The following is a 115,343-nucleotide window of genomic DNA, read 5'->3' as shown; positions in this document are numbered from 1 at the left end:
AGCAGGTCCAGGCTAAAATTGACAGCTGGCTAAATGGTAATTATGACGATCAGACCAAAGCCGAGATCAGAAGATTACAAAAAGAGGATCCGACCGATCTGACTGAAGCCTTTTATAAGGATCTGGAATTTGGTACGGGTGGCCTTAGGGGCATTATGGGTGTGGGTACCAACCGCATGAATAAATACACAGTAGGCATGGCTACCCAGGGTTTTGCCAATTATCTGAATCAGTCCTTTGCCGGAAAGGAGATCAAGGTCGCCATTGCGCATGACCCGCGCAACAACAGCCGTTTTTTTGCTGAAACCGCCGCCGGTGTTTTTGCGGCCAATGGGATCAAAGTATTTTTATTTGATGACCTGCGTCCGACGCCGGAACTGTCCTTTGCCATCCGGTATTTAGGTTGTCAGGGAGGCGTTGTTTGTACCGCCTCACATAACCCCAAAGAATATAACGGTTATAAGGCCTATTGGGATGATGGCGCACAACTGGTCCCTCCTCATGATGTAAATGTCATGGATGAGGTGGCCAAGATCAAAATATTGGAGATGTTAAGTTCACTGGCGGGGAAAACTTAATTGAGATCATCGCCGGCAAAGTAGATGAAGCTTATATCCAGATGGTAAAGGGACTTAGTGTTTATCCAGATGCCATCAGTAGTCAAAAAGATTTAAAGATCGTTTATACGCCAATTCATGGAAGTGGTATTAAGTTAGTACCCGATGTTTTAAAAACCTTTGGTTTTGAAAATGTTCATATCGTAGCGGAACAAAAAACACCGGATGGTAATTTTCCAACTGTCGTGTATCCCAATCCGGAAGAGGCTGAAGCTATGAGTCTGGGGCTTAAACTAGCCAAAGAACTGGATGCAGATATACTTTTGGGCACCGATCCTGATGCGGACAGAGTGGGTATCGGTATTAAAAATCACAAAGGCGATTGGGTGCTGATGAACGGGAATCAAACAGCCGTACTTGCTTTTACCTATGTTATGGAGGCCAGAAGAGCCAAAAAAATTGCCCGTCCGGAGGATATGGTGGTAAAAACCATTGTTACGACAGATATGATCGATAAGATCGCTGCAGATAATCATGTGCATTGTTATAATGTACTGACTGGTTTTAAATGGATCGCTGAAATGATCCGCGAAAAAGCCGGCAAAGAACATTATATCATTGGAGGAGAAGAATCCTTTGGTCTGATGATTGGCGACCAGGTACGTGATAAGGACGCAGTCTCTGCTGTCGCTTTACTCTCTGAAATGGCCGCTTATGAAAAAAATCAGGGCAAGACCTTATATGATAAACTCATTGAGCTGTATATTGAATACGGGTTGTTCTATGAAAAGCTTAAAAGTATTACCCGAAAAGGCATGCGAGGACAGGAAGAAATCGCAGAAATGATGCAAGCTTTCAGGGATAATCCACCTAAATCTTTGAACAATTCTGAAGTAGTACAGTTACTGGATTATCAATTGCAAAAAGGCAAAAACCTGAAAACAGGTGAAAGTTGGGATATAGAATTACCTAAGAGTAACGTACTGCAGTTTATTCTGGCAGACGGTTCAAAAATCTCTGCCCGCCCTTCAGGCACTGAACCTAAAATTAAATTTTACTTTAGTGTTCAGACCGAGCTGGCTTCAAAAGAAGATTTTGACGCTAAATTAGCAGCACTAAACGAAAAAATAGAGGGCATTATTAAAGACCTGGACGTATAGGCCTTAATGGCAAAGTCCATTAAAAGGGACATGTATATGTATATATATGCCTGAAATAGGAGCCTTCATATTTAAATACTTATGATAGAAATCAGAAGCGTGCAAGTCACGCGTTATGTCACGCCATTAAAGGAAGGCGGGTCACTGCCTGCCATCGCTGAGGCGGACGACGGTTTTAGTTATGTCGTGAAATTCCGTGGAGCCGGCCAGGGCATTAAGGCTCTGGTCGCCGAGTTGATCGGTGGCGAACTAGCGCGTGTGCTGGGCTTTAAGGTACCGGAAATTGTCTTTGCCAACCTGGATAGCAGCTTTGGCAGGACCGAGCCTGATGAAGAGATACAGGACCTACTGAAAGCCAGCATCGGTGAGAATCTGGCGTTGCATTATTTGAGTGGCGCCATTACCTATGATCCGGCTGTGACTAAAGTGGATCCCCAGACCGCCTCCAGGCTTGTATGGCTGGATGCCCTGATCACAAATATGGACCGCACCGCCAGAAATGCCAATATGTTGACATGGCGGGGTGAATTATGGTTGATCGATCACGGAGCAGCCCTTTATTTTCATCATAACTGGACCGGGCATGAGACGAGCAAAAAAAGTCCATTTGCGATGATCAAGGATCATATTTTATTGCCACAGGCCTCACAGCTAGAGAAAGCAGACGAGTTCTGCAAAAAACTGATTACCGCAGAAAAACTCTGGGAAATCATCCAGCTGATACCTGATGAATGGCTTCAGGACTATGATCCGGCTTATTCGCCTGAACAGGTAAAAGATATTTACTTTGATTTTATCTGGTACCGGATACAACATTCTGAAATCTTTTTAAAAACAGCCATTGATGCAAGAGCTGCACTTATATGAATATGCCACAATCAGGCTGGTGCCCGTGTTGATAGAGAGGAATTTATTAATGTGGGGTTATTGTATATTGTAAGGCGACCGGCTACCTGGACTGCAAATATCATTTAAATCTTGAGCGCATTCATTGTCTTGCGGTAAATGAGATCAATACAAAAGAAATTACTGCCCATTTGAACTCTTTTGTGGCGATTGCCAGAGGGGAAAAATCTGAACATCCGGTGTCAAAACTTGATCCGGCCTCCAGATTTAGATGGTTGACTGCTATCAGAAGTACCATCATCCAAAGCTCCAGAATACACCCTGGTAGGGCAATGGACCCCAAAAAGGCTTTTCAGGATTTATTTGAGAAGATGGTATTATAATAATAGCGGAGAAATCTAAAGCTTTTTTATCGAAAAAAATAAGAATCAGAAAAACCGTAAAACACTCTTTTACTGTACTTTACAAAGCGAAGGCCCTTAGTTAATTGCAAAACTAAAGGGCCTTCTACATTAGTGGATATCTCAATCACTAATATTTTCCAATTGTCATATATTGTTTCCTGTAATCCATTCTTTTTATTTACGAATTACTTTAGCGTCGGCTTTATGATCCCTTGGAGCACTTGTACCAAATACATGCCAGCTGCCAGATGCGGTGTATTTACAGTAATCTTACCAGCGCTGCCTGGTGTTATGTTTTGTTGTAATATTACTCTGCCTGTCAAATCCATTAATGTTACCTTAATAGGTGTTATTTCTTTGGAGGATAACAATATTTGCAATTTATCCTGGGTAATCGGATTGGGCGCTACGCTAAACGACCAATTGTTCCAGACAGGATGCACTGTTGCAATGATACTGTAATAGCTATACCCTGCTTTATCCACTCCTACAATACGGTAGAATACCGTGGACGGTTGACCTGCTAATGAAGCAATATTATCCAATGCACTATAAGCCAATCATTGGTCCCATCTCCCAGGCTATTTTGCCTTGAAACCTCTTTAAAGGTTTTGCCATCCGAACTTCTCTGGATGATATAGTAATCGCTGTTGATCGCAGTCAACACATGCCATGAGAGGTGCACTGTATAATCTGGCATTAAACTGGCCGAAAATTTACCAAAATCAACCGGAACAGGAGCAGATTTTACAAAGAAACGTTGCGCCAGACTATTATTCTCCAGCGTTTGCTCTAATGGGTTGTTATCCGGATTAAGAGAGACACTCAGTAAATTGCCACCCGCAAGATTAGAAGTGCCTACAGATAATGGACTAAAAGTAGGGTTATCTTTATTGAAGACTGTATAATATCCAGGAATCGTAAAGCCAAGCATTGCGGTATCACCTGGGGCAAGTGGTTTTAAACGGCTTACAGGAATGGTAAATACATTATTACTGGTATCCTTGACAGTTACTGTAGCCTTAATGGAATCACTATAAACCTGATCGCTTACATTTTTAAATGCGATGGCAAAATGATAATCATCTCCAAGGTTCAAGGTATCATGCATTTGCAAGCCGAGATTACCTGCCAGGGCACCTTCAGGGACAGGAGTGTACATTATATGCCAGTATCTTAACTGGTAAGGCGTATAATTTACACTGTCGACATTCCTTAATTTTAACTGCAAATACGGATAAGTAGCCGCATCTATGGAAGAGATATCTACATTTTGTTCAGTTGAACTTAGTGTACGTAATACTGAGGTTGATCCACTAGCGGTTATACCAATTACATCTACGCTCGCATGATCTGTACTAGTAGATTCCTCACTTTTGCCATTCCACTGAATGGAACTCCAACTTTTGGCTGGACCAAATTTGGGAGAAGTTACATAACCGATGGAATCCTTACCAACCAAACTGGTTGAAACCTGTATCTGTTCCAAATAATCCGCTGTTAATTGCTGATAAGGTGTAAAGCTGTTATCTGATTTTTTATATATAAACAAGCCTGCTTTCGCACTAGTAAAATCATCGATGGCTGATAAGCCTTGACCAATAAACTTCTGGTACAGATTATTTACCCCGCTTGCATCACTCTTCCATGTATCTACAAAAGGTATAGAAGTATAAGGCGAAACCACAAATAGTCTTACAATAACATAAGAGCCATCAGGAATCCAATCCATAAATTTTGCAATATTATCCCTATCAGCAGCTGTTTTATACGTAAACTGAAAATTATACTTATTCGTATTGGGATAATTTATAGGATCAACATCAAACGAGTAGGGATGATTCCCACATGATGCCTTAGATCCCATGAATCCGCCTATACTAGTATTGGGCACATTTTGTACTGGGCTTGGGGTAGATTCATTTATATACGGCTGTATTCCATCAGGCGTAAATACATTAAACATCAAAGAATTACCCAATGTTGTGCATTGGAAACTGGAGATCAGCGCGCCATCTTGACGAATAGCAAAATTGCTCCAGCCAGTAGGTATACCAGACCCATAAACACCGTGGGCTATCAAAAATGAATGTAATAATTCATTAAAACGCCACTGCCTACTTACACTATCAATTCCAATACCAGCCATAGTAGACTGGACGTGTTGCCAATAATGACTTTGGCCAATACCGTTCAATTTATCAATTCCTTTACTTGCTATATACTGAAAACTACTATTTGCCCAACGATAATCCTCACCTGTTCCAGGAACAGGACTTACACGCCAGTAATAAACAGTACTATCTTTAAAAGTAATACCGGGATCAAAGCTTATCGCCCCCCGATTGATTTAACTGTTTTGGTAACCAACGACGATGAATTAAACAATTCTGTTGTATCCAATTCCATTATATAGTTACTTTCAGCAGCTAAGGCATCGGATGTTGACCCAACAAGAGTAACATTAGGATTGCGTATGATAGAATACTTATAAGGATAGACTGGTGTTATTCCGTTTGCATAAATATAAATATTTTTTGTTATAGAATTATTAGTTTCACTTAACTCATCATATCTATTATCCCCATCTATAGATACAATAATCTCGTTATTCCCTACTGCTTTATTAGCATCTATTGTAACATCTAAACCAATAGAATCAAGACTTCTGACAGCAGCGATTCTCTTTTCTAACAAAGTTTCAATACTACCACTTGGGAATTTATGCTTAACAGAAACTAAAACAGAATCCCCTATCGCACGTCCAATGTTATATAAATAAGCCTTAACGGAAAACTTTTCAGACGTGATCGAGACGGAACTTGGTATTGTCACCTTATTATCTTCAACAATAAAATCCGGTTTGGGAAAGTTATAAAGGGAAATAGAAGGATCTCCAAAAAATTGGTTTGCTCAGCATGTGCATAGCTTGAAATAGAATCCATTTGTTTAAGATTTGCCAAATTAATCATTCCATTTTGACTATTTTTCATACTTATAGCTATAGGAATTCCATAATTATTTAAACTAATATTCTTATAAAGAATCTTATTATAAGAATCTAAATAAGAAGTCACTCCTAGATAGGTTTCTGCAACAAACCCAACGCTCCCCTTATCTTTCGTAAATAAATACCTTTCAGTAATATTGTTAATGGTTGTCATTCTTCCAGCCATATAACTAAAGCAATCGCCTACATCACAACCACTTGTAAAGAGTAATGGATATTTGTTATTGTTGTTAAATACCGAAGGATCATTTAATTCTCCATAAGCAATTGTAGTACTTGCACCATGCCCAAAATAACTAATCAATCCCAAACCGCTCGCAAACAAATTCTTCAAGCTTATTTCAGACTCGTCGAACACTTGATCCGCAGTAACTTTCCTTAAACGAAACTCATTTGCGCCATACAAACTATCCTTTAATATTGTTTGATAATTGCCCAGATAACTTCCAAATAGATTTTCTTCCGACGAATTTATCCCACCAGAAATAAATACCACATTCTTCTTCCAGCTATTATTTTCTATAGTATGATCATCGCTTTTCTGAGCAGCCTCATACACCTTAACTTTATCCAGATAATTTTTTATTTCCACCGGCTTTACAGCAGATAACCTTCCAATTGCTGTAGCGGCAATGGGTTCTTTATTTTCTGAAGTCAACATAACGTCGGATGCAGGCCAGCCAAATGTTGGAATTAAATTTTGTGCTTGATATAGTGGATCTGACTCATTTGCTCCTTGTAGATTATTAAAGGTTAGTCCGCGCCCTATCAAAAACACAAATTTGGGTGCTGTTGTAAAGTCATGACGAGCAAATTTCAGGAAATTAATGATACTTAGGGGACTAGAATGAACACCAAAGGCAAACATATCTTCAAGATCGTCAATATTATAAATATGGACATTATAATTTCCACCTTCGGGAGACTTTCTATAGCTTGCGTATTGGGTTACATAATCGCCATCACCATATAATGCCTTATTGGAAATTATAAGATAATCTCCCTGTTGATCTGAACTAGTTAAGTCCGGAAAAGATCTTTTTGTTATAGCAGTACTCCCAATAGATGTATAACTGTTACTTGCCTGGCCAACTAAAGCAAAATGGCTCGAATCCATTGCCGGCAGCACAAATTGATAATTTGAACCATTCTGTTCTGCTTGATAGCGTATACCAGTAGTTAAATTATATAAGATTGGCGTACTGCCATTCGCTGCAAAATTGGCAATGTTCAATAAACGGGGACTAGTACTTGCTCCTAGGTCAAAACTAAAAGAACCAGCTCCTCCAAAATTAAAAATACGGGGATAATGTAATTCAACAAAACTAGCATTCACCTTGTCGGTAGTATTACCCGAACCATTGGTTATTGTTACCTTATAACTGCTTCCTATTTCCGCTTTCTTAATTTTAATAACTTTTGATTCAAAATCCCCCAATGGAGCAACAGTGTTTGCGCCATCTGTTCCTTGTATCGTAATGAAACGGTTATTTCCCTGATTCGAAGCTCCAGCAATACCAACTTTAATCTCTCCTTTAATGGCAGCGTCAGCGGTATATCCGTATAAATCCGAGAAGGTCGTGGTTGTGCTTTTTGAACCATTTAGCACTATACCAAAACATTTACCTTTATAATCTGACATATACACATAAGACGTTCCATAAACGGATGCAGCTCCTGCATTAAATGTTGTACCCAGTCCTTTCTGGACAGTATAATAAAAATAGGGCAATGGAGTCATGCTCGCTGCATCAGTAGCTGCTGTATTTACTCCTTTTTTTATTCTTAGATTTTGACTAGAATTCGTGTTGATGGTCAAAAAATAGGACGCACTATCCCCCTCAAAGCTTTTTGCTTTATTAAGCTGATCTTCAGGTTTTTTATATAGAGCTGTATCTACGCCACCGTCATTATGTTCTCCCCAGAATTCAATATAATCCCCGGTGCCTAAAGCACCAGTTACACTGACATAAATTGGTACCTGAACACCATTTCGCCAAAGTTGTAAATTGCTGCCTGTAGCGCCAGAAAGGCCTGCTTCTGTTAGGCTACTACCAGTAATACGATAAAGCCCATCAGTAGCTATTTTGAATTTAAAATAGCTCTTGCCATTGACTATCCATTCATTATTGTATTTCTGCGCATTGACGCCATTTAACATTCCCAATAGCGTCAATAATATCAATAATGCCATTGCTCCTCTACACCATTTCTTACACATAAAAGTTTTTTAAAAAGCATTAGTTCAGCCTAAGCAGTGACACTAGCGCATGACATAACTGTTCACAGCAACACTTTTTGGAGTTTAAAAGACACCTCCATTCAGCTTGTTACTGTTACACAATCCATCAGGCCCTATAAATAAGGAAAATCCTGGCAATGAGCGCCATTTAATAATTTTGCCCTATTGCCGCATGTCCCCAGTTAGTCTAATTCTAGTCATGTTGTTTGTTGGGTTTATACAGAGCAAAATTAAATATTTTTAAACAATCCAAACAACTTTTGAAAGATTTATTCTTAGCACATTTTCAAGCAGTTACGCAAATCAGCTACAAAAAATCCCGTGAAGTAATCATCTCCACGGGATTTTCCATTTTATTGAAGGCTTTGAAAGTTAATTCAGCGTATTATTTAGCCTATCCACATCCGCCATCAAGCCATGAGGGTCAATTTCTATGGACTTAATATCAGTATTTGGTCTGGAAAGCTCTAATTGATAGGTTGGGCTAGTCCATCTCCATTCAGGTGCAAAAATCCAGGGATAATAGTTATTATCAGCTGGCTTGTGCCCATACATCATCCCTAAGGGGATATTATACATTTCCTGTTTACCATCTTTATAGGTAACAAGGACATCTAGTGGCATGGGCATATCTCCTTTGCGGACTAGCTCGACTACTCCATGATTTTGAACGGAGGATACTTTATCAATGGCATAATCGATGGTTTTCGTTGAATATACCCAGTAATTTTTATACCATTCTAACTCCAGCCCACTGACTTTCTCAGCCACCCGGATCATATCATTGGCATTAGGATGCTTAAAGCCCCAGGTATTAAAATAGCGAAGTAAGAAAGCATCCATATTTTTTTTACCAATTATATAGGCCAATTGGTCATAAAAAACAGCGCCTTTTCCATAAGCCGCAGCCCCATAGGCAAAATTGGTATTATAATGATCTGCATGCGTGCTCATCGGTTCTTCTAAACCGCTTTTAGCCAGGTAATAGTAGGACCTGTAACTTGCTTTATACCAAGTACTGTCATGATGTAACCACCCAAAAATACGGGTTTGGAAATATGTTGCCCCTCCTTCATCCATCCAGGGATACAGGCTCTCATTACTTCCAAGTATTCCCTGGTACCAATTGTGCCCAAATTCATGGAGTGCCGTTCCTAGGCTTGGTCCCTTAATCAGGGTAGCCATTGGATATTCCATTCCGCCGTCTCCTCCTTGGATAAATGAATAATTGTGGTATGGATAAGCACCAAATGTTCTTGCGATATACGGATACACATAAGCAACAGAGTCAGCTAATAAATTCCATTTTGTGTCATCGTCAGCTGATTTTCGTTTATAAACAAAATAAAACAATGGACCATCTTCTATTTGCCTTTTGATTAATTTGTATTGATTATCAGCAGCCCACACAAAGTCATGCACACTGTCTGCCTTAAAATGCCAGGTTGTTTTATCCCCAGCCTTTTGAGGTACGCCTTCAGATTTGCCATAACCAAAGCCTACTTCATCTGGATTTTGAACGGTCCCAGTTGCGGCAACCAAATAGTTTTTATCCAGGGTTATATTTACATCATAACTTCCCCATACGCCATAAAATTCCCTGGCGATATAAGGGTTCGCATTCCAGCCCTGATAATCATATTCTACGATCTTAGGATACCATTGACTCATGCTGTAGCGAACGCCCTCCACGTTGTCACGACCACTTCTTCTGATTTGTTCTGGAACCTGCGCTTCAAATTCAATGGCCAGGTCTGTGGACGTATGAGGCAAAATGGGCTTTTTCAAATCTACTTCCAAAATAGTCTCATGGGGGATAAGCTTTTGTTCAACGCCGTCGATTCTCAAAGACTTAACATGCTGATAACCAATTTGAGAACTACTTAATTTAGAGATTCTGTCTCGAACACGAGGGTCCCAGTCCTGTACAGCCTCTCCTTTGCGATTTTTCCCCAGAATAATTTTCCCTAATTCTCTGCTGCGAACATCCATCATGGAGCCAGGCTGAAAAGCATTCCAGTAAAGGTGGATGAATAAACGATTTAATGTATCAGGCGCATTATTCCAATAAGTAATTTTTTCCTTTCCATTGACTATATTGGTGTTGACATCCAGATTTGCATCAATGGTGTATTTCACTTTTTGTTGCCATCTTTCGGGTTGGGCCTGTAAAGCCAGACCATAACCTGCACCCAGTAATAGTAGTAAATATTTTTTCATATTATTTCTGATTAACATATCAATTTTGATTGAAGCTGCTAAATTAAACAATTACTACCAACTGTTCTTATTTGTAGCATGCTTTTTAGATTCCTTTTAATATCCGTTGAATCCTTGCCAGGAACCGTCGCTCTTTTGCTCAAAACGAATAATATTACTTTCTGTACTTTCATTGTTTTCTCTATCCACGCTTGTCACTGAAACATAAAACTTTTTAGTACCTAAGGGAATATTGCTGTAATTAAGCGAAAACTGAAAAAGACTGCCATTATTATTGCCAACAATAATCTGTTCTGGATGCTGGCCAAGTTCCTCAATACTTTTTCCGGTATAGAGTACATACTTATTGACAATCTCTCGCCTAGAGATTTCATCAAGTGCCCCCTGAATGATGGGCATGCGGCCGCTGCCGGCCCAAATTTCTGGTGCATTTGGCGGATTTTTATCAATCCAGGGCATAGGCGGTATTAGTGCTGGTTTGCGATAGTAATTATTTTTAAGACTATCTACAAAGCCATTGGGGTTGGAGTTAAACGATTTATTGCTGAAAAACAGACTGCCTTGGACTTTATTTGGAAATTGACGTAAAAACTTGATCTCATTAGGTAGTTCCTTTGTATCTGACCAACCAGAAACGTCTTTTTCATCAGCATGGTAAACGGCCTGACCAATATAAAGATCTCTGCCATAAGTGTGATTTGCCCACCAATCTAATAGTATCCTAAAGTCTTGGCCGGTTTTTCCTATCTTCCAATAAAGCTGTGGAGCTACATAATCAATCCAACCTTCTTTTAACCAAAGAAGAATATCTGCATAAAGATCATGATAATTGGTCGTTCCACGTGTCTCACTGCCTCCTGGGTCCTGCGATTTATTCTGATAAATACCAAATGGGCTAACGCCAAATTTAACCATCGGCTTTATCTGTAAAATGGCATCATGTACTCGCTTAATCGCCGTATCGCAATTCGCTCTGCGCCAATCAGCAAGGCTGAGTCCATTGCCATATTTTTGGTAGGCGGCATCATCATTAAAATGTTGACTGGTCGGATATGGATAGAAATAATCATCCAAATGAATGCCATCCACATCGTAGCGATGGACGATATCCTTTACCACGCCCACCAGATAATTGACCGTTTCTGGTAATCCTGGATTAAAAATGAGCTGTTTGCCATACCTGACAAACCACTCTGGATGCCTTTTGGTGATATGATTGGCTGCTACAGAGGATTTAGTTACATCGAAGACCATTCTATAAGGATTAATCCACGCATGAAATTCCATCCCCCTTTTATGGGCCTGATCAATCATAAATTTTAGTGGGTCGTAAAAGGGCTGTGGGGCCTGGCCTTGTTTCCCCGTCAAAAATTCACTCCAGGGATCATATTGAGAGGGATAAAAAGCATCTCCTGATGGCCTGACCTGAACGAATACAGCGTTGATTCCCATTGCCTTATCCCTATCAAGAATCTGAACAAATTCATTTTTTGTTGTTCTGCACTTAAACCAGGTTTGCTAGGCCAATCAATATTAAGAACAGTAGCAATCCATACCCCTCTCATTTCATATTTTGGTGGAAATGATTGCGCCTTGCCGCTTAAACAAAAGCCGTATAGAAGACTACAAATACAAATAATTCTTAATAAACTTTGGGAATTTGTTTTTGACATATTTTTGGATAAATAATACGTGAGGAACTAATAGAATTTACACTCTTGATACCTTATTAAGTGTCAACAAAATACATTAGGTTCCGTTCCTCTCATTTTACTTAGCAAAGTGCAAAGCGTGGCCGCTTCCTCTTCACTGATATTATCTTTGATCGGTTTCTCTAAGGCGCCGACTTTTCCCTTTATTTCAGTTAAAAGTTCAAGCCCCTTGGGGGTTAAATAAACTTCAACGAGCCGTTTATCAACATTTGAAACCTTTTTTATTACTAGATTCTTTAAAATTAATCGATCAATTAATCTACTGGCATCGCACATTTTTTCCAGCATTCTTTCTCGTATTTGTAAAATACTTAAAGGCACCTCGCTGACTTCAACAATGCGCATAATATTATATTGTTGAGCAGTAATGTCAAATTCATCGAAAAACTTTCGCACGGACTCCATTAGATAGCTTTCCGTTAGGAATATGTTAAGTCTTACAAGATGAAAGTCATTCTTGAATTCAGGGAAATCAATATTTTTAAGTTTATCTTCCATTTTACTTGCTATTAATCTTCCCATACAGATAGGCCTTCAGAACAATTGGCACAAATATCAATATTTTTTCTACCTGCCATCAGCTCTTTGCGAAATTGTTTATAATTATCGTTATGCCAGATTTCTTTAAAAGATTGGTTTTTTAAATTACCAAGCCGGTGCATAGCATCTTTATCAAAGCAACAAGGAACAACAAGGCCATCCCAAGTAATTACATTGGATTGCCAGAGTTTCCAGCAATGATTTTTCATACCACTTTTAACCTGCATAACGCCATCCTTATCTCTTCTATACCTGCTATACTTATCAATTGTAGGGATCAGATTATTAGGATCATCCTGATAATCATACACTTGAGCAGTTTTGAAGCGAACCTGGTCTACACCGATTTCCTTGGCCAATATTTTTACATCTTCAATCTGGTGCTCATTTGGTTTTACAACTAGGAACTGAAAAAAGACAAAGGGTGTTTTACTGTTCAGTTTCTTTTTCCATTTAACAATATTACGAGCCCCTTCTAATACTTTTTCCAATTTACCTCCTACCCTATAAGATTCATATACCTCCTGCGTCGTTCCATCAATGGAGATAATCAACCTATCTAACCCACTTTCTATTGTTTCTTTAGCCTTTTCGTCTGTCAGATAATGTGCATTGGTCGAAGTTGCGGTATATATACCCTTATCGTGGGCATATTTTACCATCTTTAAAAAGTCAGGATTCAGGTAGGGCTCTCCCTGGAAATAAAATATCAAATACATTATTTCCTTATATATATCATCTATAGTATCAGTAAAAAAATTATTCTTGAGCATGCCTTTATCCCGGGTAAATGCCCTGAGGCCACTTGGACATTCCGGACATCTTAGGTTACAGGAAGTTGTTGGCTCAAAAGAAATTGACATAGGAAAGCCCCATTGAATGGGCTTTTTAAACAATTTACTCAATTCAAAACTCATTGTCACTTTTGCAGCGTTCCAAAAACGCCGAAAAGTGAGCTTCCGCATTAAATTTATACTATCATTCCAATTAAAATACATGACCACAAAAATAATGTTTAAACGTATACTTCAGGTTTATTATTGATAATTTTGCATTTTATGACTAAATTGATGCCATTTTAGAAACCTTATCAATAAATTTAGCGAAAAATAACAAGAATTATTTTTAGGATATTCTCGTTATCTTCGCATTCGATAAATAATATTTTAGTCTGTGCAAAACAATGAACACCATTATGTTGTAATACTTGCGGGAGGTATCGGTAGTCGATTATGGCCCAAAAGCCTGATGGCAAAACCGAAACAATTCCTGGATATTCTTCATACAGGCAAAACCTTAATACGACAGACCTTTGAAAGGTTTACCCCGTTTATACAACTTAATCATATATTTATCGCTACTACAGCGGAATATGCTGACCTGACCCACGAACAAATACCAGAACTCCCGATTGAGAATATCATTCGTGAGCCCAGCAGGAAAAGCACGGCGCCCTGTGTAGCTTATATTTCCATGAAATTATTGGAGAAGGATCCTGAGGCAAATTTAATTGTGGCTCCCAGTGACCATATTATTATGGATTCAGCTGAATTTACTAAAGCTGTTGAAACGGCACTTGATTTTTCAGCTCATTTAAATGCCCTTGTTACACTCGGAATCAAACCGCTCTATCCAAATACCGGTTATGGTTATATCCAGTATGAGACCAGGGAAGTTGCCTCCGACATCTATAAAGTAAAAACATTTACAGAAAAACCTAATCTGGAGCTAGCGAAGGTTTTTCTTGAAAGTGGTGAATTTTTATGGAACTCAGGTATATTCATCTGGCGAGTCAAAAGTATACTCAATGCAATTGAAAAGCACCAGCCGGAGATGTACGAAGTATTTGATGCAGAAAGAGATAATTTTAATAAGCCAGAGGAACTGGAGGCTATAAAACGTATTTATCCGTTATGCACCAATATCTCCATTGATTTTGCCATTATGGAAAAATCTGAAAATGTTTATGTCATCCCATCTTCCTTTGGATGGAGTGACTTAGGTACATGGAACAGTGCTTATGAAAACCTGGAGAAGGATTATTTAGGAAATGCCGTTACAGGTAAACACATTGTCGTAATTGATGCAACAAAATGCATGATTAGTGCACCGGACAAAAAATTAGTGGTATTACAAGGATTGGATGACTGCATTGTAATAGATACAAAAGATTCTCTATTGATTTGCAAAAAGGATAAGGAGCAAGAAATTAAAGATTATGTGGCGGAGGTGAGAAGAAATTTTGATGACGATTATTTATAAAAAATAATTCATAAAAAACTATATCAAAAAAATATTAAAGAAATTATTAGGCGCAAATAATCACACCCACGCCTCTATATCATTTTACCTTACAGACTTTCTATTTCGAAAAATATTACGTCACAATAGTAAGGTAAAATGGCCAATACACTTTACGTCCACGATTCATAGTCCTGAAAATTTATTTATAGGAAAAGAAACCTTCCCAGGTGATTCACCAGGTGTCTACATCAACGCTCTCAATAAGATATATATTGGCGATTATACAAATATAGGTCCAAAAGTTTCAATCATCTCAGCAAACCATGATCCTTTAGAAAATAGAGTACTCCTCGAGGCGCCTCCAATTAAAATAGGTCGTCATTGCTGGGTCGGCACTAACGCAGTAATTCTACCTGGGGTTATATTAGGCGATCACACTATAGTTGGAGCAAATGCTGTAGTAACAAAAAGTTTTGAAGGTGGGCATTGTATAATTGCTGGAAATCCTGCGAGAATTCTTAAAGAATTACACTAAAATTTTCCGCTATAATATGTTTCAGCAATTATTTAAAAGTAAAAATAATTCAAGCATTTTAAAACTTTCTTTTGGGAGTATTATTTCCCAAGTTATTCCCTTTTTGCTAATGCCCATTTTAACTCGGTTATATAGTCCTCAGGAATTTGGAGGATTAGCAATTTTCATAAGTATTACTTTAATATTTGCGGAAATTGTAACTGGTAAATATGAAATGGCAATTTTATTGCCCAAAAAAACATTAACAGCGATTGAACTGACAACAAGTACAATCTATTTCAATTTAATTTTATCCTTTATCCTATTTATTTTAATATCCATTTTTAAAACTCCTTTTCTTAATGCCTTCGACCAAGATGAAGTATTAAATAATTGGGTATATCTTATTCCAATTGCCGTTTTTTTGAACGCGCTTTATGAAATATTGAAAGACTTTTCTCTACGAATGAATTCTTACACAATTATTTCGAAATCATATATAACTAGATCCACCTTTGGAAATACTGCACAATTAATTTTAGGCATTTTAAAATATACAACTTCAGGTTTAATAGTGGGCAATTTATTATCCCAAATAGCAGCTAATACTCAAGTTTTAAGAATATTTCTTCAAGAAAAAAAATTAAAGAATTTTAAAAAATTAAAATTCAATAGATTCATTTCCCTACTGAATCAATACAAAGATTTCCCATTATACTCAATGCCATCCTCAGTTTTAACGACATTATCAAATCAATTATTACTAATTACCTTGCCAATTATTTTTTCAAGCAATATTGCTGGCTTTTACCTTTTAGCACAAAGAATAGCAAATATTCCAATCAGCATAATTAGTAACTCGATTCGTCAAGTAGCATACAAGGAATATTCTGAGATACAGAATGACGTCGATGCTCTGCGTAAAAAAACCTGGGAGATTTTAACGAAAGCTTTTATAATCGGAATTATCCCAACGATTATTTTAATGTTTACGGGTCAAATATTATTCAGATTTGCATTTGGAGCACAATGGGCAATGGCTGGAGTTTTCGCGCAGATAATTAGTATTTGGTACTTGATGGTATTCATTTCTGGTCCTATCTCTAATTTATTAATTGTTATAAAAAAACAACACAAAGCATTAATATTTCAAATCATATCATTTTGCTTAAAATCGTTATGTCTATATTACTGCTATTTGAAACATTATTCGATATTAATAACCATAATTACATTTTCCATCATTAGTACAATTTTACTAATGGTATTAATGGTTTATATTCTAAATTTAATAAAATTCAATTTTAATAAGCTAGCAATATATTTATTTACATTAATTACAGTTCTTTGTTTTATATATTTAATAAGTCTGCTTTAATCCCAGGTTTAAATAATAATTAGGCTTCTACTACATAAGTTCCACTTAAAAAATCATGCAAGGTCCTGCCATTCAAAAATGGAATAAAAAACATATCAATTACAGTCAGTCGAACCAAAGACCTTACTAGTACCTGAAGAAATGAAGCCTTTTTGCCATTCTTATCTACAACTTTACTTATACTTAACCACTTACCAGGTGTTCTTCTCCAAATGGCTTCAAAAATAAAATAGTAAACAAAAAGACTACAAAAGAAAAAGCTATAAGGAGGCACAGGCGTGTACCCCCAATACATTACGTGAAAATTATACCACTTGCCAAAGGCAAAGCTTATTATAACAATTAATAATGTATCTATCAAAAAATTCAATACACGGGTTCCTGTTCCAACAACTTTCATTGCGTTTCTTTTAAATTTTGCACGAAGATAGTCAAACTCCCCTTTTTTATTAATTGTTTATCGCATTAGATACATTTTCCCGTATCCTTTTGTAAAATATTTACTGGTATTAATTTCATTGCCATTCGTATCTTTTATCGTAAAATGATCCAATTTTTACCATCTTGGTTAGTGATTACCCTATAAATATAAACACCGTTTGCTAATTTCTGTCCGTAACTGTCAGTTCCATCCCATTTATAATCAGTAATATTACGTCCAATATGTAAAGGACCTAATTCATCTTTTGTAATCTCCTTGACAATCTTCCCTGTAACCGTTAATATCTGGATCCGAATATTTTGTGGTACTTGGGTTCCTGTAATTGTAAATACAAATGCTGTAGAGCTTGTAAACGGATTAGGATAATTAAACATATCAGAAATCATTGGTTTATTGTAAACCTGGAAATTGACACTATAATCCGTCACAGTCGATGCGTCACCAGTCTTACCTTGTCCTTTTACAATCAATTGATATGTACCATCTTGCGTCAAATAAGGTCTAAAATCAATTAAAGCCTCATTTTAACACTGTCTTTTGCAGGAGTAAAGGTGAGTGTATCAGAATTATACCCAAATTTCTTCACGGTTCCATCAGGGTAAACAAGTGATATTTTAGCTACCGATGTATCGTTAAGTAATAAATATTTAGAATCGTCACTAACTCTGATCGCAACAACAGGTTTGGCGGCAACAATATCATTATCCAAAATATGGATACCATCAAAAGTCACATCCAGTTGTGTATTATGTTGTTCAGTCCTTATATATATTGACTTATATAAGAAATTGTTATCATGCATTTGTTCTAATGGATCCATTGAAGGGTTAATATCCAGTCCAAGGGTAATTTCTCCTCCAAGATCCATGGTTCCAATAGGCATTTTCTCACTAGGATGGGCAGCATTATAAATGCTAGTATCACCCGGAATTGTTATGAATACCATAGCCGTATCTCCAGGTTGAATAGGCTTTAATTTTCGAATAGGTATAGTAAATAATTGGTTACTCTTATTTCTTAAAGTTACGTTTGCTTTAATAGAATCTGTATAAACCTGATCACTCACATTTTTAAATGCAATTCCAAATTTCAAATCTTGCCCTATATCAATTGTATCCTGACTTTCTAATGCTATATTACCTGCCAGGGCACCTTCAGGGACTGGAGTGTACATTATATGCCAATACCTTAACTGGTAAGGCGTATAATTTACACTGTCGACATTCCTTAATTTTAACTGCAAATACGGATAAGTAGCCGCATCTATGGAAGAGATATCTACATTTTGTTCAGTTGAACTTAGTGTACGTAATACTGAGGTTGATCCACTAGCGGTTATACCAATTACATCTACGCTCGCATGATCTGTACTAGTAGATTCCTCACTTTTGCCATTCCACTGAATGGAACTCCAACTTTTGGCTGGACCAAATTTGGGAGAAGTTACATAACCGATGGAATCCTTACCAACCAAACTGGTTGAAACCTGTATCTGTTCCAAATAATCCGCTGTTAATTGCTGATAAGGTGTAAAGCTGTTATCTGATTTTTTATATATAAACAAGCCTGCTTTCGCACTAGTAAAATCATCGATGGCTGATAAGCCTTGACCAATAAACTTCTGGTACAGATTATTTACCCCGCTTGCATCACTCTTCCATGTATCTACAAAAGGTATAGAAGTATAAGGCGAAACCACAAATAGTCTTACAATAACATAAGAGCCATCAGGAATCCAATCCATAAATTTTGCAATATTATCCCTATCAGCAGCTGTTTTATACGTAAACTGAAAATTATACTTATTCGTATTGGGATAATTTATAGGATCAACATCAAACGAGTAGGGATGATTCCCACATGATGCCTTAGATCCCATGAATCCGCCTATACTAGTATTGGGCACATTTTGTACTGGGCTTGGGGTAGATTCATTTATATACGGCTGTATTCCATCAGGCGTAAATACATTAAACATCAAAGAATTACCCAATGTTGTGCATTGGAAACTGGAGATCAGCGCGCCATCTTGACGAATAGCAAAATTGCTCCAGCCAGTAGGTATACCAGACCCATAAACACCGTGGGCTATCAAAAATGAATGTAATAATTCATTAAAACGCCACTGCCTACTTACACTATCAATTCCAATACCAGCCATAGTAGACTGGACGTGTTGCCAATAATGACTTTGGCCAATACCGTTCAATTTATCAATTCCTTTACTTGCTATATACTGAAAACTACTATTTGCCCAACGATAATCCTCACCTGTTCCAGGAACAGGACTTACACGCCAGTAATAAACAGTACTATCTTTAAAAGTAATACCGGGATCAAAGCTTATCGCCCCCCCGATTGATTTAACTGTTTTGGTAACCAACGACGATGAATTAAACAATTCTGTTGTATCCAATTCCATTATATAGTTACTTTCAGCAGCTAAGGCATCGGATGTTGACCCAACAAGAGTAACATTAGGATTGCGTATGATAGAATACTTATAAGGATAGACTGGTGTTATTCCGTTTGCATAAATATAAATATTTTTGTTATAGAATTATTAGTTTCACTTAACTCATCATATCTATTATCCCCATCTATAGATACAATAATCTCGTTATTCCCTACTGCTTTATTAGCATCTATTGTAACATCTAAACCAATAGAATCAAGACTTCTGACAGCAGCGATTCTCTTTTCTAACAAAGTTTCAATACTACCACTTGGGAATTTATGCTTAACAGAAACTAAAACAGAATCCCCTATCGCACGTCCAATGTTATATAAATAAGCCTTAACGGAAAACTTTTCAGACGTGATCGAGACGGAACTTGGTATTGTCACCTTATTATCTTCAACAATAAAATCCGGTTTGGGAAAGTTATAAAGGGAAATAGAAGGATCTCCAAAAAAATTGGTTTGCTCAGCATGTGCATAATTAGTTACAGTATCACTAACTTTTAGCCTATCAGATGTGATCATTGCAGCCTGGCTTGCCTGTAAAGATTCAGTGATAGGCATCCCATATCTCGTTGTGCTTATATTTTTATATAAAACGAGATTATAATATTGCAAAAAAGAAGTCACACCTAGATAGGTTTCTGCAACAAATCCAACGCTCCCTTTATCTTTCGTAAATAAATACCTTTCAGTAATATTATTAATGGTTGTCGTTCTTCCAGCCATATAACTAAAGCAATCGCCTACATCACAACCACTTGTAAAGAGTAATGGATATTTGTTATTGTTGTTAAAAACCGAAGGATCATTTAATTCTGCATAAGCAATTGTGGTACTTGCACCATGCCCAAAATAACTAATCAATCCCAAACCGCTTGCAAACAAATTCTTCAAGCTTATTTCAGACCCGTCGGACACTTGATCCGCAGTAACTTTCCTTAAACGAAACTCATTTGCGCCATACAAACTATCCTTTAATATTGTTTGATAATTGCCCAGATAACTTCCAAATAGATTTTCTTCCGACGAATTTATCCCCCCTGAAATAAACACCACATTTTTCTTCCAGCTATTATTTTCTATAGTATGATCATCGCTTTGCTGAGCAGCTTCATATACCTTAACCTTATCCAAGTAATTTTTGATTTCCTCCGGTTTCACAGCAGACAAACGTCCAATTGGAGTTGCAGCGATTGGTTGGCTGTTATCAGCAGCAAGCATCACGTCAGAAGCAGGCCAGCCAAATGTGGGTACTAAATTTTGTGCCTGATATTCGGGATTGGAAGCATTTGCCCCTTGCATATTATCAAATGTAAGACCCCTACCTATTAAAAATACAAATTTAGGTTTTGTAGAAAAAGTGTTGCGTGCATATCTGAGAAAGTTTTTTATACTAAGTGGGCTGGAATGAACACCAAAAGCAAACATATCCTCCAAATCATCAATATTGTAAATGTGCACATTATACCCTCCCCCAGTTGCAGATTTACGATAGGCCGCGTATTGTGCCACATAATCTCCGCTGCCATACAAGGCCTTATTAGATATAATCAGGTAATTCCCTTGCTGATCACTACTTGATAGGTTCGGAAAATTTCTGACAGCAATCTCATTACTTCCTATCGAAGTATAACTGCTGGCACTTTGTCCCACCAGGGCCAAATGACTTGAATCCATTGCAGGTAAAACAAATTGGTAAGTAGAACCACTAACTACAGCCTCGTATCGCTGCCCATGGGTAATATCATACAAAACAGGCGTACTTCCACCGGCAGAAAAGTTGGTAATATTTAATAAACGAGCTTTGCTGCTAGCAGATAGATTAAAGGCAAAACTGGATGCCCCTCCAAAATTGAAGCTACGTGGATAATAGAGCGATACAAAACTAACATTTACCTGATCATTTGCATTACTACTGCCATTGGTTACTGTTACCGTATAACTGGAACCAATCTGTGCACCACCAACAGCCACAACTTTAGCTTCAAAATTTCCCAAAGAAGCTATATTATTTACACCATCCCCACCTTTAACAGTAACGGAACGATTGCTTCCTAAAGTAGAAGCTCCAGCCACACCCGCACTAATAATCCCTGTAGCTCCAGAATAGCCGTACAAATTTGTAAAACTGGCCGATGTGCTCTTTGCGCCTTTGATGATCGTTCCAAAACACTTGCCTTTATAATCAGACATATAAACATAATCTGATCCATAAGCACTTGCTGGGCCCCGATTAAACGTTGTGCCTAAATCTTTTTGGGTCGTATAATAAAAATAAGGCTCAGGACTCAAACTGCTTCCCTGGCCTGCTACATCATTTTTTGCTTTTGAGTATCTGAGATTCTGACTAGTTGTTGCATTTATTGTCAAAAAATAGGTCGCACTATCACCTTCAAAACTTCTAGCCTTATTTAATTGGTCGCTGGCATTTTTAAAAAGTTCAGCATCTACACTTCCATCATTATGTTCGCCCCAGAATTCAATATAGTCACTTGACCCTAGCGTTCCAGTTGTGTTTACATAAATAGGTACCTGGACTCCATTATGCCATAATTGCAAGTTATTCCCTGTGGCACCGTTAAGACCAATTGTCGTCAAAGTGCTGCCTGTAACTCTATATAATCCGTCATTAAGAATCCTAAATTTATAATAAGTCTGACCATTAACGATCCACTCATTATTATAAGATTGTGCCTTTAAAGTACTAAGATTGCCCATTAGGCAAAAAAGCACCAACATAATAGCACCAATATGTATATTTCTTTTGACCATATTAAAAGAAAATAGAATTTTTAATTTCCGTTCGCTCATTTCTTCCACAATGCCTGTTTTAATACCTTTTTTTCTCCAAGTCTACGCGCAGAGAAATATATGTGTATATAAAGGATTGGATTGATTAGCCAGATTGGTAAAGGCATAATCAATCATAACATTCCCCAATTTAAAGCCTGCCCCTAAACTGGGCTGAAATATCCACACCCTTTTCTGATTGGTTGTATCAGAATCTGCCAGTCCCCTTTGAAAATTAGAGATACCCGCCCTAATAAAGACCTTATCCAAGATATTGCCTTCAATGCCTAAATGAGGATCAATGCTGATCGGCGCACTACTGATTAATGTATTACGTTTACCATCAAATGTGACGTCCAGGTTCGTTTCAGCCAATAGACTGAACTTTTCATTAAATACAAAATTATAACCTCCACCTAAAATCAGTCTGGGCTGTGTTAGTTCTGTTGATTTGGTAGGAATATCATTATTGGTCAGATATAAAACCTCTTTTTCCCTATCTGTAAAATTAAAAGTCCAGGCATTATAAGTAGTAGTTAAATCTCTGGCCACAACCCCGATACGCCAGGTCGGCGTACGGATCATCAGTCCCGCATCAATACCTAAACCAATCGCATTGGCAAAACTACCTACATGCCGATAAAGAATTTTGACATTGCCCCCCATAGAGATCTGCATATCCGGGGTATTTTTAGCATTTGACCATAGGAAAGCAAAAAGCCATAATCAGCAGAGGAAAATGCCGAAATATTATTATAGTTCAGCTGTCCGGTCTGAGGATCAACTAAAAATAAGGTATTGGGGATATCATCCACACCAAACCTAATGGCAGTAATACCAATCGTTCTTTTGTCATCATTTAAAGGGATTGCTGCCGCTAGGAAATCATACTTACCGATGCCAGAAAAATAAGAAGCATGCATGGCCGATATGGACGGAACATCTCTTATATAGCTGAGCCCTGCCGGATTCCAATAACCCGCCGTGGCATCCATGGCTGAGCTAACCTGAGCACCGCCCATTCCCAGCCCTCTGGCTCCAGCGCCAATGTTCATAAATTCATTGGAATAGGTACGGAATTGACTGATACCCAACGTTGATATTCCACAAAATACTGTGAAAAGCAGAATTATTTTGAGTCGCTTCATTCGGTTTATTAATGGTTGATAGCTGTAAAAGAGTTCCATAAACAGATACTCTGACACATTTTCTATCTTTTAACGATTTTAGGTTAAAATTATTGCAAGTATAAACCCCAACTTAATAATTTTCCCATCACATCGACACTTATTTAAAAGCCATTATACATATTAAATAAAAGCACAACTTAAACAAAATTTACATACGTTTTTGGGTTTCATGTTTTATATTATAAAGCGGTTCAGTTACCTTTGCCAAAATTTTGAAGATGAATTTAATACAAGAACTAAGTTGGAGAGGCATGATCCAGGATATTATGCCAGGAACAGAGGAGCAATTATTAAAGGAAAAGACCTCTGGTTATATTGGATTTGATCCAACTGCAGACAGCCTGCATATAGGCAGTCTGGTACCTATATTATTATTAGTTCATTTACAAAGAGCAGGTCACAAGCCTTACGCCCTTGTGGGTGGTGCGACCGGCATGATCGGGGACCCAAGTGGCAAAAGCGCAGAAAGAAATCTGCTCAGCGAGGAACAATTGAGCAAAAATGTAGAAGGTATTAAAAATCAGCTTTCTAAATTCCTGAATTTCAATCATCAAGACCAAAATAGTGCTGTTTTGGTCAATAATTATGATTGGTTTAAAAATATCTCATTTATTGAATTTCTACGTGATACAGGGAAACATATCACCGTCAACTACATGATGGCCAAAGAAAGTGTAAAAAAACGCTTTTCAGGAGATGTAGGCATATCCTATACCGAATTTGCATACCAGCTGATGCAAGGTTACGACTTCTACCATTTATACAATACAGACGGTTTGAAACTGCAAATGGGAGGTAGTGACCAATGGGGAAACATTACCACTGGTACGGAGCTTATCCGCCGTAAAGCGGGCGGAGAAGCCTTTGCATTTACCTGTCCTTTAATAAAAAAGGCAGATGGCACTAAGTTTGGCAAAACTGAACAAGGGAATGTTTGGCTTGATCCTGAGAAAACCTCACCCTATCAATTTTACCAATTCTGGCTAAATAGCACAGACGAGGATGCAAAAAACTGGATTAAGATATTTACATTCCTGAGCCAGCAAGAAGTAAATGAACTTTTGGAAAAACATGAACAAAAGCCAGAAGAAAGGTTATTACAGAAAAAATTGGCAGAGGAGTTAACTAGATTTGTACATGGAAACGAGTCGTTGACATCTGCGCTGGAGGTAACTCAAAAGCTTTTCAGCAACCAGAATGCTCCCATAGAAGCGTTGTCTATTGAAGACCTGGAGAGTATGGAAGGCGTAAAGAAAATGAGTTTCCCTAAAGCCACCTTCCAAACAGAGCCTGATGTAGTAAGCTTTCTGGCAGAAGCTGGCATTTTTCCTAGTAAAGGAGAGGCCCGAAAAATGGTACTAGGGGTGGCGTCAGCATCAATCGCAGCAAAATAACTGATATTCAGTACAAACTTAATGCGGATCAACTGCTTCATGAAAAATACTTACTCGTACAAAGAGGCAAAAAGAACTATTATTTGGTAGAGATTGCCTAATTATTATCGTTATTTATAATCTTGATAAAAAAAGGGGATGCAAGCATCCCCTTTTTTTTATCAAATCCTTTTATTTAAGCAATTATGTTCAATTGCCGCATGGAATCTTTCACCTCCGCCACCAAAAACACACTTCCACAAACAAGGATCAAATCACCATTTTTATAATTAGCCCTCGCTGCAGCTAATGCTTCTTTCATATTCGGATAATCATTTCCCTCTAATTCAAATTTCAGTGCCAGGGCTTTTAATTCAACCGCAGACAAAGCCCTAGGTATTGGAGCCTGGGTAAAATAATACTGAGCATTTTTAGGCATTTCCTTTAAAGAAGCTGAAACATCTTTATCCTTGACAAACCCCGTGATGATATGAAGTTTTGAATACTTCATTTTGCTGAGCTGGTTCCGGATCATTTTAATACCATCTACATTATGCCCAACATCCGTAATAATCCAAGGATCAGTAGAGACCTGATCCCACCTGCCAGCGATCCCTGTCAGTTCTTTGACCCTTTTTAATCCTTTCCTAAGGGCCTCCTTTTCAATGTTCCACCCCAAGCTGCGCAATTGATGGACCGCTTCCAAGACTCCAACAATATTTTTTAATTGATAACTTCCATTTAGGTCTAATTGATAGATATCAGCCAAAGCCATCGGATGAATTTGGGTTATTTCACTATCATTGTTTTTACGCCTGACACAAATTGTCAACAGTGGTTCTTGTTTGTTACCTGTAGAGATAGTTGGAACACCCACGGACATCTGCCATAGATTTTGCGCCAGAAACAATGGAGCATGTTTATTTTTGGCGACTTGCTCAAATACGGGTTTCGTTTCAGGGAGATATTCAGAAATAACAACCGGTCTACCCTCTTTGATAATACCAGCTTTTTCTCCAGCAATTTCAGTTAAGGTATTTCCTAAAAACTGCATATGATCATAACCAATATTTGTTATTAGCGACAATTCGGGTGTAATGACATTGGTACTATCCAGTCGGCCCCCCAACCCTGTTTCAATAATAGCAATATCGACTTTTTGCTGTTCAAAATAACAAAATGCCATTACAACAGTTATTTCAAAAAATGAGGGTTGAATTCTGTCTAAATATGGCCGGATTCTCTGAACAAATTGCACTACAAAATCCTCAGAGCACAGCGCACCATTGATACGGATTCTTTCTCTAAAATCATACAAATGTGGGGATGTGTAAAGACCTGCTTTATAGCCCGCCTCCTGAAATATTGCAGCCAGCATATGACTACAGGAACCTTTCCCATTTGTACCGGCAATATGAATAGATTTAAACTTTGTCTGTGGGTCTCCTAAGGCAGCACATAACGCAAGGGTATTTCCCAAATCTTTTTTGAAAGCAGAAGCGCCATCCCTGCTAAATACGGGCAATTGCGCATATAAGAATTCGATCGTTTCTTTATAATCCATGAGATGATAGAATAATTATGCGCAAGTTAATACACAATAAGAGTGTCGGGCCAATTATTAACCATTTAATTTAAAATTAAACACAATTGTTCCTGTTTGAGCATCTACGGAACCTTGGTTAAACTTCAATTGCTTGGCCTTTCTTATCGCAATACCTAAAATAGTCGAATTAGTAGTTGTTGTACCTCTTGGATTAACACTCGCACTGGTTACATGACCTGCCTTATTAACGATAATATCCACGGCTACCTTTGCGTTTTCGTTAAATTTACCGGTAAAGCTTCTATCTCCAACAAACCTTCTGTTGGATAATCCACTGCGGATACTAATACCGCTGGTTCCGGTTCCACCATTACCCGTATAATTATCAGAAGCAGGATTGCCATTAACCTTACCTTGATCGCCGTTTCCTCCAGCTATTCCCTGATTTCTTTTGCCATTATAACTATCTGCATTATTACCACCTGTCCCTTTATTCTTGCCGCCGCTATAAACGGCTTTAGGGCTGGGAGGAGCGGGTGTCTTATTAATTACTTTTTTTGCAGTGGCCTTCTTGACAGATTTTTCCACAGCTTTTGGATCGGTCCTCTTATTTTCTTTAGGCTTAGGGGATGTTTTGATGACAGGAACATCATCCTTATTATCTGCAACTTCTTTATATTCCTTAGGTGCTGACTGTGTAGCAACCATTGGAGGAGGATTATCAGTAGGCTTTTGATCGTCAGCAGTGGGTTCTCCAGGCAATTGAGGAGCTATATCTCCCATTCCCTGATCAGAATTACCTAGATTCACTTCAATACCATTGTCCACCACCTCAGGGGGAGGTGCAGGCAACTTCCAGCTCGCAAATATTAATGCAAGTGCCAGAACACCACAAGTTATGACGGTATACCCTAAAGCTTTAAGATTCTTCTGTTTTTCCTGATTCTCCAAAATCTACACGGTTTATGTGGAACAAATTTATTAAAAATAATGGTCTAAACCCGTTCAAAAGGCTAAAACCTTTTGACTTTAAGATATATGAAAAGTTAAAGGTAAGCACCAAATGAACTCTCTTGCAATAAGTTATTATTATAATTATCTCTTCGAATTACAAATTAACACTATATTTGATCTATAATTAATATTTCCATCAACTACATGTTTAATTGAGACTTATGAAAGACATTCTTGGATTAAAAACCTCAAAAATATACAAAAGAGAAATTTACATCTTCTTTCTCATCTACTTATTTATTAACACTTTAGTAATCTATAAATATGCAACCAGGCAGCATTTTATCAATCCAATTTTTTTATCCATAATTTACGCAATTTTCTTATGGCTGATCTTTTTCATTAATTATAAAATTAAATTTAAAGAAAGGACCTATAAATGGCTATTTTATTTAATATCATTGTTATTCTTTATATTTTCGATTTGGTTGAATATCCATGTAGATAAATTTGCATTAAAGGTGGATAGGTGGTCTGCAATGGAAGCCGGGATCAAGGCTTTATTTCATAATGAATATCCTTATAGTGCTTTAGACCATTTAAAGGGGCAGACCTCTAACTTACCCGCATTGATTTTTTTAGGAATACCATTTTATTTAATAGGTGATGTTGGTTATCTTCAATCATTCACATTCATTATTTTTCTAATAATTATTTCAATTTATTTTAAATCCTATAAAATTCGTTTTAGTGCATTATTATTAATAATATTCTCATCCACCTATTGCTATGATATTTATGTAAAAAGCGATATAATTTCTAACTTCATATTGTTGTTAACTTTTGTCGTTCTTTCTGAAAAGTACTTTAAAAGTGAAAGCAAAAAAAGCATCATTATTAATAGCTTAGGAAGCGCATTGTTACTGATGACTAGACTAGTCACAGTAATCCCATTAACATTGGCTCTCTTAAAACGATTTCTAAATTTTAAAACCAAAAATAAAGCATTGTTTCTACTAACCTTTTTGCTTATTACAATAATTTCCTTTTTTATTGTTTTTAAAAACTTTGGCAGTTTGAACAATTTCATGAGATACAATCCATTTTATTTACAAAATAGCCAACTCCCTTTTTCTTTAAGTTTATTCTGTATATTCCTCTCAATCTCTTATTCATTTTATGTAAAATCATTTAATGGCTTAATAAAAGCATGTACTTTGATTTTATTAATTACCGTTCTCTTATCCTTAATTGCAAAAACGATTGAATTCAAAGGGCTCCAAAATAGCATCTTGAATTCTAGGTTTGACATCAGCTATTTTAATTTCGTGAGCCCATTTCTGATATTTTATATTACACTAATATATGATAAAATTAATTTGAATAACAAAATTGACAATTAATTCAAAATGAATAATTCAACTAAATCGTTAAAACAAACAAGTATTAGTCTAAATAGGCTATAAATATCTAATAATCAATTCATAAAACAATTTTTTATATAATACAAATTATGCATCTTGGATGGGCTTATTTAAATACATTCCCTTATTTTTGTACACATTATTGTAAAATTTAAAATAGTTGTTGACTAATGGCTGAAAAAATCAAAGTAGCTAATCCAGTCGTAGAATTGGATGGCGATGAAATGACACGTATTATCTGGAAATTTATCAAAGACAAATTGATTCTACCCTATCTTGAATTAGATATTAAATATTATGATCTGGGCGTTGAACATAGAGATGCCACTGACGATCAGGTTACTGTGGATGCAGCCAATGCCATTAAACAGTTTGGTGTGGGTATCAAATGTGCAACAATTACCCCTGATGAAGCACGCGTAAGTGAATTTGGACTCAAAAAAATGTGGCGTTCACCAAACGGAACAATCAGAAATATCCTTGACGGTACCGTATTTCGTGAACCCATTGTTTGTCAGAATGTACCAAGACTTGTTCCAAACTGGACAGCGCCAATTTGTATCGGCCGTCATGCATTCGGTGATCAATACCGTGCAACGGACTTCGTAACCAAAGGAAAGGGGAAACTGAGTATAAAATTTGAAGGGGAAGATGGGACTGTACAGGAATTTGAAGTCCATAATTTTAATGGCGATGGCGTAGCCATGGCCATGTACAATACAGATGAAAGTATCCGCGGTTTTGCACATGCATGTTTTAACCAGGCTTTAGCTAAAGGATGGCCGCTGTATCTTTCTACTAAAAATACCATCCTGAAAAAATATGATGGCCGCTTCAAGGATATCTTTGAAGATATCTATCAAAATGAATATAAAGCGAAATTTGAAGCAGCAGGCATCACTTACGAACACCGCCTGATTGATGATATGGTGGCATCTGCTTTAAAATGGCATGGAAATTTTGTATGGGCCTGTAAAAACTACGATGGCGATGTACAAAGTGATACAGTCGCTCAAGGTTTCGGCAGCTTAGGGCTGATGACTTCTACCCTGGTTACGCCAGACGGTAAAGTTATGGAAGCAGAAGCCGCTCATGGTACCGTTACTCGCCATTACCGCGAACATCAGAAAGGCAACAAAACGTCTACCAACCCAATTGCCTCCATCTTTGCCTGGACAAGAGGCTTGGCATTCAGAGGTAAACTGGATGAGAACCAACCACTGATCGACTTTGCCAACACACTGGAAAAAGTATGTATTGAAACCGTTGAAAGTGGCAAAATGACCAAGGACTTGGCTATTTGCATTCATGGTAACAAAGTAAAAGCAGGAGAAGATTATTTGACTACTGAGGAATTCCTGGATGCATTGGACAAGAATTTACAGGCTAAAATCGGATAGATTAAAAGCTTTATAAATTCAATAAATAAAAAGCATGCGCAACACCTTAATTTTGTTGCGCATTCTTTTTATAAAGTGATTTTAAATTTTTGAAGATTAATTAATTATGCAAATTATTCCAGCCATTGATCTGATAGATGGCAAATGTGTTCGCCTGACACAGGGCGATTATAATCAGAAAACCATTTATAATGAAAACCCGGTGGAAGTCGCCAAATCCTTTGAGGCAGCTGGCCTGAACCGGTTACATCTGGTGGATCTTGACGGCGCCAAGGCCGGCAAGGTCACGAACTGGCAAGTATTGGAAAACATTGCAGCAGCAACTGACTTGACCATTGACTTCGGCGGCGGTATTAAAACGGAGGAAGATGTAAAAATAGTACTGAACAGTGGAGCGCGATTTGCCACCATTGGCTCTATCGCCGTTAAAAACGAGTCATTATTTACAGAATGGCTGGATAAATATGGCCCCGATCAATTCTTATTGGGGGCAGACGTCAAAAACAGTTTAATTACCATAGGCGGTTGGCTGGAAACCACCGAGCTTTCTGTTTTTGATTTTATTAAAAAATACCGGGACAAGGGTATCCAAAACATTTTTTGCACTGATGTATCCAAGGATGGTTTATTACAAGGACCTTCACTTGTGTTATATAAAGAAATTATCAGCAAATTCCCTGACCTCCATTTTATTGCAAGTGGCGGCGTAAGCTCTATGGAAGATTTAAGTGCGCTTGCTGACTATGGCTGCGCTGCAGCCATAGTCGGCAAGGCCATCTATGAAGGAAAAGTAACGCTTGATGAATTAAGCAAGTTTTAGTTTTTGTAAGTTTTTCCTATCTGATTCAGGAAACAAAAAGGCAAAACCTTTGAATGGGTACAAATCCACCTTTGCACATTGGTCGAGTTGACTTATCTTCGTGCAACTAAAAATCTTAAATTTAGTCTTATGAATTTGCATGAATACCAGGCAAAAGAGTTATTAAAAAAATATAATGTACCTGTTCAGGATGGCATTTCCGCTGATTCAGTGATGTCCGCCGAGGAAGCTTATCGTCAGATAAAATCAGAAACCAATAGTAAGTTCGCCGTTATCAAGGCTCAAATCCACGCTGGTGGCCGAGGGAAAGGACTGATTCAGGGAACAGAACAACATGGTGTTCAAGTAGTTAAAAGTGCAGAAGAAGCAGCAGCCGTTGCCCGTAATATCTTAGGTGGCGTACTTGTCACCAAACAAACAGGCCCAGAAGGTAAAAAAGTCAATAAAATATTTATTGCTAAAGACGCCTACTATGAAGGTGAACATCCTGTAGCTGAATTCTATCTTTCTATCCTTTTGGATCGCTCTAAAGGACAGAATGTCATCATGTACAGCACTGAAGGTGGTATGGATATCGAAGAAGTAGCTGAAAAAACGCCAGAAAAGATTTTTAAAGAATGGGTATACCCAGGTGGCGGATTGATGCCTTACCAGGCACGTCAAATTGCGTTTAACCTTGGTCTCTCTGGCATCGCTTTTAAAAATTGCGTAAAATTTGTAACCAATCTGTATAACGCCTACATTGGCACAGACGCTTCCATGCTGGAAATCAATCCATTATTTAAAACATCCGATGATAAAATCATTGCAGTAGACTGTAAACTGAATATCGACGAAAATGCCCTGATGCGTCATCCGGATATTGAAGCGCTGAGAGATGTAACAGAGGAAGATCCTACAGAAGTAGAGGCTGGTCAATACAATCTAAACTTTGTAAAACTGGATGGCAATGTTGGCTGTATGGTCAATGGCGCTGGTCTGGCCATGGCAACAATGGATATGATCAAACTCAGTGGTGGAGAACCTGCTAACTTCCTGGACGTAGGTGGTACAGCCAATGCTCAAACCGTTGAAGCCGGCTTCCGTATCATCTTAAAAGATCCGAACGTAAAAGCAATTCTGATCAATATTTTCGGTGGTATCGTACGTTGTGACCGTGTGGCAGCAGGCGTCATCGAAGCATTTAATAAACTTGGCAATATTGACATTCCAATTATCGTAAGATTACAGGGAACCAATGCAGAAGAAGCCAAAAAACTTATTGATGAAAGCGGTCTGAAAGTTGAGTCTGCCATTTTACTCAGTGAAGCAGCCGATCTGGTAAAAAAAGCAGTTGCTTAAGAGCACCGAACAAATTAGTTTCTTTCATATAACAGTCCGTAGGCAAAATCACCTAGTGATTATGTCTGCGGATTGTAAGTTTATGGACGGTAATTAACGGCTAAAACAAAGTTACATAACCAATATGGACCTTTGCCTGACTGAGCCCAAACTGATTTCCACCGCCTTTACCGGTGGCCAGACTAAAATTAAAAATACCTGCCCGGGTTTCAAAGGCCATCCCCAAGCCAAAACTAAGGTAACCATTATCAGTACTTCGTACGTGATTATGGTAGCCAGCATATCCAAAATCAGAGAATCCAAAGAAATAGGAGTTCTGCCCAATCAAATAGCGATATTCAAGCGTCCCTATACCATAAGTCGTTGCATAGATACTTTGCTCATCAAATCCTCTTAAAATGGCATGGCCGCCAATCATAAACATCTCATTTACAAATATATGTGGACTTTGATATAGTCCAGCATTCACACCCAGTTTTACGACACCAAATTTGCCAACCGGCAAATATTTGGCTGCAGCCAGACTGAGCCTGACCTGATAACTGCTAAGTGGTACCGTATCATATAGGCTTCCATAGTCAAAACCATCTGTTGGTGTAATGGAGGTAATCGTATTATTTTTCTTCACTTTTTTATTGCCAATGATGGCTTCAAGATCCAGTTCACTGCCTTTACGAGGATTTAGCTGGTAATCTGTTGTATTTAATTGATACCCCAGGCCAATATTTACGGAATGTACATCCATTATTTCAGGTAACTGCTTTTCGGCAATAATGGATAGTGTATCCACATCCAGTAGCCTGGAAGAGGCTAGATTTATGAAAACCTTCCCCTTTTGCAGGGGAGTGAACTGATAAGTAGTTCCTAGATTCGCTGCGACATTTACGTAACCAGAGTCCTTTTTATAAAGATTAAAGCTAAGATCAATCCCAAAGGGAGAATGCAGGATAAACGGCCGCTGAAATGCCAGCGCAATCCGCGGCGACTGGGGTTGCAGCTGTTCCCAATTAACATTCAGGGTTTCCCCGCTGCCAAAGGCGTTTCTAAGCAGTAGCTGAACTTGCCCGGTCACCTGCAATTTTCCGCCCGTCTCGCTGCCTGCCGGCATAAAACCTATCAACGCATCGATCTGATTGGTGGGTTGTTTATCCAGCAGCACATTTACCGTAGCCCCAGAAATCCCCATATTAATTTGTGTAGGCCCCTTCCATTTTACATAGGGCAGGTTTTGAAGCAATCGATCCGCAGCTGCGATTTTGGACTGATCAAAGGGTTCTCCAGGATGTATATTCAGATATTGACTTAAAAAGGAAGGTTTAATTTGGGCATTTCCTTTAATAAGAACCGTATCAATGGTATAGCGCAGGCCTTTTTCTACCCATACTTTGCCGTAAACGCCCATTTGTCCCGTTTTGCCCTGCACTTGTTCAAAGCGGACACTATCCAAGCGAGCACTTACAAAAGGATAACCCTGGTCTAAATAATACGCCACCAACGCTTCAGTAATTGGCCGTATCCCATCTTTTTTCATGACAGTTCCCTGTAAATCAGCAGGATAAATACGTCTGTCAGCCAATATTTGTCTTTGTTCATCGGAAACATCCAGCTTCAACCATTTATAAACCGGTCCCAGATAGAGACTGGCCTTCACCAAATGCCCCCTTGTTGCCATACAGAATCCACAGAAGCACCCAAATATCCCTGGTCGGCTAATACCTTAGGCAGTGTTGATAAATAGTGTTTACAGGAATCAATTGTAGGAAAACTGGTAATAAATTTTAAATGAACATCTAACGTGGCACTGTCCAGCTTTTGGATTTGCAAATGTATGCTATCTTGCACAGGATGAAGAGAAGGCTGCGCCTGACTGCCCATTGTGGTCAGCAAAAACAGCCCCAAAGACAGTACAGCAGTATGGTAAAGTGGCCGCAGGCTAAATAATGATTTTCCAGACTTGCTGATCCGTAATTTTAAAAAGTAAACATCACCCAGGTTAGAATGCATAAATAATGACTGATACGTAAATCTGTATAACACCTTAAAAATAGGTGTGCCAGGCAGGCAAACTTTCATTAATGATCATTAGGTTTGCCCAAAAGTTAAAGATAACTTTACCAGTATTAAACGTGCACTCAATTTTATTATTATGGAACAAGCCATTTCCTTTACTGAAGAGAACTATTTAAAGACCATTTATAGCCTGTCTAAGCAAAACAAGGGGAAGATTGCCAATCTTTCTATTGCAGAAAAATTGCATATTAATCCGGCCACTGTCACAGAAATGCTTAAAAAGCTCAATGAAAAGAATCTGATTGATTATAACCGAATAGATGGAGCAGCCTTGACCTCCCAGGGAGAATCCCTGGCACTAAAGGTCATCCGCAAACACCGTCTTTGGGAAACATTTTTGGTCAATAAGCTATCATTTAATTGGGATGAAGTCCATGAAATCGCCGAACAGTTGGAGCACATCCAGTCTGACAAGCTCATTCGCCAACTGGATAAGCTGCTTGGCTTTCCTAAATTTGACCCTCATGGCGATCCAATACCCGACAAAAACGGTCAATTGCCACAATCGCAGGCATTCCCCCTGGTCAGTGTGGAAGAACCGGGAACCACTTATAAGCTCATTGGGGTTGCCAACCATACGACGGCTTTTCTGCAATATTTAGATAAAATCAAAATAACCATCAATGATAAGATAGAAATCAAGGAAATTCATGAATTCGACCACTCCATGGTTATCCGCATAGGCAATCGTACCGCTGTAATGATCAGTAGTGAAGTGGCCAAAAACCTCCTGGTCAGCGCTCAATAGATGCAAACATTAAAACAAGCAATAAAGTAATAAACTAAGAAACAATGAATAAAAGTTCAGGTATACTATTAGGACTGCTTTGGGTCACTATGGGATCCGTTATGGGGCAAACCACCACGCAGCTACCGCTGGTTAGGTACGTAAAACCTATTATAGGAACCGAGCGCATGGGCCATACTTTTCCTGGAGCAACCGTACCTTTTGGCTCCGTACAGCTAAGCCCGGAAACAGACACCATTCCCTACAGTGTCGATGGTAAATATCAGCCTGATGTCTATAAATACTGTGCCGGTTACCAATATGATGACCATACCATCGTCGGATTTGCGCATACCCATTTTAATGGAACAGGACACTCAGATCTCGGGGATTTTCTGATCATGCCAACAACAGGTAAGCTTCGCTTAAACCCAGGTACCGCCACCGATCCGGATCATGGTTTCCGCTCCAGGTTCTCTCATCAAAGTGAGGAGGCAAGCGCCAATTATTACCGTGTAGACCTGCAGGATTACGGTATTAAGGCTGAACTTACCACTACCACCAGGGTAGGCATCCATCAATATACTTTCCCAGCTTCAGATAGTGCCCATATCATTTTGGATATGATGTACAATATTTATAATTATCCCGGCAAGGACATCTGGACCTATGTGCGTGTTCTAAATGACTCCACCGTGGTCGGCTACCGCCAGACCAACGGTTGGGCCAAAAACAGAACAGAATATTTTGCGCTGCAATTCTCCAAGCCTTTTAAAAGCTACGGATATAAAAACTACTCTACCACCGAACCTTATATCGGCTTTTGGAGAAGATTTAATATGTCCAAAAACTTCCCCTTGATCCAGGGACATGATATCCGCGCCTATTTTAATTTTAATACGACAAGTGGCGAGAAAATTGAGCTCAAAATGGCGCTTTCTCCGGTTAGTTACGCTGGTGCACTCGCCAATATGCAGGCAGAGGCACCTGGCTGGGATTTTGACCAGTTAAAAAAGGCGGGTCAACTAGCCTGGGAAAAACAACTGGAAAAAGTAAAAATTCAGACGATGAGTGATTCTGATAAGGTGAATTTTTATACGGCCATGTACCACAGCTTTATCAATCCAACCATTTATATGGATCAGGACGGGCGCTATAAAGGCCTGGACCAGCAGGTACATAATGCTAAAAAAGACCAATTTACGAATTATACCACTTTTTCTCTATGGGACACTCACCGTGCGCTGCATCCTTTATTTACCATCCTGCAACCCAAAAGAGCTGGAGATATGGTAAAGTCAATGCTGAAGCATTTTGATCAGAGCATTGTCCATATGTTGCCCGTCTGGTCAACCTATGGCAATGAGGGCTGGTGTATGACGGGTTATCACGCCGTGTCAGTACTCGCTGATGCAGTAGCCAAAAATATTGGTGGTTTTGATGCACAAAAAGCATTAACGGCAGCGGTTACCACCGCTACCAATCCGCTCTACGACAATATTCCTGCCTATGAAAAATATGGATATATTCCAGATTCCATGAGTGGCACTTCCGTTTCTACCACCTTGGAATATGCCTATGATGACTGGTGTATTGCCCAGATGGCAAAAAAGCTTGGAAATCAGCAAATTTACCAGCAATTTGCCAAAAGAGCCATGAATTATAAAAATGTGTATGATCCCTCTATAGGTTATATGCGGCCCAAAAATAAAGCAGGGGAATTCCGTAAAAAATTCGATCCCCTGGAAACCTCAGGCGAAGGCTTTATTGAAGGCAATGCCTGGAATTACACCTTATATGTCCCCCATGATCCTAAAGGGCTGATTAGTTTGCTAGGCGGTGATAAAGCCTTTATTAAAAGACTGGATGCCCTGTTTACCACTTATTTGCCCGATAAATACTTTGCGCACACAGAAGATATTACAAGAGACGGGCTGATAGGCAATTACGTTCATGGCAACGAGCCTTCTCACCATATAGCTTATCTGTATAACTGGACCTCACAGCCCTGGAAAACCCAAAGTACTGTCCGGATGATCTTAAAATCTCAGTACCATAATGGGCCGGACGGATTAGGCGGCAATGACGATACCGGTCAAATGAGCGCCTGGTATATCTTCAGTTCACTGGGTTTTTATCCAGTGGCGCCTGGTAGTGACTTATATAATCTGGGAAGTCCACTCGTAAAGTCAGCCAGTATTCAACTGGAAAACGGTAAAACCTTTACGATAGAAGCTGTGGATCAGTCTCCGGAAAATGTCTATGTCAATAAAGTAGAATTAAACGGTAAAAAGCTTGAGGGCAAAACCATCAGCCAAACAGATATTACAAATGGGGGCAAACTAACCTTTTATATGAGCCGTAAACACGGAAAATAATTAAGCATAGACACATATAATCAAGCAGTATACAAAGCCTTGTTTTTAATACTGTAGATGATTTATATAACTAAGGGTGGCTAACCTAGATGTTCAGTGACATCTAGGTTAGCCACCCTTAGCTTTTAATCAATTAGTGCAAATTATCTGCATTTGAACGGGAATTACCCAGCCTAATGCCCATTTGGCTTGCATTAATCAAATAGTTACTAAAAACAACAAAGAGCTGATCCAAAAAAAGGTTCAGCTCTTTGCTTATTATTAATTACCTAAAAATTCCAGATGTATTATCTGATTACCTTAATACCAAAAGGTTCAAGATTAAATCATTTAGCCTCCAGGATATTACAGTCATCATCAAATGACATCATGATCTAAGTCTTTTTCCTATTAAGGCGCTACCAGACGGAAACCATTGCCATGAATGTTGACAATTTCAATCTGATCGTCTTCTTTGAGATATTTACGGAGTTTGGCGATATACACATCCATACTACGACCATTGAAATAGGTATCGCTACCCCAAATTTTCTTCAGCGCTTTTTCTCTTGGCAGAAGATCATTTTTATGCTCAGCGAGCATTTTCAACAGTTCATTTTCTTTTGGAGAAAGCGTATGGGTTTCATCCCCATGAATCAACTGACGTAGACGCGGATTAAAATGGAACCCGCCTAAATCAAATTCAACATATTCATTCTCTTTATTGACTTCTTCATTGCGTTTCAGGATGGCCTTGATTTTCAACAATAATACTTCACTGTCGAATGGTTTGGTGATATAATCGTCCGCACCTAATTTATACCCCTGAATGATATCTTCTTTCATGGTTTTGGCACTCAAGAAGAATAATGGCACATCTGGGTTAATATCGCGAATTTCCTCAGCCAACGTAAATCCATCCATATGAGGCATCATTACGTCCAGTAAGCAAATATCAGCACCTTCTCTTTGGAAGGCTGCCAGACCCAACCGGCCATCGCGTTCCAGGACCACTTCATAATCATTGAGTTCCAGGTAGTTCTTTAAAACCATTCCCAAATTTTGGTCATCCTCACAAAGAAGGATCTTGTATTTTTTGGTTACCATATACTACTTATTTTTAAATTTGAATATAAAGGTAATACATGTTTTATAAAACATTTGCTAATATTTTATAATTTGTTACCGCTTGACTGACTTTAAAATGCTGTTTTATGGCGTTGGTCCACAGAATTAAAGCTTACGCCCACAGATTATCAGGATATGCTCCATTTGCTAAAAGTTGGTCTAATTCTTTTTTTACAACAGGTGCATCCTCTTTATAGGTTACACCAAACCATTTAGCATCAGTCGGAATCACATCAATTATGCCATTTTTCTCCTTAATAAAGGTATCAGCTACCTTAGGCATCAAAAATTCGCTCTTGATATCAGTGATATTCCTTTCCAAGAATGGCTTAAATTCTGAATCACAAAGTTCTATAAAGGAAGGTGCAAAACAGAAAAAGTTCATCGAGACGAAGGTATCTGGATCCATTTCTATAAAATTGTCTCCATCCTCGTAAACGACTTTATCGTCCTTTTTATATATTTTCAGTCTTTCTTCAATGCCGGTCATCTGACCTTCATTATTGGTAATAATTTCGCCTCTGGAAACAGAACCGTTGTCACTCAGGGTGTTTTTAAGCTTATAAGCAATTGAGCCGTATACATTATCAGCTACTTTGGCATCCAGGAAGCTGTAAGCTTTCTGGAAAGCATCGGCACCGTAAAAATCGTCCGCATTAATGACAGCAAAAGGACCGTCAATTTTACCCTTACAGCAAAGAATAGCTTGTGCCGTACCAAAAGGCTTGGTTCTTTCCTGGGGAATATCAAAGCCCTCTGTAAAAGCACTTAATTCCTGGAAAACATAATCGATTTCAATTCTGCCCTTTAATTTGGGTTCAAATATCTCTTTGAATTCCTGGACAAAATCTTTTCTAATAATAAATATTACTTTTTTGAACCCGGCGCGGATTGCATCATAGATAGAATATTCAATGATTGTTTCTCCGGAAGGACCAAATGATTGGATTTGTTTAAGACTTCCGTAACGGCTTGCCATACCCGCCGCTAAAATTACCAGCGTAGGTTGTTTCATAATTGGATAATTTGTTTAAACTTTGGCGAAACTAAAATATTATCGTTTTAACTCCAATTTATTTTTACAATGTTTTCCGTAATTCCCATTCAACCCTTATTCAGGCAAGGCGACAGCCCACTTGGGCGGCCTGTGGACGTTTTACGGATGGACAAAATACATACGGTCGTTAGCGGCAATAAATGGTTTAAACTATCTGGTTATTTACAGCAGGCGCAGCAAGCTGGGAAAAAAACATTGGCCACTTTTGGGGGCGCCTACTCCAATCATATCGTGGCCACCGCTTATGCTGCCCAAATGTATAAGTTAAAATCTGTAGGCATCATCCGAGGCGAAAAGCCTGCTTTGCTTTCCCATACCTTACAAAATGCGCTGGCTTATGGTATGGAGTTGCTTTTTGTTTCCAGAACAGATTATAAGGACAAAGCCAGTTTACAAATCAATATAGACCCTCAAAATGCCTATTACTGGATTCCTGAGGGAGGTTATGGAAAACTGGGTGCTGACGGGATCCGGGATATGCTTAAAGGTATTCCAGTTTGGGATTATACACACCTGGTGACCGCTGTTGGCACTGGCACTACGATGGCAGGTCTGATCCAAGGAGCACTCCCCTACCAGAAAATTATTGGCATTCCGGTACTCAACAATCAAGATAGTATTATGCAAGAAATAAAGGTCCTACTGAATGATCAACAAATGGAAAAAGATTTTCAATTACTGCCAGATTACACTTTTGGCGGTTACGCCAAAAAGACGGCTGATTTAATCACATTTATGAATCAAACCTACCAAAGTGTTAAGCTTCCGTTAGACTTTGTATATACTGCCAAGGCCTTTTATGGATTAAATGACTACCTGCAAATAACGGATTTACCCACTGATAGCAAGGTGCTGTTTTTGCATACTGGCGGATTGCAAGGCAATCAATCTCTACCAGCCGGCACGCTTTGCTATTAAAACTAACAACCAATTGGCAATAAATGGAGCATATTTTGCATTACATTTGTCCCAATTTTACCGAAAAAACCGGCTGACCGTTTACTTATACGTTCTTCCGGCCAGAAAGTACTATCATGATTCAAAAAAAATATGTTTTACTGATTTTATTATGTTGTGTGTCTGTAGCGCTTTGGGCGCAACCCGCACTGCCAGATTTTAGTATTATAAAAGGCCCGAAAAATCACACCATTCTGTCCTGGAAAAATAATTTTGGAGCCAATCTGACCGTCCTGAATATCCAAAGGTCCACTGACAGTGTCAGAGGATTTCGCACCATTCACTCTGTAGACAACCTCAGTTTGGCCACTAATGCCTATACGGATAGCAAACCAGTTCCGGGTGCTGATTATTACAGGCTGTATTATATGATGAAAAATGGCAGCTATTATTTTACCAAGGCCAAAAGAATCGCAACGGGCTTTGTAACAGACAATTTGCTTAGCCAGTTAAACAGCAGTAAAGCCATTACGATCACAGGAGACCATCCCCGAAAACTGGCCTATAACCAGCTTTACCATTTAAAAGACTCTGTTGTTAATTTCACCAGCGATAGCCTTTATTTTGTCAATGACAGTACAATTCAGTATGTCAAATACAATGCTGTAGCCGCCATTGCCAGCACGACCACAGAATTACGGCCTGTCTCTAAATTCTTATACCTGAATGCGGATAGTTATATTGTTTTAAAATTCCCCCAGCGTGATTTGGATCAGTATTCTATGACTATTTATAAAAGGAATGGCACTTCCGTTTTGTTTAAGATTCCAAGATTTGACCACAGTGAACTAATTTTAAGTAAAAGCAGTTTCATGCATACAGGTTGGTATCCCTACGAGATATATAAAAATGGCAAACTGCAGGAACGCAGCCGCCTGGAAATCAAATAAACACCTCTTCAAAAAACATATTCAACGGCATTAGGGCACCAGCTTTAATGCCGTTTTTGCAGGTCGCCATTTATCTTTTGGTTCAAAATAATGCCAGAGTAACGCAGACACCTGTCTGGCAAGCTCCCATGGTTCGGCATCTTTCTCCCAGCGTTGGTCTTTATTATTTTTAGTCGCAATATAAAAAACATAATCTCCGTGCGGCGCATTTACCATCACCAGCTCTGATCTGGAGTCATTAACCATTCCCTGTTTAGAAGCAGTTTGTATGTACGGCGGAATCTGGGATAGAGCATATCCATCATAAAAAATATGGCTCATCTGGCGATACATGCAATCACTACTTGCTGCATCAACGGCCTTTTGTTCCCGAATCAGTTTAAGAATAGTCGCCATTTCTCTAGGTGTGGTCTGTCCCCAGCCATAATTGCTATACGCTTTTTCTCTGCCCGGCGTTCTTGAATTGACCCTGGTATCTTTAAAGCCCATATTTTCTAGCAATTGATTGATCTGGACACCACCTCCAGCCAGCTGTTGACACCATAATGCTGCTACATTATCGCTATAACTGATCATAAGAGAAATTAATACATCGAGGCTGGTTTTACTACTGTCTTTAAAAAACTGCATCAGTCCTGAACCACCACGAGTCCTGGAAGTATCATAAATCAAAGTTTGGTTGTAGGATAAGTCCCCAGTCTTAATTTTATTAAATATCCCAATTAAGATCGGCACTTTAATGATACTAGCCGTCGGGAATATCGTATCAGCATTGACTGCCGCGACGCTACCTGTTTTTAAGTTCTCCACATACACGCCTGCCGTTCCATGAAACCCTCGCAATAAAGCTGTTAAAGCAGACTGCAAATGCTTGTCTGTTTTAAGCCGGGTGCCCCGTGTCTGAATTTGGGCGCGTAGGCTCCCCATAATAAATATGGCCAAAATTAGAATAGTCAGCCTGCATGATTGCCCTTTTAAAAAAGCTAAAAATTCGCCTTTAACCGATAGGGATCTTAGTACAAAAGATGATTGCACAACAAAAAAATTTAAAGATTTTAAAATGAGGATTCATAATCAAATGATATCGTCAGCCTGTCCAAACTAATTCTAATTATCCACCATATATTAACTTGTCAACGCACTGTTTTAAGCATTAACGTCTCTACCCGATTCCTGATCTCACATTTAAAATTTGGATTCCTAAAGCTACTAAATTTGGATGATATTGCCCTCAATTATTCCTGCTTAAAATCTGCTTAAGCCCTCATTACAAATACAGTCATAATCATTAAATAACGACCCTAATCTAAATGATCGAATTTATTGGCAATAATACAAATTCTACCTAACTTTCATAAATGATCGTAAGTCGTTATCAACAAACATTACTAAAAGGCATAGGTCCCAAAAAGCATGCATCGGGTCTTTGGCTTTTAATAGGCCTGACATTTGCATTTATGCCGCTAAATAGCCTCTTTAGCCAGGAAAACAGGGCTCAATTACTGAACCAGATTACTAGAGGCATTCAGGATAGCATTTTTCAAAAAGTATATCACCATCCTCAAAAATACCGTTTACAGATCCTATATACACAAATAAATCGAGACAAAAACAATCAACCACATTTTACGACCTTTACTTATCACTGTTCACCTGATGGTTATTTTAACCCTGCTTCCACAGTAAAAATGCCTATTAGTTTTTTAAGCTTGCAAAAGCTCCACCAACTGAAGCCTTATGGCGTTAGCAAAGACAGCTATATGCTGACAGATAGTAGTTATAAGAGCCAACAAATCATTCATAGGGACACAACCTCTATGTCAGGTCAGCCTTCCATTGCAGCCTATATCAAAAGAATCTTTCTGGTCAGTGACAATGACGCCTATAACAGGTTATACGAGTTTTTAGGACAGGGGTATATTAATACGCAACTTCAAAAAAAGGGTTATACACATACAAGAATTGACAGAAGGTTCTATCCTATGAATGAAGATCAAAACCGCCACACCAACCAAATCCGGTTTTTAGATCCCCAAAACGAGGCTATACAATACAAACAACCTGCCGCCTACAGCACAGATAGCTTCCATTATGGCAAGCAAATATTAATTGGCAAAGCGCATATGGACAGCAAGGACAGTTTAATTACAGGTCCTTATGATTTTACAAAAGGCAACCGGACCAGTCTTGAAGATCTAACCAATATGCTAAAAGCAGTATTATTCCCACAGGCCGTAAACCCTAAAAAACGTTTTAACTTGAGTGCAGCTGACCGGAAATTTTTGCTTCAATACATGAGTCAATACCCTGGCGAGACAAATTACCCTAAATACGACACCAGTAAATTTTTGACAGCTTCACAAAGTTCTTTTTCAGAAATGCCGGCCATAAGCTTCCCCGCTATATTCGGGCATTTAATAAACCAGGTTGGTCTTATGGGTTCCTAACCAACGTTTCTTATATCGCAGATTTTAAACACCATGTAGAGTTCATGCTCAGTTGTACCCTATACGTTAATGAGGATGGCGTGATTAATGACAATAAATATGATTATGAAACTGTTGGGTTCCCGTTTATGACAACTTTAGGCCAAGCCGTTTATCAGTATGAACTAAAACGTAAGCGAACATATAAACCAGACCTCTTAGCATTTAAGCTAACTTATGAACACAGGGATACCACAAATAACCGGCCATTAATTCGGGATATAGCAGATTGAAAAACCGGTAATTAATAACCTACTACAAGTTATATTGCAACATTAAAAAAGTTGAATAGAGGCAAATTGTCTGGCTATTTTATGAAAGCCATTTTCTATTTTTTTTATTTGTGATTCGGAAACATCCCCCCTTTTAACATGGAGCATTTATTGGATTTTCAAGAGCTGGTTTCTATTTAATAAAATCCTTCGAATAAAATAATCATAGCCTGATGCTGGCAAACTTATAATATAGAGGAAATCATAAAAGATGTATCTGTATTTTTAATTTTTCATAGAATCAGCTAAAGAAATAGTGGAAGCGAAAATTTTTTTTCCACAAATCTGCTTTGCAAATTGGGCAATAATTAAACAATCATGTCAGACATATGATTTACTGTAATCGTTCCCGATTTATTTGTTAAATTTAACTATACAGGAGCTCACAGAAAACATATTATAGTTAAATATTATCTTTTTTTTAGCCATATTTAATCATTTTGAAAATTTCTGTTAAATAATTTTTACACAATCTTGTTAAATTTAATTTTCATCAACAGTATAATTTAACATATCTTAGATGAGCAATTGCATTAAAAATCAATACACTTTAAAATTCCCCTAATGTATGAAAAGATTTAACCTTCCTGCAATGTTACTATTTCTGCTGACGTTTTCTTTTGCCATTTGCCTCCAGGCTGATGCGCAGGTTAAAACCGTTACAGGAAAAGTAACATCAGAAAAAGGAGCGCCACTCCCTAATGCTTCGGTCCAAATCCAAGGCAAAAATCTAGGCACCACCACAGACGAAAATGGACAATATACCATTAATGCATCCGTCGGTGATGTGCTGCAATTTTCTTCAGTTGGCTTTAAAAAGGCCACTGCTAACGTTGGTAGCGAAGCGGTCATTAATATGCAGCTTACTCCTTCAAATTCAGATTTAAGTGACGTGATCGTCGTCGGCTATGGCACGATGCAGAAAAAAGACTTGACCGGATCGGTCGCAGTGGTGGATATGAAAGAGGTCAAGGACCAGCCTGCCGCCAGCCCGGTTGAAGCCATGCAAGGTAAGGCAGCCGGTGTACAGATCATTAATGATGGATCTCCCGGATCTACCCCACAGATCCGGATCAGAGGTTTCAGTACCATTAATAACAATGACCCTCTATTTATTATTGACGGAATGCCATATACTGGTAAACTAAGCTGGCTTAGTGCCGAGGATATTGAAAGCATGCAGGTGCTAAAAGACGCCTCTGCTGCGTCTATATATGGATCCAGAGCCAATAATGGTGTTGTTATTATTACGACCAAAAAAGGCCGGATGGGCGCACCCAGAATTTCAATTTCTTCCTATTATGGCGTGCAATCGCCCAATAAAGGGACCTTCCCTGATTACTTAAACCCACTGCAGTATGCCGAGTATTTATTTACTTCCGTCAAAAACGCGGGTGGTGTCATTGATAGTAAATCAGTTGGCGACAATTATGGCACAGGCGATCAGCCTACACTCCCCGAATATTTGAGAGCTGGTGGCACATTTGGACAGGAGATTACACCAGATATGGTAGACCCATCCCTTTATCGCTATACGCAGGATGCGTCTACTTTCTACCAGATTACTAAAGCCAATCAGCAAGGCACCAATTGGTTCAAGGAAATCACCCACAATGCGCCTATGCAGAGCCATGAAATGAGTATCCTGGGCGGAGGTGAAAATGCGACCTATGCGATCAGCGGTGGTTATTTCAAACAAGATGGCACGGTCAAATACACTGGATTTGAAAGAGCACAGATTCGTGCAAACTCTACATTCAAAACCCTGAATGATCACCTGACTATTGGAGAAAACATACAATATTCCAGAATGAAGTTCAATGGGTTTGCGACCAACACGAATGTAGCCGGAAGTTACCAGGGAGAAGGCTCTCCTATTGGCTGGGCCTACCGTATGCAGACCATTGTGCCGGTCTATGATATAAAAGGAAATTTTGCCGGCACCAAAGGCAGTATGCTAGGTAATGCCGAAAACCCCTTGGCGGTACTTTACCGCGCCAAAGACAATATCAATACCGATAACCAGTTCTTTGGAAGTGCCTATGCTGACCTGAAAATTATCGATGGTTTAAACCTCAAAACAACTTACGGTCTGCGATATGACAATTACAATTCCATCAGTATTGGTTATCCCAACCCGGAATTCTCTGAAGGGAATTACACCAATAACCCACTGAACGAGACCCAGGGTTATGCCTCTGAATGGACCTGGACCAATACGATAACCTATAAACACACTTTTGCACAAAAACATGACCTGTCCATACTAGCCGGTTCGGAAGCCGTCCAGAACTCAGGCAGGGTTTTATCAGGTACTGGTAATAATTTCTTTATTTTCGGCGATATCAACTACTATTATCTGGATGCGGCCAGCACCAATAAATCCAGTGGAAGTAGCGGCTATGAATCCTCTCTTTTCTCTTTATTTGGTCGCGTAGACTACGATTACGCAGATAAATACCTGTTAAGTGCCACAATCCGCCGGGATGGCTCGTCCAACTTTGGTCCCAACAACCGCTATGGTAATTTCCCGGCCGCAAGCATAGCCTGGAGAGTTTCCGATGAAGATTTCATGAAAAGCGCTGATTGGATCAATGACTTAAAATTGCGTGTCGGTTATGGTGCGACTGGTAACCAGAGTATCCCTTCCTTCCAGTATTTGCGTCGATATCAGGCATCCCAAAATACCTCCTCATACCCTATTGGTGGTAAAGATCTGAGTAGCGGTATCTGGACCAGTAGTTATGATAATCCAGATGTCAAATGGGAAGCCCTAAAATCCTGGAATGCGGGGCTGGATTTCACGATTTTAGATCATAGCTTTGACGGATCACTGGATTTCTATAACAGAAAGACAACAGATATGCTTTACCCCGTCCCCCTGCCTTCACAAGCTGTCGGTGGTGGCTCCTCTCCTTATGTAAACATCGGCACCATGACCAACAAAGGGGTAGAATTAGCATTAAATTATCACTTTCATCAAAATGCGAGAAAGGACGAATTCAAGTTTGACCTAGGTTTCAACATCTCAAAGAATATCAATAAATTAGTATCTCTGGCACCTTCTGTTTCAGAACAAATCTATGGCACGTTCAGAAGTATCAATACCTCCATTCTGAGAGCTGGTGAAGTATTCGGTGCATTTTACGGCTATAAAGTGACAGGTATTTATCAGAGTGCCGAAGATATTTCCAATACACCTTCCTACGATGGCGCCCGTGTTGGAGGTCAGAAATACGCTGACATTAATGGTGACGGCATTATTGATGCAGATGACCGTACCATCATTGGCAATCCGCATCCTGACTTTATTTATTCTCTGAGTTTTAATGCCAATTACAAGCGCTTTGATCTTTCTATGTTTTTTAACGCCTCCCAAGGGAATGACATTTTTGATGCCACCAGATATTACACAGACTTCAGTGCCTTCGACGGTGCGGTCAGCACCCGACTGTTAGATGCCTGGAGCCCAACCAATACTGGTAGCCATGTCCCATCTCCTTACAGAAATCCATCTGCAATGGAGCTACAATCAAATAGTTACTATATCCAGGATGGTAGTTATTTTAGAATGAAAAATATTCAGTTAGGATATACCTTCCCTACAGAAAAATGGTTTAAAAACAATGAAATCAGCAACCTTAGAGTATATGTCAGTGCGACAAACCTGTTTACACTTACAGGCTATTCAGGTCTGGATCCTGAGGTTAGTCAGTTCTCCAGCACTTTCTCAGCACCTGGCGTTGATCTGGGAGTTTATCCAGCATCCCGTCAATTCATCTTTGGTATGAATGTAACATTTTAAGCTTCATTGAATTAACATTAAACTTGAATTAATTATGAAAAAGATAAAACAAATAATCATTCCACTTTGCCTGATGTTTGCGCTGTTTTCCTGCGGCAAGGGTTTTTTAGAAACGTCGCCAAAGGCGCAAATTACGGATGAGCAGTTACCAACGACCAAAGCGGTGAATAATGCATTAATTGCGGCATACGGCCTAGTCAACGGTAATATTAATGGGACATGGGGCAATTACTCCAGTGCGCCAAGCCAGTGGCTCTTCGGTGAAGTGGCCTCTGATGATGCACACAAAGGCAGTAGTAATGCAGACCAATCGCCAATGAATGACATTGAATTGCATAAAGTGTTACCAAGTAATGATAATTTGCCCACCATGTGGAATAATTACTATGAAGGGGTGATCCGTTGTAATTTTACTTTAAAAATGCTGGCGCAACTGCAGGCATCTGATGTAAGTGATAAATTCACTGATGAAGAAGCTACCTCAATCGAGGCTCAGGCCAAGTTTTTACGCGCTCATTATTATTTCTTCATGACCCGTGTATTCGGTAATGAGATTCCATATATTGACGAATCCATCACTAAAACAGCTGATGCGGCGAAAGTAGCCAATGATGTGGATATCACTCCCAAGATCGAGGAAGACCTTAAGTTCGCAGTGGAAAATCTTACTTATGAAAAGCCAAATAATGAGGCAGGTAGAGTAGATAAATATGCTGCTGAATCATACCTTGGTAAGCTCTATTTGTATGAAAAGAAATATGACCAGGCTTTGCCTTTGTTTAAGGACGTGATTTCCAAAAAACCAGCACTGATCTCCATTCCATTTACTGACAACTTTGATATCAATAAGGAAAACGGCCCTGGAAGTATCTTTGCAGCACAACAAATCATCAACCCTGATGGTTCCGGTGATAATGGAAATGTCGGTGATATGCTCTCCGGATTCTACGGTTCAGCTCCTGTCAGCTGTTGCGGCTTTTTTCAACCTTCATTGGATTTGGTGAATGCCTATAAAGTTGATGCCAATGGGCTGCCAATTTTAGACCCAAGCGATTATCGAAAAAATCCATATGTATCAGATTTGGGGTTAGATACTGCACAAAAGAGGCATTATCAAGTTGACCAAAGTTTGCATTTTGATCCTAGGCTGGATTATACGGTAGCCAGAAGAGGGGTCCCCTTTAAAGATTGGGGTATTTTTCCAGGTGATGACTGGATCAGGGAAGTTGCCTTTGCCGGCCCGTTCCTTTCTAAAAAGCAGATGATCAACAAAGCAGATTTTGCAGGCAACACTGTCCCTGGAACAGAGGAAATCACCGGACTGAATGTTAATATCATTCGTCTGGCGGATGTATACCTGATGGCTGCAGAGTGTGCTGCACAGACGAATGACTTGGCTTATGCGTTGGCCAGGGTTAATGATGTCAGAAGCAGAGCTGCTTTATTACCTGGAAAGAAAATAGATGGCAAGCCAGCTGCAGTCTATACCATTAAGCCTTATCCTTCCTTTGCAAGTAAAGAATATGCCATGCAGGCTATTGAGACGGAAAGAAGACTGGAACTGGCATTGGAAGGTCATCGTTTCTATGATCTGGTAAGATGGGGTATCGCCAAAACAGTTATAGAAAGTTATCAGAACTTTGAAAAGGAATATGTATCTGCTTCAAAGACCATTACTTTTGAAAAGAAGGATGAAATATTCCCCATACCACAACAACAGATCGATCGTTCTGGTGGCGTGTTAAAACAAAATGCTGCTGGACAATAATAAAAAAAAGCAGTTGTCTTGATAGATATTCATTCCGTCTTAAAATAAAGTTTTAAAATAAAAAATCGGGGCTAAAACCCCGATTTTTTATTAGGATGACCCCTTAAATAAATGCGATAAATTATTATTAGTATTGTGGGGCACTGAGTTTGGGTGATCGATTTGCTCTACAATAGCCCTTGATATTTTTATGGAGTTGCAGACAATTATTGGACAATCTTTTTTAGTGAAGATATTTGCCGGAACCAAATTTTCAGATTTCAGCTGCTAACTTTTCAGGCTGTGTATTATTAACGTATACCTGGACCAAATGCCCCGTTTTATCATAGCTGGCCACAAAAGGAAAATGCTCCACCTTATAATATTTCTGAACAGTAAAACTGTATCCTTCAGTTCCCATCTTAAGCTGTGGATATTTTCGCAGCCCATTTTCATTATAAAAGGCAGTCACTTTGTCAAGTGGCTGGTAGGTAACAAATAGCAATTGCCGGTCTTTAAAATCGGCAATTCTTTTAACCAATGATTTGGTAAATTGTTGACACTCCTGGCAATCCGGTGAGAAATAGACCAATATTACCGGTTTATCATGTTCAAGATCCTTATAGGTAAATTCCTGTCCATTAACTAACTGAATTTTAAATGGTGCTATGGTGGCAATGCGCTTTCTGTATTGCCCATTGGCGGATTTTTGGTAATTTTTACCCAGCTCCGCGATGATAGCTTTTCGGTTATCTGCACTGGCCAGTCCGGTTTCCTCCCTGTTTTCTTTAGAGGAAGAGGAGCTGGACAAGTCGTTCGAACTCGACTGTTTCTGCTCACTGTTCCTAGCGCATGCAGCCATAACGCTAATTGTCATTACAGAAACAACGGCTATCCATATTTGTTTATTCAATAACATTTTGTAATATTATAATAATTGTAATACTAAATAATAGCGCCCAATGGTTTGATCATTGCCTTAATCACCATTTCCACTACAAAGAATTGAGTCACTCCATCGCATAGCTCAAAAAAAATAGAACAAATAGCGCTGGTCGAAAGATACGATAGAAATCTCTTTTGCCACCTTAATTTCTACCAGAATGAACCTGTAAAGCCATAAATGGCCAGACTATTGATAGCCCTATACCTTTCATCCCCTGTCAACATTCACGTACATCCTTTCTAAGAAGCACCTTAATAAAATGCTGTAGTCAAATTTGCCCGCCTCCAACTTAAGCTCCCTTTAAACAGTACAGCCTCTCTTTGCCAAATTCTATAAATGTAGCAAAGAGAGGCTGTACTGTTATAATATCCTATATTAAACTATTGTACTTTGATCAAATCAATACAAACCAATGCCCTTACCAATCAGGATTTTGCATGCCATCCTGGATATCTTTTGGATATAAGGCAATCTGACCAGTAGGTACGGGAGACAAATAGTTTTTATTAGCGAAGGTCCGGTTACTGGTTCCACCATAAGGTTCAATATAGCCATCACTGTTTAGATCCAATTTATCGGCAGGAGGCACTTTAGCCCCCAGGAAGATATCTGGATTTTTGTATTGTCTAGTTTTTCACCTTTTTTCCAGCGCATCAGATCATAAAACCTGAATCCACACATCATAAGCTCTACTCTTCTTTCCCTACGAATTTCCCAGATCAGCGATGGCACATCGCTGTCTTTATCGGGATCCGTAAAAGCGACGCCTCCAATAGCGGTTCCCTGATGGCCTACTACTTGCAGTGCTGGTACACCAGATCTTGCTCTTAACTTATTCACTGATTTATCCAGATCGGCTTGAGTGATGGTATATTTTCCCATATCATCTAGTTCAGCACAGGCCTCTGCATAGTTGTCCAGAATTTCAGGTAACCAGAAAATCGGCGCATCAGTACTATTATAAGGCGCCAACTGGTTTTCATCTGCAGGCTGCAAGAATTTTGCAGGCCGATAGCCAGTAGAGGCACTCAAACCATTAACAAGATGCGTTTTATAACAGAGAAAATCACTAATCGTTTCCAAAAGGCGCTTATCCCTGTTGGCGAGCGTATGATCTAGATCAGCATCTCCTTCATAGTGCGTTGAAACGCCAATGGGGAAGCCGTCTGTGCACACAAATGATTCTACGGCATTCTTATTTAACCCAGCCATTGTTGTACTACTATTGGTATAGCCTATTACTGAATGCGTCAGTACCCCTGGTTCATATTGCTTGTACAAAATGCATTCAGGATCCTTACTCAAGTCCAATGAACTATACACTGTTCTAAAATCTGCATTCAATGTATACCCGGCAGTCATCAGTTTTGTACTGGCATCTTTAGATGCTGTTAAAAACTTTTCAGCATCTGGCAAACTTAACTCGGTGTGGTATTTACGATAAGTACCTGCGTACAATCCCACCCGAGAAATTAAGGCCAATGCCACATCCTTATTCACCGTGTTCGCTTGATCCTCTTGGCGAAGATTAGCATAAGCAAAGTTCAGATCAGAAAGCACACTATCCATAACCAACGCCCTGGAATCTCTGGGTTTATAAATTATATCATCTTCAGAAATATCCAGTGATTTATTGATCCAAGGCACATCTCCAAAAACCTTCACCAATCTAAAATAGGCCAGTGCCCTAAAAAACCGGGCTACCCCCTTCCAATGATTTTTGGCTTCATCATCCATGGGCACTTTGTCTATGTTTTCCAACATAATATTGGCCTTTCTGATATTGGCAAAGGTCCAACGGCCATCACTGGCTGGAGCGTTTAATACAAAATTGGTAAATCCAGAAGGTGCCTGATCATCTGAGAGCCAGGAAAAATAAAAATCACCATTGGTCCCAGTCCCAAAACCGGTGAACATTTCATAAAATCCCCAATTATAGGTTCTGACATTGGTCTCACTGGTCCAATACTCATCATTTGAGAAGTTATCCAGTGGCGGTTTATCCACAAACTTGGCGCACCCTGTAAACAAGGTAACCGCCATGAGCGATAAACCAAGTAAATAATATTTATTGATTGTAAATTTCATAATTGTAAATTTTTCTGTCAGTTAATTTTAGAGTCTGATTTGTGCACCAAATGAATACATCCGTTGAATAGGGAAAGTTCTACCAGTAGAAGCACTATAACCATCCAGTGCTTCCGGATCCAAAGGCACGCCTAAATCTGAGAACGTAAATAAATTCTCACCACTGACATAAAGCCTAACTGATTTAATATTATAACGGCTGAGCCACTGGCGTGGCAAGGTATAACCGATGGATACATTTTTCAGTCTTAAATAAGCCGTATTAAGCAAATATTTGCTTTGTGGGTAGAAATTATTACCACCTGACGCAAGACCCGGAATCTTTCCACTTGCATTACCTGCATATGGGTTAGGATATCTGGCATCTGTATTATCCGGTGTCCAATAATCCAGTTGATGTGCATATAAGATATCTCCACCCCTGAAGTTTGGCATGGCTACATCACCGGTCCCCCAATAACTTTGTTTACCTACGCCCTGGAAAAAGAAATCAAAATCCAGGTTTTTGTATACGCCTCCTAGTCTGAAGCTATACATATAACGCGGCTGGGTATTACCGATCACTTTCAAATCACCTGGATTATTGGCAGAAAAATCGCCTCCATCAATCACACCACTGCCATCCAAATCTTTATATTTGATGTCACCGGGACCATATTTAAAGTTACCACTCGTTAGGCCAGATTGATCAGGCACACCTGAAGCAAAGCTTCCATCCTGGTTAAAATCAGCAGCCGTAAAATAGCGGTCGGTTTCAAAACCCCAAATATCCCCATAGGTTTCTCCAGTGTAATTCTGAGAAAGAAGTTTTGAGTCATTATCCCACTTTGTAATCACCGTTTTATAATCAGTCAAAGTTAAGGAGCCGTAAAAAGCCAGATCCTTATTTATCGGAAGATTACCATTCACACTTAGTTCCCAACCTCTGGTACGCATGCTTCCTCCATTGACCCAAGGGGCCGATGTTCCAAATGTACTAGCAACTGCATTTTGAGTTAACATCCCATCATTGGAGCGTTGGAACCAATCAAAAGTTAAAGACAGTTTATCATGCGCCATACTGATATCCGTACCTAAATTCAAGGTCGTGATCTTCTCCCAGGTCAGCGAATTGGCGACTGCATTTGGCGCGCCAATTCCTTGAGCTTCAACTCCATTGACCACCCAGCCCACGGCACCAGCACTCATCAGAGGAAGATAGCGGTTGCTGCCGCCTAAATCCTGATTTCCGATCGCACCATAAGAGGCCCTGAATTTCCAGTCAGTAATTAAGGGTTTTATAAAGTCCATAAACTTTTCTTTGCTGATTCTGTAACCCACAGATCCAGAGCCAAACATAGACCAGCGATCTTTTGCCGCAAAAGAAGAGGAGCCATCATAACGACCATCCAGTTCAAGTAAGTATTTATCCTTATAATCATAGTTCAAACGACCAAAATAGCCCGCAAAGGCGCTTTGCCCATTTCCGCCCGAAGCACTCATGTCACCTGAGGCAAGATCCAGATACCCTTTGGTTGGATCCAGAATACTTTTGCGCTGGGCATAAAAATTAATATTGCTATTACTTTGAGAGTTAATACCCGCCATCAATTTAAAATGATGCTCCCCTGCCAAATGCTTATCATATGTGGCATAAATATTAAAGACATTTATATTGTTACGCATCTGCTCAGCCGAGGTATAATCATAACCAGAGGAAGAGATATTCTCAAAAGGGGTGCCTGATGTCCAGCTGTTCCAGGCCATGACCGGCCCACCGGTATTTTGCCGAATCACATTATCGCGAACAATACTATAGTCTGCATGTATTTTCAAATCCTTTGTCAGTTTAATATTGGAGCTCAGATCTACCCTGCTATAATTATCAATCACTGTATTATCCTGCGCTGTGTTCAGATAAGCAGGTATATTTCTAAAATATTTCCCCTGATAGGTACCATAAGGCCAGTAGGCCCCCCAACGCCACATATAATAAAAATAGTTTTGTGTTGCCCCATAATAACCAAATGGATAATCATACTCAAAATTTCGGTACAACATCTTCACATTCAAATCCCACCATTTGGTTACATGTGCAGTTACACCGGTACTGATATTATATTTTTGCACCTGATCGGGATGCACCCGCATGATCCCACCTTCGTTACTATAACCCGCAGAAACATAATAACCGATATTTTCGCTGCCGCCGGAAACCCTGATATTATGTTGTTGGCCAGGTTGTGTGCGCAGCATCATTTTTTTCACATCCCACACCCGATAAAAATAAGGGATTGTGCTATCGGTCATATCAAAATCCTCTCCCAGTACCATTTCATCTGAGTTTCGGCTGCCTGCATATTTGTCTTTCCAGTTCTGGATACCATCAATTAACTTGTTAAGGTCCATCCCGAATAGTTCCGGTGTCACCCCTGCTCTTTCATCTGCTTTAATAATTCCGGCTAATCCTTTAGTCGGATCTGCAAAATCCGGTAAAGTGGTCGGCGTGCTCCAGTAGAAGTTATTAGAATAAGTCACCTGGGTGGGCCGGTTCATCCGGCCGGATTTGGTTTTAATCAAAATAACACCAAAAGCCGCTCTAGCACCATAAATAGCCGTTGAAGCGGCATCTTTTAAGACAGAGACGCTTTCAATGTCATCCGGATTGAGTACCGACAGGTCATCGGTTTCTACATTATCAACCATGATCAGTGGACTACCTGAACCGACAAGGGAGCCAATACCGCGTATGCGTACAGTAGCCCCTGCTGTCAATCCCCCATTTGAATAACTAATGGATAGTCCTGGTGCTACCCCTTGCAATCCTTTAATTGGATCCGTTAATGGGCGATCACGGAAAGTTTTTGTCACATCCACTGTACTTACGGCACCGGTTACCTGACCTCTTTGTTGTTCACCGTACCCCACGACAACAACATCATTTAGACTGGTGGTTGAGGCTTGCATACCCACACTGACCAGTTTATTTTCATTGACAGGAATTTCCTGGGGTAAATGAGATATATCCGTCACAGATAGTATAACGGGCAGTTTAGCCAGCAACTGAAAATTCCCATCATTGTCTGTAAGCGTGCCCTGTGTCGTCCCCTTAACAGTCACGGAAGCGCCTACAACAGGCGTTCCATCAACGGTACTATAAACATTACCCCGGATGGTATCTACCGCCTGCGCCTGGGCATTATTTTGCCCAATGGAGATTATTAGTAATAGCCCCGCCATCGTAATGGATAATAAAATAAATCTCAGCCGGTTCCCGGTATGTTTATGGGGCGGATGAACTGTTTGTCCATTTGCAGGACCAGTGAGTTTTCCGAAACTGGTTTTCGACCAGCCCAAAGACTCCATGACAGTTTTAATTTTTGGTGAATGCATACAATAGATTTTGAGTAATAAGAATTGTTGTAAGGCTAGACAGCTTTTTAAGATTATCCGTTTTTATCAAGAGGTTCGATGTGCATTAGACATTTAACAGTTTTGCATTTACATCCGGTAACATCTTTAAATCGGACAGTAATAATCTTGTTTCATTTTTTTGCATTTTATTGCCAACTTTAAATATTTGTTCGATAAAACACTTCCGCAAAAAATCACAATTTTCTCCAAAATAACCCTACAGAATTACACAAATTCAGTTAAACAAACAATAATTTTTGCACAAATTTTAATTATTATTTTCTTAATAATATATTTAATGTTAATAATCAATTAACTTAAGCATTCTACAAATATATAGACAATTACTAATATACAATCTTCTTTAACACCAAAACACGCAAAAACCCGCAAGTACATATTGCAATCACCGTCTAAATTCAGCAGTAAGCTGCATTATTATGCACAAAAACCGGCAAGCAGACAATTAAACATCCTTCAAAATTCACACACATAAGTTTTCGTCGCAGGATTCACCGGTTTGGTAACAAAACGGGATTTGTCCCCTTAACCTAGGGCTAATTTTACACTCCATAAGTAAAAGAATACGGCTATGGCAATAAAACAATATAATATCAATTCCGGTCTGCGGATTGCCAGACACCCTGCACAGGGATATCGGCGCAGTACCTTTTTGGCACTGTTAGCAGGCCTTTTAATAGGTTTAGCAGGAAGTGTCAGAGCACAGGTAGCCGACGCTTCTGGGTACCCTCCAATACAAAAGGACAGTAGTTTTTCCTCTTCAGTCCAGCAGATGCCAACAAACGAGCATTCTAATTCAGATTCAACGATCTGGGATTTGACAACCTGCCTGCAGTATGCAAGGGAGCACAACATCACCATTCAATCCATGCAATTGACCGCTGAAAGTGCAGGCAAGGATTTAGATCAATCCAGATTCAATAGATTGCCATCTGTCAGTGCCAGCCTTTCACAGGATCTCTCCCACCTACATAGCGGCACAGGCGTTAATGGATCCTATGGAATTTCTGGTGATATGACCTTGTATCAGGGGGGATATTTGAAAAATGATATTGAATCCAAAAAATTAAGCCTGCAGGCAGCTGGCCTTGATATCCAGACAACAGAAAATGACATTACCCTGTCCATCACCCAGGCCTATTTAAATATACTACTGGCTAAAGAAAACATTACTTATTATAAGGGCTTAATAGAATCTACTAGTGCCCTGGTAGACCAGGGTGAACAATTCTTCAAAGTAGGGACGGTTGCCAAAAAAAATGTACTAGAGTTGCAAGCAACACTGGCTTCCGATAAATATCAACTGGTCAGTGCTGAGAATACCGAAAAGCAATATATACTAACCTTAAAGCAAATTCTGCAGTTACCTACCTCTACGCCCTTTAATATCAGTAGCACAAGTAACCTACAAGAAGTGCCTGTTCTTCTGCCTCTGAGCGAAGTACAAGCCACTGCACTAAATAGCCGTCCAGAAGTGGCCAGCAGTGCTATTAATGTGGAAGTTGAGCAGGCCGAACTGGCTAAAATCAAAGCCGGCCTGAAACCAACACTGTCATTGGGCGGTTCAGTAGGCGCTAGTTACGGTTCTACTGCCACTGGCGGATACTTTCCACAACTCAACAATAATTTATATCAGCAGTTAGGTCTGACATTAAGCATTCCAATTTTTGATAGAAAACAGACCCGGACCAATGCCGATAAGGCAGATATTGCCATCCGGCAAGCACAGCTTTCTTTGGAAAATACCAAATTGCAATTAAGCCAGCAAGTGGAGCAGGCCTATCTTAATGTCAATAATGCCTTAAGTCAGTACGAAGCGGCATTGCAGCAACTGACCTATGCCAAAGAAGCCTTCCGTGTCGCAGGGGAAGAGATGAAAGTCAGTAATTATGTGACGGCAGATTACCTGCAACAAAAATCGCTGTACGTTCAAGCGGAACAAAACTTTATACAGGCAAAATATACGGCAGCATTACAGGCACGTATCTATAATTTTTATGCCGGAATCCCAGTTGTTACTCATTAAAAAAAACAATCACTTCTAAATTAATACGGATGAAAAAGAAACCCATTATCATCACACTGGCCATCGTTATATTGGCATTTCTGGGCTGGTTTTTCTTTTTAAAACCCAGTCCGGTGGTGACCACTTTTACCTCCGAAAATCCCTACATAGGACATATTGCAGAAACGGTCACCGCTACCGGTACGATTCAGCCAGTAGATACAGTAGCTGTGGGTACGCAGGTATCAGGAACCGTTCAGGCGATTTACGCAGATTATAATTCAGTGGTAAAAAAAGGACAGCTACTGGCAGTTCTGGATCAGTCTTTGTTTATTGCATCTGTGGATCAGGCAAAAGGCAATCTGGCAGCCGCCGAGAGCAATCTGAACTATCAAACCAGCAATTTATCCAGACAAAAACAGCTTTTTGCTGTAGGTGCCATCAGCCAGGCAGATTACGACAATGCGGTCTATACCTACAACTCGGCCAAGGCCAGCGTGAGCACACAAAATGCGAGTCTGGCTACCGCGGAAAAGAATTTGTCTTTATCCAAAATATATTCCCCTATTGATGGCACAGTGCTTTCCAGAAATGTCAGCGAAGGTCAGACAGTTGCAGCAAGTTTTAGCACACCCACTTTGTTTACCATCGCCAAAGATCTGAAAAAAATGCAGGTGCAGGCCTCAGTGGATGAAGCAGACGTGGGTAATATAAAAGACAGCGAAAGAGTAACTTTTACTGTCGATGCATTCTTAGGCCAAACTTTTGAAGGCCGGGTTCAGGAAATCAGACTCAGCCCTACTACCTCTTCTAATGTCGTCACTTATACCACTATTATCAATGCACCGAATAACGATCTAAAACTAAAGCCAGGCATGACAGCAAGCATCATAATCTATACCAGTGAAGCTGATAGTGCCCTGCTGATACCAGAAAAAGCGGCGTCCTATTCACCATCCGTGCCCGCGCCAAACGCCCCTTACAGCCTGGTAAAAGCTGCAGACACTTCTGCCTTAAAGGATAATGAACGTTTTGTATGGATTAGAAAAGATAACCAATTGGTGCAAAAAAGGATCACGGTAGGTCTGGATGATAATACAAAGATCCAGGTATTGTCTGGACTAGCTACCGCAGATCAGGTCGTAACAGCGGAAGCTGAGACGACCGTAAAAGAAGCCAACGCATCAGAGGGTGCCAGCCCATTTATGCCTCATCGCCCCAAAAGAAACACTAAAAAGAAATAAGCACCCTTAAAAGTGAATGGCAGCCAATTACTTCTTTGATGAAACAAAATGATTCCAATGACAAACGAAATATTAAACATCCAACATTTAAAAAGATCCTTTGCGATGGGTGGAGAAACGGTACACGCCTTAAAGGATGTATCCTTTTCCATCCAAGCAGGGGAGTTTGTGACCATTATGGGTAGTAGCGGGTCGGGCAAAACCACCATGCTCAATATCCTGGGCTGTCTGGATAAACCTACCAGCGGCACTTATCTGCTAGACGGCCTTGATGTAGGTAAACTAGATCGTAATGAGTTGGCAGGTGTACGAAATTCCAAAATCGGCTTTGTTTTTCAATCCTATAATCTGCTGGCCAGGACTTCTGCCCTGGAAAATGTGGAGTTGCCTTTATTCTATAATAAAAAATATCTGCTGCCCAGCGCAAAGAAAAAGCCATCAGGGCTTTACAGGCAGTAAAACTGGAAGGCCGTCTGGACCACACGCCCAATCAACTCTCCGGCGGTCAACAGCAACGTGTAGCCATTGCCAGAGCCCTGGTCGGCGAGCCGGTTATGATTTTAGCAGATGAGGCAACCGGTAATCTGGACACCCGGACCTCCTATGAAATCATGGCCCTCATGCAGGAGTTGAATAAAGAAGGAAAAACAATCGTATTTGTCACTCATGAGCCGGATATTGCTGCCTTCAGCAGTCGAACCATTATGCTCAGAGACGGGCTGGTACAAAAAGATATTAAAAACGAACAGGTCCGCTCTGCCAAACAGGCACTAGAAGAATTACCGGCATCAGATAGTTACTCTATTTAGCGGCGTCCAGCAACTCAGCCTTGTTTTTACTGGCTTAGGATGTCTCTCAGTAAAAAAATAACGGGTTCAGACAAGGTGATAAAATAAGCGTAAATATAAATACAACAGCAATGGCTATATTAAATCTAATCAAACTCGCAATAAGAGCCCTGCAGCGAAATAAGCTAAGGGCCTTTCTTACCATGCTGGGCATCATCATAGGTGTCGCTGCTGTGATTGCGATGATGGCCATCGGACAAGGCTCTAAGCAAAGTATCCGCAACTCACTTTCCACCATGGGTTCCAATATGATTACTATTTTTCCCCAAAGTAATCGTGAGGGCGGGGTCAGAATCGGGGGCAGTAGTTTCCAGTCACTTACCATGAAGGATGTGAATGCTATAAAAAAGGGCGCTACTAAAATTGACGGCATTTCTCCGGTAGTGAATGCCAGCGGACAAGCCGTTAACGGTGGTATGAACTGGCCTACGACAATCTATGGCGTCAGTCAGGACTATCTGCATATCCGCCAATTTGCCTTGCAGAACGGTGTTAATTTCAGTGATAAGGATATACTGACCTCTGCCAAAGTCTGTCTGCTTGGCCAAACGGTTATTGATAACCTTTTTGCAAAAGGTGTAGATCCTATTGGTAAATATATTCGTTTTGGTAAAACCCCGTTTCAGATCATCGGTACACTGGTGCCAAAAGGACAAAGTAATTTTGGGCAGGACCAGGATGACATCATCCTTGCCCCCTATACAACCGTACAAAACAGAATAACGGCCAGCACCGTCTATCTGAACCAGATTTACGTCTCTGCCATCAGTGAATCTGCCAGCGACTCTGCGACGCAACAGATCACCGACATCATAAGAGCCAATCATAAACTCACGGATCAACAAGAAGATGATTTTAATGTCAGAACCCAGGCGGAGCTGATCAGCACCATCAGTGCCACCAGTAGTATGCTGACCGTGCTACTGACCTCCATTGCAGGGATTTCTCTTTTTATTGGTGGTATTGGCATTATGAATATCATGTATGTCTCCGTTACAGAGCGTACCAAAGAAATCGGGCTTAGAATGGCTATTGGCGCCCGGGGTAGAGATATACTGATGCAGTTTCTGATTGAGGCAATTATCATTAGTATCACAGGCGGGCTGATAGGTGTTGCCTTAGGCCTGCTCTCTTCATTTTTGATTACCCAACTGGCTCATTGGCCAGTGCTGATCTCTGAGACTTCTATTATCATCTCCTTTCTGGTCTGTGGGGTCACAGGGGTATTCTTTGGCTATTATCCGGCGCAAAAGGCAGCCAGGCTTGATCCTATAGAAGCCTTGCGTTATGAATAACTATTATAATAAAATGGCAAAAGATGGGTTTGGAGTTAAGTTGGCTGATCATCCTAGCAGACAAAGTTTAAAATTTATGAAAACAGACAGGCCATCCATTAATAATGATCAGGTAAAGCACAAAAATGGTTATCTTCATTTTCTGATGCAAAAAGCAGTGCGTATCAACTTTTCTGACAAGCGGGTGATTATCTTACTGCATATCATTATGTGGATCGCCATTTTATCACTGCCCTTTATTCAATATAACAGTGACCGCCACCGTATGCCCGGTCCGCCATCAGAGAATTTACGTCTGGCTTTTTTGCAAATGTCCATCTTTAATAACCTGGTTTGGATCGTTATTTTTTACCTGAATAGTATCCTTTTGATTCCAAGGTTAGCCACTGTAAAAAAGTGGGCATCCTATTCAATCAGCATCCTGGTATTATTTGTGTTTGCCCTGGGCGCTAATTATCTGTTATTCAGAACTTTCATTAACGATCGTCATTATAATATTATCCGGGCTATCACCTTTAGTTTGCCGCCTTTCATACTGGCAATACTTTCCAGCTCCCTGTGGCAAATCTGGCGCGATAAAACCCGCGCCGCACAGCGTTTGCAACAACAAAAGGAAGAAAACCTTAAAACTGAGCTTTCGTTTTTACGTTCACAGATCAGCCCACATTTTATCTTTAATATTTTAAATAACGTAACAGCTTTGATTCGCATGAAAAGCGAACAGGCGGAACCGACGATTATTCAGCTTTCTTCCCTGCTACAATATATGCTTTATGACACCCGAGAAGAAAAAGTGTTGCTTACGACTGAAGTCAGTTACCTGAAAACCTATATTGAACTTCAAAAACAACGATTCGGAGATCGCATAAAAATAGACCTAGACATACAACTTGAAAACAACTGGGCAGAAATTGAGCCGATGCTCTTAATTCCTTTTGTAGAAAATGCCTTTAAACACGGGACAGGTTATCTTGCACACCCGGCCATCGATATTCATCTGGTTACCCAAAACGGGCGGTTAACCTTTAATATCAGTAATGGGTACGACCCGGCAAGTACGGAAATCAAGGACCGGGTATCTGGCATAGGTTTATCCAACGTTCAAAGAAGAATAGAACTTCTTTACCAGGATAAGAGCAGTTTTTTTATTCACCGGGACCAGGATACCTTTACGGTACACCTGGAATTAGCATTATATCCCGCTAAATCATAATTATGATGAGATGCCTTGCAATTGATGATGAACCCTTAGCGCTGAGCCTATTGGTAGATAATATCAGCAAAGTGCCCTTTTTGGAACTGGTGGCCTCCTGTGGCGATCCCTTTAAGGCCATTGAGATTATGCAACGGGAATCAATTGATTTGATTTTTACCGACATCCAGATGCCGGGGCTTACCGGACTGCAGTTTATTGAGGGGCTGATCAGTCGGCCCATCGTTATTTTGATCACCGCCTACAAACAATATGCGCTCCAAAGCTACGATTTAGATGTAGTCGACTATCTGGTAAAGCCGGTCGGTATGGACCGCTTTATCAAAGCCTGCAACAAAGCTAATGAGCTTTTTCAACTAAAAAAGTCCATGAGCCGCCCAATAAACCCGGATCAGGTATTGTCACAAAAACCCTCTGAGCAGACGCCCGCTATGGCAGCTGTTGATTATTTGTTTGTCAACATCGGATATAGTCTGGAGAAAGTAACCCTGGAAGATATCATTTATATTGAAGGACTCAGGTCTTATATCAATATACATTTAACCAGTCAGCCTCAGCCTTTGCTCACCAGAGCCACCATGAAATCCATTGAAGCCTATTTACCTGCACCGGCGTTTATGCGGATCCATAAATCCTATATCATCGCTACCCGTCAAATCCGGCGCATGAAAAAAAATGAACTGACCCTATTAGATGGCACTGAACTCCCCATCGGAGAAATTTACCGCCCCATTGTCAATGACCTTATAAGAAACCAGTTGGGATAAACAGGAGGAGATCTGCTACAAACCGGCACAAAAAATTAGGAACCTTAATTTTTTGAAAAAATAAAGGTTCCTATTTTTTATAAAGCTTATTAAAAAGGCATTCAGCAGATAAGTGCCGGGTTACTTTGAGACTTTGCTACAGTACTTCAGTTGCGCCTTCCACTAATACCGTTGCCTTATTGTCCAGGATTTCAACGAATCCTCCTTCAATGGAGAACTGCTGATTGTTGGTGCCTTTTGCATTGACCAAGACCTTAATCTGGCCTTTGGCCAGGGCACTGACCATAGGTGCATGTCGATTCAGCACTTCAAACAAGCCACTGATGCCAGGCAATTGAACGCCATATACATCGCCACTATAGATTCTTCTTTCCGGTGTTAATATTTCTAAAAGCATGAATATCAATTTTATCAGGTAATCAATCCTATCAGCAAACAGTTAAATACAGCCTTTGGGGCTGGCGTCCTGTCCCGGCCTAGGGTATTATTAACCCTGGGCCTGTGCCAATAGTTTTTTACCTTTTTCAATTGCATCTTCCAATGTACCAACCAGGTTGAAGGCTGCTTCCGGATATTCATCCACTTCCCCATCCATAATTGAATTGAAACCGCGGATGGTATCTTCAATGCTGACGAATACGCCTTTCAGACCGGTAAACTGTTCTGCAACATGGAATGGTTGAGAAAGGAAACGCTGTACTTTACGTGCTCTGGATACAGTCAGTTTATCTTCATCACTCAATTCATCCATACCCAGGATGGCAATGATATCTTGTAATTCTTTATAACGCTGTAAGATCAGTTTAACACGGTCAGCAGTTGCATAGTGCTTATCACCTACAATAGCAGGTGTTAAGATTCTTGAAGTAGAATCCAGCGGGTCAACCGCAGGATAGATACCTAAGTCAGCAATTTTACGGGATAATACGGTAGTAGCATCCAGGTGCGCAAAGGTGGTTGCAGGTGCTGGATCCGTCAAGTCATCCGCAGGCACGTATACTGCCTGAACCGAGGTAATAGACCCATTTTTTGTAGAAGTAATTCTTTCCTGCATTAGCCCCATTTCTGTGGCAAGGGTTGGTTGATAACCTACCGCTGATGGCATACGACCTAACAAGGCGGATACTTCAGAACCGGCCTGTGTGAAACGGAAGATATTATCCACGAAAAACAGGATATCTCTACCTTTACCTGTGCCATCTCCGTCACGGAAATATTCAGCGATGGTCAAACCACTCAAGGCAACACGGGCACGGGCTCCGGGAGGTTCGTTCATCTGACCGAACACAAAGGTTGCCTTTGAATCTTTCAAACCTTCCATATCAACGGTATTCAGGTCCCATCCGCCTTCTTCCATGGAATGCTTGAATTTTTCACCGTATTTCATGATACCAGCTTCGATCATTTCACGAAGCAGGTCATTCCCTTCACGGGTTCTTTCACCCACACCGGCAAATACAGACAGACCACCATGGCCTTTTGCAATATTGTTGATCAATTCCTGAATCAGTACGGTCTTACCTACACCGGCACCACCGAATAGTCCAATCTTTCCCCCTTTTGCATAAGGCTCAATCAGATCAATTACTTTGATACCTGTAAATAAAATTTCTGTAGAAGTATTCAGATTTTCAAAAGCAGGCGGTACGTTATGAATGGGACGACCACCGGTTTTGTCGATCTGAGGCAGACCGTCAATGGCATCACCGGTTACATTAAACAAACGACCATTGATGCCTTCCCCTACTGGCATGGTGATGGGACGACCGGTATCAACGACCTCAGTACCACGTACCAGTCCTTCTGTACCTTCCATTGAGATGGTTCTTACACTGTCTTCTCCCAGATGCTGCTGTACTTCCAGAACCAGCTTTTCGCCGTTATCCTTTAGAAGTTCCAACGCATTGTAGATCTCAGGCAGTTGCTGATTATCAGGGAAATGTACGTCTACGACCGCACCGATGATTTGTTTAATTTTACCTTTGTTAGCCATAAATGACAAAGAATTAATGTGTCTTTTTTTAATAAAAATGCTGTGAAACCAGGCGGTAAAACACCGCTATTTTCAATTTTTGGCAAAGGTAAGGGTTTAGAAATTTTTAAAGGAAAAAAATAGGTAATAAATTTAACATTGGGGCATTTTTCTATCCTCTTGATGGCTTTTTGGGCTGTCTTCAATCAAACGCTAAGTAAATGCAAAAAAAAATAATTATTCACAATTATTTTTATGTAGTTTTGTTATTGCTTACAAAGGACTAACAAGTATTAAAAATTTAAATATGAGAAAACCATTGCTCCTGCTCTGTCTGCTTGCGACCACCCTATGCAGTTATGGGCAAAAAAAATTAACCAAGTTCGGTCATAGCGCCGGTGAGGAAATGGCCTTTAAAGACTGCGATTTTGATCCAGGAGCTGATATCGTTTGCCTATTTGAAGAAAGTACGGTGCAATTTAACCTGAACGGCTCTGTACCCATGCTGGAAACTTATATCCGCAGACGTTTCAAAGTGCTGAAAACCTCCGGTGTGGAAAATGCCAATGTTAAGCTTACCTATTATAGTAAAGATGGATTTGAAGATATTAACGGTGTTGAAGGATATGTATATAATACAGGTGCGGACGGCAAGATTATTACAACAAAAATGAAAGGTAACGAGGCCTTCCGCAAAAAAATAGACGGTGAGTATTCAGAACTCAGCTTTGCCTTGCCTGAAGTAAAGGTTGGCAGCGTCTATGAGTATAAATACCGGGTTTACAGACGGACCATCGGAGGTATTGCACCCTGGCGATTCCAGCATAGCTATCCTACCTTATATAGCTGCTGCCATCTGCTCATCCCTGAATATTTTGATTTTACCTACGCTGTCGTACGACGTCAACCTATGGAAGTCAAGGCGGACGGCTCCGTTAACGGCGCCTTTTATTCCATGAGCAATATCCCGGGCATTCATGATGAGCCCTATATGGCCGGCACCAATGACTTTATTCAACGGGTAGATTTTCACCTGACCCGGATCAATCCGCCCGGCCAGGCCTCCATAAATGTAGGCACCACATGGGCCAATATAGCTACTGACCTGCAGGACAATGCCTATTTTGGGCAGCAACTTAGAAGAAATATCAAGGGAACGGATTCCCTAAATACCGCGCTTGCCAGTTGTACCACAAAAAAGGACAAGCTGATTGCTATCTATCAGTTTGTGCAACAATATATGGCCTGGAATGGCGATAATGAAATTTTCTCTTCCGATGAGGGCATTAAAGATGCCTGGGCTAAAAAGCAGGGAAACTCGGCGGACATCAATATGATCTTGATTGATTTGCTCAGAGACAATGATATTGAAGCCTATCCTATCCTGGTCAGTACCAGGGACAATGGTAGCGTCCAGAAAGGTTATCCTAACTTAAGGCAGTTCAATGCCACAATGGCCGCTGTCAAGCTGGACTCCACTTATCTGGTCATGAATGCATCAGACAAGTACAATCCATATGACCTTGTACCTTATGATGTTCAATATACTTATGGGTTTATTATCGACAAAAAACGCTCAGGCTGGCTGACCATCTATGACGATACGAAAAAAGAAAGATCTTTTATTACCGTTTCACTGAATCTGGATAATGAGGGTAACCTCTCTGGCATAGGCAGAGCTGCCTACAGTGATTATGCCCGCAATCTTAGATTAAATGATTACCGCAAAAAACAGCTGAAAGATCGCCTTACTTTAAAAGGCGATATCATTTTAAATATAGACTCCCTGGCGGTGCAAAATGAAGCTGAATGGCAAAAGCCACTCGATGTAAAGATAGGTTGTAGTGGTAAGGCGAAAAGATCGGGAAAATACACTTTGATCCCCTATGATCTTTTCATGGGGCTGGGTGACAATCCTTTTACGGCAGATAAAAGGCAGACCAATATCAATTTTGGCTACCTGCAGGATTTACAGGTAACTGGCTATATTAATCTGCCCCAGGGATACACCGTGGAATCCTTACCTAAATCCATGAAAATGCACCTAGGCGATAGTTCCATACTCTTTAAGCGGATTTTCCAGAAATCCTCTGATACCCAACTGGCCTTCCAGTTGCGCATCCAGCACTTACGCCCGGAATATACCGTCAGGGAATATGAGGACATTAAGGCTTATTATAAAAAGATGTATGAACTGTTATCAGAGAGAATCGTACTCAAAAAATGTAAGCAAAGCAGCAAAGGCAGTTACCGGTTGGATAAATGGTATCCTAATAATAGGTGACTGCCAAAAGCTATTTGCATTTTTAAATATAGCAACGAACTCTTTAAATTCCAATTAGTTAAAACCCGGCTGCGTTATGCATATCCATTTATCTCCCTCAGGCCTGCTTTGTGCCATTTTTATGACTTCACCTGCGTTTAGTGTGCAGGTAAAGGCCCAAGCTAATCAATACCCCGTCTCTGCCATTACCGATAGCCTGCTGACTGATGCCAATAGTGTGGTCAGGCTATATACGACTGAAATACAGGTAAAAGACCCGCAAAACGCTACAGCGCATTATCATGAGGTCTATACCGTGCTGAATAAGAAAGCAGACGACAATTTAACCTTCACTTCCTATAATTCTAGTTTCAGAAGTCTGACGGATGCCCACATCAAAGTGTATAATAAGGAAGGGGTGTTGATCCAGCATTACGACAAAAAGGATCTGATGAGTACTAGTTTTGGTGCAGAATTGGTAGATGATGGTAGTTTTACCTACTTTAAAGTCAGCCCGCCCTCCTATCCTGTAACTGTTGAATTTGATTATAAAGTCAAATACAAAGGGATCTTGCAATATCCTGTTTTTGATATGCAGTCCGAAGATCAATCCGTGGAAAAAAGCAGTTACCAGATCAGTATACCAACTGCCTTAGGGTTCCGTTATAAAAACATCAATACGAAAATAAAGCCAAGTAAAACCTCAGCAGGCGCTTTAACCACCTATCATTGGGAAGTACGGAATTTAACTGCCATAACCCTGGAACACGCCTCCGGTCCCGCTTTTCAATATTTACCCATGGTGCTGATGGCCGCCGATAAGTTTAGTATGGATGATTATGCAGGTAAAATGGATAGCTGGGCACATTTTGGGGATTGGGTGGTGGCACTCAATAAAAAGGACGCCGCCTTAAAACCGGATCAAATTGCCTTTTATCAGTCGCTGACAGCAGGCGGCTCCTCGCCAGAAGCCAAAGCACGCATTATTTATGATTATCTGCAGCGCAATATGCGTTATGTAAGTATACAGCTGGGCATTGGCAGCTGGAAGCCACTTCCAGCTGCTTTTGTCAGCACCAAAAAATATGGAGATTGTAAAGCACTCAGTCATTTTATGCAGGCCGCCCTTGGAGCAGTAGGCATTGAAAGTTTCCCGGCACTGATCAATGCAGACCGGCCCAATTGGCCGGTTGAGCCTGATTTTCCGGGCAATTATTTTAATCACGAGGTGCTTTGCATCCCACATTTAAACGGCAATAATGACACCACCTGGCTGGAATGTACCAGCAAATTGCTGGATTTTGGCACCTTGGGTTATGAAACTGCAGGCAATTACGCACTGCTATTGACACCCGCTGGTGGCAAACTCATACAGGCACCACCTTCCACCTTTAAACAAAATATCCTGAATATCAGTGATCAGATCCAGTTACATAGTGATGGATCTGCGATTCAGCAAACCAGTTTTGCCGGCATGGGTGCTTATAAAGATCTGTTTTTGTATGGATTTTACCAGCAGCCTGATCGGGACAAAAAAGATTTTATAAGTGATTATATGGGCTTAAAATCTACTGATTCCATCCAGATTAATGAACAACCCAAACAACCCGGGCCTTACTGCTTCGATTTGTTGCTTAAATACGATCATTATCCTGATTTTACCTCGGGCAACAAGTTATTTGTCAGTTCAAGGCCCTTTAGTAGATTTATTCACACACCCGATCAGGACAGTACCCGGTCTGCTGACTACTATTTTCCCTTTCCCTATACCATGCGGGACACGACAGTTTACCTCCTAGATCAGGGGCTACATCCAGAATCCATCCCGGATCCCAGCAAGCAATCATTTGATTTTGGACAGTATAGCAGTCAGTACAGCTATGACGCGACTAGTAGAAAACTGACTATTATCAGTCAGTTAGTCATTAATCAAGATATTATCAAAGCAAAACAATATCAGGATCTGGTAGATTTTGCCGGTAAAGTAGCCGGCGATATTGAGGAAAAAATCGTCTTTCTCAAGGAGTAAATATTTATTTGATAGGCTTGGTATTTGCGGTAATTGAAATTGAAATAATAAAATTTAGACCTATGACATTCCAACAAATCATCCATAGCGATAAACCTGTTCTTGTTGATTTTCATGCTACCTGGTGCGGCCCATGTAAGGCGATGGCGCCCATATTGGCCGATTTAAAACAACAAATCGGCGATCAGGCTAGTATCATTAAGGTGGATGTGGATAAAAATACCCAGGCTGCTGCGGCCTATCAGGTATCCAGCGTCCCGACACTCATTCTTTTTAAAGCGGGCAAAGTATTATGGCGGCAGTCCGGCGTTGCCTCTGTTGGCAGTTTAAAGGAATTGATCCAAAAATATGGCTAATTATATGACAGAGGTTAGACAGGTTTGTCCTCGGTATTGCTTCTGATCACTACAAAAGAGCAGGCTCCCTTGGCAACATTGGCAAATAATAAGAACGCTGATTCATTTTATATCCCAATTGACCAACGCTCTTAGTCTCCACAAAATCTTTTTCCTCAATTGCAAAAAACATTCAAATTCTTACTCAAGTCTTTTCAACTTCACCTTTTTAATGGCCAGATTTTTTTGAGTCGTATTTATTTTAATTTTATTTAAAGGTGCATGTGGAAAAATAATGCTGGTCATGGTTGTCAGCCCATCATCTGCAAATAATTCTACAGACGCCTTATCGACAAGGAGTTTTAGATTAATTATATCATTTTTAGCAAAGCGTGGAGCAGTATGCTTACCGGCAAAGTTTTTACTGAAAGCGGTTAAACCGGATTGAGTTCGGTCAATATAATACACATTTCGAGATTTATCATAACCTATGGCAACCATATCACCCTGATCATTTGATAACTCAATTGCAAAATCCGCTGGTTTGATGGCCTTCAGATCAAGTTGAAATATACCTTTGTCCATTTTGGCGCTTTGGGTTAAGTCCAGAGAACCATTAACAACCAGATTCGTTAATATTTTTGTCTGACCTTTTAAGTCATCAATGGCTTTTACGGGTTTGGATGCAATCAAATATTGATTATCAATCCTTTCCAATGACAGTTCCCTTGGTGTGGTAGTAGCACTTCTCCATGATTTCGTAGGCACAACCTGTGCATATTCCCAATTACTCATCCAGCCAATAAACAATTTTGTCTCCCCTGTATTTGACCAGGTTACCCCTGCATACTCATCTGGACCGTAATCTAACCATTTGGTTTGTAAATCATCCGCCTTAAATTGATGTCCATCAAAAGTTCCTGTAAAATACTGGGTGGCAGAACCACCATTGGGACCACCTGGATTCACATTCACAATCAGTACCCAGACTTGCCTGCCCTTATAAGTTAAGGGAAATAGATCTGGGCATTCCCATACACCACCATGGGCACCTGACCCCTTACCAAAAGTACTTTCCTTTTGCCAATGCTTCAAATCAGTTGACGCGTAAAATGTGATATGATCCAATGTCGCCAGTGTCATTATCCATTTTTTCGCTGGCGCATACCAGGATACTTTGGGATCTCTGAAATCTCTGATGCCAGGATTTTTAATGACAGGGTTGCCTTTATACTTTGTCCAACTTTTTCCCCCATTCAAACTAAATGCAATACTTTGATTCTGGAACTTGTCAGAACCGTTCTTTTCCAATTCGGGGTTGTGTTGCGTAAAAATAGCCACCATTGCATCAGAGCCGAATCCTGCCGTATTATTAACATCAATAACTGCACTTCCGGAAAATATGGTGCCCAAAGAATCAGGATACAATGCAATGGGTAATTCTTTCCAGTGAACAAGATCCTTACTCACCGCATGCCCCCAATGCATAGGCCCCCAAACCGTGCTGTCAGGATTATATTGAAAAAACAAATGATAAATACCATTATAATAAACCATGCCGTTTGGATCATTCATCCAACCACTTTTTGGCGTAAAATGAAATACTGGCCGATACGGTTCATTGTTGTTATGTTGTGCGTAAATAGAAGTAATCATAAAATAAAAAACACAACTTAGCAATACTAACTTCTTCATGATAATGGAATGAAATTTATTAATTGAATGAATCATTGATTGATTTATTGATGAAAGGTACTTAATTGTTTTGCCAACAATGATGGAGCATCCCTGATAGATAAGGCTTTTTCAATTTTGTGCGCTTAATTGAATAATATCACGAACCAGAACTTGTTAATATTATAAAATTTCTGCACGACCAAAAAATACCCTTCTGTCCCAATTCTAATGGTGGGTACAACCACTTATCAATCTGATATTAAATGGTGGCATTTGCTGCCTAAATTGTCCTTATACAGGGAGCGATGCTGCCAACAACAAAAAAGTAATCAGTGTGGATTTGAAATGTTGCCTTCGTATGCCAGTTTTATTCATTGGACCATAGGGACAAATCTTTAAAATTCACGCCTGACTGGAGGGAATATATACCCCATTTTGCACTGGGCAACCAATAAAGCCTGCCTGTAAGTGTTGTGCTGTTATTGATCGTCACGGAAATTACGGAATTATCAATAATTATACTTATCGCAATGTCGCTACCGCTAGCAAAATTAAAAGGGACCTGACAATCAATATATTCGTCTTCACCTTGTACTTTCAATAAATAAGCCTCTCCATTTTTGAATCTAAGTTTATAAAAATCGCCACTTTCCGTTCTTCCATATCCAAAGGCGAAACCAGCTTCCCCTCTTGCTTCAAGCCTTTTATAACACAATTTATCTTCCTCTGCCCCTTAAGGATGTCAAAACCACTAAATCCATTTGCTAAAAGCTGGTAATTATTTCCAGTTACAGAAGTGTTTAAAATACTATCTTGCTGCAACTGAATAGATTTGGTAAAAAGATTGGAAATTACCTCAGGATTACTAACCGCTAAAGTACCATCGGCGTTCTGCGAAAGCTGGTGTGTAACTAGGTTGCCTGCCCAAATCTTATCGCCATAATCCGTTTGACCAGATTTACGGTAAGTCCAACCAAACAAATAGCGCTTCTGCCCATTCCCCGCAGTTTTGCCAGCATAAAAATACGCACCGTCCAGCACATCAATGGCAGGTGTACTCCAAGGACCGTTAGGGGAGGTGGCCATCCTGTAATGGGTTGTGTGGTTTATGCCGTTTTCTGAGAAAATCAGGTACCAATAATTGCCTATCTTAAATAAATCCGAACATTCCATGACTCCATACCCTGCATTGTCAGAAGTATAAAAGGGATCCTGAAGTGCCCAACTATCGGATGCCGGGTCTGAGCTTGTATATAAGGCGATTACCGGCCGATTATTACGAATACAGGAAACGAGCATCTCATATTGCTGGGTGTTTTCATTATAAAATAAGAAAGGATCTCTAAAATCATTAGCTCCGTATCCATCTTTAACGGAAGGATAAAGCGTATATGAGCTATGCTTAGTCCAGTTTTTTAGATCTTTACTGGTGGCATACATAACTCCTTCCACGGGTTCGCCAGTTTGCCAATGAAGGTCATTATGACCGGTATAATAGAAATAATAGGTATCGCCAACTTTAATAACAGACCCAGTCCCAAGGGCTCTATCTTGATCATTATCAGCACCATATGCGATCATTTTCCCTTGATAATCGAAGTGAACAATATCCGTTGTAGTAAATTCATGAATAGGATGATAACCTCCATTCGCATCCCCATCATGGAGATAAAATATATGAAAGGAGTCGTTGTCAAAATAAGGCATTACGTCCCCTACATAACCTGAGGAATAATAATTAGTGCCTTCAAAGGCTAGCCATTTTGTAGGAGGTGCCGGGAATATGGAGACAGGATTTGTCAGATCCGCCGTCACAAAACCACTGGAAGATTTATTGCAAGCTCCACAAAAGGTAAGCGCAAAAAACAGCCCCATCCATATAATAAAATCACGGAAAGTTTTTATAACCATCATAATCGTAGTTTATAAACGTTAAAAATTGATTATTTACTTAAATATTTGAGCACATTGCTTGTCAGGCGTTGAATATTGGTCAAATCCGTATTAGCGGGTTGGTCGGAAGCATTGCCGGGATTAGCTTCTGAATACCAATCATAAGACCCTCCACAGATCACGATGGCAGCACCATGCGCGTCAGTCCTTGTAAATTCTGCCATGGTAACGGCCGTCGTGCGGTTTTCATCCCCTTCTGTCCCGCCAAGGTCCACACCACCAGTCTGCGCCCGCCAAGCAGCAGTCGTTCCATAACCACCCCAATCAGGAATATACCACTGCGCCGTATGATTGAGGCGATAGGTGCCGGCGCTGAGCAAATAGGCAGTTGCATAGGCCTTATCAGCAGTAAGTGTCAGTCCATCGAAAGCAGGGTGCGATTCATGTCCCTTGAAAGAAATCCCCCATTCATAGGAAGGTTCAATCCATTGATTCCCCCTTGGATCCCCAAAACCATTATTAGGACCTTTGCCAGATGGGACTATACCCAGCGCCTCAACATAAAATGCTCCGAATGTTGTCAATAAGAAAGATCCTCCATTTTTATAGTATGCTTTAAGAGCAGAAAGCACAGCTGGATCAGTAGCCATAGATGGGAGCCCCTGGGTCTGGTCATTGTGCCACCAGATCACCGTAAAAGCTCCTAAATTAACATTCCCGGCTTTAATATCATTAAAAGAAAGAAAACTAGCCTCCGGGTTTGTGGACTTGAGCCAAGTCCAGGCCGCCTTTTCGTCTGGATCTGTAAGTGCAGAAGGACTAATAGCAGTGCTCAGAAAAGCTACATTTTCTGGGGTAGTAATACTGACACTATAATCAATGGTTGTACCATTTTGGGTTATTTGAAAAATGACCGGGTTTGAAAAATCAAAAACCTTCCCCGCCGGATTTATCTTGGCTCCCTCAGCCATTTTAATCACAGGTTCCAAATGTGTAAGATCTGTTCCAGAAGGCACCATCCCGGTAATAGTCCGGGTATTATTATCAATAAGCGCAAAATCGCCTGCAACTTTAAACGAAATAATTGCTTGTTGCTCGGTGGCTGTAACCGTATATTTTTTAAATATATTACCATTAGTCACCTGATAGGTAACTGGTTTTGTAAGATTTACGGTGGCTCCGGAAGCAGGACTAACCACCGCGCCCTCCGGCAACTCAATGATTGGTTTTAATGCACTTCTGTCTTGTCCAAACGGGTATATTAAATTAACTGTATTTAGCGTATCATTAATCACACCTTGAACCGATCCGACAATGAAGTTTTGAATGGAAAGACTGGCATTCAAATTTAGATCAGGGCCTTGGGTGGTTTCTTTTTTGCAGGCAGAAAGTAATGCAAAAAGAAGCATCAATATGGATAAAATAGCAGACTTTTTCATTTTGATAATTTTGTTTTAATAACCATAATTTTGTTTGTAGAGATTCTTGCTGAACTGTATCTGATTGAGCGGAATAGGTAAATATTCATTCTTGTTTTTTGTAAAGTGCGCATCACTTAAAACAGAATGTCTTGTCTTTTCCACAGCAGCATATTCATTAAGTACCTGATCTGCGATGCCCCAACGAACAAGATCAAAAATCTGCTGCCTTCCTCAGCCATTTCAAGACGTCGTTCAAAGCGTAACGCCTTCCTGGCATTGCTTTGTGTCCAATCAATATTTACTCCTTTTACGTAAGGTTTTACAAGATAATTCCCCTCTGGATTACCAGCTGCATTTACCAGTAATTCTGTACTGCCAGCCGCCCTTTCACGAATATCATTGATAAGCGGCAGCGCCTCATCTTGTCTACCAAGTTCAATTAATGCCTCTGCCCTGAATAGCAGTACATCTGCATACCTGATAATGACGCGGTGCTTTGCATTACCATAGAAGGGGCCTACCTGCACATAATCGTCCTTTTGAACATTTTCCTTCAATGAGGCATAATAACCATAAATATCCGGGGAGCGGTTCCAGTTCTCTTCATAAATAGTGGCAGGATCATATTTCCAGGTTCTTCCAGGAATAGCTACGGTATGATCCAGACGGGGATCAATATTATCTTTAGCCGTATTAACAATTTGATCATTATAAGTGTCAAAAAGGGGTAACCCATCTGCATCCGTTTTAAATGCATTTACCAGATTCTGACTGGGCTTTTTAAAATCGCAACAGCCTATACCTTGTGGTGTACTTAGTACATCGCTAAAATTCAGCCGGCCAAACATAGTTCCATCATCCGTAGAAAATTGTACCGCCCAAATGGATTCCTTATCCGGAACTCCCAAGCGGAAATTATTGGCATAATCACTTTCCAGTCCGTATTGGGTATAAGACATCACCTTGGCCGTAGCAGCAACCACAGCATTCAGATCCTGCTGATCAATGGATGTTACATTATTTTTTTCGTCTTGTTTGTAAGCTTGATAAAGTTTTGTTTTAGCCAGATAGGCATAGGCAGCCGCCTTATCCGGTCTGCCTATATCGGATTTTTTATCCGACAAATTTTCTGCCGCATAAGTAAAATCGTCCGCTATTTTTTGCCACAATTCATCATTGCTGTAAGTACGGTTGCCGATAGTGTCATAAAGTGCCCGTGGTGCATTTTCGTCTATATAAGGCACATATTTAAATAAGATCTTCAATTGAAAATACCAATACCCTCTTAGAAAACGCATTTCTGCTATACGCTGCGTTTTGAGCGGAAAGCTATTCTCATCAAGCGATTCCAGTGCATTTAAAGCGGCATTGGTACGTGAGACACCAATATATAGATTGTACCATAACGCATCAATTTCACCAAAATTGGTCAGTGTATTGTACCATGTTTCAATGAAATGAAAATCCTGAATATCAGCAGCGTCTCGCCCACCTTTATATGCATCATCGGCTCTAACATCACCATATGCCCATAAGCTGAATGCCTGATCATAATGGTCATTACCAAGTTGTGCATAGGCAGCAGTAACCAGTTTTTCAGCACCGTCCGGAGTATTGATTTGTTCCCCACTGACAACTCCTTTCGGTTGTATATTTAATTGCTTATTACAGCCTGTTATTACGATAATTAGCAGACACATGGTCAGCAGCATCCCCGGCAATATTAGCCTGTATTGAACCCCCAATTTGGTGATTATTTTTAAATTTGTCATGATAAATAATTTTTGCAATTAGACAATTGTTTTAAGCGAATTTTATAAGGATATGTTTACACCCGCCGTATAGATTCTGGGGTTAGGATAGCCAAAATCAGGGGTTTCTGGATCGACCCCTGTAAAGGTTTTACTCTTGGTTAGTACCCAGAGGTTATCTCCTCCGATATAAACCCGAACATGACTTATTTTCATCCTCTTCAACAAGTCTGCCGGTAGCGTATAACCAATCTGAAGATTACGCAATTTAGTATAGCTTCCTTTTTCCAGAAAATAGGTAGAGAAGCGACTTTCATTGTTATTATCAATAGCGGTTATTGCAGGAATCGTGCTGTTGGGATTAGCAGGAGACCAGGCATTCAGTAAACGCGCACCTTTGTTGGATCCAGTCTCCGAAACGCTCCAAAAATCAGTGCTATATTTTGCGTATTGGTAATGGTATTTCCACAAACACCTTGTAAAAATGCGGAAAAGTCAAAATTACGATACGTAATTGATAAGTTCAGACCATAAACAAAGTCTGGTTGAGGAGATCCTACCCAGGTTTGGTCATTGATATCAATGACACCATCATTATTTAAATCTTTGTATCGAATCCTCCCCAACCCTTTTCCTGGTTGAACAGAACTTTCATCCACTTCTTTTTGTGTTCGAAAGAGACCATCTGCTACATAAGCGTAATAGCTACCAAGTGGTCTGCCCAAAATATTTTCTGTAGAGCCATTCCCTCCATAGCTGTAAACAACTGATGCTGGCAGATAAGTGACTTTATTGCGGTAATTTGAGATATTGCCGGAAATTGAAAAATTCAAATCTTTGTTCACTTTGGCATTATAGGTAACCACTGCTTCTATACCCGTATTCTGAACCGAGGCGCCATTCACCCATTGTCCCCTCCTTCACCTTTAACGGCAATATAGGGTGGTCTGATAAGAATATCTTTGGTGTTTTTTATAAAATAATCGACGCTTGCAACGATTTTATTATCAAAGAAGCCAAAGTCAGCCCCCCAGTTAGACATGGTGCTGGTTTCCCATTTAATATCACTATTACCGGTCTGTGTCTGAATATATCCTGAAGGCAGACTACCACTGCCCATACCAGAAATATCATAGGCGGTACCCAAGGAGGGGCCCCATGTCGGATCAATATTTGTCCCAGAATAACTGGTCAGATATAGATTGTATTGAGCATTATTATCTATTTCCTGATTACCCGTCTGCCCCCAACCATATCTTAATTTTAGATCGCTTATAAATGCTAGTGCAGAACTATTGCGAAAGAATTCCTCCTGACTTAAGCGCCATCCAGCAGAAAATGCAGGAAACAGGCCGTACTGGTTATTAGCACCAAAACGCGATGAGCCATCTCTACGCAGCGTAAAGGAAGCAAGATAACGATCATTATAAGCATAATTCACCTTCCCAAAAGAGAAAACAAGGCATATTCGCTACCGTTTCCCGTGCTGGTAACGACACCGGTCCCCGCATCAATATAAGTATAATCAGGGTCTTCCGAGTCAAACCCATGGCGGGTGGTCCCGAAGTTCTTGCTGTATTCATGATAATATTCGGTGCCCGCCAGTACATCCAGATGATGTTTACCAAAATTCTGGACATAATTTAAAGTATTTGTCAGGGTCTGTTTTGAAGACTGACTTTGATTTAAGGTCAACCAATTATCATCATTTTTCAAGTAGCCGGACTGATATTTTTGGTAAATGCAAAGGAATTGTAATTCCCATAGTCAACACCATAGCTACTATGAAATGTCAAACCTTTGACTATTTTCACATCGGCAAACACATTACCGAAAATACGCATATAGTTATAATGATTATCCTTGTTATCTTCCAGCATTCTGACAGGGTTCTGTCGGTCATTCATCCCACCGATTGGTCCGCCCCAGCCTCCTGTAACGGTATGCACAGGAATAATGGGCAATGCCTGTAAGGCTGTATTTAAAATATTAGCATCCGCCAATATATTTTCATTGGTTGCATTGAAAGTGAAATTCTCTCCGATGGTTAACCTGTTATCAAACAGTTTATAATCTGTATTCAATCGCAACGAATATCTTTTGAAATGGGTCGTCTTTATGATTCCGTCGTTATTAAAATAACCGGCAGAAAATAAGTAATCCCCTTTATTATTCCCGTTGGATAAGGTAATATCATAGTTTTGTACTAAACCAGTATGCGTAATCTGGTCAAACCAATTTGTATTAGAAGCCTTCTCAGTTTGTGCTGCATCCAAAAATTGCGGCACCATTATTTTGTTCAAAACAGGTATCCCATCCTGGTTTAAACCCCAGTCATATTTGTAATCAACACTATTTGTATTAGGGTCAATACCACTATTTATATCAGCCTGCCAAAGTAGCTGGCCGTAGCCTCCGGTATTTAACATTGGTATTTTATTCGCATAATAGGATGCTGAATTATAAGCCTTTACATCAACAGAAAGCTTATTGGACCGCCCTTTTTTGGTGGTAATAATGATAACACCGTTGGCGGCACGCGATCCATAAATACTCGCAGCTGAGGCATCTTTTAATACCTGCATGCTCGCAATATCATTGGGATTTAATTCATGCATACCCGCTTCTGTAGGGACGCCATCAATGACATACAAAGGTTGTGTACTATTGAGCGTACCAATACCTCGAATTAAGATATTTGTACCGCTTCCACTGGGACTGCCATTGCTGGTAATAAACACACCTGGCACCTGACCCTGCAATCCTTTTATAGGGTTAGCCGTAGACTGTTTGGTCATATCTTCTACATTAACCACTGAAACAGCGCCAATAAGATCCTTTTTTCTTTCTTTAGTATAACCGGTGACAATGACCTGATTAAGATCATTCACATTCTGCTCCAGCTCTACATAAATAGCCCCTTCCTTTGGAACCTTGACAGTGGCTGATTTGGCGCCAACATAATAAAAAGTCAGGAAGTCATCCACTTTAGCTGTGATGGTAAAACTTCCGGAACTGTCAGTGATCACCATCTGTGTGGGAGATTTGACACTCACGCCTTGTATGGGCAAATGTGTGTCCTTGGTAACTACTGTTCCGCTTATCCTGTGCTGTGCAAAAGATACAAAGTATCCGAGAACAGCCATTAGTGTTAGAATATGTTTCATTTGCAATGGTATTGTTGTGTAAATTCTAATATTTAGATTTTGGTTTATTTGAATCGATGCATGAACCGACATCAAGAGACTCTCTAGGTTAGGATACTGTTTTCAATAAAATATTTTCAACCGCTTCCCTTGTAAAAGTTACCCAAGCTCCTGCATTGGCGGCAACAGTAGCTCCTACAGCTGCTGCAAAATTTAGAGCGCCAGCAGGGCTGTCGCCTTCAATTGATTTTGTAAGAAATGCTGCCAGAAAGGCATCTCCACTTCCAACCGTATCCTCTACAATCACTTTGTAACCAGGATGTACATATGTTTTTCCATTTTGTCTTAATATGGCCCCCTTGGCACCAAGTGTAACAATAAGCGTAGCAATTTTAAAATGATCCTGCAATTGATTTATTCGGTCATTGAGATCTGTATATTTTGAAAACCAACCCGTTACCAACTCCAATTCATCCTCATTTAGTTTTACTATATCTGATCTATTTATCAAGTCTAATATGAGCGACTTGTTGTAATGTGGCGCTCTTAGATTAATATCCAATACCTTATTATTTGCCTGCTCTAGCAACTCAAATAGGGTTTTGTGGGAGCAAGGACTACGGGCTGCTAGACTACCGAAAATAAAATAATCTGAACCTTTCGTTATTATTGCCTGACTTTCATTTGATTCTATATAATCCCAGGCTACCGGTTGCTTAATTTCATAACTCATGTTATTATTTTCATCTGGTTTCGCATATACCACCCCTGTCTCATAAATAGGATCCTGCTGCAGAAAAGTAGTTGCAATTTGCTTACGATCCATTAATTCTTTGAGAGTCGCGCCCCGCTGATCATTACCTATCCGTGAAATAACTGCAGGTTTTTGACCTAGTTGATTTAGATGAAAAGCAACATTTACTGGCGCTCCACCTGGTTTAGCACCATTTGGTAAAATATCCCATAAGATTTCACCAAAGCAGACAATATTAAAATAATCTTTTCCCATTATATTATAATTTGAATGAAGGTTATAAATCAATGAATAACCGTTTTTTGAATCTTTTCTAAAGATTGTCCTTTAGTTTCTGGCATTCTAAATAGCACCCAGCAAAGTTGCACTACCATCATAGCCATAAAAAACAGGAATATCTTTGCCGGCCCGACCGAGGGCGCATTGGCAAAAATTGGAAACACTCCCGTGATCACTGCCGCCATTATCCAATGAGTGGCACTGCCTATCGACTGACCATAAGAGCGCACCTCATTGGGGAATATTTCAGAAATAAAGACCCAGATAACGGATCCCTGTCCAATAGCGTGTGAAGCAATAAAAAGAAAAACCAGGCAAGGCACCACCATCCCGCCCAAATAATTATAATGAAAGGCTGCAGCAATCGCTCCTAAAGATATTATATAACCAATTGACCCAATGAGCATTAAACGCTTTCTGCCTAAATGGTCAATTAGATACAGACCTGCCATAGTCGCAATTAAATTGATCACCCCTACGCCTGCACTTTGTAAAAAAGCCGAACTCTGGCCCAGGCCTGCCATCTCAAAAACCCTAGGCGCAAAATAAATGATGGCATTGATGCCTGAGAGTTGATTGAACATGGCAATAAGAATAGCCATAATAATGGGGCTTAGGTATTTCTTAGACAAAAATACCTTTAGACTCGCCTTTTCCCTTTCAAGACTGATATCTTCTTTTATCGCCTCAATCGCTTCATCCACTCCCTCTGGATCAGAAATACTCAATATGTCCCTTGCCGTTTGATAGTCTTTCTTATGCACCATTAACCAACGGGGGCTTTCCGGAATAAAGTACAGAAAAATAACAAATAATGAAGCCGGGATCGCTAACACCCCAACATCCAGCGCCAGGAATTCTCCCCCATGGTGGCTAAAAGATAATTGGATAAATAGGCCAGTAAGATGCCGAAAACAATATTAAATTGAAAAGTAGCGACTAACTTGCCTCTGTTTTTGGCAGGAGCAATTTCTGAAATAAACATTGGAGCCACAACGGACGAAGCGCCAACACCTAAACCACCCAAAAATCTAAAAATGATAAAAGGAACAACACTAGGTGCCATGGCCGATCCAATAGAAGAAATTAAAAATGTAGCGCCAATCCAGTATAAAACTTTTCTACGTCCAAATTTCTCTGCTGGCAGACCGCCAAAAAGCGCACCTATAATAGTTCCATATAATGCGGAGGCCAGCACTTGTCCATGCACTGCATCGGTTAGCTTCCATAATTGCTGAATTTGTTGTTCAGCACCAGAAATTACGGCTACATCCATACCAAATAGAAGACCTCCCAATGCCACCACGATACTCCAGATTAATACTTTTTTGTTCATATTGAATTTTTATCTTTTGCAATATTAACCTCAGCAGGCTCCCACAGCCATTCAGTTTCTTAACAATTGCTTTCAAATTTGAACCATTTACAAAACTTGTAATATAACTTTATGTATTCCAATAATTTAAATCTTAAACACGAAAAATGGAGTCGAGCGAGTTTTTCAATTCTATCACCTTTTTTTTCAATTTTGAATCATTATTTGGCTCGATTTATTAAAATTCACGTTAATTTTGAGTAATTAATTGTCCCTAATAAGGTCAATTTTCTTAATATAATTTAAAAATTGCGAATCATCAGCGCCAAAATGCATCCAAAAAGGTCACTATTTCCTAAGTATATCTTAACGGTTATTATTTTATTATGGGTAGTAACGGGTAGGCTTTGTGGCGGCTGTAATAGTAGAACAGAACAAAAGAAATTCATTATTGGCTTTTCTCAAAGTGGAGAAGCTGATGAATGGCGCAAATCAATGTGGGAGGATATGAAACGCGAACTCTCCTTTCACCCAGAAATGAAAATCCTTTACAGGGAAACAAATGACAATAGCGAAAAACAGATAAGTCAGGTAAAAGAATTATTGACACATCATATTGATGTACTGATCATTTCTGCCAGTGAGGCTGCTCCTCTAACACCAATTGTCGAAAAGGTATACGATTCTGGGATACCTGTCATTGTAATAGACAGGAAGATTGCATCTGAAAAATTTACTAACCACGTCGGGGCGGATAATTTACAGATAGGTGAGATGGCAGGTGACTATTTAGCCAGAATTTTAAAAGGCAAGGGCAGAATTTTGGAAATTACCGGCAAACCGACCTCATCTCCCGCCATAGAACGTAGCTTAGGTTTTGCTAACTCCATTAAGCATTTTCCCCACATTAAAATATCCAAAACCATCAATGGAGAATGGCTGGAGTCGAACGCTAATCGTATATTAATGCAAAACCCTGGTATTTTGGACAGTGTAGATGCGGTCTTTGCGCATAATGACGTGATGGGACTTGGCGCTTACCAGGCACTTCTTGAATTGAAAAAGAAAAAGCTACCCATTGTAGGTGTGGACGCCTTGCCGGCACCAGCCATTGGTTTAAAATCCATCCAAACTGGAAAATTAGTCGCTTCTATTCTGTATCCAACAGGTGGAAGGAAGCTATCAGAAATGCGGCTCTATTGGAAAAGCATAAAATGCTACCTAAACAGACGACTTTACAAACTATGGTAGTGGATTCAACCAATGTCTTAACTATGCTTATGCAGACCAGCAAAATTGCAGCACAGCAGCAAGATATTGAACGCCAAGCTGAAATGTTGACAGCTCAAAAGAAAATTTATCATAGCCAACAGACGTTTATATATCTGCTTGTATCACTTTTATTACTCTTTTTAATCGTCTCTCTACTGTTATTTTATTCCAGAAAATTAAATAGGCGGATAAACCAGGAATTGGTATTAAAAAATAAGGACATATCAAGGCAAAGTGAGCAGCTGGTCGTCATGTCAAAAAAAGCGGAGGAGGCTAGTGAGGCTAAATTGAATTTTTTCACCAAAATTTCTCATGAGTTCCGAACACCTTTGACCTTGATTTTATCACCAACAGAAGATCTACTTACAAATGGCAAACTGCCTCCAGAGATTAAAACAGGCCTAAATTTTATCAAAAAAAATGCATTTCGACTATTAAGATTAGTAAATCAACTAATGGATCTGCGTCAGGTAGAATTTGGTAAGATTAGATTGCACGTTAGTGAACAAGATGTCGTTGCGTTTTGTAACGAAATTATTTTGTCATTTTCTGCCATTGCCCAAAAAAGGAATATTGACTGCAGATTTATAACACAACACCGATCTTATCTAATGTGGTTCGATGCTGACATTCTGGAAAAGATTTTATTTAATCTGCTTTCTAATGCCTTTAAATTTACGCTTGACGGAGGTAGTATCTTATTAGAATTAACGGTGGATTCGATGCAACAAGAATTGAAATTCTCAGTCAAGGATACGGGTATTGGGATGACCAAGCAGGAGCAAGAAAAGATCTTTGACTTATTTTTCAGGGCAAACAACGAAGTGGTGAATAGTTCTGGTGTCGGCCTTAATTTAACTAAGGAGCTTGTGGAAATACATCATGGTCGAATTTTACTTAATAGTCAAAAAAATGTGGGTTCAGACTTTTCATTAACCTTTCCACTCAATAAAAATGCATATACCAATGAAGAAAGGGCTGATCATATAATTTTACGTGACGAATTAAAAAACCTGGAGAATATTTACACCACCGAGTTAATGCCAGATGCAAAAAATGAGGCTAATATATTGGTGGATATCAATAAGAATCTTACCGATAAAGCCACCATGCTGATTATTGAGGATAACAAAGATTTACAGAAATTACTGCAAAGTCAGTTGCAATCTGATTTTGAGGTGGTTGTAGAAGGAAACGGTCGTGACGGTTTTAATAAAGCTTTTGATATTATTCCTGATTTGATACTCTGTGATATAATGCTCCCGGGAATGGACGGTCTTTTAATATGCCGTCAATTAAAAAAAGATATTCGCACCACCCATATCCCAATTATACTATTAACTGGTAAAGCATCTGAGGTACAACATCTGGACGGATTAAAATCATATGCAAATGCCTATATTGCCAAACCATTCAGTATGACAGTTTTAAAACAAACGATTGAAACCATGATGTATAACTATAAAAGGGTAAAAGAGCATTATACATCAATTGGCAATTATAGCTACGTACCCCAAGAAATTGAAAACCCTCCGAAAAATATTGGCACTCCTCTGACCAATAAAGCCCCCAAGAAGAAGTCAGACAGACGATTTACCTCGGAGTTTATTTCAATTGTAGAGCATTCCTTGCATGATGAGGCTTTTTCAGTAGAAAGTATTTGTCAGCAAATGAACATATCAAAGGTTCAGTTATATAGAAAAGTAAAAAGCTTGCTTAATGTAAATGTCAATGAATATATTGTCAATGCCCGCATACAAAAAGCAAAATATTACCTAGAAAACGAGGACTTACCAATTGGCGACATTGCATTTAAAACCGGGTTTACATCGGCAGCCTATTTTTCCACTGTTTTTAAATCCAAAACAGGCAGTACGCCAAAGGAGTATAAGCGTTTGTCCCAAGGCAGGGGTTAAACTTTGAGCATAAAAATTTCACTGTGAACAATTGATTGGTTTTATGCATTCAACTGTAAATGTTTTATTCAAAAGCGTCCTATATCTTATCGTTCATATAATTGGTAAACTCAATTTATTTAAGCTCCCAGTACTTACCTTTTTAACCAAATTGGATCAAAATCATCATCTGCTCTTTCAAACTTTGTAAGGTTCGGATGGATCAAATCAACATTATGCCCATAGGGATATCTTTTCTCGTGAAGAGCAATCATATGTTCATTGGTATAGCTATCCCATAACTCATGTAAATCCCAGAAATCATTCTTACAACCTTTACTTTGCTTCCATAAAATTCATTTTTCAGCAGCAAGAACTTCTTTTACCACATCACGACCATAAAAATTAATTATCTCTTTTTTCGGTATAGTTACCTCTCTCAAATACTCTTTGAATCACCGGTCTCCTTTGCCTATTCCAATCAATAGCGCCAAGCTTTGTGTCCCAAAATAGTGCTGGTCTAAATTTTAGTTTATCAGGATGTACATTTAGCGACTTCTGCTTCTTTATTTGCTCAATATCATAATATATCTGCAGTGTCATAAAAAAACCTTCCTGCAGCCCTAATGCGTCTTCAATCCGTATCGCCAATGGCGTATTCATACTTCTTTTCCCTTTTATAATAGCATTGATCGTTTGGGGGTATTCATTTATACTCAATGCGAACTTTCCTTTAGGAATTTTGCGTTGCATAAGTTCCCGTTCCAACAAAATGCCAGGATGAATACCTTTCAATATTTCAATATTAACTGCCGTAAGGACATTAAAATAAACAAATATGTTTAAATAAAAAAAATTAATCTTTTTGTTTCCAATTATTAAATCATAATTATATATACAACAAATCAAATATTAATAATAAAGAAATTTAGGCATTTAATGCATTTGGCATTGTCACTAAAGAATACAAAAACCGCCTGCGTTCGCTTTATGCAATTACCTCGTCCCACATGTCCCGATGTAGACGGTTGGTAAAAAGACAAAGTGTACAGGCGGTCTTTTTTTTCACAAAACTGATTCAAACAAAAATCCAAAACTTATATCCAAACAATTTCTTATAACCAACTGCTTATAATCAAAATGCTTATAAACTAATGCCCCGCTTCCAGGGTATAAATCATCTTGTCCATTAATGACAGCCTTAACCTTCTTGCCGCTGGCTACTTCACAAACAAAATCCAGGATGCGGCTACCTGCCTCTTCAATAGTTTCTGTCCCTTCTATTATCGTCCCCATATTCAAATCAATGATATCACTCATCTTTTGGTATAAAGCGGTATTAGTGGCTAGTTTTACGACAGGTGCAATAGGATTCCCGGTGGGCGTACCAAGTCCCGTAGTAAAAAGGACAATGGATGCACCGCTTCCTACTTCTGCTGTAGTTGATTCTACGTCATTGCCAGGCGTACATAACAAGTTAAGTCCAGGCTTTGTCACTGGCTCAGGATAATCCAACACGGCTGCTACGGGCGAAGTGCCTCCTTTTTTGCAGCGCCTGCAGATTTAATAGCATCTGTAATCAAACCATCCTTTATATTTCCGGGGGAAGGGTTCATATCAAATCCAGATCCCGCTTCCGTCGCGCGCTGACTATACATACCCATGAGCTCCGCAAAGCGTTTGGCATCTTTTTCATCGCTACACCGGTCACTTAGATTTTGCTCCACCCCGCATAGTTCCGGAAACTCAGCCAGAATCACTGAACCTCCCAGACCAACTAAGAGATCTGAACAATAACCAACGGCCGGATTGGCAGAAATCCCGGAGAAGCCGTCAGATCCACCACATTCCAGACCTAAAATCAGTTTATCCAGGGTAGCAGGACGCCGCTCCTGCTTGCTGGCTTCCACCATGCCGGCAAAGGTTTTCTTAATGGCCAGCGCCAATAAATCTGTTTCTTTACCGATTTGTTGCTGATCTAGCAGATAAAGTGGTTTATCAAAATTGGCATCTCTTTTTTAATTTCCTCCATAAGGATACTTACTTGTGCATTCTGACATCCCAGGCTAAGTACAGTAGCACCGGCCACATTGGGATGGGTAATATAACCTGCCAGCAAGCCGCAAAGCGTAATGGCATCCTGACGGATACCGCCGCAACCACCCTGATGGGTTAAAAATTTAATCCCGTCAATATTGGGTAGTATCGGTTGGGCAGTCAATTGATCCAAGCTGTTAAAGTCTGCCTCTAAAATTTCAGCGGTAGACTTGCCAGCCTTATACAGTGCTGTCAGCTGGCTGGCAAAATCATTATATTTATCATGCGCCTTATAACCCAGTGCCTCAGTCAGTGCCTGACGCATGACATCCACATTTCTGTTTTCACAAAACACCATAGGGATCACCAACCAATAATTAGCCACCCCTACCTTTCCATCTGTTCTATGATATCCCATAAAACGCTTGTCCTGCCATCTTTTCGTATCGGGCGCTTTCCATTCAAAATGACTGTCACGCACTTCAAAACCTGAGGCAGCATGATGGATATTGGCCGTGGTCAACACATTGCCAGTTTTTAGATCCTCGTTGGCCAATGCAACCAATACGCCATACATGATAATGCGATCTCCCTTTTTTAGATCTGTCAACAAAAACTTATGTTTTGCCTTGACATCATCAAGCAATTCTACGGTTTTGCCATTAACTACCACCCCTTCTCCTGCCTTTAAATCCTGTAAAGCGACTGCAACGTTATCTGCAGGCTGTACCATTAAAGTTCTCTGTCCCATATCACTTTGTTTATTTAAACATTAAATTTTTATCTTATCACAATCGGATATTACTGCCCAGTTGCATATCCTCCAATGCCTTCGCTGTTGCCCGGGCTAATCCATCTATTTGACTAATTGCCTGAAGCGCTGACGCGGGCCAAATAGCCGGATCCGTCAAAACGGCTTGTATAATCAGTGTTAGTTCTTCCAGCGCTGTCAGTGCTGACTCAGCTGTTGCCTTATCAAGATGCTCGCTCTTCTCTTCTTGCTGCCAATGTGCAGCTAGTAAATCGGCCTTCGCATCCGTAAGATCATATGCATGTTTATTAAGTGCTGTTTTTAAATATTTCTGATCTGCCTTTGTCTCCAGGTATTGATTTTTGAGAAAGCATAGGTAGGCAGCAAAGCCCTTAATCATTCTTTCAGGCAATTTACCAAATTTTTCAAAATAATCCCGGATCAGCGGCAAACAACGCATCCCCATTTTCAGCGTCATCTGTTTGCTGATATCCGACCATCTGTGATCAATAAAGGGGTTTTTAAAACGGTCCAGCACCTGCTCAGCAAACGCTTCTGCCTCTGCTTTGGAAATGTCTCCTCCAACAACGGCTGGCACCGCCTCTTCCATGAGCAGTGCTCGGATAAACCCATAAAAGGTGTCATCATCCATTGCCTGATTGACAAAAGAAAAGCCAAGCGCCTGCGCAATCACACAGGTAAAAGTATGTGGCGCATTGAGCAAAAAGAGCTTCAGATGCCGATATTTTTCAATATCACTGGTTACGACAACTCCAGGATTTACCTGTTCAAAGGACAAAATTTCTTTGGTTTTCTCCCTGTTTGACTGGATCGCCCAGAGTCCATATACTTCACTCATAATCATGAGTTTATCGGTATATCCCAGTTTTTCCCATGTTGCTGCTTCCTGCTTGGGTTGCATTTTACCCGAAACAATCCTGTCTACCAGCGAATCGCAGAAATCATTGGCCGTGTCAAGCCACTTGATAAAAGCCTCGGGCAACTCATTGATCTTTGCAAGTTCCAGGCAGATCTTTTTCAGTGTACGCCCGTTATCTGTAATTAATTCCGTAGGAACGATGACCATGCCTTTGCTATTTTCCGGATCACCTTTAAATTGGTTAAACCTTTCCAGTAAAAATGCCACTAATTTACCGGGGAATGAACGAGGTGTTTTGCCCGGCTCCAATATATCTTCCTTATCAAGTACAATGCCCACTTCTGTTGTATTGGAGAAGACGATCTGCATTTCCGGACTTGCCGCAGCAACTAAAATATCCTGCCAGTCAACGTTACTATCCAGTACCCGACTTATGGCCGTACTGATCAGATCCTCGCTGGAGGCCTGGCCTTTTTGCCAACCTCTTAGGCATAGTGTGTAAAGACCGTCCTGCTCTTTAAAATCATCGGCCCTGTTTTGAGCAGTTGATTTTACGATCAGAATACGGCCATTAAACACGCCTTGCTTATTGGCTTGATCTACATAATAATCCGGCAAACCACGCAGTAACACGCCGGTTCCAAATTGAAGAATTTTTTCTGGCAAATTCAGTAATGCCTTTTCAGGTGTGGGTAAAGACTTAACTGCAGGCAAGAGGTCTTTATTCAGCCTGCTGACTTTTTCTGTGCTACCCAATATTTCTTCCATGTCCTATTCTTGTTTAATGATGTGCGCTTGTTGTTTATTTAAATTATTTTTATTGTTTTGTTTGGAGTTGATTAAGTGGTATCAGGTAGGCGTGAGCGGTAGATCAGTGAGCAATCCACCGTTCACACCCCTAATTTGAATCTCTGATTTTTAATAATTTACGCTTTATTAAAAATTTTACTGACAATCAAAATTGCCTTCTTTTAATTTCTTATAATTTACTGTTTTTTAGCAGCCATTTACTCAGTGCCGTCATGGCCTTGTAGTTCTCAAATATCAAAGGCAACTTTCTGCCGTCTACATATTCATTGTAGATCCAGGGATCACCTATGGCTAATACCATTCCTTTGCCCAGGTGACTGATCGCAGCAGCTACATGGCCGTCTTTGGTCTTAAGCAGTGCTTTTGCTGGCTCCTTTAAAGTAATAGAGGATAGCTCTTTGATATATACCTGTTTGATGCCCCTGAAAATGGAATCATCCTGGGGGATATCAATAGCGCCTTGTTCATACTGATGCCCCTGAACCCTGTTTAAGCTATTGCCGTCAAAGTGAATCCCAAAACTTTCGGCCAATTGATTAAAATGAGTAAACTCTGCATTGAGCGTATCATTGGCTAGCAGTACCAAAATACCACCTTTATTAACCCAATCTTTTACGTTTTTAATGGCAGATTCATCCACATAATTAGGTACTTTAGTTTCCCTTTCAGTATCGGGGTCCACTATAATATATACACCAGCGCCACTTAGATTATCCGCTGTAGGAGCTGCCTTAAGCGTTGCAGGTGTTCCGCCTAAAAACCCGATCACATCTCCCCATAATGAGAAACCGCTATTTTCCCGGTCATTCCAGGTATAATGCATGGACTGAGTAACACCCGCCAGATTGGTCTTGGTCTCATTGTTATAAAAATTATCCAGCAGCACTTTTGTTGACTGGCCCTCCTTTCTGCCGTAATGCAACTCCGCTGCCATCTGAATCTCTGTACCTGCCAGTAAGAATGCACCAACGCCCTTGCCGTCATTTACTTTTGTCTTTTCTCCTATATAATAAGCATAGGTCCCGTCTCTATAAGGTTTGCCACCAAGACCAGCTACTTCACAGGTGCCATTTAAAATGGTATTACCTGCGCTATCCTTGCCAATAAACTGTTTTACGACACCTTCAAATCCATCAATGGCCGCCTTTTCGTAACTGGCAGGCAAATATCCTTTTCTTACCCCTTTGGCCAGTGTATAGACAAACATACAGGAGGCAGAAGCTTCCTGATAGTTACCCGGACTGGCGGCCTTATCCAATACTTGCCACCATACATGACTGCTTTTATCCTGCACTTTGACCACTGCCGCAGCGTAACGATTCAAAATCTGGATCAGGCTATCTCTATAAGGCTGGTTTTCTGGGAAATAATCCAGCGCATCTACCAGTGCCATACCATACCATCCCATGGCTCTTCCCCAAAAATTTTCAGAGAGCCCTGTTTTTTTATCCGCCCACTTTTGTAATTTGGCTGCATCCCACCCGTGATATAACAACCCGGTATTCTCATCTCTGGCATGGCGTTCCATCAGTACGAACTGTCTGCCAATATCATTAAAAGCGGTATCCTCCTGGCTGACCATGGCATATTCCGCATAAAATGGCGCTGCCATGTAAAGTCCGTCCAGCCACATTTGGTTAGGATAAATCTTTTTATGCCAGAAGCCCCCATCAAAGGTCCTGGGTTGGCTATTTAATTGATTTCTAAGGCTAGTGGCCGCTTTCCAATACTGTTTTTGCCGGTGACCCGGGCAAGCGTCAATAATACTTTCCCGTTATTAATATCATCTAGTTTATAAGAAAGAGAATCATATTCCCGGATGACGCCATTTTTATCTACAAAGTCATCCATACTATGCTGGATATAGTTAAAATAGAGCGGATCACCGGTCAGCTCCCAGATATTCTCAAAACCTTTAAGTACGACACCTTCATCGTAACTCCATTTTTATAGGCATGTTGACCACTCTGGCTGGGATCTTTCCAGATAGTCATTACGGTTCTGGCCATCTGTCTGACCAAAGAATCAGCCTGAATACCCTGAGTCTCGCTCACGATACCAGCCACTGGCTGGTTATTTTCTGCAGCCTTGTTATTATTAGCGGCCTGGCCGCAGGAAGCGAGAGCCATTAAGGAAGCGAAAGCAGGTACATAAAATACTTTATGCCATCTGGCTAATTGCCATCGCGTCTTGATTGGCTTATGCATTGGGAGCGTGCTTTGTTTAAACATATTTTTTGATTTTTGTTATGAATACCATGTCTTTTGAATCTATTGCTTATTGCTTAGTTTTATGCTGCATTTATTTTTGTATTTATTATTACGTTACACTACCGCCAGACTTTTTTATTTTTTTCTACTCGAATTTAATTTTCAAAATTCTTTATTCAAATGTCAGGGCACGCTGGTTAGCACCTGCTGCAAACTGAGTCTGTATTTGATTTTCACTCGTTGCATTTTTAAATTGAACTCCGTCCAAATTTGTAATTTTAAAGGTAATGGCCCCACTCCTAGCACCCAATACGACAACCGCTGCTTCTTTTTTGTCGGTAGTCGCAATTTTATTATTTTTTGCGGAACCAATACTAAGATCGATATCAGAAAACCGGCTATTTCTGGTATTACTAAGCGTCAAAAAAGAGGTTTTTGTATCCGTTATAATACCTTTCATATTTTGTATATCTATACCATCTGCCTGGATAAGTTCAATGCCTTTTTGGGTCTGCATGGTAAGCTTACTTAAATGAATATCTTTAATAGCCATTTCCGGAAGCCCCCTGAAAAACAAGCTATGATCCGCCCCGTTACAATTAATATTACTGATATAAAAATGGCGAAACTGCGGGGTTGCCTGGGTTACCGGTTCCATAACCTCTTTAGGCACTTCTCTTTGTTCTCCATTTAATGGAACCGGATCTTTCGCAGCATAATACATATTAAAGCGGATCGCATCCCCTTTGATATTTTGCATATTAATCCAGGAGGCATAAATATCCTCGACAACACCTCCTCTGCCTCTAGTCGTTTTAAAGCGTAGCCCTATATCTGTACCCAGAAAACTGCAATGGCGAATCGCCACGTCTCTCACACCCCCGGACATTTCAGAGCCGATAACGAAACCGCCATGTGCATGGTATACAGTGCAGTATTGGATCAGGACATTTTGTGTGGGTGCCGCACGCTTTCTACCCTGTTCATCCCTGCCTGATTTCATACAAATACCGTCGTCGCCTACATCAAAACTGCTGTGTTCAATCAGCACATCCTTACAGGATTCCAGATCCAATCCATCTCCATTTTGAGCATACCAGGGATTCTTTGCATACACATCCCGGATAATCACCTGTTGACATAACAATGGATGCAGGCACCAGGCAGGTGAGTTTTGAAATGTAACGCCTTGTAAAAGAACACCTTTACAGGAAATCAGCGACAGCAAGTTGGGACGTAGATAATCTTTTATGTCTTTATAGTCTGCGGCTGTCTTACCTGCTTTAAATACGCCCGCATCTTTGGTTTGGGATCCTTTTAGCGAAGCCGCTGAAGGATACCAAATGCGCGACCTATCGTCCAGCACACCACCGGAAGCCACCAGATCTTTCCATTGCGAGGCGGTGAGTTTGTCTTTTTTAACCATGCGCCAACTATCCCCTGCCCCGTCGATAATGCCTTTGCCTGTAATACCGATGTGGGCGGCACCGCTGGCCGAGATCGGCGCCTGACAACGCACCGCGCGCAAGCCCTCATAACTAGTTGTCACCATGGGGTACTGATCAAAATCTCCTGAGAACTGCAATAAAGCGCCGGCCGCAATATGCAGGTTGATATTGGACTTCAAAACCAAGGGACCTGTTAACCACTGCCCTGGTCCTATAAAAACAACACCGCCACCTGAACCTGCCAGCTGATCAATGGCCATCTGGATAGGCTGCGTATTTAAGGTAATGCCATCGGGTTTTCCGCCCAATTTTTCAACAAAAACCGTATCCGCCTTAAAAGCTGGTAATTGAAGCTTTTCAAGCGCCAATAAATTTGCGGGAATCTTAAATGATTCCGCTGTAGCAGGTGGCTCAAGACCTTGCCTTCCCTGCGCATTTAATGCAGAGGGAGTGATTAGGCCTGATGCCAAAACAGCTGCCAGACTGGCTGCCACTGCTCCTTTGAACAAGGCCTTTGCTGATCTAAAATTTATTGTGCGTTTATTTTTAATCCCTGACATGCTTTTTACTTTTGTGTATAATGTTTGTACTTGATCCTATAGGGCTGCTCCACATTTTTTATTGGTAGCCTTCATTTTGCTTAAAATCATCCGGATTGGTCACCGCATCCAGCTGACTTTGCGGAATGGGTCGCAACGTATGATAAGACTGAATATTAACCGCCGCATTGGGATTATCTGCCTTAACACGGCTAACCAGTTTTCCTTCTCTTTTCAGCAAAAACCAGCGCATTTGCTCCCCGGCAAATTCCCTGGCATATTCATCCAGGATAAAATCAATGGTTACATCACTGGCAGCGATATCCATGGCAGCTTTCTTACCTGGAAGTGCAGCCCTTTCTCTAACGACATTAATATAATCGGCCGCTTTTTGCGCATTCCCCAATTTTAATTCAGCCTCTGCTGCAATAAGATACATTTCCGGCAAACGGATGACGAATACATCGCGGGCACTCACCTGTTCATTAACAGAGGAACGGGTGGGATCCATAAATTTGCTAAGCTGCACAAAATGCAAGTTATCACTCACTAGGCCGTCTGACTTATAAGTATCATTGATATCATAAATCCGGTAATTTTTCTGGGCGCGTTCACCGGCAGATACGACCTGATTGGTCACCACGACCGCTGTATCACCGATACCCATACCACTGGGGGCAGAGGCCAGGTTATTACAAAGCCAGGCCGTCTGGAATGATCCAGTAAAACGGCTATCGTTATTCAGGTCATAAAGGTTCATCAGGAACTTAGTCGGCATAAAGCGAACAAAAGGTCGTCCATATTCAATGGAACGTTGCAAACCTGGCAGATCATCGTATTTCATTAAGAAATCTAAGTGACCGTTATTGCCCCCTCTGCTGTGTCCATCAGGGAACAATATATCATCCTGACGATCGTTTAAAGTCAGGTCTGTAGAATAGTTTACCGCATAAATTACTTCATTGGATTCCGCGGCATCCTGTTTATCCATCGGCCAGAGATCCGCATAATTCGTCACCAACTTAAAATTATAATCGTTGATAACGGTGTTTGCCAAATCGAGCGCATCCTGGTAATTACCTCTGGTAATATCCATCCTGGCTAAAAATGCCTGGGCAGCTGGTTTGGTCGCACGACCATAATCCGTGGTCGTTGATGGTAAATCTACAACCGCAGCTTTTAAATCAGCGAAAATCTGTGTGTAGATATCATCCACCGAGGTTTTGGTAGCAGTTGTCTGAATACCATCTGTGGCCTCAGTAGGCATCGGGGCAGCGCCCCAGGTTTCTACGATGTGCCAATAGTAAAAGGCCCTTAGAAAATGTAGTTCAGCATTTCTTATCTTTTTGGTATCTGCATCCATACCAGCGGCGTCAATATGCTGGATACCATAGTTACAGACATTGACAGCCGCATATAAATGCTCCCAGAGGCCTTCCACATAACTATCGGCACCCTGTAAGTTCTTATAGTCTGTCAATCCGGGGTCGGGCGCAGCTTGACCCGCATCCCAGATATCGGTGCCCATTTCTGAAAGGCAGTAGCCTTCTTCTTTACCGTACCACCATCTCTGATAGGAATAGGCCGCATTGACCAGGGTTTCAAAACCTTCCGGAGTCGAATAAACGGCTTCTGCGGTAAGTCCGCCGGGATTGTATTCTTGAAGCGTTTTATTACAAGAGACAGTGGCCAGCGCCATCACAGCAACACCAAATGCCCCGACAATATATTTTTTAGGATAACTTGTTTTCATTTTTGCGTGGGTTTTAAGGATTACAGATCAATGTTTGCACCAATTAAAAAGGATTTGGTCATCGGGAAGTTTTCCGAGCCGCCCCTTTCAGGATCATAGTCCTTGGTGTGAGACAGGGTTAACGGATTCACCGCTGAGACATATAACCGGATGCTACTCATCTTAAAGCGGCTCATCAGTGCCTCAGGCAACGTATAGCCCAGTGTTACATTCCTTAATTTTAAAAAGGAGCCAGATACATATTGCAAGGTGCTCAAATATTGCACGCCACCTGCTGCATTTGGTCTAGGAAAAGCATTGGTTGAATTTTCAGGTGTCCAGTAATCATGGAGCGCCTGATTCTCTGTGGTACCCGATTTAAAACGCAGGTAATTGGCATTAATCATCTGGCCTACACGGGCAAATAAATAAAAATTCAGATCAAACCCTTTATAGGTAAATGTGTTTGAAAAGCCACCGCTCCATTTTGGCGCTGCGGTGCCCACCACAACACGGTCACTGGTCGTGATTTTGCCGTCTCCATCCTGGTCCTTTATTTTTATTTCACCAGGTACTTCCCCGTACTTAGCGGCCTGGTCAGCCTCATCCGTCTGCCAGATGCCTATTTTCTGGTAATCAAAGAATACGGATACCGGATAACCAATGAACCAGCCATCTGCTATATCATCCTGTCCACCCGTCGCCAGTTGTTCAATACTTTCTTTATTATGGGTAAAAGTAATGGCTGAGCTCCATTTAAAGTTTGCCGATTCAATATTACGGGTATTCAATGCAATTTCAATACCTGTATTGCGGGTTTTACCGATATTTTGGATAACAGAACTTACGCCTGTAGAAGAAGGTAAAAGCCTTGGCAGTAACAGATCTTTGGTTCGGGTGTCATACCAGTCAATCGAACCGGAGATTCTGTTTTTAAGCAGGCCAAAATCCAGTCCGATATTTTTAGTCCCTGAAAGCTCCCATTTTAAAGCGCTGTTCCCGATTTGGGAGCTAAACGTATAGCCAGGTGCCGACTGATCCCCGTAGGCAAATGAAATATTGGTTAGTAAGCTCTGGGTAGCATAAGCCCCAACGGATCATTACCGGTAATACCATAACTGGCTCTCAGTTTTAAATCACTGATAGCAGTTACATTTTTCATGAAATTCTCCTGACTAATACGCCAGCCTGCAGCAACGGAAGGAAAAAATGCCCATTTATTGCCTGCGGCTAATTTAGAGGAACCGTCTGAGCGGCCGGTAAGCGTTAATAAATACTTGTTATTAAAGCTATAATTGATCCTTCCAGTAAATGAAACCAGTTTTGACTCTTCATAACCGGTAGATGCGATCAAACCGCTAGTGGCATTGCCCAGGCCATAATAGGACTGTGCAGGAATCAACTGACCATCGCCCTGTTCGGCGCCGTTATCACTTTGATTGGTCTGATAACTGGTGACGCCCGTAAAGGTCAGGTGATGAAGTGCCCAGGTGTGGTCGTAGGTCAGTATATTTTCCCATAATAAATTGGTGGATCTGGAGGTATTATATTGAGATCTGGGATCAGAGCCTGATCTGGCAATTGAATACCTGCCATTAAAAATACCTTCTCTGGAATTACTAAGTCCCACAGAGATATTTGAGCGCAGTGTCAGGTCCTGAAATGGAGTGATCTGTATATAGCCAGTAGTCAGCACGCGGGTCGTATTGGTATTGTCCGCATAATTATTAGCGATGTATTCATTTACCAAAGGACTGATCTGGGAACCATTATTGGGATAATTGATCACAGTACCTGTAGAATCAAAGGCAGCGCCCAGAGGGGATATCTTATTGGCTGCATTGAGCGGATCGCTTTCTGTACTGATCTTATAATAAGTCAACTGACTATTAAGGCCGGCTTTAAACACTTTACTGATGGTATGCTCGATATTTAAGCGTGCTGTAAACTTCTCATTCTGATCAAATTTAAAAAGGCCTTTGGTACGGTTATATCCGGCAGAAAAATAGGCTTTTGTCTTATCGGAACCGCCACTCACGCTAATTTTATAATTTTGTTCATTGCCATTATGGATTAATAGATCTCTGTAGTCAGTCCAGGTACCGGAGGCAATGGCTGCCAGTTCACTGGCATTGAAGATTTTACTATCATCTTCAGGACTACTCCATTTACCGGTTGTCCGGTAGCTTTCCCGCATAAAGGCCACATACTCTGGCCCGGTCATATAATGCGGATAACCCGCATCATGAATGGAAGAGCCGTACACACTAGCAGAGACCTTAGGTGCACCGGTTTGTCCTTTTTTGGTGGTGATGATAATTACCCCGTTGGCACCTCTGGAACCATAAATGGCTGTAGCGGAGGCATCTTTTAAGATTTCCATGGAAGCCACATCATTTGGATTCAGGTCCTCAACATGATCATTAATGGCTCCATCAATAATATACAGCGGCCCGTTGCTACCGGCAATGGAGCGGTGGCCGCGAAGCAGGACACTTGGGGCTGAATTTGCAGAGCCATTGCCTGAGGTAATATCTAATCCTGGCACTTTACCTTGAATGGATTCCATTACATTGGTAGAGGCGACCTTGGTAATCTCATCTGCCTTGACAGAGACCACAGAGCCGGTCAAATCGGATTTTTTCTGCGTACCATATCCTACGACAATGACGTCGCTGTTCTCCCCAGAGGTAGCACTCAACTGTACCATAACTGGTCCCTGCCCGGATATGGATTTTCTAAGGCTGTTATAGCCAACAAATGAAAATTCCAGCTCCGTTCCTTCTTTGGCAGCGGATACCGGTAAACTAAAATGCCCGTTAATATCGGTCGTGGTACCCGTTTTGGTACCGACAATAATGACAGAAACGCCGGCAAGTGGGTTGCCATCGGCACTATCTGTCACCTTCCCCTGAATCGGCTGCTGGAAAGCAAATGCCGGCAGACAGCCAAAGAGTAGACAAAAAGCAATTAAAAAATGACGCATGAAATAATGGTTTTGTAGGTGGTTAATCAATGTTATTTCCAATTCAAAAAATTCATAAATCCAGTAAGTGTGTTAATTGTATATTTAAAAGATGATTCAATTCATTCCAATAATGCATTTATGCCAGGCCGTATCAAATGTAGGGCGATGACAGTTTGTACTGCAGCTACTGCTATGATGGCCTTAAAGGGCCATTCCAAAGCTAATTATTCAACAGACAATGCAGCCTGATAACTACCTATTTATTTACGCAATGGTTCCCGGAAACGTTATCAACAGAGGTTTCAATTAATAGGCATATCAAACCTACTGATGATAACCCTTCATGCTATCTTTAGCCTATCATAAAAACCGGTTTATCCATGGGCCCAGTATATTTTCCGGTGTATATTTTTGGGCCTCCTGATCACTTAGCTGATGGGACCAACTGGCTCGCTGGCCTGTGACCGCTTTTGAACTTCCCCCATTTATATGGCTGTTATATTCTGCATAATAGGCGGTGGCTTCATTGGCCTTGCTGCGCCAGTTATCCCAGCCCACAGGTCGTATAAAATCTCCCATGGTCGTATTTAGATAGACCGTCCTGGCAAAGGCACGCCAGGGTCTGCCTAAAAAGACCTGCTTTACCCCTGTAGCCGCCAGCAGTGTACAATGATCTAAAACAAAACCAAAGGGTTGATCTTTAATGGTGGAAGCAGCTACAATATATGAATCAGCTTTGCATAGAATACTTGAGTGGCTGACTAGTACCGTAGCATCTCCAAATAGAAAGTCAGTCGTCCCGCTGATCAGGCAGTTTTTAAGCCATACATGTGTATTGGGACCAGTGGCAAAAAAAGTGTCCTGATTGCCCTGAATATTACAATCCTCCACCAGACACTGATCCTGGGAAACAGATAAGGCAATCGCCTGCCCCACAGCTCCAGCTGTATTTTCTATGGTCAGGTGCTTAAGTACAACCCCGGTTGCTTCCACACTTAAAGTAGCTGTATAAAAGGTACTGTTCCTGCCCTTGTTTACCTGTCCAAAATAACTGCCATAGGCTATCACCGTCTGCTCCCTATTCTCTCCAATCAAACTGATGTCCGGGTTCCAGGCGGGGATCCTAACTTGTTCATTATAAATTCCTTTTTTTATAAAAATCACGATACGATCCGCTGGATAGGCCTTGGTATTTTCTATCGCCTTTTGGATACTGGTATAGTCCCCAGTACCGTCCTTGGCAACTGTCAGCGTATCGGCATCTTGTACCTTTTGTATCTTTACCATTTTGGGAATGACTGGTCGGGCCAGCAGGCTGCCAATACCCGAGATAAGGAGTCCTGCCAAAAGTAAACTCCATTTATAGCTTCCGCCTATCAAACGTCTAGGCCTGCTTCCAATAAAGCTGTTTTTATTTCCCTTTGTCATAGCTGATAATCTTTTTACCAATTGCTTTATATAATGCCTGTTGTCCTTTGGCATTCGGATGTAATCCATCCGCATATGCCAATCTGGGCACCACATGTAATAAGGATAAAAATCCACAGTGATTTTTTCTGGCCAGTTGCTCGTAGGCTGCTTGCAGTTTTTTTAAGCTTTTGCGGGTATTTTCATTGTAAAGTTTCCCCTTATTGATCTCACTCATAATCTTAGTATTGATATCTGAAGGGGATAATAAAAGAATTTTTGCCTTTGGTGCTATTGCCCTGACCTGATCAATCATCCACTGCATATTGCGAATACAGCTGGCCACCATCGCATCATTGCCATTTTTCAGATCATTGACACCTAAGAAAAATACGAACATATCGGCGCTTGAATATTTTTCCAGCACAGGTAGCAGTTCTTTTTTATCAGCTGTTTTGCGGCCACTTCTGCCCGCATTTATATAAGTATAAGGTGTATTTTGCTGATCTTGTTGCAGATACCACACCCAGCTTTTTCCATCCACCTGCGCACCATGGGTTATGGAATCGCCAAAGCAGACGATGACTTTTTTTTCTTGAACCGACAAGGCGACAAAACTCAGTAAGGTAAGCAGCGCTGAGGCGGTAAAGAGTAAGGGAAGTTTTTTTGTTATGAATTTTCCTGTATACATCTGGTTATGCTTATTTTTTTTCTTCTTTAGATGCTGCAATGATTTGATCGGCGCTGACCTGTTTGCCATTGACGGTTGTCTGGGTAATGACTATCTGATCTACATTTTTGATAAAACTTGGCTTTTCAACATGGTCAAAACTGCAACTATCAATCTTAATATTGGTTACATGCTTATCTGCTCTACCTTGAAGATTAATCGCATACTGGCTCTTGCCGCTTTTGATATGATCAATAAACACACTGTCCAGCGTTGGTGTAAAATTGCAGCCGGCTGTATTTTTCTCATCATAGAACATGTTGATCTTGATAACGGCTTCATGCACCTGTCCGACTTCAATATTTCTAAAATAAAAGCGACGCATCACCCCACCGCGACAACTATTTGATTTAATGCGAATGGCTCTGTCCAGCGAAGGACTATTCATCTGCAGATTCTGGCCATAGATATCCTCCACACCGCCGGACGCTTCGCTGCCTATCACAACGCCGCCGTGTCCATCTTCCATCTTGCAATCCTCAATAATGATATTTTTGGACGGAATATTAATGGCCCGACCATCTTCATCCCGGCCGCTCTTTATGGCAATGCAGTCATCCCCGTTGGCAAAATGACAGTTTTTAATCCAGACATCTTTGCAAGACTCCGGATCGCAACCATCATTATTGGGGCCATAGCTCAATGTACTGACACCATCAATGGTGATATTCTGACTAAGGGTGGGATGCAGGATCCAAAAAGGAGAATTAATGAGTGTCACCCCTTGAATCAAGATGTTTTTACACCCATAAAATTCTACAAAAGTAGGACGCAGATAGTGCCCTGCCCCGAATACACGTTTTTCTACAGGAACCTGATCCTTATTCATCTGGTTCAATCTGGGCTTGCTATCCGGCAATTCCTGATTAGGCATACCTTCCTTCCAACCAAATCTTTTGGAACCGGTCCACCACCACCAGTGTTCGTTATTTGCTTGCCCATCTAACACCCCTTCGCCCGTAAGCGCAATATCTGTTTGTTTATAGGCATAAATAAGGGGCGAATAGTTCATCATTTCCATTCCTTCATAACGGGTATGGACAACAGGTAAATAATCTGCTGCATCGGTACTGAATTTAATCCTGGCTCCCTTTTCCAGATGTAATTCGACATGACTTTTTAGATGAATCGGCCCTTTTACCAAAAAGACACCCGCGGGCACAACGACCCGGCCACCGCCCTTATTTTTACTGGCCGCATCAATGGCTTTTGTAAGTGCCGGTAAAGCATCCGCTGTACTATCCATTTTAGCGCCATAATCTGTGATGGAAAAATTCTTGTCTGCAAAACTAGGCGCCACAATATCTCTTTTTATACTGTCCAGTTTATCCCAACCACTGACCGATTTACTTTTATTTGAAGGTGCATTATTACAACTAAAAAGACCAGTAGAAACCAACAGCATGGCTGCAATAACCACTATAACCTGCCCGCTACGAGGTACTTTTGGCCCAGATAGCCACCCTTTAGTAGAAATCGTTTTCAAAAAATCTGATAAGCATCCCAAAGGATCATTATATTGATTACCTCTTTTGTTTGGCTTCATCTTTTTTACCGTTTTTTGCATTGGAGAAAATTGTAAGAATTTTTGACTGTATTTATATGTGGTTCAAAAAGTATATAATATAAGGTGTTATCTTTTGGGACTTAAATGATGCGTTACCGGAAAACCCAGGCGGATCATTTCATGAAGCACCATTTCGGCCATTTTTCTGGCACCTAGTTCATTAAAATGGGTATCATCATGTACCCCCTTTGGATAATGCGGATGCTCACCAGGTTCTAACTGATTGTATAACAGCTTAGAAGTCTCAGGCCCAAGTTGTTGTACAAGCCCCATACTTAATTTTTCCAGATCAATGAGAGGTACCTGCGTTTCGTGGGCTGTTTTTATAACAAGTGGACCGTAAACAGGATGCGTATCTATGAGTTTTCCGGTAGAATCAAAATGACGCCTGGCAACTGGGGTCAACAAAATAGGTGTTGCACCTTTTGCCCTTGTATCTGTGACAAAAGTTTTCAGATTTTGGACAAATTGATCCTGCGGTGTGTAACTTCTTTTGGAAGGCACCTCGTCATTGTGTCCGAATTCTATTAATACATAATCGCCTTTGGTCAGGGTTTTTAATACATCCTTCCACCTTCCTTCTTCTATAAAGGTTCTCGTACTGCGACCATTCTGGGCACGGTTATCTACCACTACCGTAGAATCAAAAAAATAATGAAAGGGCATCCCCCATCCTGTTTCCGGGTAAGCCCTGACGGACTTATCGGCCATTGTAGAATCTCCAATCAAATAGATGGTCGTTTTATGTCGTTGTAATAAAGAAAAGGACATGCAAATCATCATTAAAGCAGCCAGGCGACCAAAGCCTCGCAAGCCAGAATTTGGTACAAGTTGTTTAACGTATACTTTTAAAGATTGACGTTTCAATAAACGCATAACTGATTTTTTTAACAGGTGCGATGGCCGCTGGCCTCACTGAAAAAATGGATAAAATGAACATACTGTACCCAACAAAAGGTACCTTTTTGTTACAGGCAAGTTAACTTGATCTACTAACAAATGAATGTAATTTCGGCAATTAATTTACGCAATCGATACCAGTGGAATCAGTATAAGTGTCAGAAAAAACCAGCTAATAAAGAACCCAACTAAATAATAATGCTTGTAACCTCACCATCACCTATCAAAATATGGTCTACGCAATCGTTGCCGGCAACGATTGCAAGCTTACATTTCTTTTAAATATATACACGCTATTTTGCCAAAATGGCTTATCTTTCGTCCGCTGTTTGAGCGCACATTAAATTTTAAAGACAGTATAGGCATCATGAAATTCGAGTCAGTTACTATTAAGGATATAGCAAAAGTGCTCCATTTGTCCACTTCAACAGTATCCCGGGCATTAAGGGATAGTTATGAAATCAGTGAAGAGACTAAAAAATTAGTAGTGGAATATGCCAAAAGTGTAAATTACCGCCCTAACCCCTCTGCCCTAAATCTGAAAAAAAGAAGAAGCCGGACTTTAGGTATTACCATTTCTGAAATCGCTAACAGTTTTTTTTCTCAGATTATTGCGGGTGTTGAATCCGTTGCCCAGGAAAAAGGCTATAACGTTATCATCAGTCAGAGTTTTGAGAACTTTGAAAGAGAGCAGGAAGCCGTCCGTAATTTATCGCAATCAGTTGACGGCATGTTGATTTCGCTGAGTTCAGAGACCAAAAGTCTGGAACATATTGAACAGCTGCAAGATCGAGGTATGCCTGTTGTCTTTTTCGATCGAATTACAAAATCGCTGGAAGGTCACAAGGTCCGATCCAACAATTTTAAAGGCGCCTTTCAGGCCACAGCGCATTTGATCCAAAATGGCTACACTAGAATTGCCTTTGTAGGCAATCCGGACAACCTGGCCATCATTAAGGAACGCAAAAGAGGCTATGATGAGGCATTGGAATCCCATCAAATCCCCCCTACCGAGGCTTATATTAAATACTGTTTGCACGGTGGTCTTTCCTATGATGAAGTAGAACGGGTCATGGAAGAGCTCCTGCAACTTGAGAACCCACCCCAGGCGATATTATCCTGTGCAGATAAAATTACAACCAATTGTTACCGGTATCTGGTTAAACATGATATCCGTATTCCTGATCAGATGGCGCTTGTTGGTTTTTCCAATCTGGATCTTACAGAATTTCTGCATCCATCACTTTCTATTATTCAGCAAAAAGCAGTGACTATGGGCGTTCAGGCCGCAGAGCTTTTGATCCAGCAAATAGAAAGTAAGCGACCAGTAGTGGATTTCAGTGAGATCGTATTGGAACCGGACTTTTTTGCCCGGGCCTCCTCTGCGCCCAGTGACCCAGGCAAGTAAATAGACTGATCATTTGCCCATGCTATCAGTAGTCTTTATAAGACTATACCTTTTTATAAATAGCCCCCTGATTGGTCTATGTTGCCTGATCAGGGGGCTATTTATTTTCCAGCTATTTTCCAGCTATTTTTCAACTATTTTCCAACTATTTTTAACCTAATTCCCAAACCTTTCTTCACATGCCCTATTAGTATATCTGATTGAAAAACAGCATTGGTATGGAATTGTTGCTCGCTACACTACTTAGTTTCAGAAGCATTTAACGCTGTTACCCTGAAAAAGTCAAAGTCTGCATACCCTTCATCATTGGAACCTTTCTCGGCGGTTGCATAGAGGCCGATCTTAGCACCAGTCCATTTTCCGGGTGTAGGTATAAAGTTTCCAGTAACTGCCTGATACTTATTACCATCCAGACTATAATAAAACGTACAACTGGCCCTATTGGGTCCTGGGTTATGAACGTCTACCCTTAACCAGACTTCCGGCACTTTAAGTTTAGTTATGACGGTATTTTTTTCTACACCACCTCTATCAGCTGCCTTGCATATGCCCTGCTGTAGCACATAACCATCACCTTGATTGACAATAGAAAGGCTGGCATAATCCAGTCCAAGGACCACCAGACCGGCATGTTGCGCACCGTTTTTCTCATTGGGCGTCAGCCTTAGTTTTGTGGTTACTTCAAAACTGTCAGCCGGAAACTTCTGGGCCAAAATATTGGGAATATCCCAGAGGGTCTTAGCATCCGGGGTGTGGTGTGCATAAAGCCTCAGACAACCATTTTCACCCGTCATCAACCAACGACCACTTGAATTGGCTTCCCACTGCCATTGCAGTCCCAGGGTTCGCTGGTTAAACTCGTCGGATTCTGCTGGCGTGGTTATGGGATAGGTTTTACCGACATTCGGTTTTTTATAGCTCAAAACAGGGGTGCCTTTACCGTCCCCATCTTTATCTACACCAATTACCGGCCAGTCATGGATCCAATGCATGGGTTGCAGATGCAAGACCCTGCCATAAGCTTCCTTATCCTGAAAATGCAAGAACCAATCCTCTCCGGTTTGCGTTGTAACCCAGGCGCCTTGATGAGGACCATTGACAGTGCTTTTGCCTTGATCCATTACGACCTTTCTTTCATAGGGTCCCATCAGATTTTTAGATCTTAAAACAAGTTGCCAACCGGTGGAAACGCCTCCTGCGGGAGCAAAGATGTAATAGTAGCCATTTCTTTTATAGATCTTTGGCCCTTCAATTGTCGGGTCATCTACGTGTCCGTCATAAACGATATGATCCGGGCCTGTCACTTTGGTGCCTGCCTCATTCATGGGGGCAATGGCGATGACACTTTTAATTCCCGCCCTACTGCCGGCATAAGCGTGTACCAGCCAGACCTTGCCATCCGTATCCCAGAGTGGGCAGGGATCAATAATCCCTTTGCCAGGGAACACCAAAACGGGATCCGACCAATCTGCAGCCGGGTCACTTGCTTTAATCATATAAATACCATAATCCGGATCAGGGTAATAAATATAATATTCCTTATTATGATAGCGAATAGCGGGTGCCCAGACGCCGTTGCCATGCTGGGTGTATTAAAGACTTCTTCAGGTATCTGCTTTTTAAGACCATGATTAATCAGGGTCCAGTTGACCAGGTCTTTAGAATGCAGGATAGGTAGCCCTGGAATATCCTCAAAACTGGAAGAAACCAGATAAAAATCATCGCCAACACGGATAGCATCCGGATCGGAATAATCCGCGTTGATAATCGGATTTTATACGTTCCATTGCCCCTATCTGCCACCCAAACTTTGGATACGTAGTTTTGCTGCGCATAACTACTGACAGGTCCTATACCAGCGAGGATACTGGCATAAAACAGATATTTAGTGAGTCCAGTGGCGGAAAAGTGCTTATCTAGGTATTTGTTTTTTAAATTCATTCTTATTTTGGTGTTCATAATCATATTATATCCATATTATATTTATATTCTGCTTAGGCTTTAGATTTATTATTTTTTTAAATATATCTAGTAATTGACAGATTTAAATTCTAATAATACCTATTTACCATCCTTCTCATTTTGTGCATACTTACAAACTAGGGTATTTAAGAATTCTCTACCGCATAAAACACATAAACACCCCCTTTGATCGTTTTAAAATCGTAGCATTTTGTAGGTGGGATAGCAGGGATCGTTAGCTCTCTGGCTTTTGCCTTCTCACTGATCAGTGGCTTTTTAATAGCGGCCGTTTTATAGTATGGATTGGGATTGCTTGAATTTGCCGGGACTTCAAAAAGAGCCTCTTTGCCTCGCAATCTGAGTCCGGCGGGTAGTCGTAGACGGCAATTTCCACCTATTGCAGATTGAATTTTAAGTCTTGTGACCTGCCCCTTAGACCATTCAATATCCACTTTGAATCCACCTCTACCCATTAACCCTTTAATGCTTCCTTTTTGCCACTGATCTGGCAATGCAGGCAGAATTTCCAATGCGCCATCCTGAGATTGCAGTAACATTTCTGCAATACCGGATGTACAACCAAAATTTCCATCGATCTGAAAAGGAGGATGCGCATCAAATAAATTTGGATAAGTGCCACCACCCTCTCCCTTGTTGACTTCTGGAGCAGGCCTTAACTGATCTAAAATTAATTTCCAGCTATGATTGCCGTCTTTCATGCGGGCCCACCAATTCACTTTCCATCCCATGGACCAGCCAGTAGAGACATCACCTCTGCTAATCAATGTTTTTTTTGCTGCTGCAAATAATGCCGGATGTTCGTAAGGGGAGATTTGGTTGCTTGGAAAAAGGCCGTACAGATGGGAGATATGGCGATGCGTATCATGCTGTTTATCCCAGTCCTGCAACCATTCCTGCAATTGTCCATACTGGCCTACTTGCATGGGCGGCAACCTCTTAATCAATGTTTTTAAAGTATCTGCAAATAATTTATCCTGGTTTAAAAACCGACTGGCTGCTATTACTTGTGAAAATACATCAAAAACAAGCTGATTATCCATCGTTGTACCAGCACTGAGTCCTACACCAGACATATACTGATGTTCAGGAGACATGGAAGGTGCAACCACCAGATAATGATGGTCCGGTTCCTGTTGCAGGGCATCGACAAAATATAAAGCTGCCCCTTTGAGTATTCGATAATTCTTCTTTAAAAAGCCAGTATCCCCGCTGTAAAGAAAATGCTGCCATAGATGGGTACTGAGCCAGGCGCCCCCCATTGGCCACATACCATAAAAGCCACCATCCACCGGCCCGGTAATCCGCCACAGATCCGTATTGTGGTGAGCGTTCCAACCTCTGGCATGATACATTTTCCGGGCGCTTTGCCTGCCCGTAACCGACAAGTCTTTAATCATTGAAAATAATGGCGCAGCCATCTCTGGCAGATCTGTAACCTCTGCAGGCCAGTAATTCATCTCTGTATTGATGTTGATAGTGTACTTGCTATCCCAGGGTGGTGCAATTTTGTCATTCCAGATTCCTTGCAGATTGGCCGGCTGGCCCCCAGGCTGGGAAGAAGAAATCAGCAAATACCGACCAAATTGAAAATATAAGGCCACTAAAGATGGGTCGTAATGCGCATCAAAATTTTTGACACGTGCATCTGTCATCGCCTTAGCTGTATCAGGTGTTTCCAGCTGAAAATCAATCCGGTCAAAATATTTATGGTAAATTCTTTTATGTTCAGCAAGGGCTTGTTTATACGGCTTTACATCAGCCCTTTGTAAATAATCAGCTGCGCGCTGGTTCGGATCTGCGCTAATGTCGTGGTAATTATTAAAATTAGTGCCTATAGAAATATAAACCGTTACGGCGTCGGCGTTTTGAATATTCAGACTACTGTCTGTCGACTCCAGCGTCCCGCCTTCCAAAACAGGCTTTACAATCGCCGTAAACCGGACTTTTCCCTTTTTATTATCCACATTCCCTGAGTGGCCTTTTAAAACAAGCGTCTTTTCAGTGGTACTGACTTTGTGTTGCAACTGTGGACTCTCCATAAGAAGTTCACAGTTGAGCGCCCCTTTTTTATCTGCTGTTAGGCGAATGATGATTACATTATCTGCAAAGGAAGCAATGACTTCCCTTTTATAATGAACACCACTTACTTCAAAAGTGCTCTGTGCCGTGGCATCACTTATATTTAGTGCCCGATGATAGTTCTGATAATGGCCCAAGTTCTTATATTTAATAAAGAGATCTCCCACGGGCTGATAGGGCATGCCATAATTACTGTTACTGGGGGCATTTCTTGGAAAAACACGATTGGACATATCCTGCGCTGCTTTATAGCGTTTCATAAAAAGCAATTTGCGGATCTGAACGATACTATCATACACATGACTGGGTATATTATTGCCTGGTTCCCCTGCCCACACCGTTTCTTCATTGAGTTGCAGCCGGTCCCTATCGACCCCGCCAAAAACCATGGCACCTAATCTGCCGTTGCCTAATGGTAAGGCCTCATTCCAATTTTTTGCCGGATGGTCATAATTTAATAGCAGCGCTTGTTGCGCATCGCAGTATATGACTGTAAAAAAGCCAGTACAACACAAAACAACCGCCTGAATAAACATTTTGCCATAGAACTCATCATTTATTGTTTAATAAACACTTTAAAACTACATATTTCAATTCAAAATTCCAAAACGCACAATAGCTATTGCAGGTTTTATTCATTTTTTAATAGCCAGCGAGGATAATCCTTCTCAATCAACCTGGCGGGCCAGGTTCCATACCAGCTATACCCCGCCCTGCGTTCATTTTCAATTTCTTTAAGGTTATACTTTTTTACGCCATTCCGGCCGCAAAAAAAAGGTCGGTTCGTCTCAATCTCATAATACCTTGCCCAGAGAGTGGAATTTGGATCCTTTACCACAATCGCATCCTTGCCTGTGGGCTGATCTGCAGCTATTATATGATCCAATCGATATCCTTTAATCGCCACCTGTTCAAACCAGGTCATAGCACCTTTTATGGCCGTTTTTATGGCTATTGAAGGCTTTGGTATACGCATCAGAAACGCCACAATAGCCGCCGATTCTGATGCTGCCAGTCCGACTAATTCAAAAGACCTGGCCTTTTCCGGTAACAGTGTTGTTTTATTATACTGTTGATTCCAGGCTGTTTTTTGGCCGTTTACGATAATCTGGGTTTTTAGGATACAATCAATACCTTTATTTACAGCCATGCGGCATCGAGGTATATAACGCGCATGGGCAGCCGCAAAAACACTTTTTTTATTGGCCACATTATTTAATAATATAAGTACATTGATTATTGCATTATCGTTAAAAGTAACCTGACTTCTATATAGACTACTGTCAGGATAATATTGCGGCCAGCCCCCATTATCATATTGCGCATTGAGTAGATAATCCAGCCCTTTTTCAGCTGCTAATAAGTAAGCACTATCTCGGGTTTTACCAAACGCTTCAAATAAGTAATTAATCTCTTTGGTCGTTGCTTTATTGTCGATAGTCGCATCATTCAAGTTCTTTTCCTGAACAACCTGATTGACCTGCTCTTTGGTCAATGCATGATCATAGCTTATTTTCTGCCCATGAACGGCTTTAGCCCATCCACCATTATAGCGCTGATAGCGTAGCATATTTTCGGCGACAGAATCCTTTTGTTGTTGACTGTATCCAAAAAACGAAGACAGCATCAAAAACATTAATAAAAGCCATATACGACAACTAGCGATATGTATTTTTATCATTACAATTTAATTTTTTTCATAATCATTTTCATAATCACCATTCCTTTCAATTTCATCGACATTAATTCAACCCTCAAATGCACCGTTATTGCCTTCATTATTATTGCATCAGCAGCAATACCTTCAAAAAAGGAACGTCCATAGCCACTTCTATTGGATCGACAGCGTATTAGAAACATTACCCAAAGTACCGTTCCCTGTTACGCCACTGACGGTATAATCACCAGCGGTCTTTGCGTCCAGCTTCAAGAAAGTTTTTTTGGCAAAGTTGATCACCTGGCCATTTTTATAGACAATATACCCCGTAGCCCCCGCACTTTTCTGCCATTTAAGTCCCCCGGCCGCCCTTTTTAAACCTTCGACCGCCGCGGGCTTTTTGAAAAAAGCGACCGGATCCCAGCCATCACTTCCCTTAATGACATGTTGATAAGTATAATTTGCGGCTTGTTTTTCGGTGAGCACGGCCTGCAAACCTGTAATTCGCTGTCCACCTTCACCTTTGCTTTGTTGATACCAGGTTCTTCGCTTACTTAAATCAATAGGAATGCCTGCCGCGTCCCGACTATTGTATTCCGCAAACAACTTCGCCGCCGGCCCCATATCTGTCCAACCTTCAGGAGCTAAAGGTATTTTAATAATGGTATTCAAAAAAACAGCGATCGGTTCATCGTGCCATGGCCGACCTAGTTTAGTGCGGCCATCAGCTGAGGCCTTATTACCATCAATGATGCAATGATTAAATACATACCCCCACTGGGTACCTGCTTTTTGACTAGGTGCAACGATAACAGAACCACCGCGTACATTATAAAAAGTTGTATTTTCAATATAAGCGTTGCCTCCGCCATAAAAATAATCCACGGCGCCTTCTACCCAGCAACTATCTGCGTAAGTTCTGTCATTTACCGCCTTTGTACTGGTTCTCCAGGTATCCTGAAAGGACCGGAATTTGCAATTATAAAAAGCAGTCCGGTCTTTATTGATTCTGATGGCAAGTGCCTGAGGGCCACTTTTAAACTGTACCCCGTATGCATTTTCAAATGTAATATTCTCGGCGTAAAAATCTGAAGCATCTACCACCACTGCTGCGCACTCTGCCTGCTGAAAATTAGCTTTAGCATACTGCCTGCCATTATCTTTAGGATTGTCTGGATTACCACAGTTAATCATAAAGCTAATAATTACCTTCTGCTTATCCTGCCCAATTAGATAAATATAGGGCTTGTTTTCCGGGATCCTTACCAATCCATTATAACGCCCGTTTTTGATAAAAATCCGCCACGGTTTTGTCCTGTTTGCCGGCGCATGGTCAATTGCCTGTTGCAACTCTCTGTAATCACCGCTGCCATTTATATCAATAACCGCATCATATAACTTGTTTGCTTGTGGTAGTGTATCCCAAACAGACTGTTCACTCTTTTTACTATAGCCATGGTAACTGACTATCAACAGTAAACATAAAATCCAGGCTGATTTAATTGTCTTAATATTCATATAATTTTTTTCTACATTAATTATTTTTCCAAGGAGCCTTACCTGTTTATTAAAAATAAACATCCCTTTAAGGTTTTAAATACTGCTTAATCGGACAATCTTGTAAGCCTTTGATCCCTTCTACAACACAGGCCGCGTTCAGCTTTGCACCCTGTAAATTGGTATGAGTGCCATCGCCTGGGAAAAAATGGTTAACGCTGTCGCGCCCAAGTCGCACCCAGTGTCCCGCAATCAGCCGGTTTAGATTGATATAATAGGCGCCTGTTGATATTGCTACTGACCGGGCCCAATCAGGATAATTAGCCTCTACCACCACCTGACCATCTCGCCACCTGTTACGCGGCACTAGAGAACAAACAATCGGAATGGCCCCTTTTGACTTTGTTTCTTGTATTAGCTTTTTCAAATACCAGCCATATGTATGAACGGTTTCAGGTTTATGTGTCCGAATACTAATTATTTCTCTGGTCGAATCTCCAATCCCCAGCAAAGTTCCCTTTTGTTTTATCGTATCGTCTACCCCTGCATGATCATTGTGCCCAAATTGCATTATTACAAAATCTCCTTTTTTTAATTGGCTCATGACTTTATCCCACCTGCCATCCAAAATAAACGTCCGGGTGCTTGTTCCAGGTTTGGCATGATTGCGAATGGAAATAGCTGAAGTATCAAAATAAGGGTATATCAGACTTCCCCAACCCCAATAGGCATTCTGGCCATTACCATCACTGTTTTGTACCGTGGAGTCTCCTATAATATAAATCGTTGGTTTGTCCTTCTTTAATAGGGTAAAGGAAAGTAAAAGGAACAATACGCCTACAAATAGAACTCTCTGTCGTTGTCTATTATTTTCATCATTCACCTTTAATTAAAAAAAATTAATTCTAATAAATTATGCCAACTGTCCTACAATATTCTAATTACTCCGTTGGGGTACCCGTCGTTTGATCAATGCCAGTAATCGAGGAACCGTAGGCGCTGGTAATCGCCTTGCCTGAGCCAACTTTAATGCTGGACCCATTAATAAAGAAACAATCACCCAAATAATTAGCCCTCATGCCTGTTTTCGCCTCAATCTGCACATTATCAAAAACAATGTCTTTTATAGGCATTTCAGGAACTGCCCATAAAAGACCGGCATTATCGGCCCCGGTGGCCTTGATATTTTTCAGAAAAATGTGTTGCCAAGTTGGTGTAGAGGCAGTAACTGGCTCAGCCTTGTCAGCGTTACCCGAGGATGGAATGGTATTGTCCGGATAATATTCACAAATATTAATTGGGGTACTAACGCCTGTCATGGTCAGGTTTTCATACACTAAGTCTTCGACCAGGCCACTACGATCTCTGCTGGATTTAATGTGTACACCATTGTCTGTTTGATCAAACACGCAGTCGCTTACATAAATATGATCAATGCCACTGGTATAACTTCCGATGGAAAGGCCATGTCCACTACCAAAAGTACAATTCTTTATGGTCATATAACGGGTTTCATTGTCCATGGCAATATTATCATCTCCACAACTGATATGGCAATCCAAAATATTCACCAAAGGAGACCATACATCGATACCATCTGTGTTGGGAGAATCTGCAGGTGAATTGATCGTCACCCCCGCAATCGTCACATGTTTATTACCCCGATGAATACTGATATGTCCATTGGGCGCATTTTGTATGGTGATTCCCTGTACCTCAATTATACTTGCATCATCAAAACTAATGATCGCCGGTCTGCCGATGCCTCCTGTCGGCTTAGTAGCCCTGAAAGCTGCCCACCAGTCGCCTCCTTGCCCATCAATTATCCCCTTACCGCTTATCAGTACGTTGGTGGTGCCGCTTAAATCCAAAAATGACGCAACTTTTGCAGTAGTCCCAGAGCCGGGATAAGAAGTATAATCCAAGACTTTTAAAACAGCACCTTCCGATATTTTGAGTCCTATATTACTTTTTAACTGAAGGGGACCAGAAATAAAGGTTCCTGCCGGGATAATGACGCTGCCACCACCTGCTTTTGCCGCTGCATCAATAGCTTTTTGAATGGCACCTGCATTATCCGAGCTACTGGTTGATGCTCCAAAGTCAGTGATGAGAAATTCCCCTGTCGCAATCGAAGGAACTTTTATGGTATCGCCCCAATTAGTTGCAAAAGTCGGGTCATGGCTTGGTTTTGTCTGAACCGGTGGATCTGGTTTATCAATAATGGAGGGCATAGGTTCATCTACCAAAGGATAAAGCAAGTTGGTCTTTTTACAGGCAAATGAAGTCAGCATAGAAAAACACAGGGCCACAAGGATATATCCGCTATGTTTTTTAAAAACGACCTTTTGTTTTTTATGGCTAATATAATGATTTTCATGTGTTATATTTTATGATGTCAATTGTCAATTAAATTTTTAAAAAAAATCATGTAAAAGTACAAGGGAGCGCCCACCAGCAGGACGCTCAACCTTATTTTTGGATTACAATTTAGTAAACCACCTGGGATCTCCTGCCTTACCAGTACCACCAAATCCATTTAACGGAATAATAGAGAAGTCACCTGCTGCGGGATTAACAAATAAATCATTGGCACTGCCTTGAAACAAGGTAATTTCTGGGAAATCCTGACTGATATCCATCTCGGTTGTTCTGTAACTGCCGGCAAAAGACCCGGCAAAGTCCAGGCTAAACGCTTTTAATGGCGCGCCAGCATTAGTCCCGGAAATAATATTATTTTCTGCCGTAAAAGCACCAGGCAAATTATTTTTATCCAACCGGATCAGTTGTGTTAGCGCTGCATTTTGATTATAAATAGTATTGTTATTTACAACAATCAGTGGCACCATAGC

General features: G+C 40.5%; 90 protein-coding genes and 5 pseudogenes (2 of these 95 only partly in view). 34 read left to right on the top strand and 61 right to left on the bottom strand.

The features are described from left to right. From FSB73_RS25190 to FSB73_RS14750, 4 genes are all read left to right on the top strand, one after another. Window positions 1-578, top strand: partial view of a phosphohexomutase domain-containing protein gene (locus FSB73_RS25190; RefSeq protein WP_225974046.1) — the 3' portion only. The gene continues 43 nt to the left of window position 1, outside the view; only the last 578 of its 621 coding nucleotides appear in the window; its start codon lies beyond the left edge, outside the window; its stop codon occupies window positions 576-578. 41 nt (window positions 579-619) lie between these two features. Beyond that, the gene (locus tag FSB73_RS25185; RefSeq protein WP_225974045.1) at window positions 620-1,717 is read left to right on the top strand and encodes a phospho-sugar mutase; all 1,098 of its coding nucleotides are present in this window, start codon (window positions 620-622) and stop codon (window positions 1,715-1,717) included. Between the two features lie 81 nt (window positions 1,718-1,798). Continuing rightward, window positions 1,799-2,584 (top strand): HipA family kinase, encoded by a 786-nt coding sequence (locus tag FSB73_RS14755; protein ID WP_146783758.1) that lies wholly within the window; start codon window positions 1,799-1,801, stop codon window positions 2,582-2,584. Between the two features lie 59 nt (window positions 2,585-2,643). Further along, window positions 2,644-2,946, top strand: coding sequence for a DUF3037 domain-containing protein (locus tag FSB73_RS14750; protein ID WP_146783755.1), 303 nt, complete (start codon window positions 2,644-2,646; stop codon window positions 2,944-2,946). 206 nt (window positions 2,947-3,152) lie between these two features. On the opposite strand, the gene FSB73_RS14745 is transcribed toward FSB73_RS14750, so the two are convergent. The 8 genes from FSB73_RS14745 to FSB73_RS14710 form a co-directional block, all read right to left on the bottom strand. After that, on the bottom strand, window positions 3,153-3,527 hold the full coding sequence (locus FSB73_RS14745; RefSeq protein ID WP_146783752.1) for a T9SS type A sorting domain-containing protein: 375 nt from the start codon (window positions 3,525-3,527) through the stop codon (window positions 3,153-3,155). Beyond that, window positions 3,491-5,164: a hypothetical protein gene (locus tag FSB73_RS14740; protein ID WP_146783749.1), complete on the bottom strand. Its 1,674-nt coding sequence runs from the start codon at window positions 5,162-5,164 to the stop codon at window positions 3,491-3,493. Before FSB73_RS14740 ends, FSB73_RS14745 begins: the two co-directional genes overlap by 37 nt. A 134-nt stretch (window positions 5,165-5,298) precedes the next feature. Continuing rightward, window positions 5,299-5,802 (bottom strand): hypothetical protein, encoded by a 504-nt coding sequence (locus tag FSB73_RS14735; RefSeq protein WP_158639568.1) that lies wholly within the window; start codon window positions 5,800-5,802, stop codon window positions 5,299-5,301. Next, on the bottom strand, window positions 5,799-8,198 hold the full coding sequence (gene porU2, locus FSB73_RS14730; RefSeq protein ID WP_146783744.1) for a putative type IX secretion system sortase PorU2: 2,400 nt from the start codon (window positions 8,196-8,198) through the stop codon (window positions 5,799-5,801). Before porU2 (FSB73_RS14730) ends, FSB73_RS14735 begins: the two co-directional genes overlap by 4 nt. Window positions 8,199-8,591: 393 nt before the next feature. Beyond that, window positions 8,592-10,439 (bottom strand): M1 family metallopeptidase, encoded by a 1,848-nt coding sequence (locus FSB73_RS14725; protein ID WP_146783741.1) that lies wholly within the window; start codon window positions 10,437-10,439, stop codon window positions 8,592-8,594. 96 nt (window positions 10,440-10,535) lie between these two features. After that, window positions 10,536-11,891 (bottom strand): glycoside hydrolase family 10 protein, encoded by a 1,356-nt coding sequence (locus tag FSB73_RS14720; RefSeq protein ID WP_394344794.1) that lies wholly within the window; start codon window positions 11,889-11,891, stop codon window positions 10,536-10,538. Between the two features lie 284 nt (window positions 11,892-12,175). Continuing rightward, entirely contained in the window at window positions 12,176-12,649 is a 474-nt protein-coding gene (locus FSB73_RS14715) for a MarR family winged helix-turn-helix transcriptional regulator (protein WP_146783735.1), read from the bottom strand. Window positions 12,650-12,660: 11 nt separating this feature from the next. Then, window positions 12,661-13,656: a radical SAM/SPASM domain-containing protein gene (locus FSB73_RS14710; RefSeq protein WP_225974044.1), complete on the bottom strand. Its 996-nt coding sequence runs from the start codon at window positions 13,654-13,656 to the stop codon at window positions 12,661-12,663. A 208-nt stretch (window positions 13,657-13,864) separates the two neighbouring features. Between FSB73_RS14710 and FSB73_RS14705 the strand changes: the two genes are divergently transcribed. From FSB73_RS14705 to FSB73_RS14695, 3 genes are read left to right on the top strand one after another with little or no spacing between them, the layout of a single operon-like run. After that, the gene (locus FSB73_RS14705; RefSeq protein ID WP_146783733.1) at window positions 13,865-14,953 is read left to right on the top strand and encodes a mannose-1-phosphate guanylyltransferase; all 1,089 of its coding nucleotides are present in this window, start codon (window positions 13,865-13,867) and stop codon (window positions 14,951-14,953) included. Window positions 14,954-14,963: 10 nt separating this feature from the next. Further along, window positions 14,964-15,470 (top strand): acyltransferase, encoded by a 507-nt coding sequence (locus tag FSB73_RS27670; protein WP_146788427.1) that lies wholly within the window; start codon window positions 14,964-14,966, stop codon window positions 15,468-15,470. 16 nt (window positions 15,471-15,486) lie between these two features. Continuing rightward, window positions 15,487-16,827 carry a lipopolysaccharide biosynthesis protein gene (locus FSB73_RS14695; protein ID WP_146783730.1) on the top strand — a complete coding sequence of 447 codons (1,341 nt, stop codon included), beginning with the start codon at window positions 15,487-15,489 and terminating at the stop codon, window positions 16,825-16,827. Window positions 16,828-16,846: 19 nt separating this feature from the next. On the opposite strand, the gene FSB73_RS14690 is transcribed toward FSB73_RS14695, so the two are convergent. From FSB73_RS14690 to FSB73_RS25170, 6 genes are all read right to left on the bottom strand, one after another. Continuing rightward, the gene (locus tag FSB73_RS14690) at window positions 16,847-17,227 is read right to left on the bottom strand and encodes an RDD family protein (RefSeq protein ID WP_146783727.1); all 381 of its coding nucleotides are present in this window, start codon (window positions 17,225-17,227) and stop codon (window positions 16,847-16,849) included. 134 nt (window positions 17,228-17,361) lie between these two features. Continuing rightward, window positions 17,362-17,763, bottom strand: coding sequence for a FlgD immunoglobulin-like domain containing protein (locus FSB73_RS14685; RefSeq protein WP_146783724.1), 402 nt, complete (start codon window positions 17,761-17,763; stop codon window positions 17,362-17,364). Between the two features lie 17 nt (window positions 17,764-17,780). Further along, window positions 17,781-19,691, bottom strand: coding sequence for a hypothetical protein (locus tag FSB73_RS14680; protein ID WP_146783721.1), 1,911 nt, complete (start codon window positions 19,689-19,691; stop codon window positions 17,781-17,783). Window positions 19,692-19,789: 98 nt separating this feature from the next. After that, entirely contained in the window at window positions 19,790-22,471 is a 2,682-nt protein-coding gene (gene porU2 / locus FSB73_RS14675) for a putative type IX secretion system sortase PorU2 (protein WP_449371702.1), read from the bottom strand. Window positions 22,472-22,585: 114 nt separating this feature from the next. Further along, complete coding sequence (locus FSB73_RS25175; protein WP_225974043.1) at window positions 22,586-23,200, bottom strand: PorV/PorQ family protein; 615 nt, start codon at window positions 23,198-23,200, stop codon at window positions 22,586-22,588. After that, entirely contained in the window at window positions 23,152-23,727 is a 576-nt protein-coding gene (locus tag FSB73_RS25170; RefSeq protein WP_225974042.1) for a PorV/PorQ family protein, read from the bottom strand. Before FSB73_RS25170 ends, FSB73_RS25175 begins: the two co-directional genes overlap by 49 nt. A gap of 203 nt (window positions 23,728-23,930) precedes the next feature. Here FSB73_RS25170 and tyrS point away from each other — a divergent pair, with 203 nt between their 5' ends. Together tyrS and FSB73_RS27665 are read left to right on the top strand one after the other, a co-directional pair. Continuing rightward, window positions 23,931-25,106 (top strand): tyrosine--tRNA ligase, encoded by a 1,176-nt coding sequence (tyrS, locus tag FSB73_RS14665; protein WP_225974041.1) that lies wholly within the window; start codon window positions 23,931-23,933, stop codon window positions 25,104-25,106. Continuing rightward, on the top strand, window positions 25,088-25,207 hold the full coding sequence (locus tag FSB73_RS27665) for a hypothetical protein (RefSeq protein ID WP_394344852.1): 120 nt from the start codon (window positions 25,088-25,090) through the stop codon (window positions 25,205-25,207). Before tyrS ends, FSB73_RS27665 begins: the two co-directional genes overlap by 19 nt. 74 nt (window positions 25,208-25,281) lie before the next feature. On the opposite strand, the gene FSB73_RS14660 is transcribed toward FSB73_RS27665, so the two are convergent. Beyond that, entirely contained in the window at window positions 25,282-26,649 is a 1,368-nt protein-coding gene (locus FSB73_RS14660; RefSeq protein WP_146783715.1) for a bifunctional folylpolyglutamate synthase/dihydrofolate synthase, read from the bottom strand. Between the two features lie 57 nt (window positions 26,650-26,706). Next, entirely contained in the window at window positions 26,707-27,582 is an 876-nt protein-coding gene (locus tag FSB73_RS14655) for an energy transducer TonB (protein WP_146783711.1), read from the bottom strand. Between the two features lie 1,597 nt (window positions 27,583-29,179). Here FSB73_RS14655 and FSB73_RS14650 point away from each other — a divergent pair. The 3 genes from FSB73_RS14650 (at window position 29,180) to sucC (ending at window position 32,570) form a co-directional block, all read left to right on the top strand. After that, complete coding sequence (locus FSB73_RS14650; RefSeq protein ID WP_146783708.1) at window positions 29,180-30,409, top strand: NADP-dependent isocitrate dehydrogenase; 1,230 nt, start codon at window positions 29,180-29,182, stop codon at window positions 30,407-30,409. Window positions 30,410-30,515: 106 nt separating this feature from the next. Continuing rightward, entirely contained in the window at window positions 30,516-31,229 is a 714-nt protein-coding gene (gene hisA, locus FSB73_RS14645) for a 1-(5-phosphoribosyl)-5-[(5-phosphoribosylamino)methylideneamino]imidazole-4-carboxamide isomerase (RefSeq protein ID WP_146783705.1), read from the top strand. A gap of 129 nt (window positions 31,230-31,358) precedes the next feature. Continuing rightward, complete coding sequence (gene sucC, locus FSB73_RS14640) at window positions 31,359-32,570, top strand: ADP-forming succinate--CoA ligase subunit beta (protein ID WP_146783702.1); 1,212 nt, start codon at window positions 31,359-31,361, stop codon at window positions 32,568-32,570. 100 nt (window positions 32,571-32,670) lie between these two features. Here the strand turns inward: sucC and FSB73_RS14635 are convergent, their stop codons facing one another. Both FSB73_RS14635 and FSB73_RS14630 read right to left on the bottom strand, forming a co-directional pair. Continuing rightward, window positions 32,671-34,242, bottom strand: coding sequence for a BamA/TamA family outer membrane protein (locus FSB73_RS14635; protein ID WP_146783699.1), 1,572 nt, complete (start codon window positions 34,240-34,242; stop codon window positions 32,671-32,673). Further along, complete coding sequence (locus FSB73_RS14630; RefSeq protein ID WP_146783694.1) at window positions 34,218-34,643, bottom strand: hypothetical protein; 426 nt, start codon at window positions 34,641-34,643, stop codon at window positions 34,218-34,220. Before FSB73_RS14630 ends, FSB73_RS14635 begins: the two co-directional genes overlap by 25 nt. 73 nt (window positions 34,644-34,716) lie before the next feature. Here FSB73_RS14630 and FSB73_RS14625 point away from each other — a divergent pair, with 73 nt between their 5' ends. Then, window positions 34,717-35,388 carry a metal-dependent transcriptional regulator gene (locus FSB73_RS14625; RefSeq protein ID WP_192904061.1) on the top strand — a complete coding sequence of 224 codons (672 nt, stop codon included), beginning with the start codon at window positions 34,717-34,719 and terminating at the stop codon, window positions 35,386-35,388. 44 nt (window positions 35,389-35,432) lie between these two features. Then, window positions 35,433-37,745: a GH92 family glycosyl hydrolase gene (locus tag FSB73_RS14620; RefSeq protein ID WP_146783691.1), complete on the top strand. Its 2,313-nt coding sequence runs from the start codon at window positions 35,433-35,435 to the stop codon at window positions 37,743-37,745. 390 nt (window positions 37,746-38,135) lie between these two features. Here the strand turns inward: FSB73_RS14620 and FSB73_RS14615 are convergent, their stop codons facing one another. Both FSB73_RS14615 and FSB73_RS14610 read right to left on the bottom strand, forming a co-directional pair. Continuing rightward, the gene (locus tag FSB73_RS14615; protein WP_091401534.1) at window positions 38,136-38,831 is read right to left on the bottom strand and encodes a response regulator transcription factor; all 696 of its coding nucleotides are present in this window, start codon (window positions 38,829-38,831) and stop codon (window positions 38,136-38,138) included. Between the two features lie 133 nt (window positions 38,832-38,964). Continuing rightward, window positions 38,965-39,867, bottom strand: a complete 903-nt coding sequence (locus FSB73_RS14610; RefSeq protein ID WP_146783687.1) for a nucleotidyltransferase family protein — start codon at window positions 39,865-39,867, stop codon at window positions 38,965-38,967. Between the two features lie 69 nt (window positions 39,868-39,936). Between FSB73_RS14610 and FSB73_RS14605 the strand changes: the two genes are divergently transcribed. Continuing rightward, window positions 39,937-40,827: a 1-aminocyclopropane-1-carboxylate deaminase/D-cysteine desulfhydrase gene (locus FSB73_RS14605; protein ID WP_146783684.1), complete on the top strand. Its 891-nt coding sequence runs from the start codon at window positions 39,937-39,939 to the stop codon at window positions 40,825-40,827. A gap of 116 nt (window positions 40,828-40,943) precedes the next feature. Next, window positions 40,944-41,756 carry a hypothetical protein gene (locus tag FSB73_RS14600; RefSeq protein ID WP_146783681.1) on the top strand — a complete coding sequence of 271 codons (813 nt, stop codon included), beginning with the start codon at window positions 40,944-40,946 and terminating at the stop codon, window positions 41,754-41,756. Between the two features lie 30 nt (window positions 41,757-41,786). Here FSB73_RS14600 and FSB73_RS14595 read toward each other — a convergent pair whose 3' ends face one another. After that, window positions 41,787-42,683, bottom strand: coding sequence for a serine hydrolase (locus tag FSB73_RS14595; RefSeq protein ID WP_146783678.1), 897 nt, complete (start codon window positions 42,681-42,683; stop codon window positions 41,787-41,789). Between the two features lie 431 nt (window positions 42,684-43,114). Between FSB73_RS14595 and FSB73_RS14590 the strand changes: the two genes are divergently transcribed. The 4 genes from FSB73_RS14590 (at window position 43,115) to FSB73_RS14580 (ending at window position 50,087) form a co-directional block, all read left to right on the top strand. Further along, a complete protein-coding gene (locus tag FSB73_RS14590) occupies window positions 43,115-44,203 on the top strand; it encodes a serine hydrolase (protein WP_225974040.1) in 1,089 nt (362 codons plus the stop codon). Window positions 44,204-44,247: 44 nt separating this feature from the next. Next, on the top strand, window positions 44,248-44,475 hold the full coding sequence (locus tag FSB73_RS25165; RefSeq protein ID WP_225974039.1) for a hypothetical protein: 228 nt from the start codon (window positions 44,248-44,250) through the stop codon (window positions 44,473-44,475). Between the two features lie 607 nt (window positions 44,476-45,082). Then, window positions 45,083-48,319, top strand: coding sequence for a SusC/RagA family TonB-linked outer membrane protein (locus tag FSB73_RS14585; RefSeq protein WP_146783675.1), 3,237 nt, complete (start codon window positions 45,083-45,085; stop codon window positions 48,317-48,319). A 34-nt stretch (window positions 48,320-48,353) separates the two neighbouring features. Beyond that, the gene (locus FSB73_RS14580; RefSeq protein ID WP_146783672.1) at window positions 48,354-50,087 is read left to right on the top strand and encodes a RagB/SusD family nutrient uptake outer membrane protein; all 1,734 of its coding nucleotides are present in this window, start codon (window positions 48,354-48,356) and stop codon (window positions 50,085-50,087) included. A gap of 253 nt (window positions 50,088-50,340) precedes the next feature. Here FSB73_RS14580 and FSB73_RS14575 read toward each other — a convergent pair whose 3' ends face one another. The 4 genes from FSB73_RS14575 to FSB73_RS14565 form a co-directional block, all read right to left on the bottom strand. Next, window positions 50,341-50,985 (bottom strand): peroxiredoxin family protein, encoded by a 645-nt coding sequence (locus tag FSB73_RS14575; protein WP_146783669.1) that lies wholly within the window; start codon window positions 50,983-50,985, stop codon window positions 50,341-50,343. Between the two features lie 445 nt (window positions 50,986-51,430). After that, window positions 51,431-51,583, bottom strand: a complete 153-nt coding sequence (locus tag FSB73_RS23330) for a hypothetical protein (RefSeq protein ID WP_158639566.1) — start codon at window positions 51,581-51,583, stop codon at window positions 51,431-51,433. Continuing rightward, entirely contained in the window at window positions 51,574-53,100 is a 1,527-nt protein-coding gene (locus FSB73_RS14570) for a RagB/SusD family nutrient uptake outer membrane protein (RefSeq protein WP_146783666.1), read from the bottom strand. Before FSB73_RS14570 ends, FSB73_RS23330 begins: the two co-directional genes overlap by 10 nt. Window positions 53,101-53,127: 27 nt before the next feature. Further along, the gene (locus FSB73_RS14565) at window positions 53,128-56,472 is read right to left on the bottom strand and encodes a SusC/RagA family TonB-linked outer membrane protein (RefSeq protein WP_146783663.1); all 3,345 of its coding nucleotides are present in this window, start codon (window positions 56,470-56,472) and stop codon (window positions 53,128-53,130) included. Between the two features lie 613 nt (window positions 56,473-57,085). Between FSB73_RS14565 and FSB73_RS14560 the strand changes: the two genes are divergently transcribed. The 8 genes and pseudogenes from FSB73_RS14560 (at window position 57,086) to FSB73_RS14535 (ending at window position 63,886) form a co-directional block, all read left to right on the top strand. Beyond that, window positions 57,086-58,540 carry a TolC family protein gene (locus FSB73_RS14560; protein WP_146783660.1) on the top strand — a complete coding sequence of 485 codons (1,455 nt, stop codon included), beginning with the start codon at window positions 57,086-57,088 and terminating at the stop codon, window positions 58,538-58,540. A 29-nt stretch (window positions 58,541-58,569) separates the two neighbouring features. Beyond that, a complete protein-coding gene (locus FSB73_RS14555) occupies window positions 58,570-59,763 on the top strand; it encodes an efflux RND transporter periplasmic adaptor subunit (RefSeq protein WP_146783657.1) in 1,194 nt (397 codons plus the stop codon). A gap of 57 nt (window positions 59,764-59,820) precedes the next feature. After that, window positions 59,821-60,222 (top strand): ABC transporter ATP-binding protein, encoded by a 402-nt coding sequence (locus tag FSB73_RS27275; RefSeq protein WP_317132799.1) that lies wholly within the window; start codon window positions 59,821-59,823, stop codon window positions 60,220-60,222. Beyond that, window positions 60,171-60,281 (top strand): annotated as a pseudogene (locus FSB73_RS27270) (ABC transporter ATP-binding protein); the annotation flags it as partial. The gene FSB73_RS27275 and the pseudogene FSB73_RS27270, both read left to right, overlap by 52 nt. Before the next feature lie 36 nt (window positions 60,282-60,317). Further along, window positions 60,318-60,572, top strand: coding sequence for a hypothetical protein (locus FSB73_RS27265; protein WP_317132798.1), 255 nt, complete (start codon window positions 60,318-60,320; stop codon window positions 60,570-60,572). Window positions 60,573-60,682: 110 nt separating this feature from the next. Beyond that, window positions 60,683-61,906, top strand: a complete 1,224-nt coding sequence (locus tag FSB73_RS14545; RefSeq protein WP_146783654.1) for an ABC transporter permease — start codon at window positions 60,683-60,685, stop codon at window positions 61,904-61,906. Between the two features lie 76 nt (window positions 61,907-61,982). Continuing rightward, complete coding sequence (locus FSB73_RS14540; RefSeq protein WP_158639565.1) at window positions 61,983-63,119, top strand: sensor histidine kinase; 1,137 nt, start codon at window positions 61,983-61,985, stop codon at window positions 63,117-63,119. A 2-nt stretch (window positions 63,120-63,121) separates the two neighbouring features. Further along, window positions 63,122-63,886, top strand: coding sequence for a LytR/AlgR family response regulator transcription factor (locus FSB73_RS14535; protein ID WP_146783648.1), 765 nt, complete (start codon window positions 63,122-63,124; stop codon window positions 63,884-63,886). Between the two features lie 136 nt (window positions 63,887-64,022). Here the strand turns inward: FSB73_RS14535 and atpC are convergent, their stop codons facing one another. Then, on the bottom strand, window positions 64,023-64,283 hold the full coding sequence (gene atpC / locus FSB73_RS14530) for an ATP synthase F1 subunit epsilon (RefSeq protein WP_146783646.1): 261 nt from the start codon (window positions 64,281-64,283) through the stop codon (window positions 64,023-64,025). Between the two features lie 90 nt (window positions 64,284-64,373). Beyond that, window positions 64,374-65,879 carry a F0F1 ATP synthase subunit beta gene (gene atpD / locus FSB73_RS14525; protein WP_146783643.1) on the bottom strand — a complete coding sequence of 502 codons (1,506 nt, stop codon included), beginning with the start codon at window positions 65,877-65,879 and terminating at the stop codon, window positions 64,374-64,376. A gap of 286 nt (window positions 65,880-66,165) precedes the next feature. On the opposite strand from atpD, the gene FSB73_RS14520 reads away from it, so the two are divergent. From FSB73_RS14520 to trxA, 3 genes are all read left to right on the top strand, one after another. Continuing rightward, window positions 66,166-68,142, top strand: a complete 1,977-nt coding sequence (locus tag FSB73_RS14520) for a DUF3857 domain-containing protein (RefSeq protein WP_146783640.1) — start codon at window positions 66,166-66,168, stop codon at window positions 68,140-68,142. A gap of 76 nt (window positions 68,143-68,218) precedes the next feature. Next, on the top strand, window positions 68,219-70,150 hold the full coding sequence (locus FSB73_RS14515) for a DUF3857 domain-containing protein (RefSeq protein WP_146783637.1): 1,932 nt from the start codon (window positions 68,219-68,221) through the stop codon (window positions 70,148-70,150). Between the two features lie 8 nt (window positions 70,151-70,158). Further along, window positions 70,159-70,506, top strand: coding sequence for a thioredoxin (trxA, locus tag FSB73_RS14510; RefSeq protein ID WP_317132797.1), 348 nt, complete (start codon window positions 70,159-70,161; stop codon window positions 70,504-70,506). A gap of 180 nt (window positions 70,507-70,686) precedes the next feature. Here the strand turns inward: trxA and FSB73_RS14505 are convergent, their stop codons facing one another. The 11 genes and pseudogenes from FSB73_RS14505 to FSB73_RS14475 form a co-directional block, all read right to left on the bottom strand. Continuing rightward, the gene (locus FSB73_RS14505) at window positions 70,687-72,180 is read right to left on the bottom strand and encodes a glycoside hydrolase family 32 protein (RefSeq protein WP_146783633.1); all 1,494 of its coding nucleotides are present in this window, start codon (window positions 72,178-72,180) and stop codon (window positions 70,687-70,689) included. Window positions 72,181-72,759: 579 nt separating this feature from the next. After that, window positions 72,760-74,076: a family 43 glycosylhydrolase gene (locus FSB73_RS14500; RefSeq protein ID WP_146783630.1), complete on the bottom strand. Its 1,317-nt coding sequence runs from the start codon at window positions 74,074-74,076 to the stop codon at window positions 72,760-72,762. Window positions 74,077-74,105: 29 nt separating this feature from the next. After that, window positions 74,106-75,494, bottom strand: a complete 1,389-nt coding sequence (locus FSB73_RS14495) for a DUF4960 domain-containing protein (RefSeq protein ID WP_146783627.1) — start codon at window positions 75,492-75,494, stop codon at window positions 74,106-74,108. 15 nt (window positions 75,495-75,509) lie between these two features. Then, a pseudogene (locus tag FSB73_RS14490) lies at window positions 75,510-77,176 on the bottom strand (RagB/SusD family nutrient uptake outer membrane protein). Between the two features lie 114 nt (window positions 77,177-77,290). Then, window positions 77,291-77,494: a TonB-dependent receptor gene (locus tag FSB73_RS25160; protein ID WP_225974038.1), complete on the bottom strand. Its 204-nt coding sequence runs from the start codon at window positions 77,492-77,494 to the stop codon at window positions 77,291-77,293. 113 nt (window positions 77,495-77,607) lie between these two features. After that, on the bottom strand, window positions 77,608-78,132 hold the full coding sequence (locus FSB73_RS25155) for a hypothetical protein (RefSeq protein WP_225974037.1): 525 nt from the start codon (window positions 78,130-78,132) through the stop codon (window positions 77,608-77,610). Beyond that, window positions 78,129-78,668: a TonB-dependent receptor gene (locus FSB73_RS25150; protein ID WP_225974036.1), complete on the bottom strand. Its 540-nt coding sequence runs from the start codon at window positions 78,666-78,668 to the stop codon at window positions 78,129-78,131. The genes FSB73_RS25155 and FSB73_RS25150 overlap by 4 nt, the downstream gene beginning before the upstream one ends. After that, a complete protein-coding gene (locus FSB73_RS25145) occupies window positions 78,665-78,943 on the bottom strand; it encodes a hypothetical protein (RefSeq protein ID WP_225974035.1) in 279 nt (92 codons plus the stop codon). Before FSB73_RS25145 ends, FSB73_RS25150 begins: the two co-directional genes overlap by 4 nt. Beyond that, window positions 78,940-80,394, bottom strand: coding sequence for a SusC/RagA family TonB-linked outer membrane protein (locus FSB73_RS25140; RefSeq protein WP_225974034.1), 1,455 nt, complete (start codon window positions 80,392-80,394; stop codon window positions 78,940-78,942). Before FSB73_RS25140 ends, FSB73_RS25145 begins: the two co-directional genes overlap by 4 nt. Window positions 80,395-80,482: 88 nt before the next feature. After that, window positions 80,483-81,382 carry a carbohydrate kinase family protein gene (locus tag FSB73_RS14480; RefSeq protein ID WP_146783624.1) on the bottom strand — a complete coding sequence of 300 codons (900 nt, stop codon included), beginning with the start codon at window positions 81,380-81,382 and terminating at the stop codon, window positions 80,483-80,485. 32 nt (window positions 81,383-81,414) lie between these two features. Further along, a pseudogene (locus FSB73_RS14475) lies at window positions 81,415-82,689 on the bottom strand (MFS transporter); the annotation flags it as partial. 341 nt (window positions 82,690-83,030) lie between these two features. Between FSB73_RS14475 and FSB73_RS14470 the strand changes: the two are divergent. Both FSB73_RS14470 and FSB73_RS14465 read left to right on the top strand, forming a co-directional pair. Continuing rightward, entirely contained in the window at window positions 83,031-83,972 is a 942-nt protein-coding gene (locus FSB73_RS14470; protein WP_146783621.1) for a substrate-binding domain-containing protein, read from the top strand. Next, on the top strand, window positions 83,921-85,909 hold the full coding sequence (locus FSB73_RS14465) for a hybrid sensor histidine kinase/response regulator transcription factor (RefSeq protein ID WP_146783618.1): 1,989 nt from the start codon (window positions 83,921-83,923) through the stop codon (window positions 85,907-85,909). The genes FSB73_RS14470 and FSB73_RS14465 overlap by 52 nt, the downstream gene beginning before the upstream one ends. A 384-nt stretch (window positions 85,910-86,293) precedes the next feature. Here the strand turns inward: FSB73_RS14465 and FSB73_RS14460 are convergent, their stop codons facing one another. The 14 genes and pseudogenes from FSB73_RS14460 to FSB73_RS14405 all read right to left on the bottom strand — a co-directional run bounded on the left by FSB73_RS14460 (window position 86,294) and on the right by FSB73_RS14405 (window position 103,843). Further along, window positions 86,294-86,683, bottom strand: a complete 390-nt coding sequence (locus FSB73_RS14460; RefSeq protein WP_225974033.1) for a HigA family addiction module antitoxin — start codon at window positions 86,681-86,683, stop codon at window positions 86,294-86,296. A 270-nt stretch (window positions 86,684-86,953) separates the two neighbouring features. After that, window positions 86,954-87,801, bottom strand: a pseudogene (locus FSB73_RS27260) (hypothetical protein). Window positions 87,802-87,866: 65 nt separating this feature from the next. Next, complete coding sequence (locus FSB73_RS27255; protein ID WP_317132796.1) at window positions 87,867-88,676, bottom strand: UxaA family hydrolase; 810 nt, start codon at window positions 88,674-88,676, stop codon at window positions 87,867-87,869. A 37-nt stretch (window positions 88,677-88,713) separates the two neighbouring features. After that, the gene (locus tag FSB73_RS14450; protein WP_146783615.1) at window positions 88,714-90,324 is read right to left on the bottom strand and encodes a tagaturonate reductase; all 1,611 of its coding nucleotides are present in this window, start codon (window positions 90,322-90,324) and stop codon (window positions 88,714-88,716) included. A 211-nt stretch (window positions 90,325-90,535) separates the two neighbouring features. Then, a pseudogene (locus tag FSB73_RS14445) lies at window positions 90,536-92,259 on the bottom strand (glycoside hydrolase family 88 protein). Continuing rightward, window positions 92,256-92,597 (bottom strand): hypothetical protein, encoded by a 342-nt coding sequence (locus FSB73_RS25135; protein ID WP_225974032.1) that lies wholly within the window; start codon window positions 92,595-92,597, stop codon window positions 92,256-92,258. Before FSB73_RS25135 ends, FSB73_RS14445 begins: the two are co-directional and overlap by 4 nt. Window positions 92,598-92,748: 151 nt before the next feature. Continuing rightward, the gene (locus FSB73_RS14440) at window positions 92,749-94,584 is read right to left on the bottom strand and encodes a glycoside hydrolase family 28 protein (RefSeq protein ID WP_146783612.1); all 1,836 of its coding nucleotides are present in this window, start codon (window positions 94,582-94,584) and stop codon (window positions 92,749-92,751) included. Between the two features lie 58 nt (window positions 94,585-94,642). Then, the gene (locus tag FSB73_RS14435; RefSeq protein WP_225974031.1) at window positions 94,643-96,316 is read right to left on the bottom strand and encodes a RagB/SusD family nutrient uptake outer membrane protein; all 1,674 of its coding nucleotides are present in this window, start codon (window positions 96,314-96,316) and stop codon (window positions 94,643-94,645) included. Between the two features lie 20 nt (window positions 96,317-96,336). After that, the gene (locus FSB73_RS14430; protein WP_262712647.1) at window positions 96,337-97,299 is read right to left on the bottom strand and encodes a TonB-dependent receptor domain-containing protein; all 963 of its coding nucleotides are present in this window, start codon (window positions 97,297-97,299) and stop codon (window positions 96,337-96,339) included. 59 nt (window positions 97,300-97,358) lie between these two features. Continuing rightward, the gene (locus tag FSB73_RS14425) at window positions 97,359-99,281 is read right to left on the bottom strand and encodes a SusC/RagA family TonB-linked outer membrane protein (protein WP_146783606.1); all 1,923 of its coding nucleotides are present in this window, start codon (window positions 99,279-99,281) and stop codon (window positions 97,359-97,361) included. 342 nt (window positions 99,282-99,623) lie between these two features. Beyond that, window positions 99,624-100,691: a pectinesterase family protein gene (locus FSB73_RS14420; RefSeq protein ID WP_158639564.1), complete on the bottom strand. Its 1,068-nt coding sequence runs from the start codon at window positions 100,689-100,691 to the stop codon at window positions 99,624-99,626. Next, window positions 100,675-101,361 carry an SGNH/GDSL hydrolase family protein gene (locus FSB73_RS14415; RefSeq protein ID WP_158639563.1) on the bottom strand — a complete coding sequence of 229 codons (687 nt, stop codon included), beginning with the start codon at window positions 101,359-101,361 and terminating at the stop codon, window positions 100,675-100,677. The genes FSB73_RS14420 and FSB73_RS14415 overlap by 17 nt, the downstream gene beginning before the upstream one ends. A 10-nt stretch (window positions 101,362-101,371) precedes the next feature. Next, window positions 101,372-102,967, bottom strand: a complete 1,596-nt coding sequence (locus FSB73_RS14410) for a glycoside hydrolase family 28 protein (RefSeq protein ID WP_225974030.1) — start codon at window positions 102,965-102,967, stop codon at window positions 101,372-101,374. Window positions 102,968-103,033: 66 nt separating this feature from the next. Beyond that, window positions 103,034-103,843 (bottom strand): rhamnogalacturonan acetylesterase, encoded by an 810-nt coding sequence (locus FSB73_RS14405; protein WP_225974029.1) that lies wholly within the window; start codon window positions 103,841-103,843, stop codon window positions 103,034-103,036. 391 nt (window positions 103,844-104,234) lie between these two features. Between FSB73_RS14405 and FSB73_RS14400 the strand changes: the two genes are divergently transcribed. Further along, window positions 104,235-105,275: a LacI family DNA-binding transcriptional regulator gene (locus FSB73_RS14400; protein ID WP_146783596.1), complete on the top strand. Its 1,041-nt coding sequence runs from the start codon at window positions 104,235-104,237 to the stop codon at window positions 105,273-105,275. Window positions 105,276-105,514: 239 nt separating this feature from the next. On the opposite strand, the gene FSB73_RS14395 is transcribed toward FSB73_RS14400, so the two are convergent. The 9 genes from FSB73_RS14395 to FSB73_RS14365 all read right to left on the bottom strand — a co-directional run. Continuing rightward, on the bottom strand, window positions 105,515-106,804 hold the full coding sequence (locus FSB73_RS14395; RefSeq protein WP_262712645.1) for a beta-xylosidase family glycoside hydrolase: 1,290 nt from the start codon (window positions 106,802-106,804) through the stop codon (window positions 105,515-105,517). Then, window positions 106,768-107,010, bottom strand: a complete 243-nt coding sequence (locus FSB73_RS26780; protein ID WP_317132880.1) for a family 43 glycosylhydrolase — start codon at window positions 107,008-107,010, stop codon at window positions 106,768-106,770. Before FSB73_RS26780 ends, FSB73_RS14395 begins: the two co-directional genes overlap by 37 nt. Next, window positions 106,911-107,216, bottom strand: a complete 306-nt coding sequence (locus FSB73_RS25130) for a hypothetical protein (protein WP_225974028.1) — start codon at window positions 107,214-107,216, stop codon at window positions 106,911-106,913. Before FSB73_RS25130 ends, FSB73_RS26780 begins: the two co-directional genes overlap by 100 nt. 167 nt (window positions 107,217-107,383) lie before the next feature. Further along, window positions 107,384-109,873, bottom strand: coding sequence for a glycoside hydrolase family 95 protein (locus FSB73_RS14390; protein ID WP_146783591.1), 2,490 nt, complete (start codon window positions 109,871-109,873; stop codon window positions 107,384-107,386). Window positions 109,874-109,968: 95 nt separating this feature from the next. Next, window positions 109,969-111,018 carry a pectate lyase gene (gene pelA, locus FSB73_RS14385; RefSeq protein ID WP_225974027.1) on the bottom strand — a complete coding sequence of 350 codons (1,050 nt, stop codon included), beginning with the start codon at window positions 111,016-111,018 and terminating at the stop codon, window positions 109,969-109,971. A gap of 150 nt (window positions 111,019-111,168) precedes the next feature. Continuing rightward, a complete protein-coding gene (locus tag FSB73_RS14380; RefSeq protein WP_158639562.1) occupies window positions 111,169-112,512 on the bottom strand; it encodes a pectinesterase family protein in 1,344 nt (447 codons plus the stop codon). Between the two features lie 67 nt (window positions 112,513-112,579). Then, window positions 112,580-113,374: a rhamnogalacturonan acetylesterase gene (locus tag FSB73_RS14375; RefSeq protein WP_146783582.1), complete on the bottom strand. Its 795-nt coding sequence runs from the start codon at window positions 113,372-113,374 to the stop codon at window positions 112,580-112,582. A gap of 58 nt (window positions 113,375-113,432) precedes the next feature. Next, the gene (locus tag FSB73_RS14370) at window positions 113,433-114,752 is read right to left on the bottom strand and encodes a glycoside hydrolase family 28 protein (RefSeq protein ID WP_158639561.1); all 1,320 of its coding nucleotides are present in this window, start codon (window positions 114,750-114,752) and stop codon (window positions 113,433-113,435) included. Window positions 114,753-114,974: 222 nt separating this feature from the next. Next, window positions 114,975-115,343 carry the end of a DUF4957 domain-containing protein gene (locus FSB73_RS14365; protein ID WP_146783576.1) on the bottom strand. It continues 1,242 nt past the right edge of the window, so the window shows 369 of its 1,611 coding nt (coding positions 1,243-1,611); its start codon lies beyond the right edge, outside the window; it ends in the stop codon at window positions 114,975-114,977.

It is taken from the genome of Arachidicoccus ginsenosidivorans, from assembly GCF_007971385.1.
Taxonomy (GTDB): domain Bacteria; phylum Bacteroidota; class Bacteroidia; order Chitinophagales; family Chitinophagaceae; genus Arachidicoccus; species Arachidicoccus ginsenosidivorans.
This window is presented reverse-complemented; position numbering and strand designations above follow the sequence as displayed.

Coding starts and splice junctions, on each gene's coding strand:
- FSB73_RS25185 (WP_225974045.1), top strand. CDS start 620: ATGGTAAAGGGACTTAGTGTTTATCCAGATGCCATCAGTAGTCAAAAA.
- FSB73_RS14755 (WP_146783758.1), top strand. CDS start 1,799: ATGATAGAAATCAGAAGCGTGCAAGTCACGCGTTATGTCACGCCATTA.
- porU2 (WP_146783744.1), bottom strand. CDS start 8,198: ATGTGTAAGAAATGGTGTAGAGGAGCAATGGCATTATTGATATTATTG.
- FSB73_RS14725 (WP_146783741.1), bottom strand. CDS start 10,439: ATGAAAAAATATTTACTACTATTACTGGGTGCAGGTTATGGTCTGGCT.
- FSB73_RS14720 (WP_394344794.1), bottom strand. CDS start 11,891: ATGGGAATCAACGCTGTATTCGTTCAGGTCAGGCCATCAGGAGATGCT.
- FSB73_RS14715 (WP_146783735.1), bottom strand. CDS start 12,649: ATGGAAGATAAACTTAAAAATATTGATTTCCCTGAATTCAAGAATGAC.
- FSB73_RS14710 (WP_225974044.1), bottom strand. CDS start 13,656: ATGCGGAAGCTCACTTTTCGGCGTTTTTGGAACGCTGCAAAAGTGACA.
- FSB73_RS14695 (WP_146783730.1), top strand. CDS start 15,487: ATGTTTCAGCAATTATTTAAAAGTAAAAATAATTCAAGCATTTTAAAA.
- FSB73_RS14690 (WP_146783727.1), bottom strand. CDS start 17,227: ATGAAAGTTGTTGGAACAGGAACCCGTGTATTGAATTTTTTGATAGAT.
- FSB73_RS14680 (WP_146783721.1), bottom strand. CDS start 19,691: ATGGAATTGGATACAACAGAATTGTTTAATTCATCGTCGTTGGTTACC.
- porU2 (WP_449371702.1), bottom strand. CDS start 22,471: ATGTTGGTGCTTTTTTGCCTAATGGGCAATCTTAGTACTTTAAAGGCA.
- FSB73_RS25175 (WP_225974043.1), bottom strand. CDS start 23,200: ATGCAGATCTCTATGGGGGGCAATGTCAAAATTCTTTATCGGCATGTA.
- tyrS (WP_225974041.1), top strand. CDS start 23,931: ATGAATTTAATACAAGAACTAAGTTGGAGAGGCATGATCCAGGATATT.
- FSB73_RS14660 (WP_146783715.1), bottom strand. CDS start 26,649: ATGGATTATAAAGAAACGATCGAATTCTTATATGCGCAATTGCCCGTA.
- FSB73_RS14650 (WP_146783708.1), top strand. CDS start 29,180: ATGGCTGAAAAAATCAAAGTAGCTAATCCAGTCGTAGAATTGGATGGC.
- hisA (WP_146783705.1), top strand. CDS start 30,516: ATGCAAATTATTCCAGCCATTGATCTGATAGATGGCAAATGTGTTCGC.
- sucC (WP_146783702.1), top strand. CDS start 31,359: ATGAATTTGCATGAATACCAGGCAAAAGAGTTATTAAAAAAATATAAT.
- FSB73_RS14635 (WP_146783699.1), bottom strand. CDS start 34,242: ATGGCAACAAGGGGGCATTTGGTGAAGGCCAGTCTCTATCTGGGACCG.
- FSB73_RS14630 (WP_146783694.1), bottom strand. CDS start 34,643: ATGAAAGTTTGCCTGCCTGGCACACCTATTTTTAAGGTGTTATACAGA.
- FSB73_RS14625 (WP_192904061.1), top strand. CDS start 34,717: ATGGAACAAGCCATTTCCTTTACTGAAGAGAACTATTTAAAGACCATT.
- FSB73_RS14620 (WP_146783691.1), top strand. CDS start 35,433: ATGAATAAAAGTTCAGGTATACTATTAGGACTGCTTTGGGTCACTATG.
- FSB73_RS14615 (WP_091401534.1), bottom strand. CDS start 38,831: ATGGTAACCAAAAAATACAAGATCCTTCTTTGTGAGGATGACCAAAAT.
- FSB73_RS14610 (WP_146783687.1), bottom strand. CDS start 39,867: ATGAAACAACCTACGCTGGTAATTTTAGCGGCGGGTATGGCAAGCCGT.
- FSB73_RS14605 (WP_146783684.1), top strand. CDS start 39,937: ATGTTTTCCGTAATTCCCATTCAACCCTTATTCAGGCAAGGCGACAGC.
- FSB73_RS14600 (WP_146783681.1), top strand. CDS start 40,944: ATGATTCAAAAAAAATATGTTTTACTGATTTTATTATGTTGTGTGTCT.
- FSB73_RS14595 (WP_146783678.1), bottom strand. CDS start 42,683: ATGGGGAGCCTACGCGCCCAAATTCAGACACGGGGCACCCGGCTTAAA.
- FSB73_RS14590 (WP_225974040.1), top strand. CDS start 43,115: ATGATCGTAAGTCGTTATCAACAAACATTACTAAAAGGCATAGGTCCC.
- FSB73_RS25165 (WP_225974039.1), top strand. CDS start 44,248: ATGCTCAGTTGTACCCTATACGTTAATGAGGATGGCGTGATTAATGAC.
- FSB73_RS14585 (WP_146783675.1), top strand. CDS start 45,083: ATGAAAAGATTTAACCTTCCTGCAATGTTACTATTTCTGCTGACGTTT.
- FSB73_RS14580 (WP_146783672.1), top strand. CDS start 48,354: ATGAAAAAGATAAAACAAATAATCATTCCACTTTGCCTGATGTTTGCG.
- FSB73_RS14575 (WP_146783669.1), bottom strand. CDS start 50,985: ATGTTATTGAATAAACAAATATGGATAGCCGTTGTTTCTGTAATGACA.
- FSB73_RS14570 (WP_146783666.1), bottom strand. CDS start 53,100: ATGAAATTTACAATCAATAAATATTATTTACTTGGTTTATCGCTCATG.
- FSB73_RS14565 (WP_146783663.1), bottom strand. CDS start 56,472: ATGCATTCACCAAAAATTAAAACTGTCATGGAGTCTTTGGGCTGGTCG.
- FSB73_RS14560 (WP_146783660.1), top strand. CDS start 57,086: ATGGCAATAAAACAATATAATATCAATTCCGGTCTGCGGATTGCCAGA.
- FSB73_RS14555 (WP_146783657.1), top strand. CDS start 58,570: ATGAAAAAGAAACCCATTATCATCACACTGGCCATCGTTATATTGGCA.
- FSB73_RS27275 (WP_317132799.1), top strand. CDS start 59,821: ATGACAAACGAAATATTAAACATCCAACATTTAAAAAGATCCTTTGCG.
- FSB73_RS27265 (WP_317132798.1), top strand. CDS start 60,318: ATGATTTTAGCAGATGAGGCAACCGGTAATCTGGACACCCGGACCTCC.
- FSB73_RS14545 (WP_146783654.1), top strand. CDS start 60,683: ATGGCTATATTAAATCTAATCAAACTCGCAATAAGAGCCCTGCAGCGA.
- FSB73_RS14540 (WP_158639565.1), top strand. CDS start 61,983: ATGAAAACAGACAGGCCATCCATTAATAATGATCAGGTAAAGCACAAA.
- FSB73_RS14535 (WP_146783648.1), top strand. CDS start 63,122: ATGATGAGATGCCTTGCAATTGATGATGAACCCTTAGCGCTGAGCCTA.
- atpC (WP_146783646.1), bottom strand. CDS start 64,283: ATGCTTTTAGAAATATTAACACCGGAAAGAAGAATCTATAGTGGCGAT.
- atpD (WP_146783643.1), bottom strand. CDS start 65,879: ATGGCTAACAAAGGTAAAATTAAACAAATCATCGGTGCGGTCGTAGAC.
- FSB73_RS14520 (WP_146783640.1), top strand. CDS start 66,166: ATGAGAAAACCATTGCTCCTGCTCTGTCTGCTTGCGACCACCCTATGC.
- FSB73_RS14515 (WP_146783637.1), top strand. CDS start 68,219: ATGCATATCCATTTATCTCCCTCAGGCCTGCTTTGTGCCATTTTTATG.
- FSB73_RS14505 (WP_146783633.1), bottom strand. CDS start 72,180: ATGAAGAAGTTAGTATTGCTAAGTTGTGTTTTTTATTTTATGATTACT.
- FSB73_RS14500 (WP_146783630.1), bottom strand. CDS start 74,076: ATGATGGTTATAAAAACTTTCCGTGATTTTATTATATGGATGGGGCTG.
- FSB73_RS14495 (WP_146783627.1), bottom strand. CDS start 75,494: ATGAAAAAGTCTGCTATTTTATCCATATTGATGCTTCTTTTTGCATTA.
- FSB73_RS25140 (WP_225974034.1), bottom strand. CDS start 80,394: ATGAAACATATTCTAACACTAATGGCTGTTCTCGGATACTTTGTATCT.
- FSB73_RS14480 (WP_146783624.1), bottom strand. CDS start 81,382: ATGGGAAAAGATTATTTTAATATTGTCTGCTTTGGTGAAATCTTATGG.
- FSB73_RS27255 (WP_317132796.1), bottom strand. CDS start 88,676: ATGGGACAGAGAACTTTAATGGTACAGCCTGCAGATAACGTTGCAGTC.
- FSB73_RS14450 (WP_146783615.1), bottom strand. CDS start 90,324: ATGGAAGAAATATTGGGTAGCACAGAAAAAGTCAGCAGGCTGAATAAA.
- FSB73_RS25135 (WP_225974032.1), bottom strand. CDS start 92,597: ATGTTTAAACAAAGCACGCTCCCAATGCATAAGCCAATCAAGACGCGA.
- FSB73_RS14440 (WP_146783612.1), bottom strand. CDS start 94,584: ATGTCAGGGATTAAAAATAAACGCACAATAAATTTTAGATCAGCAAAG.
- FSB73_RS14435 (WP_225974031.1), bottom strand. CDS start 96,316: ATGAAAACAAGTTATCCTAAAAAATATATTGTCGGGGCATTTGGTGTT.
- FSB73_RS14425 (WP_146783606.1), bottom strand. CDS start 99,281: ATGCGTCATTTTTTAATTGCTTTTTGTCTACTCTTTGGCTGTCTGCCG.
- FSB73_RS14420 (WP_158639564.1), bottom strand. CDS start 100,691: ATGACAAAGGGAAATAAAAACAGCTTTATTGGAAGCAGGCCTAGACGT.
- FSB73_RS14415 (WP_158639563.1), bottom strand. CDS start 101,361: ATGTATACAGGAAAATTCATAACAAAAAAACTTCCCTTACTCTTTACC.
- FSB73_RS14410 (WP_225974030.1), bottom strand. CDS start 102,967: ATGCAAAAAACGGTAAAAAAGATGAAGCCAAACAAAAGAGGTAATCAA.
- FSB73_RS14405 (WP_225974029.1), bottom strand. CDS start 103,843: ATGCGTTTATTGAAACGTCAATCTTTAAAAGTATACGTTAAACAACTT.
- FSB73_RS14400 (WP_146783596.1), top strand. CDS start 104,235: ATGAAATTCGAGTCAGTTACTATTAAGGATATAGCAAAAGTGCTCCAT.
- FSB73_RS25130 (WP_225974028.1), bottom strand. CDS start 107,216: ATGAATTTAAAAAACAAATACCTAGATAAGCACTTTTCCGCCACTGGA.
- FSB73_RS14390 (WP_146783591.1), bottom strand. CDS start 109,873: ATGTTTATTCAGGCGGTTGTTTTGTGTTGTACTGGCTTTTTTACAGTC.
- pelA (WP_225974027.1), bottom strand. CDS start 111,018: ATGATAAAAATACATATCGCTAGTTGTCGTATATGGCTTTTATTAATG.
- FSB73_RS14380 (WP_158639562.1), bottom strand. CDS start 112,512: ATGAATATTAAGACAATTAAATCAGCCTGGATTTTATGTTTACTGTTG.